This window comes from Variovorax sp. P1_G12 (assembly GCF_056405555.1).
In genome coordinates this window covers 55677-166955 of sequence record NZ_JBFUBW010000011.1, presented here as the reverse complement: position 1 = coordinate 166955, position 111279 = coordinate 55677, and the positions used below count along the sequence as shown (strand labels likewise).

Here is a 111279-nt window from a genome sequence, read left to right as displayed (position 1 = left end):
CTTGGTGCACTGCAGCATCTTGCGGAGAAGTGTAGTCCTTTTGTATGACAAAATGTTAATGCGAATGGGTGCCCAGGTGTTGTTTGCACACGCCGTTTATGATTTTGAGAACTAATACCGAAGTTTTCATCGGTTGGCGCTTTCAGCCCGGCCCCCGTCATCGGCGACTGCGTTGCGCTCAGGCTGGCGCCGGGCCGTGGAGGCCCTCAGAAACGAACGGTGTTGAAGTGAGGAGAGGCCGCGCGAGTGGCGGCCTCGAGGAACGGGCGGCGGGACCGCCGCGCGGGCGGGAGCCGCCCTGGGACCCCTGGGGGAGAGCGGGGAGGCATTGCGCCTCCCCGTGACCTCAATGCGAGGCGTTCGCGCCGCGCGCAGCCTCTTCGAAGGGCAGCGCCATCGATCCCAGGTCGCGGCGGGTTTCCACCAGCACCAGCGGGCTGTCGTCGATCACGATCGCCGGCGGGCGCTCGCGGGGCACGTGCACGGGCTTGGGCTCGGCGGCGATGGCGGCGCGGACCTCGGCGATGCGGTCGGCGTCCGAATTGACCCAGTGAAGGCCCGAGCCTTCGGCCACCTGGGCGAGCTCGTCGAGCGGCAGCTCGAAGGGCTGGACCTTCGGCAGCGCCCGTGCGGACGGGGCCTTGGCCTCGACCGCGATGGGCGCCACCGGGGCTTGGACTGGACGCTCCGCGCGAACCGGCACCGACGGAATGTCCGCCTGGACGGCGCGCTCTGGGACCTCGACAGGTGCCGGGGTGGCGTCGGGACTGGCGAGGTTCGCTTCCCCGGCGTCTTCACGCGGACCACGCTCGCGCCGATCGCGTCCGTAGCGGTCGCGTGAGCGGCCGCGGCGTTCGTCGCCGTCGCGGCGCGGCGCGCCTTCGACACCCTGCTCGTCGCCGGGGGCGCCGGTTTCGGCCGAGAGGGCGCCGACGGTGCCGGCCTCGAGCATCGAGGCGTCCGATGTGTCCGCCTCGACGGGTCGCGCCGGGCTGTCGTTACGCCGCTCGCGGCGGCCATCACCGCGTTCAGCACGCGGGGGGCGGTCTTCGCCGCGACCGCTGCGTGCGCCACGCTCGTTCGACGCGCCTTCCTGCGCGGCGTCGCCCTGGGCTTCGCGGACCGTGTCGGCGCTGCGTTCGCGCGCACCTTCGGCATTGCGCTCGCCGCGTTCACCGCGTTCCCGGCGCTCGCCGCGTCCGCGCGGCGCGCGTTCCGATGGGCTGGCTGCCTCGTCGTTCATCGCCGGGTTCGACGCCAGCGCCTGGCTGTCGAGCTGGAGGTCGGCGTTTTCGGCCGGCGCCTGGCGGGCTTCGCCATCGCGGCGCTCGCCGCGTCCGCGACGCTCGCCATCGCGCGGTGCGCGGGCTTCGCGTGGCTCACGCGGCTCACGTGGTTCGCGCGCCTCGCGCACTTGGCTGTCGGTGCGGGCCTCCCCGCGGGCCTCGCGCCCTTCGCGGCGTTCGCCGTCCCGGCGTTCGCCCGAGCGACCGCCGCGGCGCTCACCGCCACGGCCTTCGCCGTCGCGGCCGCCACGACCCTCGCCTCGGCCGCCGCGGCGCTGCTCGCCGTCACGCGCCGTGCGTGCGCCTTCACCGTCGCGTCCGGCCCGGCCATCGCGGCCTTCGCGGCGCGGCTTCGGCGCTTCCACCGGAATCACCACCGGTGCCGGCGCAGGCACCGGCGTGGCGCCGAACAGGCTCTTGATCCAGCCGAAGAGGCCGGATTCGGCCGATTTGGCAGGGGCTGCCACGGGTGCGACCGGTGCCGGGGCGGGCGCTGCCACCGGCGGGCGCACTGCTTCCGGCTTCGGCACCGCCACCGGGGCCGGCGCGTCGGGCAGCACGCCCTTGATCACCGGGGTCTGCTTGTTGGTCGGCTCCTGCGAACGGCGCGTGACCGAAGTCGGATCCTCGATCTCGTCGGCCATCTTGTAGCTGGCCTCGATGTGGTCGAGGCGCGGGTCGTCGTGCTTCAGGCGTTCGAGCCGGTAGTTGGGCGTCTCGAGCGTCTTGTTCGGCACCATCAGCACGGTCACGCGCTGCTTGAGCTCGATCTTGGCGATTTCGGGGCGCTTCTCGTTCAGCAGGAACGACGCCACTTCGACCGGCACCTGGACATGCACGGCCGCCGTGTTGTCCTTCATCGACTCTTCCTGAATGATGCGCAGGATCTGCAGCGCGCTCGATTCGGTGTCGCGGATGTGGCCCGAGCCGCCGCAGCGCGGGCAGGGGATCGACGAGCCTTCGCTGAGCGCCGGCTTCAGGCGCTGGCGGCTCATTTCCATCAGGCCGAACTTGCTGATCGAGCCGAACTGAACGCGGGCGCGGTCCTGCCGCAGCGCGTCGCGCAGGCGGCTTTCGACCTCGCGCCGGTTCTTCGACTCGTCCATGTCGATGAAGTCGATCACGATCAGTCCGCCAAGGTCGCGCAGGCGCATCTGGCGCGCCACTTCGTCGGCGGCTTCGAGGTTGGTGCGGGTCGCGGTTTCCTCGATGTCGCCGCCCTTGATGGCGCGCGCCGAGTTGACGTCGACCGAGACCAGCGCCTCGGTGTGGTCGATCACGATCGCGCCGCCGCTCGGCAACTGCACCGTGCGGGCGTAGGCGGATTCGATCTGGTGCTCGATCTGGAAGCGGCTGAACAGGGCCGCGTCGTCGCGGTAGCGCTTCACGCGGGCTGCATGCTCGGGCATCACGTGCGCCATGAACTGCTGCGCCTGGTCGTAGATGTCGTCGGTGTCGATCAGGATGTCGCCGATGTCGTGATTGAAATAGTCACGGATCGCGCGGATCACCAGCGAGGACTCCTGGTAGATCAGGAAGGCGCCCTTGGCGCCCTTGGCGGCGCCGTCGATGGCGGTCCAGAGCTTGAGCAGGTAGTTCAGGTCCCACTGGAGTTCGGGCGCCGAGCGGCCGATGCCGGCAGTGCGCGCGATGATGCTCATGCCCTTCGGGTACTCGAGCTGGTCCATCGCCTCCTTGAGCTCGGCCCGGTCGTCGCCCTCGATGCGCCGGCTGACGCCGCCGCCGCGCGGGTTGTTCGGCATCAGCACGACATAGCGGCCGGCCAGCGAGATGAAGGTCGTGAGCGCCGCGCCCTTGTTGCCGCGCTCTTCCTTCTCGACCTGCACGACCAGTTCCTGGCCTTCGCGGATCGCGTCCTGGATCCGGGCCTGGCTGGCCGAAACCCCTTCGGCAAAGTACTGCTTGGAGATTTCCTTGAACGGCAGAAAGCCGTGGCGGTCTTCGCCGTAGTCGACGAAGCAGGCTTCGAGCGAGGGCTCGACGCGCGTCACGACCGCCTTGTAGATATTGCCCTTGCGCTGTTCGCGCCCTTCGATCTCGATTTCATAGTCGAGGAGCTTTTGCCCGTCGACGATGGCCAGGCGGCGTTCTTCGGCCTGCGTGGCATTGATCAGCATCCGCTTCATGATGCGTTGTCCTTATGTCTTTACGATCGTTCTACCGGTCCATGACGGACCTAACGATGCACGGACGACGTCGCGCGAAACGAAGGAATTGCCGCTCGGCCCAGGCTGCTGGGGTCGCCGCGCGAGCGCGGATGACCGCATCGAGTGTCAGCTCGATGTCAGACGGGGTGGGGGCGCATGGATGGGGGCGAGCCCGAGGGGATGTCGATTCGCTATCTTTTTTATAGCGGTTGGCGCAGTGGTGGCACGCACTTCTGGCGATTCAATGCCTGTGCTCGCCGGCATCAGCCAGCGCAGGATCAGTTGAATCAGCAGCATCAACACAAGGTACTCGCTTCGATCCGCCGGCAGCTTGGAGCCTGCCGGCTGGGTATTCCGTATCGGTGTTTCGTGGGCATCGGCTTGACTCGGGAGCAGGGCCGCCGCCTTGCGCTCTTGCGCGTGGCCTGCGGACGCTGCCTCAAAGCGGCATCGACCTCACAGCGCTTCCTGCAGTGCTCTAAACTTCTGTTTAATCAAGCACTTACAAGACCGCGCTGGTGAAAAACATTATAGGTGCGAAGGCGCCCCCCGCGGCGGCAGAAGTTCGCTTTCTGACGGTCGACGAGGATTCCGCCGGCCAAAGGCTGGACAACTACCTGTTCCGCCATCTCAAGGGCGTGCCCAAGACCCACGTCTACCGGATCATCCGTTCGGGCGAGGTGCGCATCAACAAGGGGCGCGCCCAGGCCGAGTCGCGGCTGGCGGCGGGCGACGTGCTGCGGCTGCCGCCGGTCCGGGTCTCGGCCCGGTCGGAGGAGGGCGGGACGCCGGCCGCACCGGCGCGCGAATTCCCGCTGCTGCTCGAGGACGATGCCCTGCTGGCGATCGACAAGCCCGCCGGCGTTGCGGTGCACGGCGGCAGCGGCGTGAGCTTCGGCGTGATCGAGCAACTGCGAAGGGCGCGGCCGGCAGCGCGCTTTCTCGAGCTGGTGCACCGGCTGGACCGCGAAACCTCCGGCATCCTGCTGGTGGCCAAGAAGCGCAGCGCATTGACTGCGCTGCAGGATCAGTTCCGCGAGCGCGAGACCGGCAAGACCTACCTGGCGCTGGTCGAGGGCCACTGGCCGGCCAACAAGAAGGTGCTCGACGCGCCGCTCGCCAAGTACCTGCTGCCGGGGGCCGCAGGGGCCGCCGAGGGGGAGCGCCGGGTTCGCGTGGTCGCCAAGGACCATCCGGACGCGATGCGCGCGGTCACGCTGGTGAAGGTGCTGGCGCGCTTCGCGCTCGCTGGCGATCGGGCGGAGTTCTCCCTGCTGGCGGTCACCATCAAGACGGGCCGGACCCACCAGATCCGCGTTCACCTCGCCTCGGCCGGCCACCCGATCGCGGGCGACGACAAGTACGGCGTCTTCGAGCGCAACCGCATCTTGCAGAAGCTCGGCCTCAAGCGCATGTTCCTGCACGCCTGGCGGCTCCAGTTCACCCACCCCGCGAGCGCCGAGCGCATCTCGCTGCAGGCCGACCTGCCACCCGAACTGCACGCGCTGATGCCCGCCGCTGCGCTCGAAGCACTCGCCACCCATCCTTTTGTCCAAGCCCATGACTGACATCCGACCCCGCCGTTTCGACCTGATCGCCTTCGATTGGGATGGCACCCTCTACGACTCCACGCGCCTCATCGTGCGCTGCATCCAGGCCGCCGTGGTCGACGTCGGCGGCGCCAGGCCGAGCGAGAACGACGCCGCCTGGGTCATCGGGCTCGGCCTCGCCGAGGCGCTCGCGCGCGCCGCGCCCGATGTGCCCAAGGAGAGGTACGCCGAACTCGGCGCCCGCTACCGCCACCATTACTTGCAGCACCAGGATGACCTGGTGCTGTTCGACGGCGTGCTGCCGATGCTCGACGCGCTGCGCGTACGCGGCCACAAGCTGGCGGTCGCCACCGGCAAGTCGCGCCGCGGCCTGAACGAGGCGCTGGCCACGGTCGCGCTGCGCGATCGTTTCGACGCCTCGCGCACCGCCGACGAGACTTTCGGCAAGCCGCACCCGCGCATGCTGCTCGAACTGATGGATGAGCTCGAGGTGCCGGCCGAGCGGACGCTGATGATCGGCGACACCACGCACGATCTGCAACTCGCGATCAACGCCGGCTGCGCAAGCGTCGGGGTGAGCTATGGCGCCCACGAGCCGGGCGAATTCGATGCGCTGGCGCCGCTGCACGTCGCGCATTCGGTGGTCGGCCTGTCGCAGTGGCTGGTCGACAACGCCTGACAATCTCGTCATGAGCGAGTGCATCCCCCTGTGCAACGCCGCCGACCTGGTCGAGGGCGGCCGGGCCGTGCCTTTCGACGTGATCCACGGCGGCGAGACTTGCCGGGCCTTCGCGGTGCGATTCGAGGGCGTGCCGCATGCCTACCTGAACCGCTGCAGCCATGTCGCGATGGAACTCGACTTCCAGCCCGACCGGTTCTTCGACGACAGCGGGCAGTGGTTGTTGTGCGCGACCCACGGCGCGGTGTACAGGCCGGACACCGGCGAGTGCGCCGGTGGCCCTTGTCGCGGGGGGCTCGTGAAGATCGCGCTCAGCGAGCATGACGGCGTGGTCCACTGGCATACTGCCTGGAACCTCCAGCCCCTGGCCTTTTGACATGACCGAATCCAACCGCACGGAACCCGAGGGTTTCGAGCCTTTCGAGCGCCCCGCGCCCACCCCAACGACAAACATGGCCAAGAACGACCCCGCGCAGCAACCGGGCTGGGAGCGCGCGACGCTCGAGAAACTGGCTTTCGCGTCGCTGCGCGAGCAGCGGGCCACGCGCCGCTGGAAGACCTTCGTGCGCCTGAGCTGGCTGGCCTTCTTCATCTTCCTGGCCTGGTTCGCGATGTCGCGTGGCACCCCCGCGACCGCCAAGACCACGGCGCACACGGCCGTCATCGAGATCAAGGGCGAGATCGCCGCCGGCGCCGATGCCAGCGCCGAATTTGTGGTCGCGGCCATGAAGACCGCCTTCGAGGACGACGGCGCCAAGGGCATCGTGCTCTTGATCAACTCGCCCGGCGGCAGCCCGGTGCAGGCCGGCATCATCAATGACGAGATCAAGCGGCTGCGCGCCAAGCACAACAAGCCGGTCTACGCGGTGGTCGAGGAGACCTGCGCCTCGGCCGCCTACTACATTGCCGCCGGGACCGACAAGGTCTTCGTCGACAAGGCCAGCATCGTCGGCAGCATCGGCGTGCTGATGGACGGCTTCGGCTTCACCGGACTCATGGACAAGGTGGGCGTGGAGCGCCGGCTGTTGACGGCCGGCGACAACAAGGGCTTCATGGACCCGTTCAGCCCGATGAACGATGCCCAGAAGGCGCACGCGCAGCAGATGCTCGACCAGATCCACACCCAGTTCATCGATGTGGTCAAGAGCGGCCGCGGCGACCGGCTCAAGACCAGCACGCCCGGGCTTTTCAGCGGCCTGTTCTGGAGCGGCCAGCAAGCGGTCGAGCTGGGCCTGGCCGACGCGCTCGGCAACGTCGATTTCGTCGCCCGCGATGTGATCAAGGCCGAGGAAGTCATCGACTACACGCGCCGCGACAACGTGGCCGAGAAGCTGGCCAAGAAGTTCGGCGCCGCCCTCGGCGACGCCTCGGTGCGCGCGCTGCGCACCGCCCCCGCGCTGCACTAGTTCAAGATCTCAGGAATCGCTGTAGCGCGCCGACACCGCGAGCGCCGCGGCGAAGGCCACCACCAGGTAGAGCGCGTGGGTCAGCGAGCTGACCTGGGCCAGAAAGCCGATCACCGGCGGGCCAGCCATGAAGCCCAGATAGGCCGCGGCCGACACCGCCGCGATGCCGCGGGCCGGCTCCACGCCCGGGACCCGCGCCGAGGCCGCGAAGAGGATCGGCACCACGTTGGCGAATCCGACGCCGACGCCAGCGAATCCGATCAATGCGAGCCACGGCATGTCGGTCACGAGCACCACCGTCATGGATGCCGCGGCCAGCAGCGCGCTGCCGCGCAGCAGCACCGCCGGCGCGAAGCGGGCCCGCATGGCATCGCCGCCGAAACGGGCCAGCGCCATCGCCGCCGAAAAGCTCGCGTAGGCGAGCGCGGCCTGCTGCTGCGGGCTGCCGAGTTCCTGCTGCAGGTAGAGCACGCTCCAGTCGTAGATCGCACCTTCCGCGATCAGGCCGAGCGCCGCCAGCAGGCCGAGCATGGCGAGGGTGCTGCGCGGCAGCCTGAAGCCGTTGCCGGCGCTCGTCGCGAAGGCGGTCGCTTCCCTGGGCAGCATCCCGCGGGCGGACAGCGCGATGGTCAGCGCCATCGCCGCGGCGACGCCGATCAGGTGCCGCTGCGGATCCAGTCCGGCTGCCAGCGCCGCGCCGCCGGTCACGGCGCCGACCATGCCGCCGAGGCTGAACATGCCGTGCATTCCGCTCATCAGCGGCTTGCCGTTGCGAAGCTCGAGCTGCGCCGCCTCGGTGTTGATCGCGACGTCGAACATGCTGGTCAGGATGCCGAACGCCGCCAGCAGGCCCAGCAGCGCGGCGTAGGCCGGCATGGCCAGCAGTCCCGCGAGCAGCAGGGCGTAGATGGCGCCGCAGAAACCGGCGGTGCGGCGCGCGCCATGGCGGCCGATCCACCGGCTGGCCTGGCTGAGCCCCAGCAGTGCACCGGCGCCGGCGGCCAGCATCGCGAGGCCCAGCGCCGCCTCGTCGACACCGTAGTGCGCCTTCACGGTCGGGATGTGCACTCCCCAGGTCGCGAACACGAAGCCCGAACAAAAGAACTGGGCGCGCGAGGCCCAGCGCATGCGGTCGGAAATGTCCATGCGGTGGACGGGGCCCTTCAGCGGCCGATCGCGAACACGGCCGGCGCGCGCTGGTCGGCCGCAAGCGGCTTGGCGCGCCAGGTCTTCACCGTGTCGCTGCGCACGCTGCAGGTCGCGAGCGTCAGGCCTCGCGCCACGGCCAGCCGGGTGTTGTGCTGCAGCGTTTGCGTCAGCGCCTGCAGCAAGGCGGCATTCCGGTAGGGCGTTTCGATGAAGAGCTGGGTCTGGCCGGTACGCAGGGCCAGCGCCTCGAGTTCGCGGATGCGCTGCGCGCGGGCGTCGGCGTCCTGGGGCAGGTAGCCGACGAAGGCGAAGTTCTGTCCGTTAAGCCCGCTGGCCGCCAGGGCGAGCAACAGCGACACCGGCCCGGTCAGCGGGATCACCGTGATGCCGAGTTCGTGCGCGGCCCTGGCGACCGAGGACCCGGGATCGGCGACCGCCGGCATGCCCGCCTCGCTGAGGAGCCCGACGTCGTGTCCTTCCAGCGCAGGCGCGAGCAGCGGCCGTGCGTCGAACTGCCCCGCATGATCGCCCTTCTTGTGGACTTCACGCGGCAGCTCCTGGATTTGCTGGGCCTGCAGCGTGGCCGCGAGCGGCACGATCGCATCGATGCGCTTGAGGTAGGCGCGCGCCGACTTGGCGTTTTCGCAGATCCAGTGCGTGATGCCGGCGGCGGTCGCCAGGGTGCCACGCGGCAGTGCCTGGTCGAGGGGCGCTTGCTCCTCGCAGCCGAAATCCAGCGGCGCCGGTACCAGATAGAGTTTTCCGAAAGGAGGGGTGCTCACAGCAGGTCGACTCCGGCGGCCCGCAGCATGCGGGCGGTGCGAATCAGCGGAAGACCCACCAGCGCCGTCGGATCGTCGCTGTCGATCGCCTCGAGGAGGGCGATGCCGAGGCCCTCGCTCTTGGCGCTGCCGGCGCAGTCATAGGGTTGCTCGGCGCGCAGGTATTGCTCGATGGCCGCGTCGCCCAGCTGGCGGAACACCACCCGCACCGGCGCCAGGTCGCGCTGCGCGAACCCGGTCGCCTGGCAGACCACGGCCACCGCGGTCTGGAAGATCAGCGTCTGGCCGCGCATCCGCCGCAACTGCTCCGTGGCGCGCGCGTGGTCGCCGGGCTTTCCCAGCGCTTCGCCGGCCAGATCCGCGACCTGGTCGGAGCCGATCACGATCGCTTCGGGAAAGTGGCGGGCGACCGCGCTCGCCTTCTCGAGCGCCAGCCGTTCGGCCAGGGCGCGCGGCGATTCGAGCGCCAGCGGCGTTTCGTCCACTTCCGGCGCCTGGACTTCGAAGGGCAGGCGCAGGCGCGTGAGCAGCTCGCGGCGGTAACGGGAGGTCGAGGCAAGAATCACTTGGCGTTGCATGGGCCGATTGTGCGTGAGCGGTTTAGACTGGCGCGGATGACCAAAGAATTTGCTCCCCGCCGACTCGACGTGAACGGCTTTGCCGAGGCGGCGGCGACCCTTGCTGGAAACGACCCGCTGGCGGGTTTCGAGCGCCTGAGCGCCGAACTGGCCGACCCGTCCGCAGACGCGACGGTCCGCTGGGAGGCCGTCGGCCAGACCCGCAGCGGCGCCGACGGTGCGCCGGTCCCGTGGCTGCACCTGGCGGCGCAGGCGAGCGTTCCGCTGATCTGCCAGCGCTGCCTCGCGCCGGTCGACATCGGCCTGGATGTCGACCGCTGGTTCCGCTTTGCGGCCGACGAAGCCGCCGCTGCCGCCGAGGACGAGGCGGCGGAGGAGGATGTGCTGGTTGCCAGCCGCGATTTCGACCTGCATGCGTTGATCGAGGACGAACTGCTGATGGAGCTTCCGGTCACGCCGCGGCATGAGGTGTGCCCCAAGCCGACCCGGATGTCGGCGGTCGACCCTGATTTCGATTCCGCCGAAGCGGCTCGCCCCAACCCGTTCGCGGTGCTCGGGGCCCTGCGTTCCGGTAAGCCTGACAAGCCCGGGAAGCCCTGATCCGCGTCTCGCCGCTTGGGGTGGTTGGCCTAGTTGCCGCGCATGGGCTATAATCATGGGCTTCGCGCGCGCCGCTGGGCATGTCTTCGAAGAGGGTTCCGGTTTTTGGCCGAACTCTCCGGAGCATGAACCGCCCCGCATGCCCACCAACCCACCCAATACTTCCAGGAGCCAGCATGGCCGTCCAGCAAAACAAGAAGTCGCCGTCGAAGCGCGGCATGCACCGTTCGCACAACGCCCTCGACGTGCCCGGTATCGCGGTCGAGCCGACCACCGGCGAAACCCATTTGCGTCACCACATCAGCCCGAACGGCTTCTATCGTGGCCGCAAAGTCCTCAAGACCAAGTCCGAAGCCTGACTTCCGTTCCAAGGCCAAGGCCCGAAGCTACTTATTGCGTAGCGTCGGGCCTTTGTTTTGATGGTCACGCCTCCAGTATTTGTTCCTGCGCCGTCCGTGATCACGCTCGCCGTTGATTGCATGGGTGGTGACCATGGGCCGCGCGTCACGCTTGCGGCCTGCCGCGCATTCCTGGAGCGTCACGCCGAGGCGTCGCTGCTGCTGGTCGGCGCGCCGGCCGCGCTGGCGGGCTTCTCCCACCCGCGCGCCACGATCATCGGCGCCAGCGAGGTGGTGGGCATGGACGATCCGATCGAGGTCGCCCTGCGCAAGAAAAAAGATTCCTCGATGCGGGTGGCGATCCAGCAGGTCAAGGATGGCGCCGCCCAGGCTGCCATCTCGGCCGGCAACACCGGCGCCTTGATGGCGATTGCGCGCTACCTGCTCAAGACCCTCGACGGCATCGATCGGCCCGCCATCGCTCCCCAGTTGCCCAACAGCAAGGGTGGCGCCACCACGGTGCTCGACCTGGGTGCCAATGTCGACTGCGACRCCGAAGACCTGCTGCAGTTCGCGGTGCTGGGATCGGCGCTGGTTTCCGCACTCACCGGCAACGAATCGCCCAGCGTCGGCCTGCTGAATGTGGGCGAAGAGGCCATCAAAGGCAGCGAAACGATCAAAAAGGCGAGCCAACTGCTTCGAAAAGCCGCCAATTCGCAAGATTTGAACTTCTATGGCAACGTCGAAGGCAACGACATCTTCAAGGGCACGACCGACATCGTCGTCTGTGACGGCTTTGTCGGCAACGTGACATTGAAGGCGACCGAAGGCGTGGCCTCGATGATCGTTGACTTCCTGCGCATCGAGTATTCGAATGGCATCTTCAGTAAATTTGCGGCGATCGTTTCCTATCCGGTTCTAAAAGCGCTCAAACGTCGCCTGGACCATCGCCGTTACAACGGCGCGGCCCTGTTGGGCCTGCGCGGCCTGGTGTTCAAGAGCCATGGCTCGGCCGACGACGTGGCTTTCGGCCATGCCCTCGATCGCGCTTATGATGCCGCTCGCAACAACCTGCTCGACCGCGTGCGGGCCCGCATCGCCCACGCCGCGCCACTGCTTGCGCGGCAAGACCCGGCGGCGCCGGCCGACGCACCGGCGCTTCACGTCTGATGACCCCTTTTTCCCGCATCACAGGTACCGGCAGCTTCCTGCCGCCTCGCCGAGTGACCAATGACGACCTGGCCAAGGAACTCGCCGCCCGCGGCATCGAGACCTCCGACCAGTGGATCATCGAACGCACCGGCATCCGGGCCCGCCATTTCGCCGCGCCCGAAGTCTCGACCAGCGACCTCGCCCTGGAGGCGGCCAGGCATGCGCTGGAGGCCGCCGGCCGCAGCGCCAGCGACATCGACCTGATCATCGTCGCGACCTCGACGCCGGACATGGTGTTCCCCTCGTCGGCGGCGATCCTCCAGCACAAGCTTGGCATCGCGGGTTGCGCGGCGTTCGACGTGCAGGCGGTCTGCAGCGGCTTTGTCTATGCGCTGACCGTGGCCGACGCCATGATCCGCACCGGCAGCGCCAAATGCGCATTGATCGTCGGTGCCGAAGTGTTCTCGCGCATCCTCGACTTCGACGATCGCACCACCTGCGTGCTGTTCGGCGACGGCGCCGGTGCGGTGGTGCTGGAGGCCAGCGCCGAACCGGGCATCCTCGCCAGCGACCTGCATGCCGACGGCAAGCATGTCGGCATCCTCTGCGTGCCCGGCCACGTGTCGGGCGGCGAGGTGCTCGGCAAGCCGCTGCTGCACATGGACGGCCAGGCCGTCTTCAAGCTGGCGGTCCGAGTGCTCGAGGAAGCCGCGCGCGCCACGCTCGCGAAGGCCGGCAAGACCGAGGCCGACATCGACTGGCTGATCCCTCACCAGGCCAATATCCGGATCATGGAAGGCACGGCGAAGAAACTGAAGCTGCCGCGCGACAAGCTGATCGTGACGGTCGACGAGCACGGCAACACCTCGGCAGCCTCCATACCCCTGGCACTGGATGAAGCGGTGCGCTCGGGCAAGGTGAAGAAGGGCGATACGCTGATGCTTGAAGGCGTCGGCGGCGGCTTCACCTGGGGCGCGGTGCTGTTGAACTATTGATAGAGCGTGCTGCCCGACGCGGGCAGCGGCGCCTCGGACACATCTCATCATGAAATCATTCGCTTTCGTCTTTCCGGGTCAGGGCTCGCAGGCGGTCGGCATGCTCGACGCCTGGGGCGATCACCCGGTCGTGACCGCCACGCTGCGCGAGGCCTCCGATGCGCTCGATGAAGACATCGCGCGCCTGATCCACGACGGCCCCAAGGAAACCCTGGCCCTGACCACCAATACGCAGCCCGTGATGCTGGTCGCGGCGATCGCGGCCTGGCGCGCCTGGCTGGCCGAAGGTGGCGCCGAGCCGTCGGTGGTCGCCGGCCATTCGCTGGGCGAGTACTCGGCACTGGTGGCCTCCGGCGTCCTGACGCTGGCGCAGGCCGCGCCGCTGGTGCGCTTCCGGGCCCAGGCGATGCAGCAGGCGGTGCCGGTCGGCGTCGGCGCGATGGCGGCCATCCTGGGCATGGACGCCGCCAAGGTGAAGGCCGGCTGCGCCGAGGCCACGGCTTCTTTCGGCCCCGGCAGTGCCGAGATCGTGGAAGCGGTGAACTTCAACGACCCGATGCAGACCGTGATCGCGGGCAGCAAGGCCGCGGTCGACAAGGCCTGCGAAGTCCTCAAGGCCGCCGGTGCCAAGCGCGCGCTGCCGCTGCCGGTCTCCGCGCCTTTCCATTCGAGCCTGATGAAGCCGGCCGCCGAGGCGCTGCGCGAGCGGCTGGCGTCGGTTTCCCTCGCCGCGCCCCGGATTCCGGTGCTCAACAATATCGATGTCCTGGTCGAAACCGACGCCGAGCGCATCCGCGCCGCACTGGTGCGCCAGGCCGCGGGGCCGGTGCGCTGGGTGGAAACCGTGCAGGCCCTCGAGGCCCGCGGCATCGAAGCCATCGTCGAGTGCGGACCCGGCAAGGTGCTGGCCGGCATGGCCAAGCGCATCGCGCCGACGCTGGCCGCGGCCTCGATCTATGATCCGGCGACGCTCGCCGAAACCCGGCAACTGCTCGGCGCCTGAGCGCGCCGTCTCGAGATTCAGTCCATGAGCATTCCCAAATTCGAAGGCCAGGTCGCCCTGGTCACCGGCGCGACCCGAGGCATCGGCGCGGCCATTGCGCTCGAACTGGCGCAGCGCGGCCTCAAGGTCATCGGGACCGGCACCACCGAAGAGGGCGCCGCCAAGATCACCGCCGCACTCGCTGCCTACGATGGCCGAGGCTGTGCGCTGGATGTCAACGATGGCGCTGCCGTCGAGGCCCTGATCGACGAGATCGTCAAGGTCTATGGTGCGGTCCACGTGCTGGTCAACAACGCCGGCATCACCCGCGACACGCTCGCGATGCGGCTCAAGGACGCCGACTGGGATGCGGTGCTCGACACCAACCTGAAGGCGGTCTTCCGACTGTCGCGCGCCGTGATCCGCCCGATGATGAAGCAACGATACGGTCGCATCATCAGCATCACCAGCGTGGTCGGCGCCTCCGGCAATGCCGGCCAGGCCAACTACGCGGCCGCCAAGGCCGGCGTGGCCGGCATGACGCGGGCGCTGGCGCGCGAGCTCGGCAGCCGCAGCATCACGGTCAATTGCGTGGCGCCCGGTTTCATCGAGACCGACATGACGGCCAGCCTGCCCGAGGCCCAGCAGCAGGCGCTGCTCGGCCAGATTCCCCTCGGCCATCTCGGCAAACCCGCCGACATCGCCCACGCGGTCGCCTACCTGGCGTCGCCCCAGGCCGCCTATGTCACGGGGCAGGAACTGCACGTGAACGGCGGCATGCACATGTAGCCCCCCGAGCGCAAGACCTTTCACCCACGGCCGTGCGGCAAATGCCACAATGCGGCCGGCTAAAATCAACCGATTACCTACAACCCTCAGAGGGAACCAAATGAGCGATATCGAAGCACGTGTCAAGAAAATCATTGCCGAACAACTCGGCGTTGAAGAGTCCCAGGTCACCAACGAAAAGGCTTTCGTGGCCGATCTCGGCGCGGACTCGCTCGACACGGTCGAACTCGTGATGGCGCTCGAAGACGAATTCGGCATCGAGATCCCGGACGAAGACGCCGAGAAGATCACGACTGTGCAGAACGCCGTCGACTACGCCACCAAGAATCAAAAGGCCTGATTGGCCACGCTGAGTTCCGTCCTTCCGGGCTGCGGCTTCCACGCCTGCATGCACCGGCCAGAGGTCTCAGCTTCCCAGAAAGGTTTGCCGGCATGACCAAACGCCGCGTCGTCGTGACCGGACTCGGTTGCCTCGCTCCTGTCGGAAATACCGTTGCCGAATCCTGGGCCAACCTGTTGGCCGGGAAGTCGGGCATCGACACCATCACCAGGTTCGATGTGAGCGCCTTCTCCTGCAAGTTTGCAGGCGAAGTGAAGGGTTTCGACATCAAGGACTACATTCCCGAGAAGGAAGCGCGCCACATGGATCGCTTCATCCATCTCGGGCTTGCCGCCGCCATCCAGGCGGTGCAGGACAGCGGGCTGCCGACCGGCGATGCGCTGTCCGAAGAAGATGCGGTTCGCATCGGCTGCAACATCGGCTCCGGTATCGGCGGCCTGCCGCTGATCGAGGACACCCACGCCGAATTGGTGAACCGCGGCCCGCGCCGCGTGTCGCCGTTCTTCGTGCCGGCGTCCATCATCAACATGATTTCGGGCCATGTCTCCATCAAGTATGGATTCAAGGGCCCGAACATCGCGGTCGTCACGGCCTGCACCACCGGCCTGCATGCGATCGGAACCTCCGCCCGCATGATCGAGTATGGCGATGCCGACGTGATGATCGCGGGCGGCGCCGAATCGACGGTGTCGCCGCTGGGGCTTGGCGGTTTCGCCGCCGCGCGTGCGCTGTCGACGCGCAATGACGATCCTCAGACCGCCTCGCGTCCCTGGGACAAGGACCGCGACGGCTTCGTGCTCGGCGAGGGGGCCGGCGTCGTGGTGCTCGAGGAGTACGAGCGCGCCAAGGCTCGCGGTGCCAAGATCTACGCCGAAGTCTCCGGCTTCGGCATGAGCGGTGATGCTTTCCACATGACCGCCCCCAACGTCGACGGCCCGCGCCGCTCGATGGCGATGGCGCTAGCCAACGCCGGGGTCAATGCCGACCAGGTGCAGTACATCAATGCCCACGGCACCTCGACGCCGCTGGGTGACCTGAACGAGACCAACGCGATCAAGAACGCCTTCGGCGAGCATGCCCGCAAGCTGGTCGTGAACTCGACCAAGTCGATGACCGGCCACCTGCTGGGCGGCGCCGGCGGCATCGAGTCGGTGTTCACCGTGCTGGCCCTGTATCACCAGAAGAGCCCGCCGACGATCAACATCTTCAACCAGGATCCGGAGTGCGATCTCGACTACTGCGCCAACGAGGCGCGCGATCTGAAGATCGATGTCGCGGTCAAGAACAATTTCGGCTTCGGCGGCACCAACGGCACGCTGGTGTTCAAGCGCGTTTGATACTTCCCTACCCATGCACAGCGCCCCGTCGGTGAACTATCCGGTGGGGCGTTCGCGCAAGGCGGAGCGGCTCCTGATGCTGCTCTGGGTGCTCGGCGTCGGCTGTGTCACGCTGGCCTGCGTCCGATCGGGCGGCGAGCTCGACTGGCGGCAGGCGATGCTGGCCTTCAGCGCCGTCGTTGCCGGGGTGGCCGGCTGGACCGGCGTCCTGCGTTCTTCTGCTTCGGCGGAACTCCAGTTCGACGGTCAGGCCTGGGCGATCACGGGCGGCGCTGCGCAACGGGCGGCCTGCGCCAGCGTCGCCCTCGACCTGCAATCCCTGCTGCTGGTGCGCCTCGCCGGGCCTGCCCGGGCTCGGCGCTGGATCTGGCTCGACCGCCAGGCCATGCCGGAGCGCTGGCCCGACCTGCGGCGCGCGCTCTATTCGCGTGCCGGTGCGGCCGAGCCGGTCCCTCGTCCGGACGGCTCGGCGCATCATCCTTCGCCATGACCGCTTCGCTGCCTCCCGAACCACCGGACACCGGTCCGGGCGACGCGCCCGCCGCTGCCAGGCCGGGCGAGGTCGACTTCCAGCTGGTCCAGCGCACCGTGGCGGGCGACCAGAAGGCCTTCGAGCTGCTGGTCATCAAGTACCAGCGACGGATCGAACGCCTGATCGGACGCATGGTGCGCGACGTCAACCTGGTCGAGGACATCGCCCAGGAGACCTTCATCCGCGCCTACCGCGCGCTGCACCAGTTCCGCGGCGAGGCACAGTTCTACACCTGGCTCTACCGGATCGCGGTCAACACCGCCAAGAAGGCGCTGGTCGACATGAAGCGCGACCCGACCATCTCCGAAAGCGCCCTCCGAGCGTCTTCTGACGACGAGGATGAAACTTACCGGCCCGGAAACGAACCAATCAGCGACGAGACCCCCGAATCCGTGATGGCGGCCAACGAAATCGCCGCTGCGGTCGAAGCGGCGATGGAAGCGTTGCCGGCCGAGTTGCGGCAGGCAGTGACGCTGCGCGAAATCGAGGGCATGAGTTACGAAGAGATCGCCGAGGTCATGAACTGTCCGATCGGCACGGTGCGGTCGCGGATCTTTCGCGCCCGCGAAGCGATTTCGGTCCGGGTCAAGCCCTTGCTGGACAACCAGTCGGGCAAGCGTTGGTAAGCAGGTGAACAAGATGAACCAAAGAAACACAGTCCAAGAGCAGGTTTCCGCGCTCGCCGATGGCCACTTGCGCGACGACGAGTTCGCGCAGGTGATCGGCCGACTCTGCGTCGACGACGAATTGCGCGCGACCTGGCAGACCTATCACGTGGTGGGCGACATCTTGCGTTCGGGTGGCCACGCCGCTTGCAGCGACACTTCGATTTTCCTGTCGCGCTTCCAGAGCCGTCTCGCGGCCGAGCCGGTGGTGCCGGCCCTGCTGCCGGTGCCGCCGGAGCCCAGGTTGGTGCAGCGACGGGTCGAAGCCGCCAACGAACCGGTGTTCCGTTGGAAGCTGGTGGCCGGCGCGGCCTCGCTGGCGGCGGCTGCGGCGATCGGATGGAACTGGGTCGGCGTTGCGGATTCCCGCCCCACCGGCGCCCAACTGGCGCTGCAGCAGGCAGCACCGGCCGTGTTTGCCACGGCCGAGGCACCGACTCAGGCGGCCCCGAACTTCGCATCGACCCGGGTCACGATCGGCAGCGGCAATCCGCAGGTCATGCTGCGCGATCCACGGCTGGACCAGTTGCTCGAAGCGCACCAACAGGCAGGAGGAGCTTCGCAGATGCCCTCGGGATTCCTGCGCAACGCCACCTTCGATCGGCCGTCGCGCTGACGCGCGCGCCGTCAGTCCTTGCGATGACTCATTCGATGCCGATCTCCGCGCGCGGGTTCCTGGTTCTGGTGGCCGCGCTGTGCATGGCACAGGTGTCGCTGGCCCAGGGCCGAAGCCCTTCGCCGTCCGTGCAGAGCGTACCCAGCGCGACCGGCGGCGACGCGCCCGCGATGGGCGTGGTCGAGTGGCTGCAGCGCATGCATGCCGCCGCGCGCCAGCGCAGCTATGTCGGCACCTTCGTGGTCTCTGTGCCGGCCGGCAACCTGTCGAGCGCACGGATCTGGCATGTGTGCGAGGGCGACCTCCAGATGGAGCGCATCGAGGCCCTGTCGGGTCCGCCGCGCTCGACCTTCCGGCGCAACGACCAAGTCGTGACCTTCCTGCCGGAGTCGAAGATCGTCAAGCGCGAGAAGCGCGAGAACCTCGAGCTGTTCCCGAACCTGTCGGGCATGCCCGATTCATCGATCGCCGAGTCCTACGGCGTGCGCGTGATCGGCAAGGACCGGGTGGCCGGCTTCGATGCCGACGTGATCCAGATCGAGCCGCGCGACGCCTTGCGTTTTGGCTACCGTGTCTGGAGCGAGCGGCGCTCGGGCCTGGTGATCAAGCTGCAGACGACCGACCGCGACAGCAAGGTGATCGAGCAATCGGCCTTCTCCGAACTCCAGCTCGATGCACCGGTCAAGATTCACGCGCTGACGCAGATGATGGGCAGCACCGCGGGCTACCGGGTCGAGAAGTCGGAGCTCGAGCGCACCACGGCGCAACGCGAAGGCTGGGCGCTCGGCAAGCCGGTGGCGGGCTTCAGGCCGGTCAGTTCCTTCCGCCGCCCGATGGGGGGCGACGGACAGGGCTATACGATGCAATGGACTTTCTCGGACGGGCTGGCGACGGTCTCGCTTTTCATCGAGCCTTACGACGCGCAGCGCAAGCCCGAGGAAGTGCTGCTCGCACTGGGTGCCACTCACACGCTCACGCGTCGAATGACGGACAAGGATGGCGATTGGTGGCTGACCGCCGTCGGCGAAGTCCCGCCGCAGACGCTGGATGCGTTCGCGCGAGGCCTGGTCCGTTCGCGCTAGGCAGTTTTTGTCTCTCCAACGAAAGAAACCGATGATGCTCAAGATCAAGGGGAACACCTTCCGTTCGGCCCTGATGGCCTGCGCGTTCGCGCTCGCTTCGACCACCGCGCTGCTGCCGGCAACGCCTGTGCACGCGCAGGCACGGGCCCTGCCCGATTTCACCGACCTGGTCGACCAGGTCGGCCCGTCGGTGGTCAACATCCGCACCATCGAGAAGGTCGCCCAGGGCGGCGGCAGCGGCGAGCCCGACGAGGAGATGCAGGAGTTCTTCCGGCGCTTCTTCGGCCAGCCGATGCCGGGCATTCCGCGCCAGGGTCCGCGCCCGAACCGGCCGCAGGCGCCCGACGAAGAGCGTCCGCGCGGCGTCGGCTCCGGCTTCATCCTGTCGTCCGACGGCTTCGTGATGACCAATGCGCACGTGGTCGACGGCGCCTCCGAAGTGCTGGTGACTCTGACCGACAAGCGCGAGTTCAAGGCCAGGATCATCGGCGCCGACAAGCGCACCGACGTCGCGGTCGTGAAGATCGACGCCACCGGCCTGCCGGCGGTCAAGGTCGGCGACGTATCGAAGCTGCGCGTGGGCGAGTGGGTGATGGCCATCGGCTCGCCCTTCGGCCTCGAGAACTCCGTCACGGCCGGCATCGTCAGCGCCAAGCAGCGGGACACCGGCGACTACCTGCCATTCATCCAGACCGACGTGGCCATCAATCCCGGCAACTCCGGCGGCCCGTTGATCAACATGCGCGGCGAAGTGGTGGGCATCAACAGCCAGATCTACTCGCGCTCGGGCGGCTTCATGGGCATCTCGTTCTCGATCCCGATCGACGAGGCCAGCCGCGTCGCGGACCAGCTGCGCTCCTCGGGCCGCGTTTCGCGCGGGCGCATCGGCGTGCAGATCGACCAGGTCACCAAGGATGTGGCGGAGTCGATCGGCCTGGGCAAGGCGCAAGGCGCGCTGGTGCGCGGCGTGGAGTCCGGCTCGCCGGGCGAGAAGGCCGGCATCGAACCCGGCGACATCATCACCAAGTTCGACGGCAAGCCGATCGAGAAGCCGAGCGACTTGCCGCGCCTGGTGGGCAACACCAAGCCCGGTACCAAGAGTTCGATCACCGTCTTCCGTCGCGGCAGTTTGCGCGACATCAACGTGACCATCGCGGAGATCGAACCCGACAAGCCGGCGAAGGTCGCGGCCGATCGCAACGAACCTGCGGCGAAGCCCTCGGCTTCGGCTGCCGCCAAATCGATGGGGCTCGCGCTCAGTGATCTCACCGAAGCGCAGAAGAAGGAGCTCAAGCTCAAGGGTGGCGTGCGCATCGATGCCGCCACCGATGCGGCCGCTCGCGCGGGGCTGCGCGAAGGCGATGTGGTGCTGGCGGTGAGCAATGTAGAGGTTGCGAATCTCAAGGAATTCGACGCCGCACTCGCCAAGGCCGACAAGAGCAAGCCGGTCAGTCTGCTGTTCCGCCGGGGCGATTGGGCCCAGTACGCGCTGCTCCGGCCGGCTCGCTGATCGGGCCAGGCCGGTGCCGGGCCGCTCCCAAGCCGGCCTGCGGCCCCCTCGGGGGGGCAGCGACCCACATGAAGTGGGGGAGCGTGGGGGCCATTCAGGCGTCAAGTGGCCCCACCCCGCAGTCGGGTTTGGGGCCATTTTTTGGCCGCTGTCGCGCGTCAACCGCACCGTCCAAGAAATTTTTTTGACAGTTCGCGTGATCGATTTTGGTTGGCGATCACTAACTTAAAAGGCCTCTAACGATGAATTTCGGTAGAATAGAGCTCCTCCGGACCCCACTCGTCGCATAAGCGATCCGAGGTGCTTCACGATGCGAGATACCCGCTGCCCGTCCACCGGCGCTCCACAGTTCGCCCACAAGTTGTTAAGCGATTGCTCCACCGATCCTGTTGATAAGTTGTTCATAAGTCGCATGTTGCTGACCTGCAACGACCCCTCCCGGGCTTTGGCCCGGCTGTACGCGCCCCCCTTTTTGCCTACAATGAAGTCCCAACTACTGCAGTTGCCATTGCTTGTTGGTTCAGGGCGCGTCTCTTGGGGACGCGCCCTTTTTTCTTGCCTGTCGCCTTCTGCGCACGAGCCAATTCAAGTACTTAAGCGTTCCCGTTGATGAATCACATCAGAAATTTTTCGATCATTGCGCACATCGATCACGGCAAGTCGACGCTTGCCGATCGCTTGATTCAACGCTGTGGCGGTCTCGCCGAGCGCGAGATGGAAGCGCAGGTTCTCGACTCGATGGACATCGAGAAAGAGCGTGGGATAACCATCAAGGCACAGACCGCCGCGCTGCACTACAAGGCCAAGGATGGGCAGGTCTACAACCTCAATCTGATCGACACGCCGGGCCACGTCGACTTCTCGTATGAAGTGAGTCGATCGCTGTCGGCATGCGAAGGTGCATTGCTCGTCGTCGATGCGAGCCAGGGTGTCGAAGCGCAGACGGTGGCCAACTGCTACACCGCGCTCGACCTCGGCGTCGAGGTGGTGCCGGTGCTCAACAAGATGGATCTGCCGAACGCGGACCCCGACAACGCGCGCACCGAGATCGAAGACGTGATCGGCATCGACGCGACCGATGCGATCCCGTGCTCCGCGAAGACGGGCATGGGCATCGAGGAAATTCTCGAGGCCGTGGTCGCCAGGATGCCGGCGCCGCGCGGCAACCCCGACGGTCCGCTGCGCGCGATGATCGTCGACAGCTGGTTCGATCCCTACGTCGGCGTCGTGATGCTGGTGCGCGTCGTCGACGGCCGGCTGGTCAAGGGCGAGCGCATCAAGATGATGGCGTCGGGTGCGATGTACAACGCCGACAACATCGGCGTGTTCACCCCGGCCAACGAGCCGCGCGCCTCGCTCGAGGCCGGCGAGGTGGGCTACATCATCGCGGGCATCAAGGAGTTGCAGGCCGCGAAGGTCGGCGACACCGTGACGCTGATCAAGCCCGGCACCGGCGGCGCCGCGGCCACCGCGACCGAGGCGCTCCCCGGCTTCAAGGAGATCCAGCCGCAGGTGTTCGCCGGGCTCTATCCGACCGAAGCGAGCGAGTACGACTCGCTGCGCGACGCGCTCGAGAAGCTGAAGCTCAACGACTCCTCGCTGCGCTACGAACCCGAAGTGAGCCAGGCGCTGGGCTTCGGCTTTCGCTGCGGCTTCCTCGGCCTGCTGCACATGGAGATCGTGCAGGAGCGGCTGGAGCGAGAGTTCGACCAGGACCTCATCACGACCGCGCCCAGCGTGGTCTACCAGGTGGTCAAGAACGACGGCGAAGTGATGATGGTGGAGAACCCGTCGAAGATGCCCGACGTCGGCAAGATGGCCGAGATCCGCGAGCCGATCGTCACCGTGCATCTCTACATGCCGCAGGAATACGTCGGCGCCGTGATGACGCTGGCCAACCAGAAGCGCGGCGTCCAGCTCAACATGGCCTACCACGGCCGCCAGGTGATGCTGACCTACGAGATGCCGCTCGGCGAGATCGTGCTCGACTTCTTCGACAAGCTGAAGTCGGTCAGCCGCGGCTACGCCTCGATGGATTACGAGTTCAAGGAATACCGGGCCTCGGATGTCGTCAAGGTCGACATCCTGCTCAACGGCGAGAAGGTCGACGCGCTGTCGATCATCGTCCACCGCAGCCAGAGCCAGTACCGCGGCCGGGCCGTGGTGTCGAAGATGCGCGAGATCATCTCGCGCCAGATGTTCGACGTCGCGATCCAGGCGGCCATCGGGGCCAACATCATTGCGCGTGAGACAATCAAGGCGCTGCGCAAGAACGTGCTCGCCAAGTGCTACGGCGGCGACATCACCCGCAAGAAGAAGCTGCTCGAGAAGCAGAAGGCGGGCAAGAAAAGAATGAAGCAGATCGGCTCGGTCGAGGTCCCGCAAGAGGCCTTCCTTGCCATCCTGCAGGTAGAGGACTGATGGACCACCCCCGAAGCGGCTGCGGCGCCGCCCCCTCCAGGGGACGATACCTGCGGCCCGAAGCCGGTTCCGCGGTATCCCCGGCCCCTGACTGCGACGGATTCGTGGGCCATGGGTCGCGCAGCACACAAGAAAACTAAGATGGCATTTCTCACTTCCCTGATTCTCGCGGCCTTCGTCGGCTACATCGGCGCCTGGTATTTCGGCGTGGTCGAAGGCAACTTCGCACTGCTGCTGTTCCTGGCGACCGTGGTCACCGGCCTCTTCTGGCTGGCGGAGCGCTTCTATTTCCTGCCGAAGCGCGCCCGCGCCGCCGAGGCGCTCGACGCCTCGCTGGCCCAGCGGCGCGAGGAGCTGGCGCGCCAGGGCATCACGCAGGTCGACACGGTCGACACCAAGGCCCGCGAACGCCTGATCATGCAGCCGTGGTGGCTGGACTGGACCGCCGGGCTGTTCCCGGTGATCCTCGCGGTGTTCCTGCTGCGCTCGTTCCTGTTCGAGCCGTTCAAGATCCCGTCGGGCTCGATGATGCCGACACTGCTCACGGGCGACCTGATCCTGGTGAACAAGTTCGTCTACGGGCTCAGGCTGCCGGTGAGCAACACCAAGATCACGGATGGCCGCCCGCCGGCGCGCGGCGACGTCATGGTGTTTCGTTATCCGCCCAAACCGAGCATGGACTACATCAAGCGCGTGGTCGGCGTGCCGGGCGACGAGGTCGCCTACCTGAACAAGAAGCTCACGGTCAACGGCGAGCCGGTCCCCAAGGTGTCGATTCCCGACTACTTCGATGAGGAGACGATGCGCTACCTCAAGCAGTACACCGAGGATCTGGGCGGCAAGGAGCATCGCCTGCTCAACGACGACACGCGCCGCGCAGGGCTTTCCGAGGTCGAGATCATGCAGTTCCCGAACCAGGAAAATTGTCGTTACAGTGTCGAGGGCGTGGTGTGCAAGGTGCCCGAGGGACACTATTTCATGATGGGCGACAACCGCGACAACTCGCTCGATTCGCGCTACTGGGGCTTTGTTCCGGACCAGAACATCGTCGGCAAGGCCTTCCTGGTGTGGATGAACTTCGGCAACCTCAAGCGCATCGGCACATTCCAATAAGCATCCGGATTTTCATCGAGGGGAAGAGGGCATGAGAGCAAGGCAGACAAGACATCAACAGCGCGGAATCTCTTTCATCGGGCTGCTGTTCGTCGCCATCGTGCTGGCCTGTGCCGGCGTGGTTCTGGCGCAGGTGATCCCGACCCTGATCGAGTATCAGGCGATCACCAAGGCAGCCAACAAGGCCAAGGAAGGCACGACGGTGCCCGAAGTGCGGGCCATCTTCGACCGCGCCCAGGCCATCGACGACTTCAAGTCGGTCAGCGGCAAGGACCTGGATGTCAAGAAGGACGGCGACAAGGTGGTCGTGTCTTTCGCCTACGACCGCGAGATCCACCTGTTCGGCCCCGCCTACCTCGTGCTCAAGTACCAGGGCCAGTCCCGTTGACGTTCTCCCTGTGACCGACGGCGGCCTCGTTGCGCTGCAGGGGCGCCTCCAGCACACATTCGCGGATGCGCGGCTGCTGCAGCTCGCGCTGACGCATCGCAGTTTTTCAGCCGACCACAACGAGCGGCTGGAGTTTCTCGGCGATTCGGTGCTGAACCTGGCGGTCTCGCACCTCCTGTATGTGCGTCTGGCGACGCTGCCCGAGGGCGACCTGTCGCGGGTGCGGGCCAACCTCGTCAAGCAGGACACCCTGCATCAGCTGGCGCTCAAGCTGGCGCTGTCGCCTTTGCTGCGCCTGGGCGAGGGCGAGGCGCGTTCGGGCGGCCAGAATCGGCCCTCGATCCTGGCCGATGCGCTGGAGGCGGTGATCGGCGCGGTCTACCTCGATGCCGGCTATGGCGCGGCCCAGGCGCTGGTGCACCGGCTCTACGAATCGGTCGCGATCAGCCCGCGCATGGACGCGGCCTCCAAGGACCCGAAGACCGAATTGCAGGAATGGCTGCAGGGTCACAAAATGAAGCTGCCCGCCTACCGCGTCGTCGGAACGCTGGGAGCGGCACACAAGCAAACTTTCGATGTCGAGTGCGAGGTGCCCGACCTGGGCCTGCGCGAACGCGGCATCGGCGGCTCGCGCCGCGCCGGTGAGCAGGCCGCCGCGGCGGCCATGTTGATCCGGCTCAAGGCGCGCGGCGCGAAGGCAACCCCATGAACGAAGCGAACGAATCCATCCTCCCCCCGCCCGATGACGGGGCGGGAGGCCCCCGGCGCTGCGGCCTGGTGGCCATCGTCGGCAAGCCCAATGTGGGCAAGTCGACGCTGCTCAATGCCCTGGTCGGGCAGAAGATCAGCATCACCTCGCGCAAGGCGCAGACCACGCGGCACCGCATCACCGGCATGCGCACGCTGGGCGCGACCCAGTTCGTCTTCGTCGACACGCCGGGCTTCCAGACCCTGCACGCCAATGCGCTGAACAAGTCGCTCAACAAGACCGTGCAGGGCGCGGTGGGCGATGTCGACCTGATCCTTTTCGTGGTCGAGGCCGGCAGTTTCACGCCGGCCGACGAGCGCGTGCTCAGGCTGCTCGGCAAGGGCATCCCGACCGTGCTGCTGGCCAACAAGCTCGACAACGTGCACCGTCGCGGCGACATCGCCCCCTGGCTGCAAACCATGCAGCAGAAGCACGAGTTCGCCGAATTCGTGCCGATGTCGGCCAAGAATGCGAAGGATGTCGAGCGCCTGTTCGGCATCTGCGAGAAGTACCTGCCCGAACAGGACTGGTTCTACGCCGAGGACGAACTCACCGACCGCAGCGAGAAGTTCCTGGCCGGGGAGCTGGTGCGCGAGAAGCTCTTCCGCCTGACCGGCGATGAACTGCCCTACACCTCGACCGTCGTGATCGACAAGTTCGAGGAGGAGCCGCCCCAGAAGAAAGGCCAGAAGCGGCTGCTGCGCATCGCCGCCACGATCGTGGTCGAGCGCGACGGCCACAAGGCGATGGTCATCGGCGACAAGGGCGAGCGCATCAAGCGCATCGGCACCGAGACCCGGCAGGAGCTCGAGAAGCTCATGGACGCCAAGGTGTTCATCGAGCTGTGGGTCAAGGTGCGCTCGGGCTGGGCCGACGACGAGGCCAGGGTCCGCTCCTTTGGATATGAGTAAGCTCGCCCCCCAGCCTCGCTCACTTCGTGTAGCTCAGACACCAGGCGGCCGCCAGAGGCGGCTGCTCTTCGGGCACGTCCAAGCCTGCGCAGGCAGGCTTGGAGCCGCGGCCCTCAGCCCCTGCCCGGGGGCAATCCCAGCGGCCCGGCAAAGCCGGTTCCGCGGGATTCCTGGCCTCGGTCGCGCCGGTCGCCGGCGCTGCGAGCCTTGCAAGAGCAGGGCGGCCCGTTGAATGGCCGTTCGTCGGGTCACCCATGAGCCGGCTTATGTGCTCCACCGCTACGACTGGAGCGAGTCGAGCCTGATCCTCGAGGTGTTCACGCGCCACCATGGGCGCATCGCGCTGGTGGCGAAGGGAGCCAAGCGGCCCAGTTCCAACTTCCGCCCGGTGCTGCTGCCGTTGCAGCCGCTGCAACTGAACTTCAGCGGAGAAGCCGAGATCCGGACGCTCAAGGGGGCCGAATGGATGGGCGGGCACGTGATGCCGACCGGCGAGGCGCTGCTCTCGGGCTACTACGTCAACGAACTGCTGCTGCGCCTGCTGGCCCGCGACGATCCGCACGAGGCGGTGTTCGACGCCTACGCGGCCGTGGTGCAGGTGCTGGCGGGCCACCATGCGGGGGCGCAGGCGGCGACACAGTCGGCGGCGCTTCGGGCCTTCGAACTGCTGCTGCTGCGCGAGGTCGGGCTGCTGCCCTCGCTCGATGTCGAGACCCTGACCCAGGCGCCGCTGGAGCCGGCCGGCCGCTATGCGCTGGTGCCCGAGGCCGGGCTGCGGCAGGCCGCCGACGACGAAGCCGCGCTGGCGGGCGCCGACTGGCTCGCGCTGCAGGCCGCGCTCGACGATCGCGCGCCCTTTGCGGCGACCCTGCGCGTGTGCGCCGGCCGCGACGGCGCATTGCGCACCCAATCGCGGGTGCTCCTCAACTACCATTGCGGCGTTGCAACGCTGCGTACGCGGCAGATGATGCGGGACCTGCAAGCCTTATGAGCCGCCGGGCCGTTCCCAAGGCGAATCCCGAAGCGCTGCTGCGCGGAGGGTTTCTATGAGCACTACTAGCACTATGTCTACAGCCCTGTCGGTCAATCTCAACAAGGTCGCGCTGGTGCGCAACACGCGCCAGCTCGGCATCCCCAGCGTGCTGTTCGCTGCCGCAACGTGCCTGGACGCCGGTGCGCACGGCATCACGGTGCACCCGCGGCCCGACGAGCGCCACATCCGGCCGCAGGACGTGCGTGACCTGTCGGGGCTGCTGCACAGGGACTGGCCGGAGGCCGAGTTCAATATCGAGGGCAACCCCTTCCACAACCTGATGGAGTTCGTGCGCGAACTGCGTCCGCACCAGGCCACCTTCGTGCCCGACAGCGAGACCCAATCCACCAGCGACCACGGCTGGAGCTTTCCGGAGGACGCCGAACGCTTGAGGCCGCTGATCGCCGAGGCCCGGGCGCTGGGCGTGCGCGTGAGCCTCTTCATGGACCCGGCGCCGGAGATGATGGCGGCCGTCAAGGCGGTCGGCGCCGATCGCGTGGAGCTCTACACCGAGGGCTATGCAGCTTCGCGCGACACCTCCAAGGCGGGCCCCGTGTTGCAGCTCTACGCGGAAGCGGCGCGCGCCGCGCAGGCGGCCGGGCTCGAAGTCAATGCCGGGCACGACCTGAGCCGCGACAACCTGAGCGATTTCCTGAGGGCGGTGCCGGGCGTGCGCGAGGTGTCGATCGGCCATGCCTTCGTTTCCGATGCCCTGGAGCTCGGCTATTCCGCAGCCACGCGCGAATACCTGCGCCGCATCGAAGAAGCCCGGTGATCTACGGCATCGGCACCGACATCTGCGACATCCGTCGCGTCGCCGCCACCTTCGAGCGCCAGGGCGAGCGCTTTGCGCAAAAGGTGTTGAGCGATGCCGAGTTCGCGATCTGGCAGGCCCGCAGCGCGCGCTGGCCCAAGCGCGGCCTGCGCTACCTGGCCACCCGCTTCTCGGCCAAGGAGGCCTTCAGCAAGGCGATCGGCACGGGCATGCGGATGCCGATGAGCTGGCGGCTGTGCGAGATCGCGAACGAAAAGAGCGGCAAGCCCGTGATCGTCCTGCACGGCGGCCTGAAGGAATGGTTCGAGGCCCAGGGCCTGCGCGCCCATGTGACCGTGACCGACGAAACCGACTATGCGGCGAGCTTCGTCGTGGTCGAACGCAACGAATGACTGACAACAACTCGCACGCCCCGTTGATCATCGATGTCGCGGGGGCCGAACTGAATGCCGCCGATCGCCGCCGGCTGGCCGATCCGCTGGTGGGGGGCGTGATCCATTTCACGCGCAACTGGCAGGATCGGCGACAGATGACGGCGCTGAACGCCGAGATCAAGGCGCTCAGGCCCGACATCCTGATCTGCGTGGACCACGAAGGCGGCCGCGTGCAGCGCTTCAGGACCGACGGCTTCACGCGGCTGCCGTCCATGCGCGCGCTGGGCGAGTGGTGGATGACCGATGCCCTGCGCGCCACCCAGGCGGCGGTCGCCTGTGGCCACGTGCTGGCCAGCGAGCTGCGCGCCTGCGGCATCGACTTCAGCTTCGCCCCGGTGCTCGACCTGGACTACGGCGAAAGCAGCGTGATCGGCGACCGCAGCTTTCACCGCGACCCGCGCGTGGTCGCGCTGCTGGCGCGCAGCGTGATGCACGGCCTGCTGCAGGCCGGCATGGCCAACTGCGGCAAGCATTTCCCGGGACACGGCTTCGTCAAGGCCGATTCGCATGTGGCGATTCCCATGGACCGGCGCAGCCTCAAGGCCATCCTGGCGGACGACGCGCGGCCCTACGACTGGCTCACGGGCACGCTCGCCGCCGTGATGCCGGCGCACGTGATCTACCCGAAGGTCGATGTCCGTCCGGCCGGCTTCTCGTCGAAATGGCTGCGGCAGATCCTGCGCGGCAAGCTCGGTTTCGACGGTGCAGTGTTCAGCGACGACCTCAGCATGGAGGCCGCGCGCCGTATCGACGGCCGGTTGTTGAGCTACACCGATGCGGCCCTCGCCGCGCTGGATGCGGGCTGCGATCTCGCGCTGCTGTGCAACCAGAGCATCGGCGAAGGAGCCGCGCTCGACGAGCTGCTCGATGGTTTCGCCGAAGCGCGGCGCGGCGGGCGCTGGAAGCCGGAATCGGCCAGCGAAACGCGCCGGCGCAGCCTCCTGCCGCGCGGGGCTCCGCTCGACTGGACGGCGCTCAGGGCGTCGTCCGCCTACCGGCAAGCGCTGGGTATGCTGCCGCGCGCGTAGTCTTCAGGCCGATGGCGTCCACAGCCGGCCGCCGCCGCCGTCCAGATGCGTCAGGTACAGCCGCAGGTCGAACTCGAACTGGTGGTAGTCCGGCTCCATGTGGGCGCACAGCTTGTAGAAAGCCTTGTCGTGCTCGCGCTCCTTCATGTGCGCCAGTTCGTGCACGACGATCATGCGCAGCCACTCGATCGGCACTTCCTTGAACAGGCTCGCCACGCGGATCTCGCGCTTGGCCTTCAGTTTGCCGCCCTGCACGCGCGAAACGGTCGTGTGGGTGCCGAGCGCGTTCCGGATCACGTGCAGCTTGTTGTCGAAGGCCACCTTGGACAGCGGCTCGGCGTTGCGCAGGAACTCGCTCTTGAGGTCGATCACGTAGTCGTACAGCGCGCGGTCGGTCCGAATCGCGTGCATGGCGCCGTAGCGCTTCAGCAGCCAGTCGCCGAGCCGGCCCTCGGCGACCATCTGTTCGACCTGCGCGCGCAGTGCCGCGGGGTACGCGGCGAGGTACTTCATGCGGGCTGCGGCGTCCGCGTGCCCGCGGCGGTGGCAGCGGAGTAGGCCAGACCGGCAGCCACGCCGCCGAAAAGGTCGCCTTCGATGAGATCGATGCCCGGGAAGGCGCGGCGCAGTGCGCTCTGGAAAGGGCGCAGCGCCGACGAACCGCCCGTCAGGTAGATGGCGTCGAGGTCGCCGGCCTCGAGGCCGGCGCGCCGGACGCAATCGCCGGCGCAGGCCACCACGCTGTCGAGCAGTGCTGCCAGGTGCCGTTCCATGTCGCCGGCCGTCAGCGCGGCCGCCAGGCCCGGTTCGGCGCAGGAGAGGTCGATCGCCACCTCGTCGTGGGTCATCGAACTGCGGATCTTCGCCGCCTCGACCTCGCTGGCCACGCGGTGGCCCTCGCGATTGACGAGCACGCGGATGAGGCGATCGTGCAGCCGCGTGTCGAGGTAGCTGCTGCGCAGCTCCTGCACCTGGCGGATCGACTTCGGCGTCTGCAGCCAGTTGATCAGGTGCCAGGTCGAGAGGTCGAAGAAGGGCCGGCTCGGCACTTCGCGGCCCTGGGGGCCGTGGTGGCGGAAGCCCAGGTGCGGCATCGCGCAGGCCAGGCTCAGGCGCTGGTCGTAGTCGGTGCCGCCGATGTGGACGCCGGTCGTGGCCAGCACGTCGCCGGCGCGATCGGGGTCCTGCATGCGTTCGGGGCCGAGCCGCACGACCGTGAAGTCGGAGGTGCCGCCGCCGATGTCGACGATCAGCACCAGCGATTCACGCGTCACGCGGCGCTCGAAGTCGAAGGCGGCCGCGATCGGCTCGTACTGGAACGTGACCTCGCCGAGCCCGGCGTTCTCCGCAGCGCGGCGCAGGGTGGCTTCGGCCAGGGCATCGCGCTTGTCGTCTTCGTCGTCGAAGCGGATCGGCCGGCCGACCACGACCCGGCCGGGTTGGGCGCCGAGCTGGGCGCGTGCGCGGGTGCCGAGTTCCGACAGGAACAGCGTGATGATGTCCTCGAAGCTGACCAGCTGGTTGTCGATCTCGGTCGGCTCCTGCATCAGCGCGCTGCCCAGGATGCTCTTGAGCGAGCGCATCAGCCGGCCCTCGGTGCCCGCCAGGTAGAGCGCCATCGCCTCGCGGCCGAAATGCGTGCTGCGGTCCTCGGAATTGAAGAAGATCGCGGTCGGGATCGCGGTGGCCGAGCCCTCCAGCAGCAGCGGGCGTGCAAGGCCGTCTTCCGCCACGAAGGCGGCTGCGGAATTCGACGTTCCGAAGTCGATCCCGATCGCAGGTGCGCGCTTGCTCAAGATTCGCGACGCAAGGCCGGGAACAGGATCACGTCGCGGATGCTCGGCGAATCGGTCAGCAGCATCATCAGGCGGTCGATGCCGATGCCGCAGCCGCCGGTGGGCGGCATGCCGTATTCGAGCGCGCGCACGAAGTCGTGGTCGTAGAACATGGCTTCGTCGTCACCGCTGTCCTTGGCCGCGACCTGCGCGTTGAAGCGTGCGGCCTGGTCCTCGGCATCGTTGAGCTCGCTGAAGCCATTGCCGAACTCGCGGCCCGTGATGTAGAGCTCGAAGCGCTCGGTCACTTCGGGGCGCTCGTCGTTGGCGCGCGCCAGCGGTGAGATCTCGGTCGGGTGCTCCATGATGAAGGTCGGCTGCCAGAGCTTCTCTTCCACCGTTTCCTCGAAATACATGACCTGCAGGCTCGCCAGGCTGCGTTGCGAGAGCTTGTCCTTCTCTTCGCTGAGGCCGATCTTGCGCAGCGCGTTGACGAGCCAGGCGGCGTCGTCGACGCTGGCGCCGGCTTCCGTGTGCTTGACGATCGCCTCGCGGATCGTGAGCCGCTCGAAGGGCTGGGCGAGGTCGACGGCCTGGCCCTGGTAGCTCAGCTGCTGGCTGCCCACCGCCTTGTCGGCGATGGTGCGGATCAGCGTCTCGGTGAAGTCCATCAGGTCGCGGTAGTTCCAGTAGGCCGCGTAGAACTCCATCATCGTGAACTCCGGGTTGTGCCGGACCGAGATGCCTTCGTTGCGGTAGCTGCGGTTGATCTCGAACACGCGCTCGAAGCCGCCGACGATCAGCCGCTTGAGATAGAGCTCGGGCGCGATGCGCAGGAACATCTCCTGGTCGAGCGCGTTGTGATGCGTCTTGAACGGCTTGGCATTGGCGCCGCCCGGGATCGGATGCAGCATCGGCGTCTCGACCTCGAGGAAGTCGTTGGCCACCATGAATTCGCGCAGCGCGCTCACCGCGCGGCTGCGCGCCATGAAGCGATCGCGCGCCGCGGCGTCGGTGATCAGGTCGACGTAGCGCTGGCGGTACTTCTGCTCCTGGTCGGCCATGCCGTGGAACTTGTCGGGCAGCGGGCGCAGGCTCTTGGTCAGCAGGCGCAGCTTGCTCACCTTGACCGACAGTTCGCCGGTCTTGGTCTTGAAGGCCGTGCCTTCGGCGCCGACGATGTCGCCGAGGTCCCAGTGCTTGAACTCGGCATACGCCTCTTCGCCGACCCCGTCGCGCGTCACATAGAGCTGGATTCGGCCGGTGGCGTCCTGCAGGGTCGCGAAGCTGGCCTTGCCCATCACCCGCTTGAGCATCATGCGGCCGGCCACGCTGACCGGGACCGGCGTGGCGTCCAGCACTTCGGCCGCGGTCTCGCCATGGGCCGCGAGCAGGGTGGCCGCGCGGTCGGCGGGCTTGAAGTCGTTCGGGAATGCGACCCCCTTGCCGTCGGCCTGCGCCGCGCGCAGGGCTTTGAGCTTCTCGCGCCGTTCGGCGATCAGCTGGTTGTCGTCGGTGGCGGCGGCCGCGGCGGGCACGGGAACGGAAGGAGTCGGGTGGTCGGACATGGGCACTGGGGAGCGGGGGGAAGGAGGGCGTGCGAAAGCACGCAACCCGCCATTTTAACCGCCCTCGGCTCCTGAAGGACCATCGCCCGACACGCGCCTGGACTGCCTTCGATGCTATCGAATTGGTAGCGGTTAGGTCGCGATGCCGGCCCGTGCGAGCAGATCGCTGACCAGTTCGAGGCGCATCAGCGGGCTGTCGAGCGCCATCAGGCGCTGCCTGAGTTCGGTCTGCATGGGCAACAGTTCGCACCAGCGGTTGGCGACCCAGCCGCAGTCCTCGAAGCGATAGGGCTGCGCGATCGGCAAGCGGACGCCGGCATCGCCGGCCAGGTGCCGGCGTTCTTCGAGCGCCTGCACCAGCCGGCGCAGCGCTTCGGCCGTCTGCACCAGATCGTCGGGGATCGCCAGCGCCAGATCGTCGGCCAGGGCCTCGACCTCGGCGGTCCAGAGACCGTGGCTCTGCAGCTCGCTGGAGCGGACGCTGAAGCGCTGCGTGCCGATGCACTCGATCTGCAGCAGTCCGGCCTGGGGCGCATCGAATTCGCGGATCACCGCCAGCGTGCCGACGGCGGCGAAGCGCTCGGCTTCGGCGCCGGCGCGGCGGACCTCGCTGCCCTGCGTCAGGCTCACCACGCCGAAAGGCGATCCGTTCCGGTGGCAGCGGCCGATCATGTCGAGGTAGCGGACCTCGAAGATGCGCAGCGGCAGCAGGCCGCCCGGGAAGAGCACGGTGCCGAGCGGGAACAAGGGGAGGGAGCGCAGAAGGGGGCGTGTCGTCATCGATGAACCTTTGCGTGGCTATCATCGCATTCCGTTCACGACCACGCGCCATGTTCTATCAGATCCCCTCGTTCCTGCTCGACGTGATCGTCGGCCTCCTGGGCGGCGCTTGCCTGCTGCGTCTCTACATGCAATTCCACCGTGTGCCTTTCGGCAATCCGCTGGGGCGCTTCGTGTTCGCGGTGAGCGACTGGATCGTCCTGCCGCTGCGCCGCATCGTGCCCTCGGTCAAGCGCTGGGACCTCGCGAGCCTGGTGGCCGCCTGGCTGCTGGTGCTGGCCAAGTTCCTGCTCCTGTGGCTGTTGATGGGCGGCGTCGGGCGCTGGGCCGTGCTGCCGCTCGTGTCGCTGGTCGGACTGCTGCAACTCGCCGTGTCGGGGCTCACCGCGCTGCTGATCGTCCACGCGGTGCTGTCCTGGGTGCCGAATGCCTCCTCGATGCTGCACGACCTGATCGCGCGGCTGGCCGAACCGCTGGTGCGGCCACTGCGCCGCTTCATTCCGCCGATCGGCGGCGTCGACCTGTCGGTGCTGGCCGCGATCGTGCTGCTGCAGGTGGTGGCGATCGTGCTCGGCAACCTGATGCAAGCCGCCTTCACTCTAGGTTGACCGCGCGCGGCCGGCGCAGCCAGGCCCGTTCGTGAAACACCGCGGATCTGGCTTTGCCAGTCCGCTGGTGTTGCCCCCGGTAGGGGGTGGGCGCCCCGACACGAAGTGCGGGGCAACCTGGGGGCGAGCTACTAAACCACCGCGTCGGCGGGTTGGCGCAGCAGCATGGCCAGGGTGTTGGCCACGGTCTTGCGCAGTTCGCGCCGGTCGCAGATGAAGTCGATCGCGCCCTTGGTCTGCAGGAACTCGGCGCGCTGGAAGCCCTCGGGCAGGGTCACGCGCACGGTCGATTCGATCACGCGCGGGCCGGCGAAGCCGATCAGCGCCTTGGGCTCGGCGATCACCACGTCGCCGACGAAGGCGAAGCCGGCACTCACACCGCCCATGGTCGGATCGGTCAGCACGCTGATGTAGGGCAGGCCCTTCTTCGCGAGGCGCGTCAGCGAGGCGTTGGTCTTGGCCATCTGCATCAGCGACAGCAGGCCTTCCTGCATCCGCGCGCCGCCGGTGGCGGTGAAGCAGATGAAAGGCACCTTCTGCTCGATCGCGGTCTCGACGCCGCGCACGAAGCGCTCGCCGACCACGCTGCCCATGCTGCCGCCCATGAAGTCGAACTCGAAGCAGGCGACCACCACGTTGATGCTGTGCACCGAGCCGCCGATCACGACCAGGGCGTCGGTTTCGCCGGTGTTCTCCAGCGCTTCCTTAAGACGTTCGGGGTACTTGCGGCTGTCCTTGAACTTCAGGGCGTCGACCGGCAACACCTCCTGGCCCACCTCGTAGCGGCCTTCGGGGTCGAGGAAAGCGTCGAGCCGCGCCCGGGCGCCGATGCGGTGATGATGGCCGCAGCTCGGGCAGACGTTCTGGTTGTGCTCGAGGTCGGTCTTGTAGAGCACGGTGTCGCAGCTCGGGCACTTGATCCAGAGGCCTTCGGGCATCTGGCGCCGTTCGCTCGGGTCGGTCGGCGTGATCTTGGGGGGAAGCAGTTTTTCAAGCCAGCTCATGATTTCACCGCCGGGCCGCCCCAAGGTGAAATGCGCCCCCTTGGAGGGCAGCGAAGACACGAAGTGCGCAGCATGGGGGCCATAGTTTGTCCTTGTGTGGGCATGGATTATCCGCCAGCCGCGTTCCGGGGCGTGGCGGCGGGCAGGGCGTCGAGCGCCTGGCGGATCTCGGCCAGGAATTCGCGCACCAGCGGCACCACGGCGTCCCGGGGCTGGCCCTCGATCAACTGGATGATGCGGGTGCCGATCACGACCGCGTCGGCGGCGGCGCCGACCGCCTGCGCGGTGCGGGCGTCGCGGATGCCGAAGCCGACGCCGACCGGCACGCTCACATGCTTGCGGATGCGCGGGATCATGCGCCCGACCGCCTCGGTATCGAGGTGGCCGGCGCCGGTCACGCCCTTGAGCGAGACGTAGTAGACGTAGCCGGTGGCGATCCGTCCGACCTGGGCCATGCGCGCGTCGGTGCTGGTCGGGGCCAGCAGGAAGATCAGGTCGATGTTCTTCGCCTTCAGGGCCGCGGCGAATTCCTCGCATTCCTCGGGCGGATAGTCCACCACCAGCAGACCGTCGACGCCGGCCGCGGCCGCGTCGCGGATGAAGGCGCCCTTGCCGTGCACGCCGTCGTAGCGCTCCACCGGGTTGGCATAGCCCATCAGCACCACCGGCGTACGGTCGTCCTGGCGCCGGAAGTCGGCCACCATGGCGAGCACCTGCTTCATGCCCACGCCGAGCGCCAGCGCGGCCTCGCCGGCGCGCTGGATCACGGGGCCGTCGGCCATCGGGTCGGAGAACGGCACGCCGAGCTCGATCACGTCGGCGCCGGCCTCGACCATGCCGTGCATCAGCGCGGGCGTGATGTCGGCGAACGGGAAACCGGCGGTGACGTAGGGGACCAGGGCCCGGCGGCCGTCCTTTTGCAGGGCTTCGAAAGCGGCGGCAATTCGGCTCATCACTTGCCTCCCTTCACGCTCAGGCCGCGCATCGACGGCCGGTCGTAGAAATCGACGCCCGAGAGGTCGGCCACCGTGCCGATGTCCTTGTCGCCGCGGCCCGAGAGGTTGACCAGGATCGACTGGTCCGGGCGCATCGTCCTGGCGAGCTTCATGGCATAGGCGAAGGCATGGCTCGACTCCAGCGCCGGGATGATGCCTTCGGTCCGGCACAGGTAGTGGAAGGCTTCCAGCGCTTCGGCATCGGTGATGCCCACGTACTCGGCGCGGCCGATGTCGGCCAGGTAGGCGTGCTCGGGGCCGACGCCGGGGTAGTCCAGGCCGGCGCTGATGCTGTGGGTCTCGGTGACCTGGCCGTCTTCGTTCTGCAGCAGGTAGGTGCGGTTGCCGTGCAGGACGCCGGGGCTGCCGCGCAGGATCGAGGCCGAATGCTTGCCGCTGTCCAGGCCTTCGCCTGCGGCTTCGACGCCGATCAGGCGCGTGCGCTCGAACGGAATGTACGGATGGAAGATCCCCATCGCGTTGCTGCCGCCGCCCACGCAGGCGACCACGACGTCGGGCTGCCGGCCCCCGGCTTCGCCCGTGATGCCCTGCGCGGCCAGCATGGCCGGCATCTGCTCGATGCATTCGGTGCCGATCACGCTCTGGAAGTCGCGCACCATGGTCGGGTAGGGATGCGGGCCGGCCACCGTGCCGATGATGTAGAAGGTGTTCTCGACGTTCGTGACCCAGTCGCGCATGGCCTCGTTGAGCGCATCCTTCAGTGTCTTGCTGCCCGACTCGACCGGCACCACGGTCGCGCCCAGCAGGTTCATGCGGTACACGTTGGGGCTCTGGCGCTGCACGTCCTGGCTGCCCATGTAGACCACGCATTCGAGCCCGTAGCGGGCGCAGATGGTGGCGGTGGCCACGCCATGCTGGCCGGCGCCGGTCTCGGCGATCACCCGCGGCTTGCCCATGCGCTTGGCGAGCATGGCCTGGCCGATGGTGTTGTTGACCTTGTGGGCGCCGGTGTGGTTCAGGTCCTCGCGCTTGAGGTAGATCTGGGCCCCGCCCATCTCGCGGCTGGTGCGCGCCGCATGGTAGATCGGCGAGGGCCGGCCCACGAAATGGGCCAGTTCGTAGTGGAATTCGGCCAGGAATTCCGGGTCGTCCTTGTACCGGGCGTAGGCGTCGCGCAGTTCGCTGATCGCGTGGGTCAGCGTCTCGCTGGCGAAAGTGCCGCCGTAGATGCCGAAGTGGCCGCTGGCGTCGGGTTGCTGGTAGGTGTCCATGGTCTCGATCGTTGGGCTGGCCGGCACCCGGAGAGATCGAGGCGGCGCGGCGAGCTAGGGAACTGGGGAGAAGGCATCGGCCGCACGCACGGCGGCCACGAATGCGTGAATCTTCGCGGCGTCCTTGAGGCCCTTTGCGGCCTCGACGCCCGAACTCACGTCAACGGACAGCGACTTGGCTGCCGTCCGCAGCTGACGAATGCCATCGCCCACGTTTGCAGGTGCGAGCCCACCACTCAAGACGAGGTGAGCGTCGACGGCGGGTGGAAGAAGTGACCAATCGAATGCCTTGCCGCCACCGCCATAGGCTTCGACATGGGCGTCGAGCAGGATGGCGTGGGCGCGGGAGTAATCGGACGCGTATTTTACGAGGTCGAAGGAAGCCCCGGCGGCGCCGAGCGGAATGCGGGCCGCGCGCATGAACCGGTGGGCACCGCGACCGCTGGCCTGCCAGCATTGCTCCGGCGTTTCGTCGCCGTGGAACTGGGCCATGGCGCCGGCCACCCGCGACAGCGCGTCCAGGGTCGCCGCCTCCGATTCGTTGACGAACAACAGCACCGGCGTCACGAACGGCGGCAGCCGCGCGGCCAGCACGGCCGCCCGCTCGACGCTCACCGCCCGCGGGCTGGCGGCAAAGAGCACGAAGCCGACCGCGTCCGCACCGGCCTCGACCGCGGCGTCCACGTCGGCTTCACGCGTCAGTCCGCAGATCTTGATGCGGGTGCGGGCCAGGGAAGCTTGGGCGGTCATGGCGGACCATCATACGCAGTGCCGCCGGCCTGCAGCGTCGCCTCGGCCGGCAGGCCCCAGCCGGCGTCGTACAACGGCCCGAGAAAGTAGAGCCCGCTGGGCGAGAAGGTGGGCGCCGCAACCACGCGGCTGCGCGCGGCCAGCACCTCGGCCATCCATTCGGGCGGCGAGTCGCCGCGGCCGATCCGTACCAGGCAGCCCATGAGGTTGCGGATCATGTGGTGCAGGAAGGCGTCGGCCTCGAATTCGAAATGCCAGCGACAGCGCTCGCCTTCGCCGTGGCGCGTGATCTCGATGCGGCGCAGGTCCTTGACCGGCGAGCGGGCCTGGCAGGCCGAGGCCCGGAAGGAACTGAAATCGTGCCGGCCTACCAGTACCGCGGCCGCGGCCCGCATCGCATTCCCGTCGAGCGCGTGCATGGACCAGCCGACGCGTCCGGCGTCCAGGCTCGGGCGCACCGGCGACTGCGACAGCACGTACAGGTAGCGCCGGGTCAGGGCGCTGGCGCGGCAGTGGAAGGAGTCGGGCACCGGCTGTGCCCATTGCAGCGCGATGTCCGGGGGCAGGTAGCGATTGGTGCCGCGGACCCAGGAGAAGGGGGTGCGCTCGACCGACGTGTCGAAATGCACCACTTGCATCAGGCCGTGGACGCCGGTGTCGGTGCGGCCGGCGCAGAGCGTGGAAATCGGCTGCGCGGCGAACTGGGCCAGCGCCGCCTCCAGCTTGTCCTGCACAGTGCGGCCCGAAAGCTGGCTCTGCCAGCCTTCGTACGCCTGTCCGTTGTAGCGGATGCCGAGAGCCAGCCTCACAGGGGAATCGGCGGCGGCCGCAAGGCCGCTCAGCGCAACTGGCCGAGCAGTTGCTTGGCCTCGGCCTTGACGTCGCCGGCGCTCTCGGCGGCCACTTCCTCGACCAGCGAGCGGGCGCCTTCGACGTCGCCCAGCGCCTTGAGTTCGCGCGCCAGGGAGAGCTTGATCGCGTGGGGGTTCTCGCCGCTGTCGTCGATCGGCTCGAGGCGGCCGCGCTCGGTGTCGGATGGATTGCGGCCCGATAGGCCGGCCAGGGAGCTCATGTCGAATTCGATGAAGCCGGAGTCCGCCGGCAGGCCGGCGCGCAGGGGCGCGGGCTGGGTGCGCTCTTCGTCCGGTTGCGACGGCGCGCGGGTGAGCGACTCGAGGGCGCCGGGCGCGGTGTCGAAGTCATTCTCGAGATCGAGGCGCGCGACCGGCTTGGCCGAGTGGCTGCCGTTGAGCGGTGCGGCGACGGTGCTCGGCAGCGCGCTGTCGGCCGGCTTGAAGGCCTTCGGCGTCGGGATCGGCGGCAACGTGGCAGTGATCGTGGTCTGAGGCGTTTCTTTCGGTGGGTGGCTCAGCTCGAGGTCGAAGTCCAGCGGTGCCACCGAAGGCATGAAGGCCGGCGGCGGGGCTTCGACCACCGGAGCAGGCACCGGCGCCAGCGGCACGGGCGCGCTGGCGGCTGCGAGCGTACCGGCGAAGGCGGCCGCCTCGGCGGCGGACACACCGCCACGGCTGCCGGTCTCGTAGAGCGGATTGCCCGGATCGAGGTCCTTGCCGAGTTCCACCACGCGGTTCCACTCGCTGCCGGTACCGCCGGTCAGCTTGTGGACGTCGGCGGCGAGGGCCTCGTAGGCGCGCAGGTCGCGGCGCTTGGCGTGGATCTCGAGCAGTTTGAGGTGAATCGCGGAGCGTTCCGGGTTGACCCGCAAGGCCTCGCGCAGGATTTCCTCGGCTTGCAGGTCGCGGCCGTAGGCCAGGTAGACGTCGGCTTCGGCCACCGGATCGACGTCGCCCGCGTCCATCTGGCTGGTCGAATAGGACAGCGACGACACCACCGAATTGCCCCGATTCTTGGTGTCCACCGACTCGCCGCCGCTGGCGCCGAAGAAGGAGTCCTTGGGGATCCGGCTTTCGATGAACACGCTGTCGCCGGCGTCGCGGCGCTTGCGGCCGAGCACGCGGTAGAGCAGCAAGCCGATCAGCAGCGCGATCAGCGCCGCCGCACCGGCCATCAGCGGGTTGTCGAGCAGTTCGGCGAAGAAGCTGGGTTGCTCGGGCGGTGGCGGGGGGGGCGCCTTGGCGACCGGCTTGGGCGCAGCCGCGGGAGGGGTGGCAGCGGGCGCGGCCGCTGCGGTATCGGCCGGCTTGGGGCTGCTGGCGTCGGTGGCGGCTGCAACCGATGGAGCGGACGCAGCCGCCGCGGGCGCAACCACGGCCGGCGGCGTCGCGGCGGCGGGCGTGCCTGCTGCGGCCGAAGCTGCTGCTGCAGCAACTGGCGCTGCAACTGCCGCTGCAACTGGCGCAGCGGCAGGTGCGGGGCTGGCGGCTGCGGCCGAGGCAGCGGCCGACGCCGGACTGGCTGCCGCTGGCGTCGTGCCGCTGGCGGCCTGGATCTTGTTCAGCTCGGAGATGTTCTTCGACAGCTCGGCGACCCGGGCGTTGCTGGCCTGCGCCTGGCGCGCCTGTGCAATCTGCTCTTCGGTCGGCCGGCCCGGGGCGATGCCCTGGGAGATCTTGAGCTTGTCGCTGGCGGCATTGGCCGCGTTGCGGTCCTCGACATTGGCCTGCAGCTTGCCCGAGGCCTGGCGGTCGGCATCGGCGACCCGCGATGTCGGCGCGTTGTCGGCGAGGCGACGCCGGTACTCGCCGAAATCCTGGCTCTGCGCGGTCACCGTGCGGCGCGCCTCGCCTGGCGGGACGGCTTCGGCCTGGGGCGTACCGGGCATCTCCAGCACTGCGCCGGCCTTGATCCGGTTCACGTTGCCGCCGATGAAGGCGTTGGGGTTGGCGCGCAGCAGGGCCACGAGCATCTGGTCGAGCGAGACCTCGGCCGGCTTGTAGGCGGCCGCGATCTTGCCGGCGGTATCGCCGGCCTGGACTTTCACGTGTTCGCCGGCGCCGGTGCGCACCGTGCCGCTTTCCGCCGGGGCGGGCGGCGCTGCAGGCGCCGCAGCGACGGCGCGCTCGCGGCGGCTCGGAGGCGCCGCCTGCACGACGGTCGGGGCGACGCGTTGCGGTGGCGGCGCGCTGATCTGCGGAGCGATCGGAGCCACCGGGGCGGCAGCCTGGCGGCTGGCCGGCGGGTCGAGCAGGACCGTGTAGTCGCGCACGATGCGCCCGGTGTTCCAGTTGGCTTCGAGCAACAGGTCGACGAAAGGCTCGCTGAGCAGCCGATTGCTGGTGAGGCGAATGACGTAGCGGCCATCGGGACGCTTCTGGACGCCGGCCCGGACATCCGACAGCGCCGCGTTGTAGGGAACCCCGGCGGCGCGGAAAGCCTCGGAGGAGGCGATGTTGACCTTCAGTCCACCGGCTTCGGCCGGCGTGATCTCGGTGACTTCGATTTCTGCGCGCAGCGGTTCGCCCAGCGCCGACTGAACATTCAACCGTCCCAGCGTCAACGCGCTGGCGTCGACCGCCAATGCGCCCAATGCCAAGCCGACCGCAGCGCTGAGGAGGGTGAGCTGGCCACGACCGGCGTTCGTCGTACTCGGAGGAAGGGCCGAAAGGCGGGCCGCAGGCAACGGTTGTCGTGTCATGCTGGTAGGGGGCAGCTCGGCCCAAATGTGTAAGGGGACGTTAACATCAAGACCTTGCACTGACAAGGCGACAAGGCTTATCTACCCAGTGCGTGCAAACTTCGTCATGCATTTGTCGTTGCGGTTGAGCAACGCTCGCCCGCAGTTGGCTCACTTCGCTTTGGCCGGCGCAGCCAGGCCTGTTGGTGAAACACCGCGGAACCGGCTTCGCCGGGCCGCTGGTGTTGCCCCCGGCAGGGGGTGGGCGCCCGGACACGAAGTGCCGGGCAACCTGGGGGCGAACTCATTCCTCCAGCAGGATGCGCAGCATGCGGCGCAGCGGTTCGGCGGCGCCCCACAGCAGTTGGTCGCCGATAGTGAAGGCGCCCACGTACTCCGGACCCATCGCAAGCTTGCGCACGCGGCCGACCGGAATCGTCATCGTGCCGGTGACGGCCACCGGCGTCAGGTCGCGGACCGTGGCCTCGCGGGTGTTCGGCACCACCTTGACCCACTCGTTGTCGGCCGCCATCAGCGCCTCGATGTCGGCCACCGGAACGTCCTTTTTGAGCTTGAAGGTCAGCGCCTGGCTGTGGCAGCGCATCGCGCCGATGCGCACGCAGAAGCCGTCGACCGGCGTCGCGGCGGTGCCGAAGCCCGCGCCCTGGCCGAGGATCTTGTTGGTCTCGGCGCCACCCTTCCACTCTTCCTTGCTCATGCCGTCGCCCAGGTCCTTGTCGATCCAGGGGATCAGGCTGCCGCCGAGCGGGGCGCCGAAGTTCGCGGTTTCAGCGGCGCTCAGCGACTGCTGCTTGGCCAGCACCTTGCGGTCGATCTCGAGGATCGCCGACTTCGGGTCGTCGAGCAGCGCGCGCACCTCGGCGTTGAGGGTGCCGAACTGGGTCAGCAGCTCGCGCATGTGCTGCGCGCCGCCACCCGAGGCCGCCTGGTAGGTCATGCTGGTCATCCACTCGACCAGGCCGGCCTTGTAGAGCGCGCCCACGCCCATCAGCATGCAGCTGACGGTGCAGTTGCCGCCGATCCAGTTCTTGCCGCCCTTGGCGAGCGCGTTCTGGATCACCGGCAGGTTGACCGGATCGAGCACGATGATCGTGTCGTCGTTCATGCGCAGCGTGGACGCGGCGTCGATCCAGTGGCCCTTCCAGCCGGCCGCACGCAGCTTCGGGAACACCTCGGTCGTGTAGTCGCCGCCTTGGGCGGTGACGACGATGTCGCACTTCTTGAGTGCCTCGATGTCGTGGGCGTCCTTCAGCGTGGTCTCGTTCTTCGCCATCGCCGGGGCCTTGCCGCCGGCGTTCGAAGTCGAGAAGAAGACCGGCTCGATCAGTCCGAAGTCGCCTTCGGCCTGCATCCGGTCCATGAGGACCGAGCCGACCATGCCGCGCCAGCCCACGAGGCCGACCAGAGGTTGATTTGCGTTCGCCATTTCAAATTGCCCTTGTGAAAAAAGAAACTGTCTTCTCTTTGCGCCCGGCTCGTCAGAGCCGGGAAGGGCGTGACGAAGCGGGCTGGTTTAGCCGGTAATCGTCTTTTTGGTGATGGCAGCCACCACGGCATCGCCCATCTCGCGGGTGCCGACCTTGGTCGTGCCTGCGGACCAGATGTCTGCCGTGCGCAGCCCCTGGGCCAGCACGGACTTGACCGCCGACTCGATCCGGTCGGCAGCCTCGGGCTGGTTGAGGGAAAAGCGAAGCATCATGGCAGCGGACAGGATTGTAGCCAAAGGATTGGCAACCCCTTTGCCGGCAATGTCGGGCGCGCTGCCGTGGCTGGGCTCGTAGAGGCCCTGGTTGCTGGCGTTCAGCGAGGCCGAGGGCAGCATGCCGATCGAGCCGGTGAGCATCGCGGCCTCGTCCGACAGGATGTCGCCGAACATGTTGCCGGTGACCACCACGTCGAACTTCTTGGGTGCCTTGACCAGCTGCATGGCAGCGTTGTCGACGTACATGTGGTCGAGTTCGATGTCGGGATATTCGCGGCCGACCTCGGTCACGATGTCCTTCCAGAACTGGAAGGTCTCGAGCACGTTGGCCTTGTCGACGCTGGTCACGCGCTTGCTGCGCTTGCGCGCCGCCTGGAAGGCGACGTGGGCGATGCGCTCGACCTCGGGGCGCGAATAGCGCATGGTGTCGAAGGCTTCCTCGGCGCCCGGGAAGTGGCCGTCGACCGCGGTGCGGCGGCCGCGCGGCTGGCCGAAATAGATGTCGCCGGTCAGTTCGCGAATGATCAGGATGTCCAGCCCCGCGATCAGCTCGGGCTTCAGGCTCGAGGCGTCCACCAGCTGCTCGTAGCAGATGGCCGGGCGGAAGTTGGCGAACAGGCCGAGGTTCTTGCGCAGGCCCAGGATGGCCTGCTCGGGGCGCAGCGAGCGTTCGAGCTTGTCGTACTTCCAGTCCCCCACGGCGCCGAACAGCACCGCGTCGGCTTCCTTGGCCAGTTTCAGCGTGGACTCGGGCAGCGGGTGGCCGTGGGCCTCGTAGGCGGCGCCGCCGACCAGCGCCTGTTCGGTCTCGAAGGACAGGTCGAGCACATCGAGGACGCGGATCGCCTCGGCAACGATTTCGGTGCCGATGCCATCACCGGGGAGGACTGCGATTTTCATGAGCTTGTACGGAGAAGATTGAACAATGGATTTCAGGCGATGAGTTGGTGCGACAGCCAGGGCTTCTTGGCCAGGCGCTCGGCTTCGAAGGCCGCGATCTTGTCCTTGTGGCGCAGGGTCAGGCCGATGTCGTCGAGGCCGTTGAGCAGGCAGTACTTGCGGAAGGCCTGGACCTCGAACGGGAGCTCGCTGCCGTCCGGCTTGACGACCACCTGGCGCTCGAGGTCGACGGTCAGGCTGTAGCCCGGAAAGGCGAGGGTCTCGTCGAACAGCTGCGCCACCTGGGCTTCGCTCAGCACGATCGGCAACAGGCCGTTCTTGAAGCTGTTGTTGAAGAAGATGTCGGCGTAGCTCGGCGCGATGATGGCGCGGAAGCCGTATTGGTCGAGTGCCCACGGTGCGTGCTCGCGCGACGAGCCGCAGCCGAAGTTCTTGCGCGCCAGCAGCACCGAGGCGCCGGCGTAGCGCGGCTGGTTCAGCACGAAGTCGGGGTTCGGCTTGCGCGACTTCGGATCCTGGCCCGGCTCGCCCGGGTCCAGGTAGCGCCAGGCGTCGAACAGATTGGGCCCGAAGCCGGTCTTGCGGATCGACTTCAGGAACTGCTTCGGGATGATCGCGTCGGTGTCGACGTTCTCGCGGTCCATCGGTGCCACGAGGCCCTTGTGCACGGTGAATTTCTGCATGGTGATGTCTATCTGGTCAGTTGAGAACAGAGCAAAAATTGCTTCGCAATTCTTGGTCTGTTCCGCAAGGTTTCATGAGAACTGGCGGACGTCGACGAAGTGGCCATGGACCGCGGCTGCGGCGGCCATGGCCGGGCTCACGAGGTGGGTGCGGCCACCGGCGCCCTGGCGGCCTTCGAAGTTGCGGTTGCTGGTCGAGGCGCAGCGCTCGCCCGGCTCGAGCCGGTCGGCGTTCATCGCCAGGCACATCGAGCAGCCGGGTTCACGCCATTCGAAGCCTGCCGCCTTGAAGATCTGGTCCAGGCCTTCGCGCTCCGCCTGTTCCTTGACCAGGCCCGAGCCCGGCACCACCATGGCGAGCTTGACGTTCTTGGCCACCTTCTGGCCCAGCCGCTTGACCATCGCCGCGGCCTCGCGCATGTCCTCGATGCGGCTGTTGGTGCAGGAGCCGATGAAGACCTTGTCGATCAGGATGTCGTTCATCGGCTTGTTCGGCTCCAGGCCCATGTAGGCCAGCGCGCGCTCGATCGCGCCGCGCTTGTTGGCGTCCTTTTCCTTGTCCGGGTCGGGCACGCGGCCGTCCACCGGAACCACCATCTCGGGCGAGGTGCCCCAGGTGACTTGCGGCTTGATCTGCGCGGCGTCGAGCTCGACCACCAGGTCGAAGTGCGCGCCGGGGTCGGACTGCAGCGTCTTCCAGTAGGCGACGGCCTGGTCCCATTCGACGCCGGTCGGCGCCAGCGGGCGGCCCTGGACGTAGGCGATGGTCTTGTCGTCCACTGCCACCAGCCCGGCGCGGGCGCCGGCCTCGATCGCCATGTTGCAGACCGTCATGCGGCCTTCCATGCTCAGGTCGCGGATCGCCGAACCGGCGAACTCGATGGTGTAGCCSGTGCCGCCGGCGGTGCCGATCYTGCCGATGATSGCGAGCACGATGTCCTTGGCGGTGCAGCCCAGCGGCAGCTTGCCTTCAACCTTCACGAGCAKGTTCTTGGCCTTTTTGGCGAGCAGGGTCTGGGTCGCCATCACGTGCTCGACCTCGCTGGTGCCGATGCCGTGCGCGAGCGCGCCGAAAGCGCCGTGGGTCGAGGTGTGCGAGTCGCCGCAAACCACGGTCATGCCGGGCAAGGTGGCGCCCGACTCGGGCCCGATCACGTGCACGATGCCCTGGCGCTTGCTCAGGAACGGGAAGAAGGCGGCGGCGCCGAATTCCTTGATGTTCGTGTCCAGCGTGGTGATCTGTTCCTTGCTGACGGGATCGGTGATGCCGTCGTAGCCCAGTTCCCAGTGGGTGGTCGGCGTGTTGTGGTCGGCCGTCGCGACCACCGAGCTGATGCGCCAGAGCTTGCGGCCGGCCTCGCGCAGTCCTTCGAAAGCCTGAGGGCTGGTGACTTCATGCACCAGGTGGCGGTCGATGTAGAGGATCGAGGTGCCGTCTTCCTCGGTGTGGACGACGTGTTCGTCCCAGAGTTTGTCGTAGAGCGTGCGTGCCATGGGTCTCTTTCGTGGGAGGGTGATTGTCTTATGCGGCGAGCTGCGCGGGCGTCGCGTCAGCAGGGGTATGCAGGTGCTTGACGAGCATGCGGGCGGCAACCGGCAGGGTCGAGAAGTCGCGTGCGATCAGGCGGATCTGGCGCGCGGCCCAGGCGTCGTTGAGCGCGATGCTGGTCAGGCCGCGGCCGATGCCGCCCTGCATCAGTTCGAAGGCGCGCAGCGGCATCACGCCGACGCCGAGTCCGTTCTCGATCATCCGGCACATCGCGTCGAGGCCCGTCACGTGGATGCGCAGGCGGATGCTGCGGCTTGCGGCCAGCGCGGCCTGGTGCATCGCGACGTAGATCGAGCTGTTGGTGTGCAGGCCGACGTGGTCGTAGTCCAGCGAGTCGACGAAATCGATCGCGCGTTCGCACGCCAGTGCGTGGCCGGCGGGCACGATCAGCGTCAGCGCGTCGTCGCGGTAGGGCAGGCTCTGCAGGTCGGCCGCGCCGTCGGCGAGGTGGCAAACGCCGAGGTCGGCCGCGCCCTCGTGAACGGCGCGCACGACCTCGCTGCTCAAGTGCTCTTCGAGGTCGATCTTGATCGCGTCGTGCTCGCGCGTGAAGGCGCCGAGATCCTCGGGAAGGAACTGAACGATGGCCGAGATGTTGGCGTGCACCCGGACATGCCCGCGCACGCCATCGGCGTATTCGCTGAGTTCGCCCTGCATCTTCTCGAGGCTGTAGAGCACCGATCGCGCATGGTGCAGCAGGCTCTCGCCGGCCGGCGTCAGGTCGACGCCGCGCGCGTGGCGGTAGAGCAGGGGGGTGCCGAGGGTGGCTTCGAGGTCGGACAGCCGCTTGCTGATCGCCGAAGCCGCGATGAACTCGCGTTCCGCCGCGCGACCGATGCTGCCGAGTTCGCAGACAGCCACGAACAACTGCAGCGACGTGAGGTCGATGCGGCGGGCGAAACTGCGTTCGGAAGAGGTCATTGGGGCTTTGGCATCTCGTTCAGAGATGGAAGCCCACATTTTCTCTCAGTTTCAATGAGGAAGCCATCGCGATCGGCGATGGCTTCGATGCCGCGGCGCGATGAGCGGCGCGGGAATGGCGCTTATTGCTTCTTGGTCGCGGCGTCTTCCATCTTCTGGCCACCCTTCTGGATGTCCTGGCCGGCACCCTTCATGGTGTTGCAGCCGGCCAGCGGCACGGCGAAGGCGAAGACGACGGCGATCATGGCAGCGAGTTTCTTCATGGTGGAACTCCTTGGGGTGGATGACGCCATGAAGTTATTCGCCCGCAGTTCGGCTTCCTGTCAGCCAAAACGCAAAAAAGCTGCCCGAAGGCAGCTTTCCTGTGTGAGAGCCTGACGGCGATCAGCGTTGTGCGATGGGCTTGACGTCGCGCTTGACCGAGCCTTCGAAGAGTTGGCGCGGACGGCCGATCTTGTAGTCCGGGTCGCCGATCATCTCGTTGAGCTGGGCAATCCAGCCGACCGTGCGCGCGAGCGCGAAGACGGCGGTGAACAGCGGCACCGGGATGCCGATCGCGCGCTGCACGATGCCCGAATAGAAGTCGACGTTCGGGTAGAGCTTGCGCGAGACGAAGTATTCGTCTTCCAGGGCGATCTTCTCGAGCGCCATGGCGAGCTTGAACAGGGGATCGTTCTCGAGGCCCAGTTCGCCCAGCACTTCCTTGCAGGTTTCCTGCATCAGCTTGGCGCGCGGGTCGTAGTTCTTGTAGACGCGATGCCCGAAGCCCATCAGCTTGACGTTCGAGTTCTTGTCCTTGACCTGCTTGATGAACTCGCCGATCTTGTCGACGCCGCCCGCCTTCTGGATGTCGTAGAGCATGTTGAGCGCCGCCTCGTTGGCGCCGCCGTGGGCCGGGCCCCAGAGGCAGGCCACGCCGGCCGCGATCGCCGCGAAGGGGTTGGTGCCCGACGAGCCGCACAGGCGCACGGTCGAGGTCGAGGCGTTCTGCTCGTGGTCGGCGTGCAGGATGAAGATGCGGTCGAGCGCGCGCTCGAGTACCGGGCTCACCTTGTACTCCTCGCACGGCGTCGCGAACATCATGTGCAGGAAGTTGCCCGCATAGCTGAGGTCGTTCTTCGGGTACATGTAGGGCTGGCCCACGGTGTACTTGTAGGCCATGGCGACCAGCGTCGGCATCTTCGCGATCAGGCGGATCGCGGCGATCTCGCGGTGCTTCGGATTGTTGATGTCCGTGCTGTCGTGATAGAAGGCCGACAGCGCGCCGACCAGGCCGGTCATGATGGCCATCGGGTGCGCGTCGCGGCGGAAACCGCGCAGGAAGAACTGCATCTGCTCGTTGACCATCGTGTGATTGGTCACGAGCTTCGTGAAGCTGGTCTTCTTGGCCTGGTCGGGCAGCTCGCCGTACAGCAGCAGGTGGCAGGTCTCGAGGAAGTCGCAGTTGGTTGCGAGCTGCTCGATCGGGTAGCCGCGGTACAGCAGTTCGCCCTTGTCGCCGTCGATGTAGGTGATGGCCGATTCGCACGAGGCCGTCGACATGAAGCCCGGGTCGTAGGTGAACATGCCCGTCTGGGCGTAGAGCTTGCGGATGTCGATCACGTCAGGGCCGAGGGTCCCCTTGTAGATCGGCAGCTCGACGTTCTGTCCGCCGTTGCTGAACGACAGCGTGGCCTTGTTCTCGGATGCTTTCATTTCGAGTGTCTTTCAAAGAATGGATCAGGAAGATAGGAATTGCGCACCGTCGCTGCGCATCAGTCGCAGCAGTTCGACCACCTCGGCCCCGGCCCATCCGGGCTCGGGCTCCTTTCGCGCGAGCAGGAGGTCGAGCAGGTCGTTGTCCGACAGGTCCATCAATGTCTCCAGTGCCTGTGCCTGCCCGCGGGTCAGGCTTGCCTCGTGCCGTTCGAAGAAGCGGGCAATGAACAGGTCGTTTTCAAGCAGGCCGCGCCGGCAGCGCCACTTGAGCTTGCTCAGCGCACGCACGCTGATCGGCTCGGAGAGGTCGTCGGTGGCTTGCATGGGGTCCGTCACTCGGGCTAGATGGCGCGACGCACCATGAGTTCCTTGATCTTGCCGATCGCCCGGGTCGGGTTCAGGTTCTTGGGGCACACGTCGACGCAGTTCATGATCGAGTGGCAGCGGAACAGGCGATACGGGTCTTCAAGGTTGTCCAGGCGCTCGCCGGTGGCTTCGTCGCGGCTGTCGGCGATGAAGCGGTAGGCTTGCAGCAGCCCGGCCGGGCCGACGAACTTGTCGGGGTTCCACCAGAAGCTCGGGCAGCTGGTCGAGCAGCTCGCGCACAGGATGCACTCGTACAGGCCGTTGAGCTCGTCGCGCTCCTCGGGCGACTGCAGGCGCTCCTTCTCGGGCGGCACGGTGTCGTTCTGCAGGTAGGGCTTGATCGAGTTGTACTGCTTGAAGAACTGCGTCATGTCCACGATCAGGTCGCGGATCACCGGCAGGCCGGGCAGCGGCTTGAGCACGATCGTGCCCTTGAGCGTGAGCATGTTGGTCAGGCAGGCCAGGCCGTTCTTGCCGTTGATGTTCATCGCGTCCGAGCCGCAGACGCCTTCGCGGCAAGAGCGGCGGAACGACAGCGTCGGGTCCTGCGCCTTGAGCTTCATGAGGGCGTCGAGCAGCATGCGCTCGTGGCCGTCGAGTTCGATCTCGATGGTCTGCATGTAGGGCTTGGCGTCCTTGTCCGGGTCGTAGCGGTAGATTTGGAATGTGCGCTTCATCGTGATGTCCTTGTGATGCTTTCCCGGGCCTTAGAACGTGCGGACCTTCGGCGGCACCGAGGCCACCGTCAGCGGCTGCAGCTTGACCGGCTTGTACGAGAGGCGGTTGTCCTGGCTGTACCAGAGCGTGTGCTTCATCCAGTTGGCGTCGTCGCGGCCCAGCGGCGCGACCGGATCGTCGGCCGGGCGCTCGTAGTCCTCGACCGTGTGGGCGCCGCGGCATTCGCGGCGGGCGGCGGCCGAGACCATCGTGGCCTGCGCCACTTCGATCAGGTTGTCGACTTCGAGGGCTTCGATGCGCGCGGTGTTGAACACGCGCGACTTGTCCTTGAGGGTGACGGCGGCGACGCGCTTGCGGACCTCGGCGATCTTCTGCACGCCTTCGTCCATCGTGGCCTGCTTGCGGAACACGGCCGCGTGCTGCTGCATCACCGAGCGGATCTCGTTGGCCACGTCCTGCGCGTACTCGCCCGAGGTCGAGGCCTCGAGCTGGTTCAGGCGCTCCAGGGTGCGGTCGGCGGCGTCTGCGGGCAGATCCTTGTGCTCCTTCAGCTTGTCGTTGAACTCGACGATGTGATTGCCGGCCGCGCGGCCGAACACCAGCAGGTCGAGCAGCGAGTTGGTGCCCAGGCGGTTGGCGCCGTGCACGCTCACGCAGGAGCATTCGCCCACCGCATAGAGGCCGTTGACCACGGCGCTGTTGTCTTCGCCCTTCTGGATCACGACCTGGCCGTTGATGTTGGTCGGAATGCCGCCCATCTGGTAGTGGATGGTCGGCACCACCGGGATCGGTTCCTTGGTGATGTCGACGTTGGCGAAGTTGACGCCGATCTCGTACACCGAGGGCAGCCGCTTGTGGATGGTCTCGGCACCGAGGTGGTCGAGCTTCAGCAGCACGTAGTCCTTGTTCGGGCCGCAGCCGCGGCCTTCCTTGATTTCCTGGTCCATCGAGCGCGAGACGAAGTCGCGCGGCGCGAGGTCCTTCAGGGTCGGCGCGTAGCGCTCCATGAAGCGCTCGCCGTTGCTGTTGAGCAGGATCGCGCCTTCGCCGCGGCAGCCTTCGGTCAGCAGCACGCCGGCGCCGGCCACGCCGGTCGGGTGGAACTGCCAGAACTCCATGTCCTGCAGCGGGATGCCCGAGCGCGCGGCCATGCCGAGGCCGTCGCCGGTGTTGATGAAGGCGTTGGTCGAGGCCGCGAAGATGCGGCCTGCGCCGCCGGTCGCCAGCAGCACGGTCTTGGCCTGCAGGATGTGCAGGTCGCCGGTTTCCATCTCGAGCGCGGTCACGCCGACCACGTCGCCTTCGGCGTCGCGGATCAGGTCGAGCGCCATCCATTCGACGAAGAACTGGGTGCGGGCCTCGACGTTCTTCTGGTAGAGCGTGTGCAGCATCGCGTGGCCGGTGCGGTCGGCCGCGGCGCAGGCGCGCTGCACCGGCTTCTCGCCGTAGTTGGCGGTGTGGCCGCCGAACGGACGCTGGTAGATCGTGCCGTCCGGGTTGCGGTCGAAGGGCATGCCGAAGTGCTCGAGCTCATACACCACCTTGGGTGCCTCGCGGCACATGAACTCGATCGCATCCTGGTCGCCGAGCCAGTCGGAGCCCTTGATCGTGTCGTAGAAGTGGTAGTGCCAGTTGTCCTCGCTCATGTTGCCGAGCGAGGCGCCGACGCCGCCTTGGGCCGCGACGGTGTGCGAGCGGGTCGGGAACACCTTCGAAAGCACGGCGACGTTGAGGCCGGCGCGTGCCAGTTGCAGGGATGCGCGCATGCCGGAGCCGCCGGCGCCGATGATGACGACGTCGAACTTGCGCTTGGTGATTTGATCTTTGGTGTAAGTCATTGGGTTAGAGCCTCCAGAGCACTTGAATGGCCCAACCCGCGCAACCGACAAGCCAGACGATCGTGAAAACTTGCAACAGCAGCCGGATGCCGACCGGCTGGACGTAGTCCATCCAGACGTCGCGCATGCCGACCCAGACGTGATAGAGCAGCGAGGCGATCACCACGAAGGTGAGCACCTTCATCCATTGGGCGGCGAAGATGCCGGCCCAGAGGTCGTAGCCGATCGGGCCGCGCTTGAAGATCACCTGCGCCAGCAGGATCACGGTGAAGAGCGCCATCAGGGCGCCGGTGATGCGCTGGCTCAGCCAGTCGCGCAAGCCGTAGTGCGCACCGACGACGATGCGCTTGGAGCCGTAGTTCACGGACATTGTCAGTTTCCTATTCAGTTGGGGTCAGAGCTGAAGATCCGACCCGCAAGAAATCAATAAAGGCCGAACAGCTTGGCGCCGAGGACGACGGTCAGCAGGACGCTCAGGAACAGCGTGGCGAGTGCCGTGCTGTTGCCGCTCTTCTTTTCGACCGCGGCGTGGCTCACGTCCATCCACAGATGGCGCAGGCCGGCGATGAAGTGGTGCAAGTAGGCCCAGATGAGCGCCAGCGCGACCAGCTTGAGGAACCAGCCCGGAAGGAATCCGACCCCGATGTTGAAGGCGGCCGAGAAGCGCGCGAAGGAAATCTCGGAAGACACCGAGGTGTCGAACATCCAGATGATGAAGGGCAGCAGCAGGAACATCAGCACGCCGCTGACGCGGTGCAGGATCGAGACGATGCCCGCCGGCGGCAGCCGATAGGTCGTCAGATCGGAGAGCGGATTGATGTTGCGGAACTCGCGCCGCGGCGGTCGGGGAGGGTTGGCCAGCTCTGTCATGGGGGGCTTTCGGTATTTTTTAGAGGGCGGCTTGTTCTGAAGCAAGAAAATGCAAACAACTCAAAATTCTATTGCAATGCACCATCGTGCCGTTCGGGGAGGATAGGTCATCGCACCGGGGCACTCGGATGCTTGAGCTCCCGCAATGGTTTGGGTGGGCCTGTTCACCCCAGCTGGTTGCGATAGTGGTGCGTGTCCGTGCGGTAGAGGCCGCGGCGCAATTCCATGGGCGTGTCATGGTAGGTGAGAGCCAGGCGTTCGACGCTCAGCAGCGGCGTCGCCGTGCTGACGGCCAGCAGCTCGGCCTGCGCCGCGTCGGGCAGGACGGCGCGGATTTTTTCCTCGGCGCGCACCATGCGCACGCCGAATTCGGTCTCGAACAGCGCGTACATGGGGCCGCGCCACGCGGTGAGCCGTTCGGCCGTGAGTCCCTTGAACGGCGTTCCCGGCAGCCAGAGCTCCTCCAGGATGGTCGGCGTGCCGCGATAGGCCAGCACGCGGCGCACCTGCAGCACGGCGTCGCCGGTGCGCAGCGCCAATGCCCGGGCGACGTCGGCGCTGGCGCGCTGGCGCCGGCAATCGACGATCGTGCGCTGGGCGGGCCCGTCGCTGTCGACATCGCCGCTGTCCGGCACCAGCTTCAGGAATCGGTACTGCACGTGCTGCTCGGCGTGGGTGGCGACGAAAGTGCCCTTGCCCTGGCGACGCACCACGAGGTTTTCAGCCGCAAGTTCGTCGATGGCCTTGCGCACCGTGCCCTGGCTGACCCGAAAGCGTGCCGCGAGGTCGATTTCGCTCGGAATGGGTTCGCCCGGCTTCCATTCGCCGGCGTGCAGGCTCTGCAGGATCAGCGATTTGATCTGCTGGTAGAGCGGACTGAACGACGGCGTGGCGAGCTCGGCGACGGCGGTGGGAGAGGTGGTCATGGGTGCGTCGGCGCACCGCGGCGGGTGCTTTCCGGGCGACATCTTATATAAGACATAAGACAGGCGCCACCGAAACCGCAAATCGGCATAAAATCGAAGACGTCCGAAGCCTGGGCGCCATCGTCCGGCCCGACCTTGTGGCCGCACCTTGCGGTCACGCACCGTTTTCACTCATTTCCTGGAGTTATCCCATGAGCAAAAAGCCTGTTCGCGTTGCCGTCACCGGTGCCGCTGGCCAAATCGGTTACGCCCTGCTGTTCCGCATCGCCTCCGGCGAAATGCTTGGCAAGGACCAGCCGGTCATCCTGCAATTGCTCGAAGTCCCCGTCGAAGGCCCGCAAAAGGCGCTCAAGGGCGTGATGATGGAGCTCGACGACTGCGCCTTCCCGCTGCTGGTCGGCATGGAAGCCCACAGCGATCCGATGACCGCCTTCAAGGACGCCGACTACGCGCTGCTGGTCGGTTCGCGTCCGCGCGGCCCGGGCATGGAACGCGCCGAGCTGCTGGCCGTCAACGGCGCCATCTTCACCGCGCAGGGCAAGGCGCTCAACGCCGTGGCGAGCCGCAACGTGAAGGTGCTGGTGGTCGGCAACCCGGCCAACACCAACGCCTACATCGCGATGAAGAGCGCACCGGACCTGCCGCGCAAGAACTTCACCGCCATGCTGCGCCTCGACCACAACCGCGCCGCCAGCCAGCTCGCCGCCAAGACCGGCAAGGCCGTGGCCGACATCGAGAAGCTCACCGTCTGGGGCAACCATTCGCCCACGATGTACGCCGACTACCGCTTCGCCACCATCAACGGCGAAAGCGTCGCCAAGATGATCAACGACCAGGAATGGAACGCCAACGTGTTCCTGCCGACGGTCGGCAAGCGCGGCGCCGCCATCATCGAGGCGCGCGGCCTGTCGTCGGCCGCCTCGGCCGCCAACGCAGCGATCGACCACATGCGCGACTGGGCCCTCGGCACCAACGGCAAGTGGGTCACGATGGGCATCCCGTCGGACGGCCAGTACGGCATTCCGAAGGACACCATGTTCGGCTTCCCGGTCACCTGCGAGAACGGCGAGTACAAGCTGGTCGAGGGCCTCGAGATCGACGCCTTCAGCCAGGAGCGCATCAACAAGACGCTCAAGGAACTGCAGGACGAGCAGGCCGGCGTCGCCCACCTGCTGTAAGCCGCCCGCTGCATGCTCGACTGGAATCCCGCGCTCTACGGCCGCTACGAGGACGAGCGCACGCGTCCGGCCCGGGAACTGCTGGCGCGCGTGCCGCTGGCCGAGGCGGCACGCGTGTTCGACCTCGGCTGCGGGCCGGGCAATTCCACCGAGCTGCTGGTGCAGCGCTTTCCGGGCGCTGCCGTTGTCGGCACCGACAACTCCGAGGCGATGCTCGCGAGCGCGCGCGAGCGGCTGCCGCAGGCCCGCTTCGAGCTCAGCGACATCGCGACCTGGGCGCCCGAAGCGGCGCCCGACCTCATTTATGCCAATGCCGCCCTGCAGTGGGTGCCCGACCACGAGGCCCTGATTCCCAGGCTCTTCGCGGCACTGGCGCCCGGGGGCGTGCTGGCGATCCAGATGCCCGACAACCGCGAGGAGCCCACGCATCGGCTGATGCGCGAGGTGGCGGCCGAGGCGCCCTGGGCGCAGGCCATCGGCAATCCCGACCGCCTCCGTACCCGACTGCTGGCGATCGACGGCTACTACGACCTGCTCGCGGGCGAGGCTGCGGCGGTCGATGTCTGGCGCACCGCCTACCAGCATCCGATGGCCTCCGCGGCGGCGATCGTCGAGTGGGTCAGCGGCACGGGCCTCAAGCCCTTCGTCGACCCCTTGCCCGGCGAACTCAGGACCAGCTACCTGGCCGAATACGAACGCCGCATCGCGCGGGCCTATCCGGCGCGCACCGATGGCCGGCTGCTGCTGGCTTTTCCGCGCATGTTCATCGTGGCGCAGAAGAAAGCATGAGCACAGGCATCTCGACTCCTCATCCGCGCGAGGTCCTGCTCGGCGCCCAGGCCGGCTCGGTGGCGCTGCCGGTCTGCGACCATTACAGCGGCGTCGAAGCGCGCATGCGCAAGAGCCTGGCGCTGCAGGCCGAGATGGCCCAGGAATTCGGCGCCTGCGTGTTCGACGTCACCCTCGACTGCGAGGACGGAGCCCCGATCGGCGGCGAGGCCGAGCATGCGGCGCTGGTCACCGAACTCGCGCTGTCCGCCGCACCGGGCATGCGGGTCGGCGCGCGGGTCCATCCGGTCGACCATCCTTCGTTCCCCGGCGACGTCATGACGATCGCCGGCCGGGCCGGCCAGCGCCTGAGCCACCTGATGGTGCCCAAGGTGGAAACCATCGCCGACGTTCTCGAGGCCGTGCAGGCGCTCGATGCCGCCGATGCCGACGCACTGCCGCTGCATGTGCTGATCGAATCGCCACTGGCGGTGCACCATGCCTTCGAAATCGCGGCCCACCCCCGGGTGCAGTCGCTGAGCTTCGGGCTGATGGATTTCGTCTCGGCGCACGGCGGCGCCATTCCGGCCGACGGCATGGCCGCCGCCGGGCAATTCACGCACCCGCTGGTGGTGCGCGCCAAGCTCGAGATCGCATCCGCCGCCCATGCGCATGGCAAGGTGCCTTCGCACTGCGTCGTGACCGAGTTCAACGACATCGATGCGATGCGCGCCGCGGCCCGCAAGGCGGCCGGCGAATTCGGCTATATGCGGATGTGGAGCATCCATCCGAACCAGATCCGTCCGATCCTCGAGGCCTTCGCGCCCGACGAGCGGCAGATTCAAATCGCTACAAAAATCATGGCTGCTGCGGCGGCCGTGGCGTGGGCGCCGGTCAGTATCGATGGCACATTGCATGACCGCGCCAGTTACCGCCATTTCTGGCAGGTTCTCGAGCGGGCGCATGCCACCGGCCGCAGCTTGCCTTCCGAGGCGCAGGCCTGGTTCGCTCCCGCTATCTCCTGAAAACCCATCCCCCGAAAGAAACCTACCCATGAAGACGATTGCCCTGATCGCCGCCACCGCCCTCGCATTGCCGCTTGCGGCGATGGCCCAGACCAATGCTGCAAGCACCACGGCGAAGCAGCCGGCAGCCAACACGACCGGCAAGAAGGTCGTGCAGAAGGTGGTGCCCAAGCGCATCATCAAGCGGGTCGAGGAAGCCAAGCCCATCAGCGAAGAAACCGACATCACGCTCTCGGAGCAGGACCTGAAGGTCGCCGAGACCATCCTGACCGGCACCATCAAGTGCGAGCTCGGCGCCAGCGTGAACATCGAGGCCGATCCCAAGAAGCCCGGCTTCTTCATCCTGACGCATGCCAACGTGAAGTACCGCCTGCACCCGGTCTCCAGCCGCACCGGCGCGGTCCGGCTCGAAGACCCGGTCCGCGAGGCCATGTGGCTGCAGTTGGGCAACAAGTCGATGCTGATGAGCCAGAAGCAGGGCCTGCGGCTGGCCGACGAATGCCAGGCGGCCAAGCAGGTCGAGGTGGCCGAGGACATGAAGAAGAACCCGCCCAAGAGCCTGTTCGACGGCGCCGACACGCCGCCGGCCACCAAGAAGCAGTAGTCATCCGTCAAGGCGCGGCTCCCGCTTCGACGCGGGAGCCGCCCGCCCTTTTGTGTATCCGGAGAAAAGAAGATGTTGCAAGCCTACGTTGAACATGTTGCCGAACGCGCCGCGCTCGGCATCCCGCCGCTGCCGCTGACCGCCAAGCAGACTGCCGAACTGATCGAGCTCATGAAGGCGCCGGTCGTGGCCGAGGCCGACTTCCTGCTCGACCTGCTGACGAACCGCGTACCGGCGGGCGTGGACGACGCCGCCAAGGTCAAGGCCAGCTACCTCGCAGCCGTGGCCCACGGCACCGAGAAGAGCCTGCTGCTCACGCGTGCCCGTGCGACCGAGCTGCTCGGCACCATGCTCGGCGGCTACAACATCGGACCGCTGGTCGATCTGCTGGACGACGCCGAAGTCGGCACCGTCGCGGCCGAAGGCCTGAAGAAGACCCTGCTGATGTTCGACCAGTTCCACGACGTCAAGGAGAAGGCCGACAAGGGCAATGCGAATGCCAAGTCGGTGCTGCAGAGCTGGGCCGATGCCGAATGGTTCACCAGCCGCCCCGAAGTGCCGCAAAGCATCACCGTCAGCATCTTCAAGGTCGCAGGCGAAATCAACACCGACGATCTGTCGCCCGCACCCGACGCGACCACGCGGCCCGACATTCCGATGCACGCACTCGCGATGCACAAGAACGCGCGCCCCGGCATCGTGCCGGAGGAAGACGGCAAGCGCGGCCCGGTCAAGTTCATCGAGGACCTGCGCGCCCGCGGCCATCTGGTGGCCTACGCCGGCGACGTCGTCGGCACGGGCTCGTCGCGCAAGAGCGCGACCAACTCGGTGCTCTGGTTCACCGGCGAAGACATCCCCTACGTGCCGAACAAGCGCTTCGGCGGCGTCTGCCTCGGCGGCAAGATTGCTCCGATCTTCTACAACACGATGGAAGACTCCGGCGCGCTGCCGATCGAACTCGACGTCAGCCAGATGAACATGGGCGACGTGGTCGAACTGCGTCCCTATGAGGGCAAGGCGCTCAAGGACGGCAAGGTGATTGCCGAGTTCTCCGTCAAGAGCGACGTGCTGTTCGACGAAGTGCGTGCCGGCGGCCGCATTCCGCTGATCATCGGCCGCGGCTTGACCTCCAAGGCGCGCGAAGCGCTGGGTCTGCCGGCCTCGACGCTGTTCCGCCTGCCGGTCAGCCCGGTCGACACCAAGAAGGGCTTCTCGCTGGCGCAGAAAATGGTGGGCCGCGCCTGCGGCCTGCCAGAGGGCCTGGGAGTGCGCCCCGGCACCTACTGCGAGCCGAAGATGACCTCGGTCGGCAGCCAGGACACCACCGGCCCGATGACCCGCGACGAACTCAAGGACCTGGCCTGCCTCGGCTTCAGCGCCGACCTGGTGATGCAGTCCTTCTGCCACACGGCGGCCTATCCGAAGAAGGTCGACGTCAAGATGCACCACGAGCTGCCGGATTTCATGGCCACGCGCGGCGGCGTTTCGCTGCGTCCGGGCGACGGCGTGATCCACAGCTGGCTCAATCGCCTGCTGACGCCCGACACGGTCGGCACCGGCGGCGACAGCCACACGCGCTTTCCGATCGGCATCAGCTTCCCGGCCGGCTCCGGCCTGGTGGCCTTCGCGGCCGCCACGGGCGTGATGCCGCTGGACATGCCCGAATCCGTGCTGGTGCGCTTCAAGGGCAAGATGCAGCCCGGCGTGACCCTGCGCGACCTGGTCAACGCGATTCCGCTCTATGCGATCAAGGCGGGCCAGCTGACGGTCGAGAAGAAGGGCAAGAAGAACATCTTCTCGGGCCGCATCCTCGAGATCGAGGGCCTGCCCGATCTGAAGGTCGAACAGGCTTTCGAGCTCAGCGATGCCTCGGCCGAACGCTCGGCCGCCGGCTGCACGGTGCACCTGAACAAGGAACCGATCATCGAGTACATCAACAGCAACATCACGCTGATGCGCTGGATGATCGCCGAGGGCTATGCCGACGCCCGCACGCTGGCCCGCCGCATCGCCGCCCAGGAAGCCTGGCTCAAGGACCCGCAGCTGCTCAAGGGCGATGCCGACGCCGACTACGCGGCCGTGATCGAGATCGACCTGGCCGACATCCACGAGCCGATCGTCGCCTGCCCGAACGACCCCGACGACGTGAAGACGCTGTCGGACGTGGCCGGCGCCACCATCGACGAAGTGTTCATCGGTTCGTGCATGACCAACATCGGTCACTTCCGCGCAGCCTCCAAGCTGCTCGAAGGCAAGCGCGACATCCCGGTCAAGCTGTGGATCGCGCCGCCGACCAAGATGGACGCCCAGCAGCTCACCGAGGAAGGCCATTACGGCGTCTTCGGCAATGCCGGTGCCCGCACCGAAATGCCGGGCTGCTCGCTGTGCATGGGCAACCAGGCACAGGTGCGCGAAGGCGCGACCGTGATGTCGACCAGCACGCGCAACTTCCCGAACCGCCTGGGCAAGAACTCCAACGTGTACCTCGGCAGCGCCGAACTGGCCGCGATCTGCTCGCGCCTGGGTCGCATTCCGACCAAGGCCGAGTACATGGCGAGCGTCGGCGTGCTCGACGCCGCCAGCGACCAGATCTACCAGTACCTGAACTTCGACAAGATCGACGACTACAAGGACGTCGCGGCCACGGTCGCCGCCTGATCCTCGGCCGTCCCAGCAAAAAGCCCCGCCTCGCGGGGCTTTTTTCATGGGGGACCCTCCGGGCGGCCGGCCGCTTCAGCGCTGCGCGAGAGCGGTCAGCGCCTTCGCCGTCTGCGCGTCCGCCGGGAAGAACGATTCGACCGCGAGTTCCTGCAAGGTGACGTCCACCGGGGTGCCGAAGATCGTGGTGGTGCTGATGAAGCTCAGCACGCCGTCCGGCGTCACGAGCTGGAAGGGCACGATCACATTGGAGAGTTCGACGCCGGCGACCGGCGTGTCATGGCTCACCTGCGGCGCCGGGTAGGCCGCCAGTTCGTCGTGCAGCGCCGCAAGCGCGGTATCGCCGGTGGCGGCGATCTGCTGCTGCAGCCGCTCCAGCAGGTGGCCGCGCCATTGCGCCAGGTTGGCGATCCGCGGTGCCAGGCCGTCCGGGTGCAGGCTGAGCCGGAGGACGTTGATCGGCCTCTCGAGCAGGTGCGGGGCCGCACCGGTCATCAGCATCGGCACCAGCGCGTTGTGCGCCACCAGGTTCCAGTGGCGATCGACCGCCAGCGCAGGGAAGGGCTCATGGCCCTTGAGCACCAGGTCGACCGCCCGCCGCGCCGCCGCCAGGGCCGGGTCGTCGAGCGAGCGTTGCCGGTACATCGGCGCGTAGCCCGCGGCCACCAGCAGCGCATTGCGCTCGCGCAGCGGCACTTCCAGCCGCTCGGCCAGCCGCAGCACCATCTCGCGACTGGGCTCGGCGCGGCCGGTCTCGACGTAGCTCAGGTGGCGGGTCGACACCTGGGCCTCGTGGGCCAGGTCGAGCTGGCTCAGGCGCCGGTGCTGGCGCCAGTGGCGCAGATGGGCGCCGAACGGGTCGGCCGCGGTCGGGGGGGTGCTCGATGTGTGCATGGACCACATCCTAGTGAACCGGCGCGCCACGGCCCATGACCTCCCAGGTCATCGACCCGGCGCCGCGCCGTGGGAATGATGGGCTCCAACGCGACAGGAAGGGCCTGCCGCGCCGAACCCAAGGAGTCCGTCATGTCCGTCTTCGCTTCCCGCCGTTTCCTGCCCCGCCTGATGTGGGCCGATGCCGCCTCGTGCGCCGCCACCGGGGCGCTGCAACTGGTCTTTGCCGGCGCCCTGGCCCGCCTGACCGGACTGCCGGTGCCGCTGCTGCTGGCCACCGGCGTCTTCCTCCTGGCCTATGCCTGCGCCGCAGCCTGGATGGCGAGCCGCGCGCTGCCGCCACGCCGGCTGATCGGGTGGGTGGTGGCCGGCAACTTCGGCTGGGCGGCCGCCTGCATCGCCCTGCTGGCCGCCGGCGGCACCTCGATCAGCGCGTGGGGCTGGGCCTGGGTCCTGGCCCAGGCGGTCACCGTGGTGGTGCTCGCCGAACTGCAGTGGATGGGCCTGCGGCACAGCCGCGCCAGCGGCGCGCGCGCCGTCGCCGCCTGAACCGAAGCGCGCCGGCGGGCTTCCCGCCTGCTGCCGGAGTCACCGAACCCTGCTATCTTTGAGGAGCTTCCACGAACAAGGAGTTTCTTCATGGCCAAAGTACCGGCGCACGCCTTCGCCTCCACGCTCAAGACCTTCAAGACCGCGTCGGGAAAGGCCGGCAAGTACTGGTCCCTCAAGGAGCTCGCGAAGCAATACCCCAACGTCGACAAGCTGCCGGTCTCGATCCGCATCGTGCTCGAATCCGTGCTTCGCAACTGCGACGGCCAGAAGGTCACGGCCGAGCACGTCGAGCAGCTCGCCAACTGGTCGCCCAACGCGGAGCGCACCGACGAAGTGCCCTTCGTCGTGACGCGGGTGGTGCTGCAGGACTTCACCGGCGTGCCGCTGCTGGCCGACCTGGCCGCGATGCGCAGCGTGGCGCAGTCGCTGGGCAAGTCGCCCAAGACCATCGAGCCGCTGGTGCCGGTCGACCTGGTGGTCGACCACTCGGTGATGGTCGACTACTACGGCACGCCGAAGGCGCTCGACCTCAACATGAAGCTCGAGTTCCAGCGCAACAACGAGCGCTACCAGTTCATGAAATGGGGCATGCAGGCCTTCGACACTTTCGGCGTCGTGCCGCCCGGCTTCGGCATCGTGCACCAGGTCAATCTCGAGTACTTTGCGCGCGGCGTCTACAAGAGCCCGCACGACAAGGCCGATCCGCCGACCTACTACCCCGACTCGCTGGTCGGAACCGACAGCCACACGACCATGATCAACGGCATTGGCGTGGTCGGCTGGGGCGTGGGCGGGATCGAGGCCGAGGCCGCGATGCTGGGCCAGCCGGTTTACATGCTGACCCCCGACGTGGTCGGCTTCGAGCTCAGCGGCCAGCTGCGCGAGGGCGTCACCGCCACCGACCTGGTGCTGTACGTCACGGCGATCCTGCGCGGCGAGAAGGTGGTCGGCAAGTTCGTCGAGTTCTTCGGCCCCGGCGCCGCCTCGATCGCGGTGCCCGACCGCGCCACCATCGGCAACATGGCGCCCGAGTACGGCGCCACCATGGGCTTCTTCCCGGTCGACGAGATGACCGTGGCCTACTTCAAGGGCACCGGCCGCACCGACGCCGAGGTCGAGCGCTTCGAGGCCTACTACAAGGCCCAGGGGCTGTTCGGCATGCCGGCGCCCGGCGAACTCGAATACACCAAGATCGTCAAGCTCGACCTCGGCACCGTGTCGCCGAGCCTGGCCGGCCCGAAGCGGCCGCAGGACCGCATCGACCTGGGGCACCTGGCGACCAAGTTTTCCGAGCTCTACAGCAAGCCGAACGAGGCCAACGGCTTCAACCAGCCGGCCGATACGCTGAAGCTGCGCTATCCGCTGACGCACGAGGGCAGCAAGGGCGAAAAGGAAGCAGCAGCGCCGCCGCCGGGTGCGCCGCGCGACGTGGTCGAGATGATCGCCAACCGCTCGACCAAGGCCGCGGCCCATGTGGGTGCGACCGCGCCGCCCGCGCCCAAGGGCCAGGTGTCGATCGGCAACGGCGACGTGCTGATCGCCGCCATCACCTCGTGCACCAACACCTCGAACCCGAGCGTGATGCTGGCCGCGGGCCTGCTGGCCAAAAAGGCGGTGGAGGCGGGGCTCACCGTCAAGCCGCACGTCAAGACCTCGCTGGCCCCCGGGTCCCGCATCGTGACCGAGTACCTCGAGAAGGCCGGCCTGCTGCCCTACCTCGAGAAGCTCGGCTTCTACCTGGCCGGCTACGGCTGCACCACCTGCATCGGCAACGCCGGCGACCTCACGCCCGAGATCAACGAAGTCATCACGAAGAACAATCTGATCGGTGCCGCGGTGCTGTCGGGCAACCGCAATTTCGAAGCCCGCATCCATCCGAACCTGAAGGCCAACTTCCTGGCCTCGCCGCCGCTGGTGGTGGCCTTCGCGATCGCCGGCAACGTGATGGTTGACCTCATGACCCAGCCGGTGGGCAAGGGCAAGAAGGGGCGGGACGTCTACCTCGGCGACATCTGGCCCAGCCCGAAGGAGATCGACGACAACCTGCGCTTCGCGATGAACGCCAAGACCTTCCGGAAGAACTACGAGCAGATCAAGGACAACCCGGGCAAGCTCTGGAGCAGCATCAAGGGCACCAAGGGGCAGGTCTACGACTGGCCCAAGTCGACCTACATCGCCGAGCCGCCGTTCTTCGAGGGCTTCAAGATGGAGCCGCATGCGAGCGACGCCGGCTTCACCGGCGCGCGCATCATGGCGCTGTTCGGGGACTCGATCACCACCGACCACATTTCTCCGGCCGGCTCGATCAAGGAAAGCTCGCCGGCGGGTATCTGGCTCAAGGCGCACGGCGTGTCGAAGGCCGACTTCAACAGCTACGGCTCGCGCCGCGGCAACCATGACGTGATGATGCGCGGCACCTTCGCCAACGTGCGCATCAAGAACCTCATGATCCCGGCCGATGCGGACGGTTCGCGCGAGGAGGGCGGGCTCACGCTGTTCCAGCCGGGCAACGAGAAGATGTTCATCTACGACGCTGCGATGAAGTACATCGAGCAGGGCGTGCCGACCGTGATCTTCGGCGGCGAGGAGTACGGCACCGGCTCCTCGCGCGACTGGGCCGCCAAGGGCACGCAACTGCTCGGCATCAAGGCGGTGGTGGCGCGCAGCTTCGAGCGCATCCACCGCGCCAACCTGGTCGGCATGGGCGTGCTGCCGCTGCAGTTCCGCGGTGCCGATTCCTGGGAAAGTCTCGGCCTCACCGGCAACGAGAAGATCGATGTCGTCGTCGGCGGCGAGTTGAAGCCGCAGATGGACGTCAAGATCGTGGTCCACCGCCCGGACGGCACGCACCAGGAGGTCACCGTGCGCCTGCGCATCGACACGCCGATCGAGGTCGACTACTACAAGCACGGCGGCATCCTGCCCTTCGTGCTGCGCCAGCTGCTGGCGGCCTGACCGGAAGCTGACTCGGCGCGGACGCTCGTCCGGGCCGCGCCACCCTGAAGGGATTCTTGCGCCAGATCGCCCCAAACCCCGGAGTTTTCGAGAATAATTCTCTTTTGCATTCTCTGGACTCCGCGGGTGACCACAATGAACGGCGCGGCCTCGGCCGCCATCAGCCTCGATCAGCTTCCCCAGCACCAATGGGCCACCGTACTCGACGTCCTGCGGCCCGAGGAGGCCGAGGGCAGGGAACTGGTGCTGCGTCTGACCGAAATCGGCTTCGTGCCGGGTGAGGCCGTGCGCATCGTCGCCACCGGCGTGCCCGGGCGGGAGCCGCTCGCCGTGCGGCTGGGCAACACCACTTTCGCGTTGCGCCGCCACGAGGCGTCGCTGATCCGCGTGACGCCGGGAGCGGCCGGCCATGGTTGAAGCGACCCTGAACTTCCAGCCCGGCGCCGCCCGCTCGAGCAGCCCGCCCGAGCGCATCGCGCTGCTGGGCAATCCCAACTGCGGCAAGACCGCGCTGTTCAACCTGCTCACGGGCAGCCGCCAGAAGGTGGCCAACTACGCGGGCGTGACCGTCGAGCGCAAGGAAGGCACCTTGCGCACCGCCGCCGGCCGGCGCGTCTTCGTGCTCGACCTGCCGGGCGCCTACAGCCTCAATGCGCTGTCGGCCGACGAAGCCGTCACGCGCGACGTGGTCACCGGCCAGAGCCAAGAGGCGCTGCCCGACCTGCTGGTGTGCGTCACCGACGCCACCAACCTGCGCCTCAACCTGCGGCTGGTGCTCGAGGCCAAGCGCCTGGGGCTGCCGATCGTGGTGGCGCTCAACATGACCGACATGGCGAAAAAGCAGGGCATCGCGGTCGATGCGGCCGTGCTGTCGCGTGAGCTCGGCCTGCCGGTGATCGAGACCGTCGGCGTGCACAGCGGCGGCGCCCAGGGCCTGCTGGAGGCGCTCGACGCGCCGGTGGCCGCCGCGGGCCCGCTGCAGCAATGGCAGGCGCCCGGGCTCGACGAAGTGCTCGACACCCAGCGCGAGGTGCGCCGCGTCCTCGGCCTGGCGGTGCGCGAGCCGGCCGGCAGCCTGGCCACCAGCGATCGCATCGACCGCATCGTGATGCATCCGGTGTGGGGCATGGTGGTGCTCGCGGTCGCGATGTTCCTGATGTTCCAGGCCGTGTTCAGCTGGGCCGAGGTGCCGATGAACGCGATCAAGGACGCCACCGCGGCGTTCGGCGAACTCGTCAAGCACTACCTCCCCGCGGGGATGCTGCAGAGCCTGCTGGTCGACGGCATCATCGCGGGCGTCGGCGGCGTGGTCGTCTTCCTGCCGCAGATCCTGATCCTGTTCCTGTTCATCCTCGCGCTCGAGGATTCAGGCTACCTGCCGCGCGCGGCCTTCCTGCTCGACCGCGTGATGGGCACGGTGGGGCTCTCGGGCCGCTCCTTCATCCCGCTGCTGTCGAGCTTCGCCTGCGCGATTCCGGGCGTGATGGCCACCCGGACCATCAGCAACTGGCGCGATCGCATCACGACCATCATGATCGCGCCGCTCATGACCTGTTCGGCGCGGCTGCCGGTCTATGCGCTCCTGATCGCGGCCTTCATTCCGGCACGCACCGTGGGCGGAGTGTTCAACCTGCAGGGCGTGGTGCTGTTCGCGCTGTACGTCTTCGGCATCGTCTCGGCAATGGCCGTGGCCTGGGTCATGAAGCGCTTTCGCGACTCGAAGCGGCAGTCGCCGTTGCTGATGGAGCTGCCGGCCTACCGCTGGCCCAACCTGCGCAACCTGCTGCTCGGCCTTTACGAGCGGGCCTGGATCTTCATCCAGCGCGTCGGCACGATCATCCTCACGCTGACGATCCTGCTGTGGTTCCTCTCGACCTTCCCGTCGCCGCCCGAAGGCGCGACCGGCCCGGCGATCCAGTACAGCCTGGCCGGCATGATCGGCCGTGGGCTGGAACACATCTTCGCGCCCATCGGCTTCAACTGGCAGATCTCGATCGCGCTGGTTCCCGGGATGGCGGCGCGCGAGGTGGCCGTGGGTGCGCTCGGGACGGTGTATGCGCTGTCGGCGACCGGCGATGACGTGGCGGGTCAACTCGAGCCGCTGATTGCCGGCAGCTGGTCGCTCGCCACGGCGCTGTCGCTCCTGGTCTGGTACGTCTTCGCACCCCAATGCATATCGACCTTGGCCGCCGTCAAACGCGAGACCGGCTCGTGGCGTTATGTTTGGATCATGGCTGGCTATTTGTTCGCGCTCGCCTACATTGCGTGCTGGATCACCTACCGGGTGGCCCTGGCGCTCACAGGAGGATGAATGATGCTCTCCCCCAGGTTGGCCCACTTCGTGTGGCCGCCCACCCCCTCTCCGGGGGCCACACCGGCGGCCCGGCAAAGCCGGTTCCGCGGTGTTCCCGGGCTTGGAACCTCTGGTTTCATCGGCCATGGTCGCGCGTGCAGCGCGGTGGAGGTGTGACATGAAGCAAGAATTCCTCGTCGGACTGATCGTCGCGCTGGCCGCGCTCTATGCAGTCTGGCGCTGGATGCCCGGGAGCTGGCGCCGTGCGGCGGCCGGCCGGGTGGCCGCCGGTTCGCATCGCGCCGGCCTGGTCGACGCCAAGCGTGCCGAGCGCCTGGCCGCCTCGTTGGGCAAGGCCTCCGGCTGCGGTTCCTGCGACAGCTGCGGCAGCTGCAGCACCGCGGCGAAGCCGGATGCGGCCGGCAAGACCGCTCCCGCGCGCTCGCACTGAGTGCGCGCAATGTCGGCTCACATCCTGATTGCAGGCGGCGGCATCGCGGGCCTGGCGAGCGCGCTGGCGCTGGCCCGGCGTTGCCATCGGGTCGACCTGCTCGAGCAGGCGGTCGCCTTCGGCGAGGTGGGCGCCGGCATTCAACTGGGCCCCAATGTCACGCGCCGGCTGCAAGCGCTCGGTGTCTGGGAGGCGCTGGTGCGGGTCGCCGCGCGGCCTGAGGCGCTGGTGGTGCGCAGCGCCACCGACGACCGGGAAATCGCCCGCCTGCCGCTCGGCAATGCGATGCTGCACAACTATGCCGCTCCCTACTTCTGCGTCCACCGCGCCGACCTGCACGCACTGCTGCTGGCGGCGGCTCGCGGCACCGGCGCCGTGACCCTGACGACCGCCGCGCGCGTGACCGAGGTGGTGGTGCGCGACCAGGCGGTCTGTGTGTCCAGCACGGACGATCGCGTCTGGGAGGGCGACGCGCTGATCGGGGCCGACGGCCTCTGGAGCACGGTGCGCCCGCGCTTGCTGGCGGACTGCCCGCCGCCGCGCGCGACCGGCCACACGGCCTGGCGCGCACTGGTCGACCAGTCCGCCCTGCCGGCGTCGCTGCGCAGCACGCAGGTCACGGTCTGGCTCGGGCCGCGGCTGCACGCGGTGGCCTATCCGGTGCGCCGCGGCGAGGCGCTCAACGTGGTGGTGCTGGCCGAGGCGGCGCCGGCCGGCGATGCGCGCGACTGGGACCAATCCTCCAGCCTGGCCGCCTTGCAGGCGGCGACCGGTCGCACCAGCGCGGGCCTGCAAGCACTGCTGGAGGCCGTGCCCACCTGGCGTGCCTGGACGCTCAACGACCGGCCGCCGCTGACCGACCCGCTGCAGATGGCGAGCGAGCGCATGGCGTTGGTTGGCGACGCGGCGCACCCGATGCTGCCGTACCTCGCGCAGGGGGCGGGCATGGCGATCGAGGATGCAGTGGCGCTGGCCGAGGCACTCGATGGCGGCGATGCGGCGTCGGTGCCGGCGGCATTCGCGCGTTATGCCGCGCAGCGCTGGCAGCGCAATGCCCAGGTGCAGGCGCGAGCCCGGCGCAACGGGGAGATCTTCCATGCCACCGGGCTGGTGCGGGCGGGCCGCGATGCGGCCTTGCGGCTGCTCGGTCCCCGGCTGCTCGACGTCCCCTGGCTGTATGAACACTAGGCTCGCCCCCAGGTTGGGCTCACTTCGTGTAGCCCGCCCACCCCCTACCGGGGGCAACACCAGCGGCCCGGCGAAGCCGGTTCCGCGGTGTTTCACCGACGGGCCTGGCTGCGCCGGCCGGGCACAGGCGCTGTGCTCGTTCTTCGGCTGCGCGTAGCGCGCCTGCTGGTGGGCAGCCGCGGAACCGGCTTCGCCGGGCCGCTGGCTGCGCCCCCGGTAGGGGGTGGGCGCCCGGACACGAAGTGCCGGGCAACCTGGGGGCGAGCAACTACAGTTTGAAGGTCTGGAGGTGGTCGACGCGCTTGGCGAGGCCGACCGGCCCCAGGTAGTGCGTCAGTCGGCCGGCATGCACCTCGACCAGCGAGGCTTCGAGCTCGGCGAGCATGCCATCCCTGACCGCGGCATAGGCGGTGGGCAGATCGTCGTGGGACTGCGCGTAGGCGTCGGCAACCAGATGGGCGGCGGCCGGCGCACCGCAGGCCACGCACTCCGCGATCGCGGTGGCGCTGGGTTCGGCGCCGCGTGCCAGCAGCAGCTCGACCAGTTCGGGCGAGACCGCGCTGTCGATGTAGTCGAGCGCATCGCGTGCCACCGGCGCGCCGGCACGCACCAGTGCTTGCGCGGCCGCGTGGGCGCCGTGGCTCAGCGCGAGGTCGGTGGCGATCGCGCTGCCGTGCAGCGGACCGTCGAGCGCCACCTCGGCCGCCGCCAGCCGGTCGACCAGCTCGGCGTCGTCGGTGGCGATCGCGTGACGCAGGGCGATGCGTGCCAGCGGCGCGTCCTGGCCCAGCGTGCCGGCGGCGAGCGGCGAGCGCCAATCGACCATCGCGCGGCGATAGAAGGCGATCAGCCGGTCCATCAGCTCGATCGACAGCTCGTGCTCCTGATGCCGCTGGTCGAGGTATTCGAGCAGCGACTGCCCCGTGAAGTAGTCGCCCGCCGGCGCCAGCGGATCTTCGTCGAGATGAAGCGCCTCGAAGGCGGCGCACAGGTCGGGCGCGACGGTCGTCATGCCGTCCTCGTGCATCTCGTGCGACCAGACGGCCGGCAAGCCTTGCTTCCACGCCAGCACGTGGCCGTAGTCGGGGCCGGGCTCGACCACGGCGTAGATCCGGTCGAAGTCCTCGAACCCGCCGAAGGGCAGCAGGGTCAGCTTGCCGTCCCACGGCTCGCCGCCGTGGTCGACCGCCTGTCGTGCGCCTTCGAGCTCGTGATCGATCCAGCCCTGCAGGTCGCGCGGGCCATCGCCGCCGTTCCAGAACAGCTCGCTCCAGGCCACCGATTCCTCGTTGCCGTTCATGTGCAGATGGAGGTCGTAGTCGATCCGGCCTCCCGCGGTCAAGCGCCACAGCGCAAGCAGCTCGGGCGGCAGCGGCCCCGCGCACAGGGCCTGCAGCGAGGCGATCTGCGCCTCAGCCATCGGCGGCTGCGCGTCGAAGATCACGCGCCGCGCGAACAGCGCGATGCCATGGGCGCGCAGCAGCGCGAGTTCCTCATCCCCGAAGAAATCGTTGTCCATCCTCGTCTCCTCTTTGTCGTGATTCGAAGCGGGCCAACGCGGCGCAGCCTAGAGATCGGTTCTGAGCTTCCAGATTTCCGGGAACAGCACCACGTCCAGCATCTTGCGCAGATAGCTTACGCCGCCGGTGCCGCCGGTGCCACGCTTGAAGCCGATCACGCGCTCGACCGTGGTCACGTGGCGGAAGCGCCAGAGGCGGAAAGCGTCCTCGAGATCGGTGAGCTCCTCGCCGAGCTGGTAGAGATCCCAGTGCTTCTTGGGCTCGCGGTAGGCCACCAGCCAGGCCTGCTCGACGATGTCGCTGGACGCGTAGGGCTTCGTCCAGTCGCGTTCCAGGTGATCGGCCGGCACCTCGAGGCCGCGGCGCGCCAGCAGGCGCAGCGCCTCGTCGTAGAGCGATGGCGCGCGCCAAGCCGCCTCGACTTCGGCCAGCAGATCGGGCCGGTGCGAGTGCGGCTTGAGCATGGCGGCGTTCTTGTTGCCCAGCGCAAATTCGATGCAGCGGTACTGCCAGCTCTGGAAGCCGCTCGAGTTGCCGAGGTAGGGGCGCATCGCGCTGTATTCGGGCGGCGTCATGGTGGCCAGCACGTCCCAGGCGTGCACCAGCTGCTCCATGATGCGCGAGACCCGCGCCAGCATCTTGAAGGCGCTCGACAGGTCATCCTGCGAGATGCTGCGGATCGCGGCCCGCAGTTCGTGCAGCATCAGCTTCATCCAGAGTTCGCTGGTCTGGTGCTGCACGATGAAGAGCATTTCATCGTGCGCCGGCGAGCGCGGATGCTGCGCGTTCAGGACCTGGTCGAGACTCAGGTAGTCGCTGTAGCTCATCGAAGCGCTGAAGTCGAGCTTTGCCTTTTCTTCGTGGACGATCTGTTCCGTACTCATCAATGTTCCTCAGGTGACCGCGAGCTTCTGGTTGAACTCGGGTCGTTTCCACTCTTCTCGGTCGAGCACTTGAACCAGATGCTCGACCGCGTTCCATACATCCTCGAAACCGAGGTACAGCGGCGTGAAGCCGAAGCGCAGGATGTCGGGGGTCTGCGCGTCGCCGGCGCGGAAGTCGCCGATCACGCCGCGGGCGATCAGGGCCTGCACGATCGCGTAGGCGCCCGGGCCGCCGTCGCTCAGGGCCAGGCACACCTGGGAGCCGCGCCGCGCATGGTCGCGCGGCGTCACCAGCGTGAAGCGCCCGGCGCAGCGTTGCTCGACCAGCGCGATGAAGGCGTCGGTCAGCGCCAGCGACTTGCTGCGCAGTGCCGCCATCGGGCCTTGCCCGCCGTCGAAGGCCTCGGCGGCGAGCACGCTGTCGATCCCGCATTCGAGGCCGGCCAGCGCGATGATCGGCTGGGTGCCGCACAGGTAGCGCGCGACGCCCGGCGCCGGTCGGTAGTGCGGCGTGAATTCGAAAGGCGCCGCGTGCCCCCACCAGCCGGAGAGCGGCTGCGCGAACTGGCCGGCGTGGCGCGTGTGCACCCAGACGAAGGCCGGCGCGCCGGGGCCGCCGTTGAGGTACTTGTAGCCGCAGCCGATCGCGAAGTCGGCCTCGCTGTCGTTGAGCGCCACCGGCACCGCGCCGGCGCTGTGCGCGAGGTCCCAGACCGTGAGCGCGCCGGCCGCGTGGGCCGCGGCGGTGAGCGCCTTCATGTCGTGCATCGCGCCGGTGCGGTAGTTGACGTGCGTCAGCATCAGCACCGCGACCTCCTGGTCGAGCGCCGCAGGCAGTTCGTCGGCGTCGATCAGCTTGAGCGTGAAGCCGCGCTCGCGGCAGATCGACTCGGCGATGTAGAGGTCGGTCGGGAAATTGCTGCGTTCGCTCAGCACGACCCGGCGCTTGCGGTCGGCAGGCGAGGCCAGCAGCACCTGGGTCAGCGCCGCGAACAGCACCTTGTAGAGGTTGATCGAGGTGCTGTCGGTGCAGACGACCTCGCCGGGGGCTGCACCGATCAGGCGCGCGACCTTGTCGCCAAGGCGCTGCGGCAGGTCGAACCAGCCGGCGTTGTTCCAGGAGCGGATCAGGCCCTCGCCCCATTCCTTCGCGACCACCTCGGCGATGCGCGCGGGTGCGCTCTTGGGCAGCACGCCCAGCGAGTTGCCGTCGAGGTAGATCACGCCTTCGGGCAGCAGGAATCGCTCGCGCAGCGGCGCCAGGGGGTCTTGCGCATCGAGGCGCCGGCAATCGTCGTGTGTCATGGGGTTCCAGGTTGAAGTTCGCGCAGCACCGCGCGCACCGGGGAGGCATCGGCGCTCACCAGCTTGAGCGGCAGGGCGATCAGTTCGTAGTCGCCCTCGGGCACCTCGTCGAGCACGAGGTTCTCGAGCACGCGCAGGCCGAGCCGGCGAATGACCTGGTGGCTGTCGAGCGTCTTGCTGTCGGCCGGGTCGATGCTGGCGGTGTCGATGCCCACGAGCTTCACGCCGAGTGCCGCGAGGCGTTCGATGGTGGCGGGCGCGTAGGCGGCGAGATCGCCGTCCCAGCGCTCGACCGGCGCGCGCTGGTAGGTGCGCACCAGCACCCGCGGCGGCAGGGCATCGACGGCGTGCGCGATGTGCTCCCATTCGATCAGCGGCCCGCGCGCGATCGCATGGATCACGCGGCAGGGGCCCAGAAAGGGGGCGAGATCGACGTCGCCGATGGTGGCGCCGGTCGGGTCGTAGTGCAGCGGCGCGTCGGCATGCGCGCCCACGTGCGGCGACAGCGTGATCTCGCTGACGTTGACCGGACAGCCGGGGCCGAGGGTCGCGGCCCAGCGCTGCCGGTACGGTGTGTCGCCGGGAAACACCGGCGCGCCGTCATGCACCGGCGGCGAGATATCCCAGATTCGTGAAGTCATGGCGCAAAGTTAGCGCCACGCGGGAGTCCGTGGTGTCGGTTATTTCCAACAGAATGGAAACAGCACTTCGACCTGTCAGGCTTTCCCCAGGAGCAGGAATTCCATCAGGGCCTTCTGCACATGCATCCGGTTCTCGGCCTCGTCCCAGACCACCGATTGCGGGCCGTCGATCACGTCGGCCTCGACTTCCTCGCCGCGGTGCGCGGGCAGGCAGTGCATGAAGAGGGCGTCAGGCTGGGCCGCGCGCATCATCTCGGAGTCGACGCACCAGTCGGCGAAGGCGGCGCGGCGGGCGTCGTTCTCGGCCTCGTAGCCCATGCTGGTCCAGACGTCGGTGGTCACGAGGTCGGCGCCGCGGCAGGCTTCCATCGGGTCCTTGAAGACCTGGTAGCTGGCGTTCGAGCGCAGCCCCGCGATCGACTGGTCGACCTCGTAGCCGCTGGGCGTGCTGACATGCACCTTGAAGCCGAGGATCTCGCTGGCCTGCAGCCAGGTGTTGGCCATGTTGTTGCCGTCGCCGACCCAGGCGACCGTCTTGCCGGCGATCGAGCCGCGGTGCTCGATGAAGGTGAAGATGTCGGCCAGGATCTGGCAGGGGTGGAATTCGTTGGTCAGGCCGTTGATGACCGGCACCCGCGAGTGGGCCGCGAAGGCCTCGATCTTGGTTTGCTCGTAGGTGCGGATCATCACCAGGTCGACCATCCGGCTGATGACCTTGGCGCTGTCCTCGATCGGCTCGGCGCGGCCGAGTTGGCTGTCGCCGGTGGTCAGGTGCACCACGCTGCCGCCGAGCTGGTACATGCCGGCCTCGAAGCTCACGCGGGTGCGGGTCGAGGCCTTCTCGAAGATCATCGCCAGCGTGCGGTCGACCAGCGGCTGGTGCTTCTCGTAGGCCTTGAATTTCTTCTTGATCAGCGCCGCCCGCGCGAACAGGTGCGCGTAGTCATCGGCCGTGAAGTCGGAGAACTGCAGGTAGTGCCGGAGGGCAAGTCGATCGGTCATGGTTGAGGCTCCGCGAGAAAGGCCTTCACGATCGGCGCCAGGATGGCGACGATCTCGTCGGCTTCGGCGATGCTGAGAATCAACGGCGGCACCAGGCGGATCACGCTGTCGGCGGTCACGCTCAGCAACAGGCCGGCGTCGCAGGCGCGGCCCAGGATCACGCCGCAGGGACGGTCGAGCTCGATGCCGAGCATCAGGCCCTGGCCGCGGATCTCCTTGACGCCCGCGAGGCCGCCGAGTTCGCGCTCGAGCGCCGCCTTCAGGTGGGCGCCGACGTTCGCCGCGTTGTCGAGCAGCTTCTGCTCTTCCATGATGCGGATCGTCTCGATGCCGGCGCGCATCGCCAGCGGATTGCCGCCGAAGGTCGTGCCGTGGTTGCCCGGGCCGAAGATGTGGGCGGCGCGCGGGCCGGCGACCACGGCGCCGACCGGCACGCCCGAGCCCAGCCCCTTGGCCAGCGGCATAACGTCCGGCAGGATTCCGGCCCATTGGTGGGCGAACCACTTGCCGGTGCGGCCCATGCCGCACTGGACTTCATCGATCATCATGAGCCAGTCGCGCTCGTCGCAAAGCTGGCGGACCTGCCGCAGGTATTCCCAGCGCATCGGGTTGATGCCGCCTTCGCCCTGGATGGTCTCGAAGAACACGGCGACCACGTTGGGGTTGCCTTCGGTGGCTTTCCTGAGCGCGTCGATGTCGTTCAGCGGCACCCGGATGAAGCCCTCGACCAGCGGGCCGAAGCCCTGCTGGACCTTGGGGTTGCCGGTGGCCGACAGGGTGGCAATGCTGCGGCCGTGGAAAGCGGCCTCGTAGACCACGATCTCGGGCCGTTCGATGCCCTTGTCATGGCCGAACTTGCGCGCCAGCTTGAGCGCCGCCTCGTTGGCCTCCAGGCCGGTGGAGCAGAAGAAGGCGTTGGTCAGTCCCGACAGCTCGGTCAGCTTGGCCGCCAGCTGCTCCTGGCCGGGCACGTGGTAGTAGTTCGAGCTGTGGATCAGCTTGGCGATCTGGTCCTGCAGTGCCGGCACCAGTTCCGGGTGGTTGTGGCCCAGCGTGTTGACCGCGATGCCGCCGAGGCCGTCGAGGTAGGCGCGGCCGTTGGTGTCCCAGACTCGGCAACCCTGGCCGTGCGACAGTGCGATCGGCAGGCGACCGTAGGTGTTCATGACGTGGGGCGACGAGGGGGCAGCAGTGGCGCTCATGCGGATCTCCGGAAAAGGGAACGCGGATTCTAGGCGTCCGCCCCGACGGCTTCATTGAGGATTGCGCATCAGAGCAATGCCCCCGCGCATGTCGCCCGCGGGACCCCCGGATAGAATCGTTGTGCGGCGCAGCAACGGCGCCCGCATTCCTCACGCAACCGATGGTTTCTCCCTCCGCCAAAGAAGTTTTCATCCAGGGCATCACCCAGGATGGTCGGACATTTCGCCCCAGCGACTGGGCAGAACGGCTGGCGGGCGTGATGTGCTCGTTCCGGCCCGGCGGGCCCCAGCCGGGCAGCCACCTGAACTATTCGCCCTGGTGCGTGCCGACGGTCATCAACGGCATCAAGTGCGTGGTCGTGAACAGCGAACTGCGCAATGCCGAGCCGATGGCCTGGGATTTCTGCCTCAATTTCGCCAAGGACAACGGTCTGCAGGTCGCGGAGGCCTGCCTGGTTCCGGATGCGGCGCCGGTGGCCGGCAAGAAGTAGCGCCTCGTCGATCGATCGCCCGTGGAAAAGGGCCGCGAAGGCGGCGCCCATGAAAAAACCGCCCGAAGGCGGTTTTTCACTTTGCTGCAGCGCACCCCGATCAAACGGCGGACTGGAAAACCAATCCGGGCTGTTTGCCTGAAAGCGTCAGGCGGCGGCCTTTTCAGGGGCGAGGGCCAGGTTCTTGACCTTGGCCGACAGGCGGCTCTTGTCGCGAGCGGCCTTGTTCTTGTGGAAGATGCCCTTGTCGGCGACGGTGTCGACGATGCTTTGGGCCTTCGCGAAGGCTTCTGCCGCCTTGGTCTTGTCGCCGGCCAGCACGGCCTTCTCGACATTCTTCACGGCGGTGCGGTATTTGGAGCGCAGCGAGGTGTTCGCGGCGTTGAGCTTGACGTCCTGGCGGACGCGTTTACGGCCCGACGCGAGGCGCGGGTTCTTCTTCTTGGGCTTGGCGGATGCCATATTCAGTGTTCCTTGAGGGTTTGGGGATGATGCAGCAAAGCCTTCCATTATAGGCGAGTTGAGCCAGGACGGCGGCGAGGCCCCGGAGAGCACGCGCGGGCACATACACTTCTCCCCCGTGTCCCTGTTCAAATCCGCCTCCACCGTCTCGCTGCTGACGCTCGCCTCCCGCGTGACCGGCCTGGTCCGCGACGTGCTCATGACCTCGGTGTTCGGTGTCAGCGCGATGACCGACGCCTTCTACGTCGCCTTTCGCATCCCGAACCTGTTCCGTCGCGTCTTCGGCGAAGGGGCCTTCAGCCAGGCCTTCGTCCCCGTCCTGGCGGCTTCCAGGACCGAGCACGGCGACGCCGGCGCCAAGGCGCTGGTCGACCACGTGGCGACGCTGCTGACGTGGACCCTGGTCATCGTCTGCGCGCTCGGGGTCATCGGAGCGCCGCTGATGGTCTGGGCCATGGCCAGCGGCCTGAAGCAGAACCCGCAGGGCTTCGACGCCGCGGTGGTCATGACGCGCTGGATGTTCCCCTACATCGGCTTCATGTCGCTGGTGGCGCTGGCCGGCGGCGTCCTCAACACCTGGCGCAAGTTCGCGGTGCCGGCGGCCTCGCCGGTGCTGCTGAACCTGGCGCTGATCGCGGCCATTGTGCTCGGCGCGCCTGTCTTCAGGCGCTTCGGGATCGAGCCGATCTACGCCCAGTGCGTGGGCGTGATGGTGGGCGGCCTGCTGCAGCTGGCGATCCAGATCCCGGCCCTGCGCGGCCTGGGCATGCTGCCGCGCATCGGCGCCAGCTTCGGTGCCCTGCGCGCCGCCTGGACCGACCCGACGACCCGCCGCGTGATGCAGCTGATGCTGCCGGCGCTGATCGGCGTCAGCGTGGCGCAGATCTCGCTGCTGATCAACACCCAGATCGCTTCCCACCTGGCGACCGGCAGCGTCAGCTGGATCACCAACGCCGACCGCCTGATGGAGTTCCCGACCGCCATGCTCGGCGTGGCGCTCGGGGTGGTGCTGATGCCGCAGCTGGCCGGCGCGCGCGCCGCGAAGGACGATGCGCGCTATTCGGCGATGCTGGACTGGGGCCTGCGGCTGGTGGTGCTGCTGTCGGTGCCCTGCGCGCTGGCGCTGCTGGTCTTTGCGCGCCCGCTGGTCGCGGTGCTGTTCCACAACGGAGAATTCACCGCGCTCCACGTGCAGCGCACCAGCGTGGCGCTGATGGGCTACGGCGTCGGCCTGGTCGGCCTGGTGGCGATCAAGGTGCTGGCGCCCGGCTACTACGCGAAGCAGGACACGCGCACGCCGATGCTGATCGCGGTCGGGGTGCTGGTGCTGACCCAGCTGCTCAACGTCGTCCTGGTGCCGCTGATGCAGCATGCGGCGCTGACGCTCACGATCAGCATCGGCGCGCTGGTCAATGCGACCTGGCTGCTGGTCGGACTGATCCGGCGCGGCAGCTACCAGCCCGAGCCGGGCTGGGGCAAATTCGTGCTCCAGGTGCTGCTCGCCACCGTGGTGCTCGGCGCGCTGCTGGTCTGGGGCGATCGGCATTTCGACTGGATCGGCCTGCAGTCCCAGCGCCTGTACCGCATCGGCCTGCTGGCGGCGCTCATTTCCGGCGCGGCGCTGCTCTATTTCGCGGTGCTGGCGATGACCGGGCTCAAGCTGCGCAGTTTCGTGCGCCGCTGATCCACGCCATCTCCGCCGCCGCCTTGACGGTCTCCGCCTGCTCCTCTACAAAGCCACATGACGTTCAGCTTCTCGACGCCCACCGCTCTCGAATATTTCGAATCGCTCGTCAAGAGCGACGAGCAGTTCCCGCTGCTCGAGGCGGCCGCCAGCCTGGCGCAGGACGAATACCCCGAGCTGGACGTCCAGCAGGTGCTGGGCGATGTCGACCAGTTGCTGGCGCGCCTCAAGCGGCGCCTGCCGGCCGACGCCGCACCGCTGCACCGCCTGCGCTCGCTGAACCAGTTCTTCTTCCACGACCTGAGCTTCGGCGGCAACGTCAACGACTACTACGACCCCGACAACAGCTACCTCAACGCGGTGCTGCGCACGCGGCGCGGGATTCCGATCTCGCTCGCGGTGCTGTGGATGGAGCTGGCGCAGGGGCTGGGCCTGCAGGCGCGCGGCGTCGGCTTCCCGGGCCATTTCATGCTCAAGGTCACGCTGCCCAAGGGACAGGTGGTGATCGATCCCTTCACCGGCAAATCGCTGTCGCGCGAAGAGCTCAGCGAGCGGCTCGAACCCTACAAGCGCAGCAACGGCCTGGTCGGCGATTTCGACGTGCCGCTCGGCCTGTACCTGCAGCCGGCGACGCCGCGCGAGATCATCGGGCGGATGCTGCGCAACCTGAAGGAGATCCATCGCGCCCAGGAAGACTGGCAGCGCGCGATCGCGGTGCAGGACCGGCTGATCGCGCTCTTGCCCGAGGCCTGGGGCGAGCACCGCGACCGCGGCCTGGCGCATGCCGAGCAGGGCAACGCCGTGCTCGCGGTGCGCGATCTCGAGACCTACCTCGCGCACGCCGAGGACGCGCTCGATCTCGATGCGATCGCCGAAAAGGTCGCCGCGCTGCGCCGCTCGGAGTATTGATGGAGCCGGTCAATGCGCCTGTCGTGGATCTGGGCACATTGCACGAGTTCCACGGTGTGCAGCCCGTGCTGCCGGTGGCCGATGCGGCGCGGTCCGCGCGCTATTTCTGCGAAGTGCTGGGCTTCGAGCTCGACTTCATCGCCGGCGAGCCGCCGAGCTATGCGCGCGTCAAGAAGGGCGATCGAAGCTATGGCGATCCGGTCTACCTGCGCCTCTGGCAATGCGGCCGGCGCGAGGCCAGTCCGTGGCGCGGCGAGATCGTGATCCACGTCGGGCGCGACGTCGACGGCCTGCACGCGGCGTATGTGAAGCGCGGCGTCCAGGTGGTCGAACCGCCGACCTCGCAGCCCTGGGGCCTGCGCGAGTTCGCGATCAAAGAGCCCGACGGTCACATTCTTCGTTTCTGCGGATACCTCTAGCTCGCCCCCAGGTTGCCCCGCACTTCGTGTCGGGGCGCCCACCCCCTGCCGGGGGCAACACCAGCGGCCCGGCAAAGCCGGTTCCGCGGTGTTCCACGAACGGGCCTGGCTGCGCCGGCCGGGTTCAGGTGGGTGCTGAGGGGGAGCCGGGCAGGCCGAACTGGCGCCATGCGCGGCGCAACTGGGTGTCGGAGCCGAAACCCGAGATTTCTGCGGCGCGTGTGACGTTGGCGCCCGACTGCAGCGCCAGCTGCGCGGTGGCGAGCCGCAGCCGGCGCAGGTAGGCCAGCGGGGCCACGCCCGCATGTTCGTCGAAGAGGCGCGTCAGGTGCCGAGGGGAGGTGTGGGCCACTTCGGCCATGCGCGGCACGGTCCAGTCGGCCTGGGGCCGTTCGCTGACCGCGTCCTGCACCCGGTGCAGCGCCGCGTGCAGGTGGTTGCGGTAGGCCAGGAAGGGCGACAGCTCGGGGTCCTGCGGGCCGCGCCGCATCGCGACCACCATGGTCTGGGCCACGCGCGCCGCGAGCGGTTCACCGCAGGCCTGGCCGATGCGGTGCAGCATCAGGTCGATGCCGGTGGTCACGCCGGCGCTGCTGTAGAGCGGGGCGTCGAGCACGAAGACCCGGTTGGCGACCACGTCGCAACGGGGTTCGACCTCTTTCAGTTCGTCCAGGTGATGGTGGTGCGTGGTGGCGCGCCGGCCCGCGAGCAGGCCGGCGTGCGCCGCGAGCAGCGTGCCGGCGCAGACCGTGACCAGCTCGAGCCGGCCGGCTTCGAGCCGCAGCCCGCGCAGCCAGTGCAGCAGCGCCTGGGCCGGCGCGTTGTCGACCGCGATGGTGTCGCCCGGCAGGCCGGTCAGCACCACCCAGGTCGGCGGGCGCCAGTCCGACGGCAGCGGCAGCAGCCCGGCGAGGCGGACGCCGACCGAGCTGGCTGCGTCCGGCTCCGGGCTGGCGAACACCAGCTCAAAGCGCGGCGGCAGACCGGCCGCGATCCGAAGCTGATTGGCGATGCGCAGCGCCTCCGCCGGCCCGGCCCAGTCGAGCACCAGGCTGTGCGGCAGCAGCGCGAAGACGACCCGGATCGGACCTGGGTGCTCGTCCATGCGGAAACGATCCGGCGGCGGCTCAAGCCGATGCCGAGAGCCGCTCGAGCGCCTCGTTCACGCCGCACACCTTCGCGAAGCGGCCGTCGAGCACCGTCGCCGTGCGCGCCTGGATGTCGGCCGCCGCGAGCGGCCGGCCGTCGGGCTGCACCATGTCGAAGGTCAGCGTGGCGTCGGTCACGTAGTCGACCTGCCAGCCCAGGTCGGAAGCATGGCGCGCGGTGGTCTCGCAGCACTGCTCGGTGCGGATGCCGCTGACCACCAGCCGGTCGACGTGGTTCTGGGTCAGCCAGACGTCAAGGCCGGTGCCCACCAGTGCACTGTGGCGTCGCTTGGTGAAGGTGGCGGCGGCTTCGAATGGCGCCAGTCCTTCGAGCGGCCGGACGTGGCCCGATTCGACCGCGAAGGCGTTGCTCGCGACGGCGGGCCCGTCGCTGTGGAAGATCCGGACGATCGGCGCACCGGCTGCGGCGAAGCCCTCGATCAGCGCGTTCTGGGCCGCCAGATAGGCCGGCAGGCCACGCGCGTCGAAGTAGGGGCGGTGGCGGAACGACTCCTGGACGTCGATCACTATCAGACAGCTGGACATGGGCGCAATCTCCGGGAAAGAAGTGGATGATGCGCCCAATTCTCGAATCTCATTGGCGCATCGTCCGGGCCGTCTTGGACCGATATCGATCAATTTCGGACATCGGCCTTTGTTAGGGCCTGTTCAGGCCCTAAACCAGCGCCGCCGCCTTGAGCTCTTTCTTGAGATAGGCGTAGAACAGCGGCGCCGCCACCAGCCCGGCCGGGCCGAACACCGCTTCGGCCACGAACATCACGGCCAGCAGCTCCCACACCGCCATCTGGGTGCGGCTGCCCACCACCTTGGCGTTGATCAGGTACTCGGCCTTGTGGATCAGGATCAGGAAGGCCAGGCAGGCCAGCGCCGTGAGCGGCGAGACCGACAGGCCCACTAGCGCGATGACCGTGTTGCAGATCAGGTTGCCCACGATCGGCACCAGTCCGGCGACGAAGGTCAGGGTGATCAGGGCCGGCGTGTAGGGCAGCTCCATCTGCCACATCGGCAGCAGGAACAGCAGGAAGATGGCGGTCAGGAAGGTGTTGAAGGCCGCGATCCAGAACTGCGCGGCCACGATCTGGCCGAAGGCTTCGCCGAACAGCGCGATGCGCGCCTTCAGCTCGCGGGCCAGCGGTCGGCGAGCGACGGGCCGGATGGCGACCGCCGCCAGCGCCCCGACGATCAGGCCGACATAGGCGAACAACAGCCCACCGAGCCAGGCGCGGCCGGTCAGTGCCAGCGAGCCGGCCTGACCGCGCAGGTAGCCGGCGACGATGCTCTGCACTTCCACCGAACCTTCGGGCAGGTAGGCGCCGATGTCCGGCGGCAGCTTGAGCCGCAGCTCCAGCACCGTGCGCGCGATGTAGTCGAGCAGTTCCTTGTACTGTTCGGGCGCGTTGAGCACGAACTCGCGCGCCTCGGAGAATCCGAGGATCAGCAGGCCGATCGGCGCCAGCATCACCAGCGTCGCTGCGACCACGCGGGGCAGCGGCGGCGCCGCGCTCCAGGTCGGGTCGTTGGCGCTGATCTTCTCGCGCCGGCGCAGTCCGACGTCGAGCGCGCGCACCAGCCAGCGTGTGCCGAGGAAGCCGATGCACACGCACAGAAGGCCAGGCAGCAGACCCTGCCACATGATGAGCAGCAAGGCCGCGGCGATGAGCAGGTAGCTCGCCGTGACCACGGAACGCGAAGAGGCGGCAGTGGGGTCGCTCACGCGGCGGGGCGCTTCAGCCGACGACCACGGCAGCGCCGGTGCCGCGTTCGGCAATGACGCCGATCTCGTGCACCGTCTCGCCGGCGGCCCGCAGCGTGGCCGCGCAGGCGGCGGCTTCGGCCGGGTCGATCACGACCACCATGCCGATGCCGTTGTTGAAGGTCCGGTTCATCTCGATGTCGTCGATGCCGGCCACCTTCTGCAGCCAGGCGAACAGTTCGGTCTGCGGCCAGCTGCCCTTGCGCAGATGGGCGGCCGTGCCTTCGGGCAGTACGCGCGGGATGTTCTCGAGCAGGCCGCCGCCGGTGATGTGGGCCAGCGCCTTGATCGGGTGCTTGGCCAGTGCCGCCAGCACCGGCTTCACGTAGAGCCGGGTCGGCGCCATCACGGCTGCGCGGAAGGGTTGGCCGTCCAGGGTCGCGGGCAGGGCGCCGGCGGCGCGATCGATCACCTTGCGCACCAGGCTGAAGCCGTTGGAGTGGACGCCCGACGAGGCCAGGCCCAGCACCACGTCGCCAGGCCTGACGTCCTTGCCGGTCAGGATCAGGGATTTTTCGACCGCGCCGACGGCGAAGCCGGCCAGGTCGTATTCGCCGGCCGGGTACATGCCGGGCATTTCGGCCGTCTCGCCGCCGATCAGCGCGCAGCCGCTCAGCTCGCAGCCCCGCGCAATGCCGCCGACCACCGCCGCGGCGGTGTCGACATCGAGCTTGCCGCAGGCGAAGTAGTCGAGGAAGAACAGCGGCTCGGCGCCCTGAACCAGCACGTCGTTGACGCTCATCGCCACCAGGTCGATGCCGACGGTGTCGTGCATGTTCCATTCGAAGGCCAGCTTGAGCTTGGTGCCCACGCCGTCGGTGCCGCTCACCAGCACCGGCTCCTTGTAGCGCTTGGGCACCTCGAACAGGGCGCCGAAGCCGCCGATGCCGGCCAGGACGCCTTCGCGCATCGTCTTCTTGGCCAGCGGCTTGATGCGGTCGACCAGCGCGTCGCCGGCATCGATGTCGACGCCGGCGTCCTTGTAGCTGAGCGGGGGGGTGGTGTTGGAGTTCATGGCGGGCCGGGCTGGAAGGGGAGGGCGGAAGGAGAGGACAATGAGGCCGGCAACCGATCTGGGCGGGCCGATAGAATTCGCCACGATTTTAAGGGTCCTGGTCGACCCTCCCCCCGCTTGCCACTACGTGTCCTGCGCCAATTCTCCATGAACCCTTCCATTGCGTCGTCCGCGCCATCCCTGCCGCCCTCGGCGGCCACGGCATGAAGCAGCTCGCGCTCGATATCGGCATCGCGACCGGCCCGACCCTCGCGGGCTTCTTCGCCGGCCCGAACGAGCCGGCGCTGCGCCACCTGCAGTTGTGGGTCGGCGATGCGCGCGCGCCCACGCTCCACTCGCCGGTGCCGACCTACCTCTGGGGCGAGGGCGGCAGCGGCAAGACCCACCTGCTGGAGGCCGTGCGCGGCGCGCTGCGCGAGCAGGGCGCCAGCGTCGGCTGGCTCGATCCGGGGGCGATGCACCCGCCCGAGTTCGACGAGCGCTGGGGCGCGGTGCTGCTCGACGACGTCCATCTCTACACCGCCGTCCAGCAGCACGCGGCCTTCAACTGGTTCGTCAACGCGCAGAGCCTGCAGCGCGGCGTGGTGGCGGCGGGCGCGCTGCCGCCGGCCGACCTGCCGCTGCGCGAGGACCTGCGCACGCGCCTGGGCTGGGGCCATGTGTTCCACTTGCAGGTGTTGAGCGAGGCCGAACGGCGTGCCGTATTGCGCCAGGCGGCCGACGATCGCGGCGTGATGCTGTCGGACGAAGTGCTCGACTACATGCTGCATCGTTTCAGCCGCGACCTCGGCAGCCTGATGGAGCTGCTCGCGCAGCTCGACGGCTACGCACTGCAGACCCAGCGCGCGATCACGATCCCGCTGATCCGGTCGATGCTCGAAAACGAATAGGGCGAAGCCCTCTCTCCAATGATCAAGAAATTCATCGACAAAATCCTCGGCAAATCCGGCGCCGCCGCATCCGGCGGCAAGGCCCGCTTCGGCAAGCGCCAGGAGGTGGCCGCCGCCGTGCACGGCATCGACCCGGCGCTGGTCGACGAGCGCGCCAAGAACGTGGTGACCACGCTGCAGCAGGCCGGCTACGAGGCCTACGTGGTGGGCGGCGCGGTGCGCGACCTGCTGCTGGGCCTGCGCCCCAAGGACTTCGACGTCGCCACCAACGCCACGCCGGAGCAGGTCAAGAGCCTGTTTCGCCGCGCCTTCATCATCGGCCGGCGTTTTCGCATCGTGCACGTGGTGTACGGGCGCGGCCGCGAGCACGAGGTGATCGAGGTCTCGACCTTCCGTGCCTACATGGACAACGCCGGCGCCGAGCAGGTGGCCGGCAACGAGCGCACCAGCAAGGGCGAGCTCGCGGGCATGAAGCACGCCGTGGACGCCAGCGGCCGGGTGCTGCGCGACAACGTCTGGGGCCCGCAGGAAGAGGACGCCGCGCGGCGCGACTTCACGGTCAACGCGATGTACTACGACCCGGCCAGCCAGATCGTGGTCGACTATCACAACGGCATCAAGGACGCCAAGAAGCTCACGCTGCGCATGATCGGCGACCCGATCACGCGCTACCGCGAAGATCCGGTGCGCATCATTCGCGCGATCCGCTTCTCGGCCAAGCTGGCGGCGCTGGGCTTCCAGCTGGAGCCCAAGACCGCGGCGCCGCTGGTCGAGTCGAGCCGGCTCCTGGCCGACGTGCCGCAGAGCCGCCTGTTCGACGAGATGCTCAAGCTGCTGCAGACCGGCCACGCGGTCGCGACGGTGGCGCAGCTGCGCAAGCTCGGCCTGGCGACCGGCATCTACCCGCTGCTGGACGTCGTGGTCGAGCGTGCCGACCAGCCCTTCGTCCATGCCGCGCTGCAGGACACCGACCGCCGGGTCGGCGAGGGCAAGCCGGTGGCGCCGAGCTTCCTGCTGGCCTGCGTGCTGTGGGCCGACGTGCGCGACGGTTGGGCCCAGCGGCTCGAGGGCCGGCACGGCCAGCGGCCGCAGCCCTCGTTCCCGGCGCTGCAGGATGCGATCGACGACGTCTTCAACGCCCGCATCGGCGATGTCTCGGGCCGCGGCAAGCTGGCGGCCGACATGCGCGAGATCTGGATGATGCAGCCGCGCTTCGACAAGCGCAGCGGCGCGACGCCCCACAGCCTGGTCGAGCAGGCGCGCTTTCGCGCCGCCTTCGATTTCATGCGGCTGCGCGCCGACGTCGGCGAGGTCAACGAAGCGATCGCCGAGTGGTGGCAGGAGTTCAGCACCGCCGATGACCTGCGCCGCCAGGACCTGATGGACCAGGTGCGCGACGAGCAGCACAAGAAGACGAAGACGCGCCAGCGCGTGCCGGCGCGTTCGCAGGCCGAAGGCCCTGTCGAGCGTCGGGAGGCGTCGCCGACCGAGGAGGCCGACACCGACCTGCCGCCGGACGGCGAGGCCGCCGATGCGCCGCGCAAGCGCCGCCGCCGGCGCAAGCCGCGCAGCGGTGGCGCCGGCGAGGCGGGCGGCGTTGCAGCCGAATGAGCTTCAGGGCTTTTGTCGGGATCGGCGCCAATCTCGGCGACGCGCGCGCCACCGTGGGGCAGGCCATGGACGACCTGGATGCGTTGCCGCAGACCCGCGTCAGCGCCCGTTCCTCGCTCTATCGAAGCGCACCGGTGGATGCGGGCGGCCCCGACTTCATCAATGCGGTCGTCGAGCTCCGGACGGCGCTCGACCCGCACGCGCTGCTGGCCGAGCTGCAGCGCCTCGAAGCGGGCGCGGGCCGTGAGCGGCCCTACCGCCATGCGCCCCGTACCCTCGATCTCGACCTGCTGCGCCACGGCGACGCGGTGCTCGAGACCGCGCAGCTCAGCCTGCCGCATCCGCGGATGGGCGAGCGTGCCTTCGTCCTGCTGCCATTGGCGGAAATCGCCCCGGAGCAGGTCACGTCCCTTCAACTCGCGCAGGTGGCGGACCAGCGGATCGAACGGCTCTGAGAGCCGCTCCCGAGCCCGGCCATTACACTTGCGCGGTTTTTTCACGATGGCGTCACGGGCATGTGCTTGCGACGGCCCTTTGAACCCAGGAGAGCGCCATGTTCGGCAAGCTGCTGCCCCGCGAGGGGAATTTTTTCGAGATGTTCAATCAGCACGCCGACCGCATTGTCGAAGCCGCGCGCGCGTTCGAGCACCTCGTGGCCAACTACAACGACCTGCATCTGCGCGAGCAGTACAACCGCGACGTCGACAACGCCGAGCGGGCGGCCGACCGCGTCACGCATGACGTCAACCGGCTGATCCACAAGACCTTCATCACGCCGATCGACCGCGAGCAGATCCACAAGCTGATCAACACCATGGACGACGTGGCCGACCTGATCCAGGACTCGGCCGAGACCATGGCGCTGTACGACGTGCGGCACATGACCGAGGAGATCACGCGCCTCACTACGCTCAGCGTGAAGTGCTGCGAACGCGTCAAGGACGCGGTCAAGTTCCTCTCGAAGATCGCCGACCCGGCCACGGCCGAAGCCACGCTGAAGACCTGCGAGGAGATCGATCGGCTCGAATCCGATGCCGACCGCGTGATGCGCAGCGCCATGAGCAAGCTGTTCCGCGAGGAGCCCGATGTGCGCGAGGTCATCAAGCTCAAGGCCATCTACGAACTGCTCGAGACCATCACCGACAAGTGCGAGGACGTCGCCAACGTGATCGAGGGCATCGTCCTCGAGAATTCCTGAACTGACGGAATCTCGAATGGCAACGGTTCAGGTCGCCCTCTGGGTGGTGGTGGTTCTGGTCGCGCTGGCCATTGCCTTCGATTTCATGAACGGCTTCCACGACGCGGCGAACTCGATCGCCACCGTTGTGTCGACCGGGGTGCTCAAGCCCGGCCAGGCTGTGGTGTTCGCAGCCTTCTTCAACCTGGTCGCGATCTTCGTGTTCCACCTGAGCGTGGCGGCGACCATCGGCAAGGGCATCGCGCAACCGGGCATCGTCGACGTGCACGTGGTTTTCGGCGCGCTGGTCGGCGCGATCAGCTGGAACTTCGTCACCTGGTACTACGGCATCCCGAGCAGCTCGTCGCACGCGCTGATCGGCGGCATCGTCGGCGCGGTGATCGCCAAGGCCGGCTCGGGCGCCCTGGTCGCCTCCGGCATCTGGAAGACCGTGGCCTTCATCTTCGTCTCGCCGCTGCTGGGCTTCCTGCTGGGGTCCTTCATGATGGTCGTCGTCGCCTGGGGTTTCCGGCGCGCCACGCCGTCGCGCGTCGACCGCTGGTTCCGGCGGCTGCAGCTGGTCTCGGCCGGCGCCTACAGCCTGGGCCATGGCGGCAACGACGCGCAGAAGACCATCGGCATCATCTGGATGCTGCTGATCGCCACCGGCTACGCGGCCGCCGATGCGGCCGCGCCGCCGACCTGGACCATCGTGAGCTGCTACACCGCGATCGCGCTGGGCACCATGTTCGGCGGCTGGCGCATCGTCAAGACCATGGGCCAGAAGATCACCAAGCTGAAGCCGGTCGGCGGCTTCTGCGCCGAGACCGGCGGGGCGCTGACCCTGTTCCTGGCGACCGCGCTGGGCATCCCGGTGTCGACCACCCACACCATCACCGGCGCGATCGTCGGTGTCGGCTCGGTGCAGCGCGCCAGCGCGGTGCGCTGGGGCGTGGCCGGCAACATCGTCTGGGCCTGGGTGCTGACGATTCCGGCCTCCGCCTTCGTGGCCGCGATCGCCTACTGGATCGGCCTGCAGGTCTTCTGACGCAATCGGCCGGCGCAGCCCGGCCTTGTTGGTGAAACACCGCGGAACCGGCTTCGCCGGGCCGCTGGTGTTGCCCCCGGAAGGGGGTGGGCGCCCGACACGAAGTGCGGGCAACCTGGGGGCGAGCAACAGTCCCACCGCGGAACCGGCTTCGCCGGGCCGCTGGTGTTGCCCCCGGTAGGGGGTGGGCGGGCTACACGAAGTGAGCCCAACCTGGGGGCGAGCCCCTACTGCGACATCTTTCGCCCTTCCTCGATCTGGTGCTCGAAGAAGCGCTGGAAGCTGAAGGCGATGCTGGCCATCAGGATCGTGCTGCCGAAGAACAGTGCCAGCACCACCGCGCCGATGGTGAGCCAGCTGGTGTTGCCGGCCGCGGCATCGCCGGAGCGCCCGGCGTTGTAGCGCGCATTCCATTTCTCCGGCGTCATGAGCCCGTAGACGATGGCGGTGAGCGCGCAGCCCGCGATGGTGAAGCCCAGCATCGGAATCAGCGCCCAGCTCAGGCCGTCGTCGCTGCCGTACATGCGGACCCGCTCGATGCCGTAGAGGCCGAGCGCGGTCGGGATCGGCAGCAGCCAGCCCAGCAGGCTCGAAAAGCCGCGCAGGTAGAAGCAATGCAGCCCCAGCGGGCCGCCCAGGAAGGCCAGCCACGCGGCCACGGTCTTGTTTTTCATTCGGGGCGGGTGGAGGCGCCTTCGCCCAGCACCTTCTCCATCAGGACCACGTCGCGCCACTCGCCGAACTTCCAGCCGCAATCCTTCAGCACGCCGACGTGGGTGAAGCCCTGGGTCCGGTGCACGCCGATCGAGCCGGCGTTGGCCGAGTCGCCGATCACCGCGATCAGCTTGCGCACGCCGACCGCTTCGGCGGCCTGTGACAGTGCGGCCAGCAGCCGGGCGCCGAGGCCTTGGCCGCGGGCACTGTCGGCCAGGTAGATCGAGTCCTCGGCCGAGAATCGATAGGCGGGGCGCGGCTTGAACCAGTTGCAGTAGGCGAAGCCGAGCAGCTCGCCGTCGCGCTCGGCCACCAGGTAGGGCAGGTTCTTGGCCAGCACGTCGGCCCGGCGGGTGGCCATGTCGGCGGCGGCCGGCGCTTCGGTCTCGAAGGTGCCTGTGCCGTGCAGCACGTGGTGCGCGTAGATGGCGGTGATGGCCGCGACGTCGTCGTCGCGGCTGGGTCGGATCTGGGTCATTCGGGGGAACTTGGCGAGGCCTGGGATTGGAAAAACGGGAGAGCGGGCTATAATCGTGGGCTTTTCAGCGTGTCGCTGGCCGGGTGGCCATGTCGCGTGTCTCGACGCTGAAAGAACACTGTGGGCGAACCTTGCGGGTTTGCTGCACCACCCCAAGGATAAATCATGGTCGTCATTCGACTCTCCCGCGGCGGTTCCAAAGGCCGTCCGTTCTTCAACATCGTCGTGTCGGACAAGCGCGTTCGCCGCGATGGCCGTTTCATCGAGCGCCTGGGTTTCTACAACCCGACCGCGAAGGAAAACGAGGAAAGCATCCGCATCGCCCAGGACCGCCTGACCTACTGGAAGAGCGTCGGCGCGCAAGCCTCGCCCACGGTCATTCGCCTGATCAAGCAAGCCGCTGCGGCGGCTCCCAAGGCTGCAGCCTAAGACTGCCGGCCAGGCGATGCTGCCCACCCTCGAAGCCGCCGAATTGCCGGCGGATGCGATCGAAGTCGGGCGCATCGCCGATGCCTGGGGCATCAAGGGCTGGTTCAAGGTCCTGCCTCACAGCGCCCAGCCCGAGGCGCTTTTCTCTTCCAAGCGATGGTTGCTCCAGCCCCCGGGCGCAGCGGGCGGCCAGGCGTTCAAGCTCGCGATCCGCGAAGCCAAGGAACATTCCGACGTCATCGTCGCCTCGTCCGAGGACGTGCCCGACCGCAATGCGGCCGAGGCGCTGCGCGGCGCGCGCGTGTTCGTGCCGCGCTCGAGTTTCCCGACCGCCGGCGATGACGAGTACTACTGGGTCGACCTGATCGGTCTGGCGGTGGTCAACCGCGAGGGCGTGGCGCTCGGCACCGTGCGCGAACTGCTCGCCTCCGGCCCGCAGACCACGCTGGTGCTCGATGCGCAGGAAGACGGCAAGCCGGTCGAGCGCATGGTGCCTTTCGTTGCCGTCTTCGTCGACAAGGTCGATCTGGCGGGTCGGCTGATCACGGTCGACTGGCAGCCCGACTACTGACCCGGCCAGATCAGGCCCCGGTCCGGCGCTCATGCGCTTCGATGTCATCACCCTCTTTCCCGAACTGTTCGCGCCCTTCCTCGCGAGCGGCGTGACCCGCCGTGCCTACGAGTCGAAGCAGGTCGAGGTCGTGCTGTGGAATCCGCGCGACTTCGCCGAGGGCAACTACCGGCGCGTCGACGACCGGCCTTTCGGCGGCGGCCCCGGCATGGTCATGATGGCCGAGCCTCTCGCGACCTGCCTCGACGCGGCGCTGGCCGCGCGCGGCGCGCCGGCGCCGGTGGTGCTGTTCTCGCCGATCGGCGAGGCGCTGCGCCACGAGGCGGTCGAGCGCTGGTCGGCCGGCGAGGGCGCGGTGCTGGTCTGCGGGCGCTACGAGGGGATCGACCAGCGCTTCATCGATGCGCGGGTCACGCACCAGCTGAGCCTGGGCGATTTCGTGCTGTCGGGCGGCGAGATCCCGGCCATGGCGCTGCTGGATGCGGTCGCGCGGCTGCAGCCCGGCGTGCTCGGCGACGAAGCCAGCCATGTGCAGGACAGCTTCAATCCGGCGCTCGACGGCCTGCTCGACTGCCCCCACTACACGCGGCCCGAGCAATGGCGGGGCGAAGGCGTGCCGGCGCCGCTGCTGTCGGGCCATCACGTGCAGATCGAGCGCTGGCGCCGCGACCAGCGCCTTGCGATCACCCGCGACAAGCGCCCCGATCTGATCGACGCCGCCCGGCGTGCCGGACGGCTCAGCGCAGTGGACGAGAAGTCGCTGAAAAAAAAGCTATAATCTTCGGTTCCCCGATCCTCTATCCGGCCGCGCCGAGCCATCTGAGTTGGCTCAACGGACTTCATGGCGCCTTTTGTGTAGTGCGGACAAGATCGAACGCAGGAAAAACATGAACCTTATCCAGACTCTCGAGCAGGAAGAAATCGCCCGGCTCAACAAGCAGATTCCCGATTTCATGCCCGGTGACACGGTCATCGTCAGCGTGAACGTCGTCGAAGGCACGCGCAAGCGTCTGCAGGCCTACGAAGGCGTCGTGATCGCCAAGCGCAATCGCGGCCTCAACAGCGGCTTCATCGTGCGCAAGATCTCCAGCGGTGAAGGCGTGGAACGCACGTTCCAGACCTACAGCCCGCTGATCGCCAAGATCGAAGTCAAGCGCCGCGGCGATGTCCGCCGTGCCAAGCTGTACTACCTGCGCGAGCGCAGCGGCCGTTCGGCTCGCATCAAGGAAAAGCTGCCGGGCAAGGCTCCGTCCGCTTCGGCCGCTCAGTAAGAAGAGCGCCCCTTGCCGTGCAAAAAGCCGCCACTCGAGGCGGCTTTTTGCATTGGTGCCGCAAGGCCGCTGCCGATTCATGATCTAGTTGTGCGCCCCGTGCCCCCCGGCCGGGGATTTCTCATTTCACTCCTCGAGTTCCCTCTTTGACCACTCCACCGCCGGCCATGCGCGCCTCTCCCGTCGAGGTCATCAATGCCATCGTCCCGCCGGCATTGCAGTCCTTCGACCCGCGCGCGGTGCCCGTGATCGGTGTCGACCGCGGCCTGCCGCCGGTGGATCCGGCACGCCTCGGCGTCAAGGCCTTGCGCGATCGTTTCGCCATGCCGCCGGCCTGGACGCCCGAGATGCGGCGTGAGCCGCGCATGATCGACCGCGCGCCGGCGCAGGCCGCGGTGCTGGTCCCGATCGTGATGCGCGACGAGCCCACGGTGCTGTTGACCGAACGCAGCTCGCACCTGAAGAACCATTCGGGTCAGGTGGCTTTCCCCGGCGGCCGGGTCGACCCCGAAGACGCCAACATCGCCGCCGCCGCGCTGCGCGAGGCCTGGGAGGAGGTCGGCCTGTCGGCGGACTACATCGAGATCCTCGGCAGCCTGCCGACCTACACCACGGTCACTTCCTTTATCGTGACGCCGGTGGTCGCGCTGGTGCGTCCGGGCTTCGAGCTGAACCTCAATCCCTACGAGGTCGAGGAGGCCTTCGAGGTGCCCTTCGCCTTTCTGATGGACCCGGCGAACCACCGCCGCCATGCCCTGGTCGGCGACGGCCAGAACGCGCGCCAATGGCTCTCGATGCCCTACCAGGATGGGCTGCACGAGCGCTACGTGTGGGGCGCGACCGCGGGCATGCTCAGAAATCTCTATCGCTTCCTCAGTGCGTAATGGCTTTTTCCAGGGATACCGCGGAACCGGCTTTGCCGGGCCGCTGGTATCGCCCCCTGGAAGGGGGTGGGCGGCTACACGAAGTGAGCCAACCTGGGGGTCATAGAATCTGCGAATGAGCTTCTTTGCGATCCTCTGCGCGTTGCTGATCGAGCAGGTGCGCCCGCTGGCGTACCACAACCCCGTGTACGGCGGCGTGCTGGCGTGGACGCGCTGGACCAGCCGCAACTTCGACGCCGGCAAGCCGAACCACGGCTGGGTGGCCTGGAGCCTCGCGGTGGGGGTGCCGACGCTGCTTGCGCTGGCCGTGCACTGGGCGCTGGTCCTCACGTTGGGGCTGCCCTTTGCGGTGCTCTGGAGCATCGCACTGCTCTATGTCACGCTGGGCTTTCGCCAGTTCAGCCACCATTTCACCGGCATCCGCGATGCGCTCGACGAAGGCGACGAACCGCTCGCGCGTTCGCTGCTCGCCCAGTGGCAACAGGTCGATGCGGCCGACCTGCCGCGCAGCGAGATCGTGCGCCACGTGATCGAGCACTCGGTGATCGCGGCGCATCGGCACGTGTTCGGCGTGCTCGCCTGGTTCTCGATCCTCGCGGCCATCGGCCTCGGGCCGGCCGGTGCGGTCTTCTATCGCATGAGCGAGTTCGTCTCGCGCTACTGGGCCCACAAGAACGGCGCCTCGATGCAGCCGTCGAGCATCTGGGTCCAGCAGGCCGCGGCGCGAGCCTGGGAAGTGATCGACTGGCTGCCGGCGCGCATCACCGCGCTGGGCTTCGCGGTGGTCGGCAGCTTCGAGGAAGCGATCGATTGCTGGCGCAACGACGCCCGGCGCTTCCCGAACGGCAACGACGGCGTGATCCTCGCGGCCACCTCGGGGGCGGTCAACGTCAGCCTCGGTGGCGGCACGCTGAGCGTGCTGCCGATCAACGATCCGCTGTCGCGCGCCCAGGCCGGCGACTCCTTCGCCGGCGGCCCGGCGCCCGATGGCGGCAGCACCCCCGGCCGCGAGCCCGAGCCCGGCCACCTTCGCAGCGTGGTCGGCCTGGTGTGGCGTTCGGTCGTGATGTGGATGGTGCTGCTGGCGCTGCTGACGCTCGCCCGACTGCTCGGATGACCCCGGGTTTCTGGAGCCCCCGCATCGCGGCGCTCGAGCCCTATGTGCCGGGCGAACAGCCGCGCATCGCGAACCTCGTCAAGCTCAACACCAACGAGAACCCGTATCCGCCGTCGCCGCGGGCCATCGATGCGATCCAGCGTGCAGCGGAGGCCGGGCTCGAGCGCTATCCGGACCCCGAGTCGACCGTGCTGCGCGAAGCGATCGCCGCGCGCCATGGCCTCGAGAGCAGCCAGGTGTTCGCCGGCAACGGCTCCGACGAGGTGCTGGCGCACGCCTTTTTCGCCTTTTTCCAGCAGGACGCGCCGCTGCTCGTCCCCGACATCACCTACAGCTTCTATCGGGTCTACGCGCAGCTCTACGGCATCGCCTGCGAGCTGCAGCCGGTCGACGACGCGCTGCGCATCGACGCCGAGGCACTGGCCGCGCGCGCCAGGGCGGGCCGCCGTGCCGGCATCGTGGTCGCCAATCCGAACGCGCCGACGGGGATCGGCCTGCCGCTGGCGCAGATCGAGGACTTGCTCGCGGCCTGCCCGGACCGGGTCGTGCTGGTCGATGAGGCGTACGTCGATTTCGGCGGCCAGAGCGCATTGCCGCTGATCGCCCGCCATCCGAACCTGCTGGTGGTCCAGACGTTGTCGAAGTCGCGCTCGCTGGCCGGTTTGCGCGTCGGCTTCGCCTGCGGCCAGCCGCCGCTGATCGATGCGCTGCGGCGCGTCAAGAACAGCTTCAACTCCTACCCGATTGATCGACTCGCCAGCGCTGGCGCCATCGCCGCGCTCGAGGACGACGCCTGGTTCGCGAAGACCCGCGACGCGGTGGTCGACACCCGTGAGGGCCTGGCGCTGCAGCTCGAGGACCTGGGCTTCGAGGTGCTGCCGTCGCAGGCCAACTTCCTGTTCGTGCGCCATCCCGGGCACGACGCGGCGGCGCTGGCCGCGGCGCTGCGTTCGCGTGCCGTGCTGGTACGCCACTTCGCGCAGGCGCGCATCGCGCAGTACCTGCGCATCAGCGTCGGCACGCGCGACCAGTGCGGCGCGCTGGTCGATGCGCTGGGCGAGATCCTGGCCTCGCCTCGTTAGCGCGTCAGTATTTGCTCTGGCTCAGCTCGGCGAACAACTCGCCGTAGATCCGGTAGCGCGAGACGCTGATCGCGCCTTCGTGCGAAGGCGACGCCACCTGCGCGATGACGCCGCAGCCCGGCTCGTGCAGGTGCGTGCAGTTGTAGAACCTGCAGGCCGTGGCGTGTTCGGCGATGTCGGGCATCAGGTGCGCGAGCTGCATCGGCTCGATGTGGTGCAGCCCGAACTCCTGGAAGCCCGGCGAGTCGATCAGCGCCGTGGTCCGCGCCGCGTCCACCCAGTACCAGGTGGTGCTGGTGGTGGTGTGCTTGCCCGAGTTGAGGGCCTGCGAGATCTCTCCGGTCAGCGCGCGGGCGCCGGGCACTAGCAGATTGATCAAGGTGCTCTTGCCGGCGCCGGAGGGCCCGAGCACGAGGGTGACCTTGCCCGCCAGCAGTTCGGTCAGCTCGGCATGGCCAGCGCCGCCTTCCGCCGTCAGCGACATCGGCAGCACGCGATAGCCCATGCGGCGATAAGGCGCGAGCCGTCCCGAGGCCCGTTCGAAGGGCACGGCCAGATCGCTCTTGTTGAGCGCGATGACCGGCGTGATGCGCTCGGCGCCGGCCGCGATCAGGGCGCGGGTCAGCTGGGTTTCGGAGAACTCGGGCTCGGCCGCGATCAGGATCAGCACCTGGTCCAGGTTGGCCGCGAAGGACTTGGTGCGGATCTCGTCCTGGCGGTAGAACAGGTTCTTGCGCGGCAGCACCTTCTCGATCGTGCCCTCGTCCTCGCTGGCCTGCCATTGCACACGATCGCCGACCAGGGCCTGGCTCTTCTTGCCGCGCGGATGGCAGATCAGGCGCTCGCCCTCGGGCGTCTCGACCAGGCAGTGGCGTCCGTGGCCGGCGACCACCAGTCCGTCGCGCAAGGCAGCGCCGCTGCTGCCGCCGCGCTGCTGCTTAGCCAAGGGTGCGATCCATGCGGTCAGGGCCCAAGCAGTGCGTCGGCCTGGGCCGCGCACTCGAAGTCGGTCGCGGTGAGGCCGCCGACGTCGTGCGTGTTGAAGCGCACGACGCAGCGGTTGTAGTGCACCGAGAGGTCGGGATGGTGGTCCTGCCGGTGCGCCACCAGCGCCAGTGCGTTCACGAAGGCGATGGTCTCGAAGTAGTTGGCGAAGCCGAAGCTCTTCTCGATCGCGACATTCGGGCCATCGCCCGTCAGCTTCCAGCCCTCGAGCCGGGCCAGCCCGGCCACGATCTCGGTGGCGCTCAGCGCCCGGCGGGCCTCGGTCTTCCAGTCCTTGATTTTCAGCATGCTGCTCATGGTCTGATCCTGGTTACTCTTGCGCGTCACGTGACCCGCAACGCTTCAACCCGGCGCAGCTTAATGCCAGGGATACCGCGGAACCGGCTTTGCCGGGCCGCTGGTATCGCCCCCTTGAGGGGCTGAGGTCCGCGGCTCCAAGCCTGCCTGCGCAGGCTTGGACGGACCCGAAGAGCCGCTGCCTCTGGCAGCGACTCGGGGCGCCGCAGGCGCTTCGGGGGTGTTTCATACAGACATCCGCGCCAAGCGCTCGGAGGCCGGCGGATGCGAATAGTAGAACTTCACGAAGACCGGGTCGGGCGTCAGCGTCGAGGCGTTGTCCTGGTAGAGCTTGAGCAGGGCGGCCGACAGGTCGGCGCCGCTGGTCTGCGCGATCGCATAGGCATCAGCCTCGAACTCGTGCTTGCGCGACACCAGCACCGGCAGTGGCGCCACGAAGAAGCCGAACACCGGCATCGCCAGCATGAAGAGCAGGACCGCGAGCGCGTCATTGGGCGCCGCCAGGTTGGGCTGCACGCCCAGGCCGGTGTAGAACCAGGTGTGGGCCGACAGCCAGCCCAGCAGCGCGAAGCCGGCCAGGCTCAGCGCGAACATGGCCGCCATGCGCTTCATCACGTGCTTGTGGCGGAAGTGGCCCAGCTCGTGCGCGAGCACGGCCTCGACCTCGCCGGCACTGAGCTGGCGCAGCAGCGTGTCATAGAAGACCACACGCTTGCTGGCGCCGAAGCCCGTGAAGTAGGCATTGGCATGCGCGCTGCGCTTGCTGCCGTCCATCACGAACAGGCCCTTGGCCGCGAAGCCGCAGCGCTGCATCAGCGCGTTGACGCGCGCCTTGAGGGTTGCGTCGTCGAGCGGCTTGAACTTGTTGAAGATCGGCGCGATGAAGGTCGGATAGACCAGCATCAGCAGCAGGTTGAAGCCCATCCATACGGCCCACGCCCACAGCCACCACAGCTTGCCGGCGGCGCCCATGAGCCAGAGGATCAGCGCCGCGATCGGCAGCCCGATCAGCGCGCCCAGCAGCAGGCCCTTGGCGGCGTCCGCGAGCCACAGCCGCCAGGTCATCTTGTTGAATCCGAAGCGCTCCTCGAGCCTGAAGGTCTGCCACAGCGTGAAGGGCAGCTCGGCGAGGCCGCCGATCAGCGCGAAGGCGGCCAGCAGCGCGAGCTGCTGCCACATGCCGCTGCCCATTGCGTCCAGCAGCACCCGGTTCAGCAGGTCGAGGCCGCCGAACAGGGTCCAGGCGAGCAGCAGGGCCGCGCTCCAGGCCGTCTCGAGCAGGCCGAAGCGGGTTTTCGCGACGGTGTAGTCGGCGGCTTTCTGGTGTGCCGCGAGCGTGATGGCCTGCTGAAAAGGCGCCGGCACGGCGTGGCGGTGGCGCGCGACATGGCGCACCTGGCGGCTGGCGAGCCAGAACTTCATGGCCAGGCCCGCGACCAGCGCGAGCGCGAAGGCCATCGTGAGAATGAGGGAGGCGGGCAGGGCGGAGGACATGGCGGCTGAGTTTAGCCCCCGCCTACCGGCCGCCAATCCGGGTCGCCCTGTCGGCCTGCTGCCAGCAGGGGCGTCCGGCGCCGGTCCGGGCGCGGGGCCATCGACGACAATCGCCCGATGCCTGAAACCATCGAATCGACCGCCCCCGCCACGCTCAAGAAGAGCGACCAGAACCTCGTCTGGCTCGACTGCGAGATGAGCGGCCTCGACCCCGAGAAAGAGCGCCTGCTCGAGATCGCGGTGGTCGTCACCGGCCCCGACCTGACGCCCTGCATCGATGGCCCGGTGCTGGTGATCCACCAGAGCGACGAAGTGCTCGATGCGATGGATGCCTGGAACAAGGGCACGCATGGGCGCAGCGGGCTGATCGACAAGGTCAAGGCCTCGACGCTGGACGAGGCCACGGCCGAGCAGCAGTTGATCCAGTTCATCTCGCGCTACATCCCGAAGAGCGGCTCGCCGATGTGCGGCAACACCATCGGCCAGGACCGGCGCTTCCTGGTCAAGTACATGCCCAAGCTGGAAGCGTACTTCCACTACCGGAACCTGGACGTCAGCACCCTGAAGGAACTCGCCAAGCGCTGGAAGCCGGCGGCCTACAACGCCTTCAAGAAGCAGCAGGCCCACACGGCGCTGGCCGATGTGCACGAGTCGATCGAAGAGCTCGCGCACTACCGGGAGACCTTCCTGCGGCTTCAGGATTGAGGTTCAGGATTAAGGATTAGGTAAAAACCCGAGTCCATGCGATAATCGATGACTTCGCTGAGAGAGCCTTTTCAGCGTTTTCTTGCATCTCCCTATCTTGCACATCGCGCCCGAGTCACAGTGAGTGACTGAATCACGGGCCGCAGCCCCGACGAGAGTCGAAGGCTGAACGTCGTTGGATGGTTGATGTTTTTCACCACCCGACGGGGCGCCGCCTACGGCAGCGCTCGCGTTTGAGATTGAATAAATGACCGACGCTTTTGAAGCGCAGGGCGAGTTCGCGCCTGTGCAATCCGATGATTTCGCTGTTTCCGCCGTGATCAGCGAGTCGCTTTCCGTTTCCAACGATGCACCCGAGCTCGAGGCTCTGGACGCGGTCGAGACCACCGCCGAGCCGAAGCTGCCGAACGGCTTCATCAAGCTGGGCCTGGCGCCCGAGCTGATCGCCGCGGTCGAAGACCTGGGCTTCACCCAGCCGACCACCGTGCAAGAGCAGGTAATCCCGCGCGCCATGACCGCCAGCGGCGGTGCCGACGGCGCCACCCGCTTCGTCGACCTGATGGTGTCGAGCCAGACCGGCAGCGGCAAGACCGCGGCCTTCCTGCTGCCCGTGCTGCACACCCTGCTGCAGCGCCAGGCCGAAGCCGAAGCTGCCAGCAAGGCCGAGTTCCAGCGCCTGGCCGCCGAAGCCGCAGCCCGCGGCGAAGCGCCGCCGAAGAAGGCCAAGCGCAAGGATCCGACCAATTCGCGCCACTTCAAGGCCGCCACGCCCGGCGCCCTGATCCTGTGCCCGACGCGCGAACTCGCGCAACAGGTCGCGCACGACGCCATCGACCTGGTCAAGCATTGCCGCGGCCTGCGCATCGCCAACGTGGTGGGCGGCATGCCCTACCAGCTGCAGATCGCCAAGCTGCAGAACGCCGACCTCGTGGTCGCCACGCCGGGCCGCCTGCTCGACCTGCAGCGCTCGATGCAGATCAAGCTCGACCAGGTCAAGTTCCTGGTGGTCGACGAAGCCGACCGCATGCTCGACCTCGGCTTCTCGGACGACCTGGCCGAAGTCAACCAGCTGACGATCGAACGCCAGCAGACCATGATGTTCAGCGCCACCTTCGCGCCGCGCATCCAGCAGCTGGCCCAGCGCGTGATGCGCGAGCCGCAGCGCGTGACCATCGACAGCCCGCAGGAAAAGCACGCCAACATCAAGCAGAGCCTGTTCTGGGCCGACAACATGCAGCACAAGCGCAAGCTGCTGGACCATTGGCTGCGCGACACGACCATCAACCAGGCGATCGTGTTCGCCAGCACGCAAGTCGAGTGCGACGGCCTCGCCAACGACCTGCAGCAGGACGGCTTCAGCGCCGTGGCGCTGCACGGCGCGCTGAGCCAGGGCCTGCGCAACCGCCGCCTGATGGCGCTGCGCCAGGGCCAGGTGCAGATCCTGGTGGCGACCGACGTGGCCGCGCGCGGCATCGACGTGCCGACCATCACGCACGTGTTCAATTTCGGCCTGCCGATGAAGGCCGAGGACTACACCCACCGCATCGGCCGTACCGGCCGTGCCGGCCGCGACGGCCTGGCGATCACCTTCGCCGAGCAGCGTGACCGCCGCCGGATCTTCGACATCGAGGGCTACACCCGCCAGCAGTTCAAGCCCGAGGTGATCCCCGGCCTCGAGCCGCAGCAGCGCGCGCCGCAATCGCGTGCGCCGCAGGGCGACTTCCGTGGCCGTGACAGCCGCGACAACCATTCGCGCGACCGCAAGTTCGGTGGCGGCGGTGGCGGCCATCGCGGCGGCAACACCGGTGGTTTCGGTGGTGGCGGCAGCAACTACGCAGGTGCCAGCGGCTTCAACGACCGCAATGCACGCGGCCCGGGCGCCGGTGCGCCGCGCGGCTTCCAGAATGCGGGCAACGCCGGTTTCGGCGGCGGCCGCGATGAAGGCGGCGGCGGCTACGGCCGCAAGCCGGGCTGGGGCGACAGCGCTCCGCGCGGCGGTTTCGACAATGCCCCGCGCGGCGGCTTCGGCGGCGGCGCCGGTCGCGGCGACGGCTTCGCGCCGCGCGGCCATGCCGGCGGTGGTGGCGGCAAGGTGTTCGTGCCGCGCGACGCGCAAAGGCCGCGTGGGTTCAAGCCGACGCGCTGAGCTTGAGCGGTCGCGAGGCCGCATGTTGCTCTGAACGAAGCCCGCACTTGTGCGGGCTTTGTCGTTGTTGGCGGGCCCCGTCCGTCAAAGCGGCAGCTGCGTGGTCGACAGGACCTGTTTCAGCACCATGAACGTCCGGATCTGCCGCACGCCCGGCAGGTACAGCAGCTGCTCCGCGTGGAGGCGGTTGTAGCTGTCGTTGTCGCGCGTGCGCACGAGCATGAAGTAGTCGAATTCGCCGGTCACCACGTGGCACTCGAGGCAGCCCGACACCTTCTGCACGGCCTTCTCGAAGTCGGCGAACGACTCGGGCGTGGAGCGGTCGAGCACCACGCCGATCATCACCAGCGTGCCGCAGTCCAGCGCGGCCGGGTCGAGCAGCGCGACCACGCCCTTGATCAGCCCCATCGACTTGAGCCGCTCGACGCGCCGCAGGCAGGCCGGCGCGCTGAGGTTGACCTTGGCGGCCAGCGCCACATTCGACACCGAGGCGTCGCGCTGCAGCGCGCGCAGGATCGCGCGGTCGGTGCGATCGAGCTCATTCTTGGTTGGTAATTTTGTTGCGTACATTGAGAAAAAAGCAAAATAAAAACAATGATTCGCAGGCAATGACGAAGGTTTGGCGCAAGAAATCACTCTACTTCGCAACCATCGAAATGTCGATTGTCTCTACGATTCCGTTCATGTCTTGAACCAGGAGCCGTTGCAATGAACCTCGCCCAATTCCCTCGCTACCCGCTCACCTTCGGCCCCACGCCGATCCAGCCGCTCAAGCGGCTGAGTGCCCATCTGGGCGGCAAGGTCGAGCTGTTTGCCAAGCGGGAGGACTGCAACAGCGGCCTCGCGTTCGGCGGCAACAAGACCCGCAAGCTCGAGTACCTGATCCCCGAGGCGCTCGAAGGTGGCTACGACACGCTGGTGTCGATCGGCGGCATCCAGTCGAACCAGACGCGCCAGGTGGCGGCGGTGGCGGCACACCTCGGCCTCAAGTGCGTGCTGGTGCAGGAGAACTGGGTCAATTATTCCGATGCGGTGTACGACCGGGTCGGCAACATCGAGATGTCGCGCATCCTGGGCGCCGACGTGCGGCTCGACGCGGCAGGATTCGACATCGGCATCCGCAAGAGCTGGGAAGACGCGCTGGAGAGCGTGCGCCGGGCCGGCGGCAAGCCGTTCCCGATTCCGGCCGGCTGCTCCGAACACCCGAAGGGCGGGCTCGGCTTCGTGGCCTTCGCCGAAGAGGTGCGCCAACAGGAGGCGGAACTCGGCTTCAAGTTCGACTACATCGTGACCTGCGCGGTCACCGGCAGCACGCAGGCCGGCATGGTGGTCGGCTTCGCGGCCGACGGGCGCGCCGACCGCGTGATCGGGATCGATGCGTCGGCCAAGCCGCAGCAGACCTTCGACCAGATCCTGCGCATCGCGAAGCACACGGCGGCGCTGGTCGATCTGGGGCGTGACATCACCGACAGGGACGTGGTGCTCGACACCCGCTTCGGCGGCCCCGAATACGGGCTGCCGAACGAAGGCACGCTCGAGGCCATCCGCCTCAGTGCGCGGCTCGAGGCCATGCTGACCGACCCGGTGTACGAGGGCAAGTCGATGCACGGGATGATCGAGAAGGTGCGGCTCGGCGAGTTCCCGGCCGGCTCCAAGGTGCTCTACGCGCACCTGGGCGGCGTGCCGGCGCTCAACGCCTACAGCTTCATCTTTCGCAACGGCTGAGCGAGGCGGAGACAGCACTGCCGGTCGGTGCGATGGATCGGGGAACCGGGGTGCAACTGGTCACCGCCGTCCCATCAGTGGAAACGCGAACATGCCTTGCTTTTAGTTGACACATGAACCGATGAAAAGTAATGTATTAAAGCCCCATCCACTTCCAACCTCGACTGCAACCCATGAAAATCGCAATCCTCGGTGGCGGCCACGGCGCCTATGCCGCCGCCGCCGACCTGTCCGAAGCCGGCCATGAAGTGCGTCTCTGGCGCCGCGACGCCGCTGCGCTGGCACCGGTGGTGCAGGCCGCATCGATCACGCTGAAGGATGCGCAGGGCAGCCGCGACGTGAAGATCGCCCTGGCCACGGCCGATATCGGCGCGGCGCTGCGCGATGCCGAGCTGATCGTCATTCCGACGCCGGCGATCGCCCAGGAGGACATCGCCCGCGCCATGGCGCCGCACCTGGTCGACGGCCAGGTGGTGTTCCTGCCCCCGGGCACCTTCGGCAGCTACGTGATGGCGCGCCGGGTGGCCGAGGCCGGCAGCCGCGCCGACGTCGCCTGGGCCGAGACCGGCACGCTGCCCTATCTGGCGCGCAAGCACGGCGAGCGCGAGGTGAACGTGACGATCCGCGCCATCCGCCTGCCGACCGGCGTCTATCCGGCGCGCAAGGAAGCCCAGGCGATCGAGGTGATCCGCAAGGCCTATCCCGCGGTGCACGGCTGCGGAGATGCCCTCTCCGGTGCTCTGATGAACGCCGGCCCGGTGATCCATCCGCCGCTGATGGTGATGAATGCCGCGCCGCTGCAGCATTTCGAGCGCTGGGACATCCACAACGAGGGCACGCAGCGCGCGGTGCGCGACGTGACCGACCGGCTCGACCAGGAGCGCATCGCGGTGCGCGAGGCGCTGGGGCAGGGGGCGCCGCACTATCCGCTGGCCGACCACTACAACAACGACCAGTGGATGTACGGCGATGCCCACAAGCAACTGGTGAAGTCGGGCGACTGGCGCGAGAACATCGACCTCTACACGCACCGCTACATCACCGAGGACACCGAGCTCGGGCTGGCCTTCCTGGCCTCGGCCGCGCGCTTTGCCGGCGTCGATGCGCCGATCGCGCACGGGCTGCTGGCCATCGTCGGCGGCTTCCTCGGCCGCGACCTGCGCCGGGGACCGCGCACGCTGGAGACGCTGGGTCTTTCGGACCTGACGCCGGCTCAGCTCAAGGCGAGGCTGCACGATGGGCGCTGAACGGCCTCGTTTCGCGGCCGTCGGCGCGGGCCGGATGGGCCGCGGCATCGCGATCGCCTTCGCCTATGCGGGCCATCGGATCTCGCTGGTCGACCTGCGCCCACGCAGCGACGAGGCCTGGCAGAAGCTGCGCGGCGAGGCCGAGGCCGAGATCGAAGCCAGCCTTGCGGGGCTGGCCCAGCTCGGCATGATCGACGCGGCGCAGGTCGCTGCGATCGCGGCGCGGGTCGAGTTCGTGCCTGCGGCAGGCGCACCGGCCGCGCTGGCCGCGGCGGAACTGCTGTTCGAGGGCGTGCCCGAGACGCTGGAGGCCAAGCGTGAGGCCTTCGAGGCGCTCAACCGGCATTGCCGCGACGACGCGATCCTCACGTCGACCACCAGCAGCATCCTCGTGACGCAGCTGGCGGCGCTGGTGCGCCGGCCCGAGCGCTTTCTCAACATGCACTGGCTCAACCCGGCCTATGTGATCCCGGTGGTCGAACTGAGTTGCCATCCCGCCACCGACCCGGGCGTGCTCGCGCGCACCAAGGCCTTGATGGAGGCGATCGGCAAGCTGCCGGTGGTCTGCGGCGCCACGCCCGGCTACATCGTGCCGCGGCTGCAGGCGCTGGTGATGAACGAGGCGGCCCGCATGATCGAGGAGGGCGCCGCCACCGCGGAAGAGATCGACAAGGCCACGCGCTACGGCCTGGGCCTGCGCTTCGCGGCGCTCGGCGTGGTCGAGTTCATCGACTTCGGGGGCTGCGACATCCTGCATCACGCGAGCCGCGAGATGTCGGCCTCGATCGACAAGGCGCGCTACACCGCGCCGGCCATCGTGGACCGGATGGTGCAGGAGGGGCGGCTGGGGCTGAAGAGCGGCAGCGGCTTCTACGCCTACGAAGGGCGCGACGTCGGCGCCTATCGCCGCGACGTGCTGTCGCGCACGCTCGGCATGCTCAAGCACGCGGGTCTCTGGCAACCGCCCGCCGCAGAGACGCTGGAATGACCACCCGGCGCGCCTTCGCCGACCTGTCGGTGGGGCAGGTGCACTACGCCGAATGCGGCGCCACCCAGGCGCCGCCGGTGCTGCTGCTGCACCAGTCGCCGCGCAGCTGGACCGAGTACCGCGAGGTGCTGCCGCTGCTCGGCCAGCGGTACCGCGCGATCGCCATGGACACCGCCGGCTTCGGCGACTCGGCCGCGGGCGACGGGCCGGCCCGCATCGAAGGCTGGGCCCGCGTCGCCATCGAGCTGCTCGATGCGCTGCAGATCGAACGCGCGGACGTCGTGGGCCACCACACGGGGGGCGTGATCGCGGTCGAGATCGCGGCCAGTTTTCCGCAGCGGGTGCGCGGCCTGGTGCTGTCGTCCACGCCTTTCACCGACTCGAACTTCCGGCGCGCGCGCGCCGGGCGGCCGCCGATCGACGAAGTCGCGCCCAGCGGCGACGGCTCCCATCTCGCCGCCCTGTGGCAACGGCGCCAGGGCTTCTACCCGGCCGGTCGGCCGGAGCTGCTGGAAGCCTTCGTGCGCGATGCGCTGCGCGCCAGCGGCAGCCCCGAGGACGGCCATCGCGCGGTCGCCGCCTACCGGATGGAGGACTCCATCCATCGCGTGCTGCAGCCGACGCTGATCCTGCGCGCCACCGAGGACCCCTTCGCCTCGCCGCATGCGGCCGAACTGCAGCGCGAGCTGGCGAATGCGCGCACCGTCGACATCGCGGGCGGCATGGTGCCGCTGCCCGACCAGCTGCCGGAGGCCTTCGCGGCCGCGGTGCTCGAATTCCTGGAGACGCTGGCATGAAGGCGGTGCGCGTGCATGCCTTCGACGCGCCGCCCACTGTGCAGGAGCTGCCCGAGCCGCAGCTGCGCCCGGGCCGCACGATCGTGCGCATGGAGGCCGCCACGGTCGGCCACATCGACCGCACGGTCTGGCGAGGCAGCTTCCTGAAACACCCGCCCTTTCCCTATACGCCGGGCGTCGAGGCCGCGGGCGTCGTGGTCGCGAGCGCCAGCCTGGCCGCGGGGCAGCGCGTATGGCTGCGCGGCAGCGGCCTGGGCACGCTGGCCGACGGCACCTGGTGCGAGCAGATCGATGCGCCCGACGAGGCGCTCGGCCTGCTGCCGGACGCGGTGCCCGCGACCCTCGGCTCGGCCTTCTTCTCGCCCTGCACCTCGGCCTGGGTCGCGCTGCACGAAGTCGCCCGCGTTCGCGCCGGCGAGCGCGTGCTGGTGACGGGCGCTACCGGTGCGGTCGGCTCGCTGGTGGTGCAGCTCGCGCTCGATGCCGGTGCCGAAGTCACGGCGGTGGTGAGCCGCGCGGCGCAGGCGCCGTCGATCCCGGCCGCGGCAAAGGTGCTGGTGCTGGGGGACGACCCGTCCGCGACGTTGGCATCCGCGTCCGCTGACCTGCTGGTCGACACCGTCGGCGGACCGGTGCTTGCGGCCGCCCTGATGCAGGTGCAGGCCGGCGGCCGCGCGGTGCTGGTCGGCTACACCGCGGGCAACACGCTGGCCCTGGACCTTGCGCATTTCCTGCAGCGCGACGTGTCACTGCTGCCGCTCAACATGTTCCGCCGCGAAGCCGCCGGCCGCGCGGCGGCACCGGAGCTGCTGGCGCGGCTGGCCGACGGCAGGCTGCGGCTGGAAGTGCAGCCCTTCGCACTGGAAGAGGCCGCGGCCGCCATGGACTGGATCGGCCAGCGCGGCCATCGCGGCCGCGCGGTGCTGGTGCCTCGTCGCTGAGGCGCGCTCGCCTCACTCGTCGTCTTCGGCCGCCTCGCCCGGCGCACGCGCGTGCAGCTCGATGATGTGGCGCAGCGTGCTCTTGAGTTCCTCGGCGCGCTGCAGCCCGAAGGGCTCGAGCACGCGCAGCTCATGTTCGCGCGCCAGATCCATCAGGTGCTCGACCGCCTGCGTGCCCTGGGGCGTGATGCGCACCAGGGTGACACGCCGATCACTTTCATGAGGCAGGCGCTCGATCTGGCCCCGGGCTTCCATCCGGTCCAGCAGCCGCGTCACGGTCGGCTGCTTGGTCACCGTGACCTGGGCCAGCTGGCCGATGCTGATTGCCGCGCCGCCGGCCAGCGAGGCCATGACGCGCCATTCGGACACCGAAAAACCATGCTGGCGCGCGACCCGATGGAACTCGGACGAGATCAGCTGGCTCGCCTGCGCCAGCAGCGCGGGCAGGTAGTCGTCGACGAAGCGGCGGCCGGGCGCTGCCGCCTTTTCACTGAACGGCCCTGGACCCGTGGCGGGCACGATGCTTGCTTGTCTAGGGTTATTCATGATTGTGAATACATTCAGTTGTCAACATTATAGAGACCGCGATGTCGAGGTCGACGCGCAAGTCCCACGCATGAAAGGACACCATGGCAGAGCGATCGTTCGTCGAAGAAGTGAAGAAGCTGCGGCTCGCCGACGGCGAGGTGTTCCGCGGTGAAGGCATTCTTGCAGTCACCAAGGCGTTGCTGGAGTCAGGAGTTTCCTATGTCGCCGGCTACCAGGGCGCGCCGATCTCGCACCTGATGGACGTGCTGGCCGACGCGCAGGACATCCTGGCCGAGCACGGCATCCGTTTCGAGAACAGCGCCAGCGAGGCCACCGCCGCCGCGACGCTGGCGGCCTCGGTCAACTACCCGCTGCGCGGCGCCGTGACCTTCAAGGCCACGGTCGGCACCAACGTGGCCTCCGACGCGCTGGCCAACCTGGCCTCGGGCGGGGTGACCGGCGGCGCGCTGATCATCGTCGGCGAGGACTACGGCGAGGGCTCGTCGATCATGCAGGAGCGCAGCCACGCCTTCGCGATGAAGTCGCAGATCTGGCTGCTCGACCCGCGGCCCAACCTGCCCTCGATCGTCGAGGCCGTGAAGCAGGGCTTCGAGTTGTCCGAGGCCAGCCACACGCCGGTGATGCTGCAGCTGCGCATCCGCGCTTGCCACGTGCACGGGCACTTCGTCGCCGGCGACAACCGGCGCGCCAGCTTCACGCTCCAGGACGCGCTCGAGAACCCGCAGCGCGACGTCGGCCGCATCGTGCTGCCGCCGGCCAGCTTCGTGCACGAGCAGGAGAAGGTGCGCGACCGCTGGCCCGCCGCCGTGAAGTTCATCGAGGACCGCCGGCTCAACGAATTCTTCGCCGAGGGCGCCGACGACATCGGCATCATCGTGCAGGGCGGCAGCTACAACACGATGGTGCGCGCGCTCGAGCGCCTCGACCTGGCCGACGTCTACGGCAACTCCAAGGTGCCGCTCTACGTCATGAACGTGGCCTATCCGGTGATCGAGAGCGAGGTGCTGCGCTTCTGCGAGGGCAAGCGCGCGGTGCTGATCGTGGAAGAAGGCCAGCCCAACTTCGTCGAGCAGAACCTGGCGACCATCCTGCGCCAGGCCGGCTCGGCCACCGCGCTGCACGGCAAGGACATGCTGCCGGTGGCCGGCGAGTACACGGCGGCCGAGCTGCTCAAGGGCGCGCGCACCTTCGGCGAACGCTACGGCCGGCTGCAGCCGCTGCCGGCGCCGGTGCGCAAGGTGATCCCGCTCACCGAAGTGGCCGCTGTCGGCGTCGATGGCGCGCTCGAGCCCTCGCTGCCGCTCGGCGACAGCGTCCACGCGCGGCCGCCGGGCTTCTGCACCGGCTGCCCCGAGCGCCCGATCTTCAGCGCCATGAAGCTGGTCGAGCGCGAACTCGGCGCGCATCACGTGAGCGCCGACATCGGCTGCCACCTGTTCTCGATCCTGCCGCCGTTCAACATCGGCAACACCACGATGGGCTACGGGCTCGGCGGCGCGGGCGCCTCGGCGCTCAACGCGCCGGCAGGCAAGCGGGCGATCTCGGTGATGGGCGACGGCGGCTTCTGGCACAACGGCCTCACCAGCGGCGTCGCCAACGCGGTCTTCAACCGCAGCGACAACCTGACGATCGTGGTCGACAACAACTACACCTCGGCCACCGGCGGCCAGGACATCCTGTCGTCGAACGCCGTGAACGCGACGCGTAGCACCGGCCACGAGATCGAGCGCGCGGTGCGCGGCGTCGGCGTGAAGTGGGTGAAGACGCTGCGCCGCACCTACGACGTCGCCGGCATGCGCGATGCGCTCAAGGACGCGCTGACGACGAAGGAAAAAGGCCCGAAGGTGCTGATCGCGCAATCGGAGTGCATGCTGAACCGCCAGCGGCGCGAGAAGCCGCTGGTGCGCCGCGCGATCGCCGAGGGCAAGCGTTCGGTGCGCGAGAAGTTCGGCGTCGATTCCGACACCTGCACCGGCGACCATTCGTGCATCCGGCTCTCGGGCTGCCCGTCGCTGTCGATCAAGCCCAACCCCGATCCGCTGCGCACCGACCCGGTCGCGACCGTGCTCGACAGCTGCGTCGGCTGCGGCGTCTGCGGCGAGGTCTCGCATGCCGCGGTGCTGTGCCCCTCCTTCTACAAGGCGCAGATCGTCAGCAATCCGAGCCGCTGGGACCGGCTGCGCGAGAGCCTGCGCACGCGGGTGATCGGCTGGCTGCAAAAGGGCGAGGCCAAGCGCCGCGCGGCCTATGCCTTCTGAACCGAATTCCATGATGCGATCCATCGACCCGTTGTTCCATGCCCGCACGGCGCGGCCCTGCCAGGGATACCGCGGAACCGGCTTTGCCGGGCCGCTGGTATCGCCCCCGGTCGGGGGTGGGCGGCTACACGAAGTGAGCCAACCTGGGGGCGAGCCATGATTCAACCGATCAAGATTGCAATTCTCGCGATGGGCGGCGAGGGCGGCGGCGTGCTGGCCGACTGGATCGTCGACATGGGCGAAGCCAACGGCTACCTGGCGCAGACCACCTCGGTGCCGGGCGTGGCCCAGCGCACCGGCGCCACCATCTACTACGTCGAGCTGTACCCCGAGGCGCAGGCCGAGGCCGACGGCGGCCAGCCGGTGCTGGCGCTGATGCCGCTGCCGGGCGACGTCGACGTGGTGCTGGCCTCGGAGCTGATGGAAGCCGGCCGCGCGGTGCAGCGCGGCCTCGTCACGCGCGAGCGCACCACGCTGGTCGCATCGACGCACCGGGTCTATTCGATCGCCGAGAAAAGCGCTTTGGGCGACGGCCGGGTCGACAGCGCCGAATTGCTCAAGCATGCCGAGCGCGCCGCCAAGCGCTTCATCCGTTTCGACATGGCCGAGGCCGCCGAGGCCTCGGGCAGCGTGATCAGCGCGGTGCTGTTCGGCGCGCTCGCGGGCGCCGGCGTGCTGCCGTTCAGCCGGGCCCAGTTCGAGGCCACGATCGAGCGCGGCGGGGTCGGCGTCAAGCCCAGCCTCAAGGCTTTCGGCGAGGCCTTCTCGCGTGCCCAGGGCGCGCCGGAGACGGGCGCCGCGGTGGCCGCCGACGTGCCTGCCGTGCCTCAGCCGCGCCATCCGGGGGTGCGGGCGCTGGTGGAGCGCGTGCAGCAGGACTTCGCTGCGCCCGCGCAGAACTTCCTGCTCGAAGGCGTGCGCCGCCTGATCGACTACCAGGACCTGGACTATGCGGGGCTCTATCTCGACCGCATGGCCGCGGTCGCCCGCCTGCCCGTCGATGACGACGGCCGGCTGCTGAAGGAAATCGCGCGCTGCCTGGCGCTGTGGATGTCCTACGAGGACACGGCGCGCGTCGCGGCGCTCAAGACGCGCGCGACGCGCTTCGAACGGGTGCGCGGCGAGGCCCGGGTGCAGGACGGCCAGGTGCTGGCGATCAACGAATACATGCACCCGCGCCTGCAGGAGATCTGCGAGACGCTGCCGGCCGGCATCGGCCGCTGGCTGATGGACTCGCGGCTGCCGCGCCGGATGGTCGAGCATTTCACGCAGAAGGGCCGCGTGGTCCAGACCAGCTCGCTGCGCGGCTACCTGATGCTGCGCACGGTGGCGGCCTGCAAGCGCTGGCGCCGCTCGACCCTGCGCTACGCCGAGGAGAACCGGCGCATCGAGGACTGGCTCGCGCGCATCGCGGAGATCGCGCCGCGCCATCCCCAGCTGGCGATCGAGATCGCCCAGTGCCAGCGGCTGGTCAAGGGCTACAGCGACACCCACGAACGCGGGCTGCGCAACTACGACACCGTGATGGCGGCCGTGCAGCGCGCGGGCGCGCGACTCGCACCGGCCACCCTGCGCGAGCTGCGCGATGCCGCGCTGGCCGACGAACACGGCCACAAGCTGCAAGCGGTGCTGGTGCAGCACGCGCTCGCCTGACCACGGAAACCTGCCATGTCCGCCCAGCCCCTGACCCTCCAACTGCGCGTCGCCGAGGCGCGCGAACTGAACCCGCTGATCAAGACCTTCAGGTTGCGATCGGACGATGGCGACGCGCTGCCCGGCTTCGCCGCCGGCGCCCACGTCCGCGTGCGGGTCGAACTGTCCGACGGCGCGCACGACTGGCGCCACTACTCGCTGATCAACTTCGCCGTCGACGCCAAGGCCACGGACGCACCCACCGACTACGTGATCGCGGTGCGCAAGGAGGCCGAGGGGCGGGGCGGCTCGCGCTTCATGCACGAGCGCGTGCGCGAAGGCGACCTGCTCACGATCGAGGCGCCCAAGAACGATTTCCCGCTCCACACCGGCCCGGGCGGCACCGTGCTGCTGGCCGGCGGCATCGGCGTGACGCCGCTCGCGAGCATGGCGACGCGGCGCCGCGCCGAGGGCCTGCCGGTGCGCATGCACTACGCCGGCCGCAGCCAGGAGCTGATGGCCTTCGTGCCCGAGCTGCAGGCGCTGCTCGGCGACGATCTGCGCCTGCATGCCGATGTCGAGCAGGGCGGCCCGTTCGACATCGGCGCGATGCTGGACGGCATCCCTGCCGGCGACCGGCTCTACGTGTGCGGCCCCAAGCTGATGCTCGACGCCGTGCTGGCGCAGACGCAGGCCCGCGGCTGGACCCACGACCGCGTGCACTTCGAGCTCTTCACCACGCCGGTGGTGGAGGAGGGCGACCACGCCTTCGAGGTCGAGCTGGCCCAGTCCGGCCAGCGCTTCACGGTGCCGGCCGACCAGAGCATCCTCGACTGCCTGATCGAGCACGGCTGCGACCCGATGTTCGACTGCAAGCGCGGCGAGTGCGGCGTCTGCGCGACGCCCGTGATGGAGGGCGAGATCGACCATCGTGACTACGTGTTGACCGCGCGCGAAAAGGCGCAAGGCAACGTCATGCAGATCTGCATCTCGCGCGCCAAGGGGCCGCGGCTGGTGCTGGACATATGAACACCCCCGAAGCGCCTGCGGCGCCCCGAGTCGCTGCCAGAGGCAGCGGCTCTTCGGGTCCGTCCAAGCCTGCGCAGGCAGGCCTGGAGCCGCGGACCTCAGCCCCTCGAGGGGGCGATACCAGCGGCCCGGCGAAGCCGGTTCCGCGGTATCCCTGGCTTTTGCGGCGCCGGATTCATGCGTCGCGAGAAATCGATAGCGTGGTGAAAAACTGAACTGGAGAGGACCATGAGCAAGTACCGAGGCAACCCCGAAGCGGTGCGCGCGCTGGTGCAGCCCGACCGCGTGCACCGCGACCTCTACACCAGCGCCGAGCTGTTCGAGCTCGAGCAGGAGCACTTCTTCGCCAACACCTGGAACTACGCGGGCCACGAGAGCCAGATCCC

At 68.0% G+C, this 111279-nt stretch carries 112 protein-coding genes (1 of these 112 cut by a window edge); 66 read left to right on the top strand and 46 right to left on the bottom strand.

The annotated features are described in order from the left end of the window. Positions 1-346: 346 nt before the first annotated feature. Positions 347-3433 carry an Rne/Rng family ribonuclease gene (locus AC1D2O_RS15110; RefSeq protein ID WP_478157323.1) on the bottom strand — a complete coding sequence of 1029 codons (3087 nt, stop codon included), beginning with the start codon at positions 3431-3433 and terminating at the stop codon, positions 347-349. A gap of 201 nt (positions 3434-3634) precedes the next feature. On the opposite strand from AC1D2O_RS15110, the gene AC1D2O_RS15105 reads away from it, so the two are divergent. Genes AC1D2O_RS15105 through AC1D2O_RS15085 form a run of 5 tightly spaced genes read left to right on the top strand, consistent with a single transcriptional unit; the run spans position 3635 to position 7089 of the window. Then, positions 3635-3976 carry a hypothetical protein gene (locus AC1D2O_RS15105; protein WP_478157322.1) on the top strand — a complete coding sequence of 114 codons (342 nt, stop codon included), beginning with the start codon at positions 3635-3637 and terminating at the stop codon, positions 3974-3976. Further along, positions 3973-5022 carry an RluA family pseudouridine synthase gene (locus tag AC1D2O_RS15100; RefSeq protein ID WP_478091015.1) on the top strand — a complete coding sequence of 350 codons (1050 nt, stop codon included), beginning with the start codon at positions 3973-3975 and terminating at the stop codon, positions 5020-5022. Before AC1D2O_RS15105 ends, AC1D2O_RS15100 begins: the two co-directional genes overlap by 4 nt. Further along, on the top strand, positions 5015-5683 hold the full coding sequence (locus AC1D2O_RS15095) for an HAD-IA family hydrolase (RefSeq protein ID WP_478091017.1): 669 nt from the start codon (positions 5015-5017) through the stop codon (positions 5681-5683). The genes AC1D2O_RS15100 and AC1D2O_RS15095 overlap by 8 nt, the downstream gene beginning before the upstream one ends. Before the next feature lie 10 nt (positions 5684-5693). Next, positions 5694-6059: a Rieske (2Fe-2S) protein gene (locus AC1D2O_RS15090; RefSeq protein WP_478091018.1), complete on the top strand. Its 366-nt coding sequence runs from the start codon at positions 5694-5696 to the stop codon at positions 6057-6059. 1 nt (position 6060) lies between these two features. Continuing rightward, positions 6061-7089, top strand: a complete 1029-nt coding sequence (locus tag AC1D2O_RS15085) for a S49 family peptidase (protein WP_478091019.1) — start codon at positions 6061-6063, stop codon at positions 7087-7089. 9 nt (positions 7090-7098) lie between these two features. Here AC1D2O_RS15085 and AC1D2O_RS15080 read toward each other — a convergent pair whose 3' ends face one another. The 3 genes from AC1D2O_RS15080 to AC1D2O_RS15070 are packed head-to-tail and all read right to left on the bottom strand — an operon-like array spanning position 7099 to position 9598. Beyond that, positions 7099-8235 (bottom strand): MFS transporter, encoded by a 1137-nt coding sequence (locus tag AC1D2O_RS15080; RefSeq protein ID WP_478157320.1) that lies wholly within the window; start codon positions 8233-8235, stop codon positions 7099-7101. Between the two features lie 17 nt (positions 8236-8252). Further along, the gene (locus AC1D2O_RS15075) at positions 8253-9020 is read right to left on the bottom strand and encodes an SAM-dependent methyltransferase (RefSeq protein ID WP_478093375.1); all 768 of its coding nucleotides are present in this window, start codon (positions 9018-9020) and stop codon (positions 8253-8255) included. Beyond that, positions 9017-9598, bottom strand: coding sequence for a Maf family protein (locus AC1D2O_RS15070; RefSeq protein WP_478093376.1), 582 nt, complete (start codon positions 9596-9598; stop codon positions 9017-9019). Before AC1D2O_RS15070 ends, AC1D2O_RS15075 begins: the two co-directional genes overlap by 4 nt. A gap of 36 nt (positions 9599-9634) precedes the next feature. Here AC1D2O_RS15070 and AC1D2O_RS15065 point away from each other — a divergent pair, with 36 nt between their 5' ends. The 22 genes from AC1D2O_RS15065 to nagZ all read left to right on the top strand — a co-directional run bounded on the left by AC1D2O_RS15065 (position 9635) and on the right by nagZ (position 29387). Further along, positions 9635-10198: a YceD family protein gene (locus AC1D2O_RS15065; RefSeq protein ID WP_478093378.1), complete on the top strand. Its 564-nt coding sequence runs from the start codon at positions 9635-9637 to the stop codon at positions 10196-10198. Between the two features lie 176 nt (positions 10199-10374). Then, complete coding sequence (gene rpmF, locus AC1D2O_RS15060) at positions 10375-10557, top strand: 50S ribosomal protein L32 (RefSeq protein ID WP_213959550.1); 183 nt, start codon at positions 10375-10377, stop codon at positions 10555-10557. A gap of 96 nt (positions 10558-10653) precedes the next feature. Next, a complete protein-coding gene (plsX, locus tag AC1D2O_RS15055; protein WP_478157318.1) occupies positions 10654-11706 on the top strand; it encodes a phosphate acyltransferase PlsX in 1053 nt (350 codons plus the stop codon). Beyond that, a complete protein-coding gene (locus tag AC1D2O_RS15050; protein WP_478093381.1) occupies positions 11706-12683 on the top strand; it encodes a beta-ketoacyl-ACP synthase III in 978 nt (325 codons plus the stop codon). The genes plsX and AC1D2O_RS15050 overlap by 1 nt, the downstream gene beginning before the upstream one ends. Positions 12684-12732: 49 nt before the next feature. Continuing rightward, positions 12733-13686: an ACP S-malonyltransferase gene (gene fabD, locus AC1D2O_RS15045; RefSeq protein WP_478157317.1), complete on the top strand. Its 954-nt coding sequence runs from the start codon at positions 12733-12735 to the stop codon at positions 13684-13686. A gap of 24 nt (positions 13687-13710) precedes the next feature. Continuing rightward, positions 13711-14454 carry a 3-oxoacyl-ACP reductase FabG gene (gene fabG / locus AC1D2O_RS15040; RefSeq protein ID WP_478157316.1) on the top strand — a complete coding sequence of 248 codons (744 nt, stop codon included), beginning with the start codon at positions 13711-13713 and terminating at the stop codon, positions 14452-14454. Positions 14455-14554: 100 nt separating this feature from the next. Then, positions 14555-14794 (top strand): acyl carrier protein, encoded by a 240-nt coding sequence (gene acpP / locus AC1D2O_RS15035; RefSeq protein ID WP_007830471.1) that lies wholly within the window; start codon positions 14555-14557, stop codon positions 14792-14794. A gap of 92 nt (positions 14795-14886) precedes the next feature. Next, on the top strand, positions 14887-16131 hold the full coding sequence (gene fabF / locus AC1D2O_RS15030; protein WP_478157314.1) for a beta-ketoacyl-ACP synthase II: 1245 nt from the start codon (positions 14887-14889) through the stop codon (positions 16129-16131). A 13-nt stretch (positions 16132-16144) separates the two neighbouring features. Next, on the top strand, positions 16145-16621 hold the full coding sequence (locus tag AC1D2O_RS15025; RefSeq protein WP_478090717.1) for a hypothetical protein: 477 nt from the start codon (positions 16145-16147) through the stop codon (positions 16619-16621). Next, positions 16618-17289 (top strand): RNA polymerase sigma factor RpoE, encoded by a 672-nt coding sequence (gene rpoE / locus AC1D2O_RS15020; protein WP_478090716.1) that lies wholly within the window; start codon positions 16618-16620, stop codon positions 17287-17289. Before AC1D2O_RS15025 ends, rpoE begins: the two co-directional genes overlap by 4 nt. A 13-nt stretch (positions 17290-17302) precedes the next feature. Next, positions 17303-17944 (top strand): sigma-E factor negative regulatory protein, encoded by a 642-nt coding sequence (locus tag AC1D2O_RS15015; protein ID WP_478090715.1) that lies wholly within the window; start codon positions 17303-17305, stop codon positions 17942-17944. A gap of 23 nt (positions 17945-17967) precedes the next feature. Further along, positions 17968-19026: a MucB/RseB C-terminal domain-containing protein gene (locus AC1D2O_RS15010; RefSeq protein ID WP_478090714.1), complete on the top strand. Its 1059-nt coding sequence runs from the start codon at positions 17968-17970 to the stop codon at positions 19024-19026. Between the two features lie 34 nt (positions 19027-19060). Continuing rightward, complete coding sequence (locus AC1D2O_RS15005; RefSeq protein ID WP_478090719.1) at positions 19061-20536, top strand: DegQ family serine endoprotease; 1476 nt, start codon at positions 19061-19063, stop codon at positions 20534-20536. A 609-nt stretch (positions 20537-21145) separates the two neighbouring features. Next, positions 21146-22957: a translation elongation factor 4 gene (lepA, locus tag AC1D2O_RS15000; RefSeq protein ID WP_478157312.1), complete on the top strand. Its 1812-nt coding sequence runs from the start codon at positions 21146-21148 to the stop codon at positions 22955-22957. Between the two features lie 141 nt (positions 22958-23098). Next, complete coding sequence (gene lepB / locus AC1D2O_RS14995; protein WP_478157310.1) at positions 23099-24070, top strand: signal peptidase I; 972 nt, start codon at positions 23099-23101, stop codon at positions 24068-24070. Between the two features lie 31 nt (positions 24071-24101). After that, on the top strand, positions 24102-24458 hold the full coding sequence (locus AC1D2O_RS14990; protein WP_478157308.1) for a DUF4845 domain-containing protein: 357 nt from the start codon (positions 24102-24104) through the stop codon (positions 24456-24458). 10 nt (positions 24459-24468) lie between these two features. Beyond that, on the top strand, positions 24469-25167 hold the full coding sequence (rnc, locus tag AC1D2O_RS14985; protein WP_478090710.1) for a ribonuclease III: 699 nt from the start codon (positions 24469-24471) through the stop codon (positions 25165-25167). Continuing rightward, positions 25164-26117: a GTPase Era gene (gene era / locus AC1D2O_RS14980; protein ID WP_478157307.1), complete on the top strand. Its 954-nt coding sequence runs from the start codon at positions 25164-25166 to the stop codon at positions 26115-26117. The genes rnc and era overlap by 4 nt, the downstream gene beginning before the upstream one ends. Before the next feature lie 232 nt (positions 26118-26349). Beyond that, positions 26350-27108 (top strand): DNA repair protein RecO, encoded by a 759-nt coding sequence (gene recO, locus AC1D2O_RS14975; protein ID WP_478092106.1) that lies wholly within the window; start codon positions 26350-26352, stop codon positions 27106-27108. Positions 27109-27163: 55 nt separating this feature from the next. Next, positions 27164-27925, top strand: a complete 762-nt coding sequence (locus tag AC1D2O_RS14970; protein WP_478092107.1) for a pyridoxine 5'-phosphate synthase — start codon at positions 27164-27166, stop codon at positions 27923-27925. Next, positions 27922-28317, top strand: a complete 396-nt coding sequence (acpS, locus tag AC1D2O_RS14965; RefSeq protein ID WP_478092108.1) for a holo-ACP synthase — start codon at positions 27922-27924, stop codon at positions 28315-28317. Before AC1D2O_RS14970 ends, acpS begins: the two co-directional genes overlap by 4 nt. Continuing rightward, a complete protein-coding gene (gene nagZ / locus AC1D2O_RS14960) occupies positions 28314-29387 on the top strand; it encodes a beta-N-acetylhexosaminidase (RefSeq protein WP_478092110.1) in 1074 nt (357 codons plus the stop codon). Before acpS ends, nagZ begins: the two co-directional genes overlap by 4 nt. A 3-nt stretch (positions 29388-29390) precedes the next feature. On the opposite strand, the gene AC1D2O_RS14955 is transcribed toward nagZ, so the two are convergent. From AC1D2O_RS14955 to AC1D2O_RS14940, 4 genes are all read right to left on the bottom strand, one after another. Then, on the bottom strand, positions 29391-29900 hold the full coding sequence (locus AC1D2O_RS14955) for a YgjP-like metallopeptidase domain-containing protein (protein ID WP_478092112.1): 510 nt from the start codon (positions 29898-29900) through the stop codon (positions 29391-29393). Beyond that, positions 29897-31186, bottom strand: coding sequence for an Hsp70 family protein (locus AC1D2O_RS14950; RefSeq protein ID WP_478092116.1), 1290 nt, complete (start codon positions 31184-31186; stop codon positions 29897-29899). The genes AC1D2O_RS14955 and AC1D2O_RS14950 overlap by 4 nt, the downstream gene beginning before the upstream one ends. Beyond that, positions 31180-32730: a lysine--tRNA ligase gene (lysS, locus tag AC1D2O_RS14945; protein WP_478092114.1), complete on the bottom strand. Its 1551-nt coding sequence runs from the start codon at positions 32728-32730 to the stop codon at positions 31180-31182. The genes AC1D2O_RS14950 and lysS overlap by 7 nt, the downstream gene beginning before the upstream one ends. Before the next feature lie 132 nt (positions 32731-32862). After that, positions 32863-33510: an LON peptidase substrate-binding domain-containing protein gene (locus tag AC1D2O_RS14940; protein WP_478157306.1), complete on the bottom strand. Its 648-nt coding sequence runs from the start codon at positions 33508-33510 to the stop codon at positions 32863-32865. A 50-nt stretch (positions 33511-33560) separates the two neighbouring features. Here AC1D2O_RS14940 and AC1D2O_RS14935 point away from each other — a divergent pair, with 50 nt between their 5' ends. Beyond that, positions 33561-34118 carry a YggT family protein gene (locus AC1D2O_RS14935; protein WP_478089106.1) on the top strand — a complete coding sequence of 186 codons (558 nt, stop codon included), beginning with the start codon at positions 33561-33563 and terminating at the stop codon, positions 34116-34118. Between the two features lie 131 nt (positions 34119-34249). Here AC1D2O_RS14935 and accD read toward each other — a convergent pair whose 3' ends face one another. The 19 genes from accD to AC1D2O_RS14840 all read right to left on the bottom strand — a co-directional run bounded on the left by accD (position 34250) and on the right by AC1D2O_RS14840 (position 53786). Then, a complete protein-coding gene (gene accD, locus AC1D2O_RS14930; RefSeq protein WP_478157304.1) occupies positions 34250-35122 on the bottom strand; it encodes an acetyl-CoA carboxylase, carboxyltransferase subunit beta in 873 nt (290 codons plus the stop codon). A gap of 107 nt (positions 35123-35229) precedes the next feature. Next, positions 35230-36075: a tryptophan synthase subunit alpha gene (gene trpA / locus AC1D2O_RS14925; RefSeq protein WP_478157302.1), complete on the bottom strand. Its 846-nt coding sequence runs from the start codon at positions 36073-36075 to the stop codon at positions 35230-35232. Beyond that, positions 36075-37349 (bottom strand): tryptophan synthase subunit beta, encoded by a 1275-nt coding sequence (trpB, locus tag AC1D2O_RS14920; protein WP_478157300.1) that lies wholly within the window; start codon positions 37347-37349, stop codon positions 36075-36077. Before trpB ends, trpA begins: the two co-directional genes overlap by 1 nt. Positions 37350-37403: 54 nt before the next feature. Beyond that, positions 37404-38099 carry a phosphoribosylanthranilate isomerase gene (locus AC1D2O_RS14915; RefSeq protein ID WP_478089103.1) on the bottom strand — a complete coding sequence of 232 codons (696 nt, stop codon included), beginning with the start codon at positions 38097-38099 and terminating at the stop codon, positions 37404-37406. After that, positions 38096-38908: a tRNA pseudouridine(38-40) synthase TruA gene (gene truA / locus AC1D2O_RS14910; protein WP_478089102.1), complete on the bottom strand. Its 813-nt coding sequence runs from the start codon at positions 38906-38908 to the stop codon at positions 38096-38098. The genes AC1D2O_RS14915 and truA overlap by 4 nt, the downstream gene beginning before the upstream one ends. 29 nt (positions 38909-38937) lie before the next feature. Continuing rightward, positions 38938-41553, bottom strand: a complete 2616-nt coding sequence (locus AC1D2O_RS14905; RefSeq protein ID WP_478157298.1) for a FimV/HubP family polar landmark protein — start codon at positions 41551-41553, stop codon at positions 38938-38940. 385 nt (positions 41554-41938) lie between these two features. Beyond that, positions 41939-43081: an aspartate-semialdehyde dehydrogenase gene (gene asd / locus AC1D2O_RS14900; protein ID WP_478089100.1), complete on the bottom strand. Its 1143-nt coding sequence runs from the start codon at positions 43079-43081 to the stop codon at positions 41939-41941. 87 nt (positions 43082-43168) lie between these two features. Then, entirely contained in the window at positions 43169-44257 is a 1089-nt protein-coding gene (gene leuB / locus AC1D2O_RS14895) for a 3-isopropylmalate dehydrogenase (RefSeq protein ID WP_478089099.1), read from the bottom strand. A gap of 32 nt (positions 44258-44289) precedes the next feature. Beyond that, on the bottom strand, positions 44290-44940 hold the full coding sequence (leuD, locus tag AC1D2O_RS14890) for a 3-isopropylmalate dehydratase small subunit (RefSeq protein ID WP_478089098.1): 651 nt from the start codon (positions 44938-44940) through the stop codon (positions 44290-44292). Between the two features lie 72 nt (positions 44941-45012). Further along, a complete protein-coding gene (gene leuC, locus AC1D2O_RS14885) occupies positions 45013-46434 on the bottom strand; it encodes a 3-isopropylmalate dehydratase large subunit (RefSeq protein WP_478157296.1) in 1422 nt (473 codons plus the stop codon). A 28-nt stretch (positions 46435-46462) separates the two neighbouring features. Beyond that, positions 46463-47410, bottom strand: coding sequence for a LysR substrate-binding domain-containing protein (locus AC1D2O_RS14880; protein WP_478089096.1), 948 nt, complete (start codon positions 47408-47410; stop codon positions 46463-46465). 122 nt (positions 47411-47532) lie between these two features. Then, the gene (locus tag AC1D2O_RS14875) at positions 47533-47673 is read right to left on the bottom strand and encodes an entericidin A/B family lipoprotein (RefSeq protein WP_478089095.1); all 141 of its coding nucleotides are present in this window, start codon (positions 47671-47673) and stop codon (positions 47533-47535) included. Positions 47674-47794: 121 nt separating this feature from the next. Further along, positions 47795-49105 (bottom strand): citrate synthase, encoded by a 1311-nt coding sequence (gltA, locus tag AC1D2O_RS14870; protein ID WP_478089094.1) that lies wholly within the window; start codon positions 49103-49105, stop codon positions 47795-47797. Positions 49106-49129: 24 nt separating this feature from the next. Then, positions 49130-49432 carry an FAD assembly factor SdhE gene (locus AC1D2O_RS14865; protein WP_478089093.1) on the bottom strand — a complete coding sequence of 101 codons (303 nt, stop codon included), beginning with the start codon at positions 49430-49432 and terminating at the stop codon, positions 49130-49132. Between the two features lie 17 nt (positions 49433-49449). Further along, positions 49450-50151 (bottom strand): succinate dehydrogenase iron-sulfur subunit, encoded by a 702-nt coding sequence (locus tag AC1D2O_RS14860; protein WP_442281862.1) that lies wholly within the window; start codon positions 50149-50151, stop codon positions 49450-49452. A gap of 30 nt (positions 50152-50181) precedes the next feature. Next, a complete protein-coding gene (sdhA, locus tag AC1D2O_RS14855) occupies positions 50182-51990 on the bottom strand; it encodes a succinate dehydrogenase flavoprotein subunit (protein ID WP_478157294.1) in 1809 nt (602 codons plus the stop codon). Positions 51991-51994: 4 nt separating this feature from the next. Then, positions 51995-52360, bottom strand: a complete 366-nt coding sequence (gene sdhD / locus AC1D2O_RS14850) for a succinate dehydrogenase, hydrophobic membrane anchor protein (protein WP_286510114.1) — start codon at positions 52358-52360, stop codon at positions 51995-51997. Between the two features lie 53 nt (positions 52361-52413). Beyond that, positions 52414-52860, bottom strand: coding sequence for a succinate dehydrogenase, cytochrome b556 subunit (gene sdhC, locus AC1D2O_RS14845; protein WP_478094214.1), 447 nt, complete (start codon positions 52858-52860; stop codon positions 52414-52416). Between the two features lie 164 nt (positions 52861-53024). Further along, positions 53025-53786, bottom strand: coding sequence for a GntR family transcriptional regulator (locus AC1D2O_RS14840; RefSeq protein ID WP_478157292.1), 762 nt, complete (start codon positions 53784-53786; stop codon positions 53025-53027). Positions 53787-53977: 191 nt separating this feature from the next. Here AC1D2O_RS14840 and AC1D2O_RS14835 point away from each other — a divergent pair, with 191 nt between their 5' ends. The 5 genes from AC1D2O_RS14835 to AC1D2O_RS14815 all read left to right on the top strand — a co-directional run bounded on the left by AC1D2O_RS14835 (position 53978) and on the right by AC1D2O_RS14815 (position 60019). Further along, entirely contained in the window at positions 53978-54964 is a 987-nt protein-coding gene (locus AC1D2O_RS14835; protein WP_478157290.1) for a malate dehydrogenase, read from the top strand. A gap of 12 nt (positions 54965-54976) precedes the next feature. Beyond that, the gene (gene tam / locus AC1D2O_RS14830) at positions 54977-55753 is read left to right on the top strand and encodes a trans-aconitate 2-methyltransferase (RefSeq protein WP_478094407.1); all 777 of its coding nucleotides are present in this window, start codon (positions 54977-54979) and stop codon (positions 55751-55753) included. Continuing rightward, a complete protein-coding gene (locus AC1D2O_RS14825; protein ID WP_478094408.1) occupies positions 55750-56757 on the top strand; it encodes an HpcH/HpaI aldolase/citrate lyase family protein in 1008 nt (335 codons plus the stop codon). The genes tam and AC1D2O_RS14825 overlap by 4 nt, the downstream gene beginning before the upstream one ends. Before the next feature lie 28 nt (positions 56758-56785). Then, a complete protein-coding gene (locus tag AC1D2O_RS14820) occupies positions 56786-57361 on the top strand; it encodes a hypothetical protein (RefSeq protein WP_478157288.1) in 576 nt (191 codons plus the stop codon). A 72-nt stretch (positions 57362-57433) separates the two neighbouring features. Then, the gene (locus tag AC1D2O_RS14815) at positions 57434-60019 is read left to right on the top strand and encodes a bifunctional aconitate hydratase 2/2-methylisocitrate dehydratase (RefSeq protein ID WP_478157287.1); all 2586 of its coding nucleotides are present in this window, start codon (positions 57434-57436) and stop codon (positions 60017-60019) included. Between the two features lie 75 nt (positions 60020-60094). Here AC1D2O_RS14815 and AC1D2O_RS14810 read toward each other — a convergent pair whose 3' ends face one another. Further along, the gene (locus tag AC1D2O_RS14810; RefSeq protein ID WP_478086887.1) at positions 60095-60913 is read right to left on the bottom strand and encodes a helix-turn-helix domain-containing protein; all 819 of its coding nucleotides are present in this window, start codon (positions 60911-60913) and stop codon (positions 60095-60097) included. Positions 60914-61045: 132 nt separating this feature from the next. On the opposite strand from AC1D2O_RS14810, the gene AC1D2O_RS14805 reads away from it, so the two are divergent. The 6 genes from AC1D2O_RS14805 (at position 61046) to AC1D2O_RS14780 (ending at position 68352) form a co-directional block, all read left to right on the top strand. Further along, positions 61046-61462: a hypothetical protein gene (locus tag AC1D2O_RS14805; RefSeq protein WP_478086885.1), complete on the top strand. Its 417-nt coding sequence runs from the start codon at positions 61046-61048 to the stop codon at positions 61460-61462. A gap of 90 nt (positions 61463-61552) precedes the next feature. Further along, on the top strand, positions 61553-64420 hold the full coding sequence (locus AC1D2O_RS14800; RefSeq protein WP_478086883.1) for an aconitate hydratase: 2868 nt from the start codon (positions 61553-61555) through the stop codon (positions 64418-64420). Positions 64421-64555: 135 nt separating this feature from the next. Further along, positions 64556-64837 carry a FeoA family protein gene (locus tag AC1D2O_RS14795; RefSeq protein ID WP_478086891.1) on the top strand — a complete coding sequence of 94 codons (282 nt, stop codon included), beginning with the start codon at positions 64556-64558 and terminating at the stop codon, positions 64835-64837. After that, the gene (gene feoB / locus AC1D2O_RS14790) at positions 64830-66731 is read left to right on the top strand and encodes a ferrous iron transporter B (protein WP_478157285.1); all 1902 of its coding nucleotides are present in this window, start codon (positions 64830-64832) and stop codon (positions 66729-66731) included. Before AC1D2O_RS14795 ends, feoB begins: the two co-directional genes overlap by 8 nt. A gap of 160 nt (positions 66732-66891) precedes the next feature. Then, positions 66892-67164, top strand: coding sequence for a DUF6587 family protein (locus tag AC1D2O_RS14785; protein ID WP_478086880.1), 273 nt, complete (start codon positions 66892-66894; stop codon positions 67162-67164). A gap of 9 nt (positions 67165-67173) precedes the next feature. After that, complete coding sequence (locus AC1D2O_RS14780) at positions 67174-68352, top strand: FAD-dependent monooxygenase (RefSeq protein WP_478086878.1); 1179 nt, start codon at positions 67174-67176, stop codon at positions 68350-68352. Positions 68353-68620: 268 nt separating this feature from the next. On the opposite strand, the gene AC1D2O_RS14775 is transcribed toward AC1D2O_RS14780, so the two are convergent. The 6 genes from AC1D2O_RS14775 to AC1D2O_RS14750 all read right to left on the bottom strand — a co-directional run bounded on the left by AC1D2O_RS14775 (position 68621) and on the right by AC1D2O_RS14750 (position 74906). Continuing rightward, positions 68621-69871 carry an SMI1/KNR4 family protein gene (locus AC1D2O_RS14775; protein WP_478086876.1) on the bottom strand — a complete coding sequence of 417 codons (1251 nt, stop codon included), beginning with the start codon at positions 69869-69871 and terminating at the stop codon, positions 68621-68623. 48 nt (positions 69872-69919) lie between these two features. Next, positions 69920-70756, bottom strand: a complete 837-nt coding sequence (kynA, locus tag AC1D2O_RS14770; protein ID WP_478157283.1) for a tryptophan 2,3-dioxygenase — start codon at positions 70754-70756, stop codon at positions 69920-69922. A gap of 9 nt (positions 70757-70765) precedes the next feature. After that, positions 70766-72061 (bottom strand): kynureninase, encoded by a 1296-nt coding sequence (kynU, locus tag AC1D2O_RS14765; RefSeq protein ID WP_478086873.1) that lies wholly within the window; start codon positions 72059-72061, stop codon positions 70766-70768. Beyond that, positions 72058-72702 carry an arylformamidase gene (kynB, locus tag AC1D2O_RS14760; RefSeq protein WP_478086872.1) on the bottom strand — a complete coding sequence of 215 codons (645 nt, stop codon included), beginning with the start codon at positions 72700-72702 and terminating at the stop codon, positions 72058-72060. Before kynB ends, kynU begins: the two co-directional genes overlap by 4 nt. Before the next feature lie 75 nt (positions 72703-72777). Further along, a complete protein-coding gene (argF, locus tag AC1D2O_RS14755; protein ID WP_478086870.1) occupies positions 72778-73704 on the bottom strand; it encodes an ornithine carbamoyltransferase in 927 nt (308 codons plus the stop codon). Further along, positions 73701-74906 carry an acetylornithine/succinylornithine family transaminase gene (locus AC1D2O_RS14750; RefSeq protein WP_478086869.1) on the bottom strand — a complete coding sequence of 402 codons (1206 nt, stop codon included), beginning with the start codon at positions 74904-74906 and terminating at the stop codon, positions 73701-73703. Before AC1D2O_RS14750 ends, argF begins: the two co-directional genes overlap by 4 nt. A 161-nt stretch (positions 74907-75067) precedes the next feature. On the opposite strand from AC1D2O_RS14750, the gene AC1D2O_RS14745 reads away from it, so the two are divergent. Further along, positions 75068-75397, top strand: a complete 330-nt coding sequence (locus AC1D2O_RS14745; RefSeq protein ID WP_478086867.1) for a DUF3579 domain-containing protein — start codon at positions 75068-75070, stop codon at positions 75395-75397. A 147-nt stretch (positions 75398-75544) separates the two neighbouring features. On the opposite strand, the gene rpsT is transcribed toward AC1D2O_RS14745, so the two are convergent. Further along, a complete protein-coding gene (rpsT, locus tag AC1D2O_RS14740) occupies positions 75545-75859 on the bottom strand; it encodes a 30S ribosomal protein S20 (protein WP_442281841.1) in 315 nt (104 codons plus the stop codon). 118 nt (positions 75860-75977) lie between these two features. Between rpsT and murJ the strand changes: the two genes are divergently transcribed. Genes murJ through AC1D2O_RS14725 form a run of 3 tightly spaced genes read left to right on the top strand, consistent with a single transcriptional unit; the run spans position 75978 to position 78871 of the window. Next, positions 75978-77543 (top strand): murein biosynthesis integral membrane protein MurJ, encoded by a 1566-nt coding sequence (gene murJ / locus AC1D2O_RS14735; RefSeq protein ID WP_478086865.1) that lies wholly within the window; start codon positions 75978-75980, stop codon positions 77541-77543. Between the two features lie 57 nt (positions 77544-77600). Further along, complete coding sequence (locus AC1D2O_RS14730; protein WP_478086863.1) at positions 77601-78452, top strand: SirB1 family protein; 852 nt, start codon at positions 77601-77603, stop codon at positions 78450-78452. Continuing rightward, positions 78452-78871 carry a bleomycin resistance protein gene (locus AC1D2O_RS14725; protein WP_478086861.1) on the top strand — a complete coding sequence of 140 codons (420 nt, stop codon included), beginning with the start codon at positions 78452-78454 and terminating at the stop codon, positions 78869-78871. The genes AC1D2O_RS14730 and AC1D2O_RS14725 overlap by 1 nt, the downstream gene beginning before the upstream one ends. Positions 78872-78995: 124 nt before the next feature. On the opposite strand, the gene AC1D2O_RS14720 is transcribed toward AC1D2O_RS14725, so the two are convergent. The 4 genes from AC1D2O_RS14720 to purM form a co-directional block, all read right to left on the bottom strand. Then, positions 78996-79976, bottom strand: a complete 981-nt coding sequence (locus AC1D2O_RS14720; protein WP_478157281.1) for a GlxA family transcriptional regulator — start codon at positions 79974-79976, stop codon at positions 78996-78998. A gap of 22 nt (positions 79977-79998) precedes the next feature. Further along, entirely contained in the window at positions 79999-80565 is a 567-nt protein-coding gene (locus AC1D2O_RS14715) for an isochorismatase family protein (RefSeq protein WP_478086859.1), read from the bottom strand. A 130-nt stretch (positions 80566-80695) separates the two neighbouring features. Next, positions 80696-81754: an AI-2E family transporter gene (locus AC1D2O_RS14710; RefSeq protein WP_478086858.1), complete on the bottom strand. Its 1059-nt coding sequence runs from the start codon at positions 81752-81754 to the stop codon at positions 80696-80698. A gap of 13 nt (positions 81755-81767) precedes the next feature. After that, complete coding sequence (gene purM / locus AC1D2O_RS14705; RefSeq protein ID WP_478086856.1) at positions 81768-82808, bottom strand: phosphoribosylformylglycinamidine cyclo-ligase; 1041 nt, start codon at positions 82806-82808, stop codon at positions 81768-81770. Positions 82809-83011: 203 nt separating this feature from the next. On the opposite strand from purM, the gene hda reads away from it, so the two are divergent. The 5 genes from hda (at position 83012) to AC1D2O_RS14680 (ending at position 87534) form a co-directional block, all read left to right on the top strand. After that, a complete protein-coding gene (hda, locus tag AC1D2O_RS14700) occupies positions 83012-83698 on the top strand; it encodes a DnaA regulatory inactivator Hda (RefSeq protein WP_478086855.1) in 687 nt (228 codons plus the stop codon). Between the two features lie 18 nt (positions 83699-83716). Next, positions 83717-85309 (top strand): polynucleotide adenylyltransferase PcnB, encoded by a 1593-nt coding sequence (gene pcnB / locus AC1D2O_RS14695; protein WP_478157280.1) that lies wholly within the window; start codon positions 83717-83719, stop codon positions 85307-85309. Further along, positions 85306-85764, top strand: coding sequence for a 2-amino-4-hydroxy-6-hydroxymethyldihydropteridine diphosphokinase (gene folK, locus AC1D2O_RS14690; RefSeq protein ID WP_478090237.1), 459 nt, complete (start codon positions 85306-85308; stop codon positions 85762-85764). Before pcnB ends, folK begins: the two co-directional genes overlap by 4 nt. A gap of 98 nt (positions 85765-85862) precedes the next feature. Next, entirely contained in the window at positions 85863-86507 is a 645-nt protein-coding gene (locus tag AC1D2O_RS14685) for a DUF47 domain-containing protein (protein WP_478090236.1), read from the top strand. A gap of 16 nt (positions 86508-86523) precedes the next feature. Then, on the top strand, positions 86524-87534 hold the full coding sequence (locus AC1D2O_RS14680; protein WP_478090235.1) for an inorganic phosphate transporter: 1011 nt from the start codon (positions 86524-86526) through the stop codon (positions 87532-87534). 227 nt (positions 87535-87761) lie between these two features. On the opposite strand, the gene AC1D2O_RS14675 is transcribed toward AC1D2O_RS14680, so the two are convergent. Together AC1D2O_RS14675 and AC1D2O_RS14670 are read right to left on the bottom strand one after the other, a co-directional pair. Beyond that, entirely contained in the window at positions 87762-88208 is a 447-nt protein-coding gene (locus tag AC1D2O_RS14675; RefSeq protein WP_478090234.1) for a TM2 domain-containing protein, read from the bottom strand. Then, the gene (locus AC1D2O_RS14670) at positions 88205-88726 is read right to left on the bottom strand and encodes an N-acetyltransferase family protein (protein ID WP_478090233.1); all 522 of its coding nucleotides are present in this window, start codon (positions 88724-88726) and stop codon (positions 88205-88207) included. The genes AC1D2O_RS14675 and AC1D2O_RS14670 overlap by 4 nt, the downstream gene beginning before the upstream one ends. A 165-nt stretch (positions 88727-88891) precedes the next feature. Here AC1D2O_RS14670 and rpsP point away from each other — a divergent pair, with 165 nt between their 5' ends. The 7 genes from rpsP to hisC all read left to right on the top strand — a co-directional run bounded on the left by rpsP (position 88892) and on the right by hisC (position 94080). After that, positions 88892-89155: a 30S ribosomal protein S16 gene (rpsP, locus tag AC1D2O_RS14665; protein WP_262072830.1), complete on the top strand. Its 264-nt coding sequence runs from the start codon at positions 88892-88894 to the stop codon at positions 89153-89155. 16 nt (positions 89156-89171) lie between these two features. Next, positions 89172-89726: a ribosome maturation factor RimM gene (gene rimM, locus AC1D2O_RS14660; protein ID WP_478090232.1), complete on the top strand. Its 555-nt coding sequence runs from the start codon at positions 89172-89174 to the stop codon at positions 89724-89726. Between the two features lie 31 nt (positions 89727-89757). Beyond that, the gene (gene trmD, locus AC1D2O_RS14655; protein WP_478090231.1) at positions 89758-90504 is read left to right on the top strand and encodes a tRNA (guanosine(37)-N1)-methyltransferase TrmD; all 747 of its coding nucleotides are present in this window, start codon (positions 89758-89760) and stop codon (positions 90502-90504) included. A 109-nt stretch (positions 90505-90613) separates the two neighbouring features. Next, the gene (gene rplS / locus AC1D2O_RS14650) at positions 90614-90997 is read left to right on the top strand and encodes a 50S ribosomal protein L19 (RefSeq protein ID WP_478090230.1); all 384 of its coding nucleotides are present in this window, start codon (positions 90614-90616) and stop codon (positions 90995-90997) included. Between the two features lie 167 nt (positions 90998-91164). Continuing rightward, positions 91165-91881, top strand: coding sequence for a CoA pyrophosphatase (locus AC1D2O_RS14645; protein ID WP_478157278.1), 717 nt, complete (start codon positions 91165-91167; stop codon positions 91879-91881). A 115-nt stretch (positions 91882-91996) separates the two neighbouring features. Then, entirely contained in the window at positions 91997-92998 is a 1002-nt protein-coding gene (locus AC1D2O_RS14640) for a CobD/CbiB family protein (protein ID WP_478157276.1), read from the top strand. Continuing rightward, complete coding sequence (gene hisC / locus AC1D2O_RS14635; RefSeq protein WP_478090227.1) at positions 92995-94080, top strand: histidinol-phosphate transaminase; 1086 nt, start codon at positions 92995-92997, stop codon at positions 94078-94080. Before AC1D2O_RS14640 ends, hisC begins: the two co-directional genes overlap by 4 nt. 4 nt (positions 94081-94084) lie before the next feature. Here hisC and rsgA read toward each other — a convergent pair whose 3' ends face one another. From rsgA to AC1D2O_RS14620, 3 genes are all read right to left on the bottom strand, one after another. Continuing rightward, on the bottom strand, positions 94085-95026 hold the full coding sequence (gene rsgA / locus AC1D2O_RS14630; protein WP_478090226.1) for a ribosome small subunit-dependent GTPase A: 942 nt from the start codon (positions 95024-95026) through the stop codon (positions 94085-94087). A gap of 17 nt (positions 95027-95043) precedes the next feature. Continuing rightward, positions 95044-95382 (bottom strand): 4a-hydroxytetrahydrobiopterin dehydratase, encoded by a 339-nt coding sequence (locus tag AC1D2O_RS14625; RefSeq protein WP_478090225.1) that lies wholly within the window; start codon positions 95380-95382, stop codon positions 95044-95046. A gap of 225 nt (positions 95383-95607) precedes the next feature. Continuing rightward, a complete protein-coding gene (locus AC1D2O_RS14620; protein ID WP_478157275.1) occupies positions 95608-96876 on the bottom strand; it encodes a M48 family metallopeptidase in 1269 nt (422 codons plus the stop codon). Positions 96877-96993: 117 nt separating this feature from the next. Between AC1D2O_RS14620 and orn the strand changes: the two genes are divergently transcribed. Then, positions 96994-97581: an oligoribonuclease gene (gene orn / locus AC1D2O_RS14615; RefSeq protein WP_478157274.1), complete on the top strand. Its 588-nt coding sequence runs from the start codon at positions 96994-96996 to the stop codon at positions 97579-97581. A gap of 247 nt (positions 97582-97828) precedes the next feature. Further along, positions 97829-99727, top strand: a complete 1899-nt coding sequence (locus tag AC1D2O_RS14610; RefSeq protein WP_478157272.1) for a DEAD/DEAH box helicase — start codon at positions 97829-97831, stop codon at positions 99725-99727. A gap of 84 nt (positions 99728-99811) precedes the next feature. On the opposite strand, the gene AC1D2O_RS14605 is transcribed toward AC1D2O_RS14610, so the two are convergent. Continuing rightward, on the bottom strand, positions 99812-100297 hold the full coding sequence (locus AC1D2O_RS14605; protein WP_478089422.1) for an Lrp/AsnC family transcriptional regulator: 486 nt from the start codon (positions 100295-100297) through the stop codon (positions 99812-99814). Positions 100298-100435: 138 nt separating this feature from the next. On the opposite strand from AC1D2O_RS14605, the gene AC1D2O_RS14600 reads away from it, so the two are divergent. The 5 genes from AC1D2O_RS14600 to AC1D2O_RS14580 all read left to right on the top strand — a co-directional run bounded on the left by AC1D2O_RS14600 (position 100436) and on the right by AC1D2O_RS14580 (position 105425). Further along, positions 100436-101452, top strand: coding sequence for a 1-aminocyclopropane-1-carboxylate deaminase (locus AC1D2O_RS14600; protein ID WP_478089421.1), 1017 nt, complete (start codon positions 100436-100438; stop codon positions 101450-101452). Between the two features lie 173 nt (positions 101453-101625). Continuing rightward, positions 101626-102699, top strand: a complete 1074-nt coding sequence (locus AC1D2O_RS14595; protein ID WP_478089420.1) for an NAD/NADP octopine/nopaline dehydrogenase family protein — start codon at positions 101626-101628, stop codon at positions 102697-102699. Further along, on the top strand, positions 102689-103687 hold the full coding sequence (locus AC1D2O_RS14590) for a 3-hydroxybutyryl-CoA dehydrogenase (RefSeq protein WP_478157270.1): 999 nt from the start codon (positions 102689-102691) through the stop codon (positions 103685-103687). Before AC1D2O_RS14595 ends, AC1D2O_RS14590 begins: the two co-directional genes overlap by 11 nt. Then, entirely contained in the window at positions 103684-104484 is an 801-nt protein-coding gene (locus tag AC1D2O_RS14585; protein WP_478089418.1) for an alpha/beta fold hydrolase, read from the top strand. Before AC1D2O_RS14590 ends, AC1D2O_RS14585 begins: the two co-directional genes overlap by 4 nt. Next, positions 104481-105425, top strand: coding sequence for a quinone oxidoreductase family protein (locus AC1D2O_RS14580; RefSeq protein WP_478089417.1), 945 nt, complete (start codon positions 104481-104483; stop codon positions 105423-105425). The genes AC1D2O_RS14585 and AC1D2O_RS14580 overlap by 4 nt, the downstream gene beginning before the upstream one ends. Before the next feature lie 12 nt (positions 105426-105437). Here the strand turns inward: AC1D2O_RS14580 and AC1D2O_RS14575 are convergent, their stop codons facing one another. Then, positions 105438-105971 (bottom strand): MarR family winged helix-turn-helix transcriptional regulator, encoded by a 534-nt coding sequence (locus tag AC1D2O_RS14575; RefSeq protein ID WP_478157268.1) that lies wholly within the window; start codon positions 105969-105971, stop codon positions 105438-105440. An 83-nt stretch (positions 105972-106054) separates the two neighbouring features. Here AC1D2O_RS14575 and AC1D2O_RS14570 point away from each other — a divergent pair, with 83 nt between their 5' ends. The 4 genes from AC1D2O_RS14570 to AC1D2O_RS14555 all read left to right on the top strand — a co-directional run. Continuing rightward, entirely contained in the window at positions 106055-108232 is a 2178-nt protein-coding gene (locus tag AC1D2O_RS14570) for a thiamine pyrophosphate-dependent enzyme (RefSeq protein ID WP_478157266.1), read from the top strand. Positions 108233-108388: 156 nt separating this feature from the next. After that, positions 108389-109885 carry an indolepyruvate oxidoreductase subunit beta family protein gene (locus tag AC1D2O_RS14565; protein ID WP_478089414.1) on the top strand — a complete coding sequence of 499 codons (1497 nt, stop codon included), beginning with the start codon at positions 108389-108391 and terminating at the stop codon, positions 109883-109885. A gap of 15 nt (positions 109886-109900) precedes the next feature. Further along, entirely contained in the window at positions 109901-110893 is a 993-nt protein-coding gene (locus AC1D2O_RS14560; protein ID WP_478089413.1) for a PDR/VanB family oxidoreductase, read from the top strand. A gap of 228 nt (positions 110894-111121) precedes the next feature. Further along, positions 111122-111279: the 5' end (the start) of an aromatic ring-hydroxylating dioxygenase subunit alpha gene (locus tag AC1D2O_RS14555; RefSeq protein ID WP_478089412.1), read on the top strand. 1156 nt of this gene lie beyond the right edge of the window; only the first 158 of its 1314 coding nucleotides appear in the window; its start codon is at positions 111122-111124; its stop codon lies off the right edge, out of view.

Excerpts from the sequence above, each read along its gene's own strand:
- AC1D2O_RS14955 (WP_478092112.1), bottom strand. The coding sequence starts at position 29,900 with ATGAAGTACCTCGCCGCGTACCCCGCGGCACTGCGCGCGCAGGTCGAA.
- AC1D2O_RS14785 (WP_478086880.1), top strand. The coding sequence starts at position 66,892 with ATGAAGCAAGAATTCCTCGTCGGACTGATCGTCGCGCTGGCCGCGCTC.
- AC1D2O_RS14570 (WP_478157266.1), top strand. The coding sequence starts at position 106,055 with ATGGCAGAGCGATCGTTCGTCGAAGAAGTGAAGAAGCTGCGGCTCGCC.
- AC1D2O_RS14750 (WP_478086869.1), bottom strand. The coding sequence starts at position 74,906 with ATGAGCGCCACTGCTGCCCCCTCGTCGCCCCACGTCATGAACACCTAC.
- fabG (WP_478157316.1), top strand. The coding sequence starts at position 13,711 with ATGAGCATTCCCAAATTCGAAGGCCAGGTCGCCCTGGTCACCGGCGCG.
- AC1D2O_RS14670 (WP_478090233.1), bottom strand. The coding sequence starts at position 88,726 with ATGACCCAGATCCGACCCAGCCGCGACGACGACGTCGCGGCCATCACC.
- AC1D2O_RS14880 (WP_478089096.1), bottom strand. The coding sequence starts at position 47,410 with ATGACCTCTTCCGAACGCAGTTTCGCCCGCCGCATCGACCTCACGTCG.
- AC1D2O_RS14815 (WP_478157287.1), top strand. The coding sequence starts at position 57,434 with ATGTTGCAAGCCTACGTTGAACATGTTGCCGAACGCGCCGCGCTCGGC.
- trpB (WP_478157300.1), bottom strand. The coding sequence starts at position 37,349 with ATGGACACCTACCAGCAACCCGACGCCAGCGGCCACTTCGGCATCTAC.
- AC1D2O_RS15080 (WP_478157320.1), bottom strand. The coding sequence starts at position 8,235 with ATGGACATTTCCGACCGCATGCGCTGGGCCTCGCGCGCCCAGTTCTTT.
- sdhD (WP_286510114.1), bottom strand. The coding sequence starts at position 52,360 with ATGTCCGTGAACTACGGCTCCAAGCGCATCGTCGTCGGTGCGCACTAC.
- AC1D2O_RS14875 (WP_478089095.1), bottom strand. The coding sequence starts at position 47,673 with ATGAAGAAACTCGCTGCCATGATCGCCGTCGTCTTCGCCTTCGCCGTG.
- rpsP (WP_262072830.1), top strand. The coding sequence starts at position 88,892 with ATGGTCGTCATTCGACTCTCCCGCGGCGGTTCCAAAGGCCGTCCGTTC.
- AC1D2O_RS14840 (WP_478157292.1), bottom strand. The coding sequence starts at position 53,786 with ATGACCACCTCTCCCACCGCCGTCGCCGAGCTCGCCACGCCGTCGTTC.
- acpP (WP_007830471.1), top strand. The coding sequence starts at position 14,555 with ATGAGCGATATCGAAGCACGTGTCAAGAAAATCATTGCCGAACAACTC.
- AC1D2O_RS14835 (WP_478157290.1), top strand. The coding sequence starts at position 53,978 with ATGAGCAAAAAGCCTGTTCGCGTTGCCGTCACCGGTGCCGCTGGCCAA.
- leuB (WP_478089099.1), bottom strand. The coding sequence starts at position 44,257 with ATGAAAATCGCAGTCCTCCCCGGTGATGGCATCGGCACCGAAATCGTT.
- AC1D2O_RS15050 (WP_478093381.1), top strand. The coding sequence starts at position 11,706 with ATGACCCCTTTTTCCCGCATCACAGGTACCGGCAGCTTCCTGCCGCCT.
- AC1D2O_RS14600 (WP_478089421.1), top strand. The coding sequence starts at position 100,436 with ATGAACCTCGCCCAATTCCCTCGCTACCCGCTCACCTTCGGCCCCACG.
- AC1D2O_RS15095 (WP_478091017.1), top strand. The coding sequence starts at position 5,015 with ATGACTGACATCCGACCCCGCCGTTTCGACCTGATCGCCTTCGATTGG.
- AC1D2O_RS14595 (WP_478089420.1), top strand. The coding sequence starts at position 101,626 with ATGAAAATCGCAATCCTCGGTGGCGGCCACGGCGCCTATGCCGCCGCC.
- AC1D2O_RS14625 (WP_478090225.1), bottom strand. The coding sequence starts at position 95,382 with ATGAGCAGCATGCTGAAAATCAAGGACTGGAAGACCGAGGCCCGCCGG.
- trmD (WP_478090231.1), top strand. The coding sequence starts at position 89,758 with ATGCGCTTCGATGTCATCACCCTCTTTCCCGAACTGTTCGCGCCCTTC.
- AC1D2O_RS15065 (WP_478093378.1), top strand. The coding sequence starts at position 9,635 with ATGACCAAAGAATTTGCTCCCCGCCGACTCGACGTGAACGGCTTTGCC.
- AC1D2O_RS14810 (WP_478086887.1), bottom strand. The coding sequence starts at position 60,913 with ATGCACACATCGAGCACCCCCCCGACCGCGGCCGACCCGTTCGGCGCC.
- AC1D2O_RS14675 (WP_478090234.1), bottom strand. The coding sequence starts at position 88,208 with ATGAAAAACAAGACCGTGGCCGCGTGGCTGGCCTTCCTGGGCGGCCCG.
- AC1D2O_RS14560 (WP_478089413.1), top strand. The coding sequence starts at position 109,901 with ATGTCCGCCCAGCCCCTGACCCTCCAACTGCGCGTCGCCGAGGCGCGC.
- AC1D2O_RS14680 (WP_478090235.1), top strand. The coding sequence starts at position 86,524 with ATGGCAACGGTTCAGGTCGCCCTCTGGGTGGTGGTGGTTCTGGTCGCG.
- recO (WP_478092106.1), top strand. The coding sequence starts at position 26,350 with ATGGCCGTTCGTCGGGTCACCCATGAGCCGGCTTATGTGCTCCACCGC.
- AC1D2O_RS14935 (WP_478089106.1), top strand. The coding sequence starts at position 33,561 with ATGTTCTATCAGATCCCCTCGTTCCTGCTCGACGTGATCGTCGGCCTC.
- AC1D2O_RS14585 (WP_478089418.1), top strand. The coding sequence starts at position 103,684 with ATGACCACCCGGCGCGCCTTCGCCGACCTGTCGGTGGGGCAGGTGCAC.
- accD (WP_478157304.1), bottom strand. The coding sequence starts at position 35,122 with ATGAGCTGGCTTGAAAAACTGCTTCCCCCCAAGATCACGCCGACCGAC.
- AC1D2O_RS14775 (WP_478086876.1), bottom strand. The coding sequence starts at position 69,871 with ATGGACAACGATTTCTTCGGGGATGAGGAACTCGCGCTGCTGCGCGCC.
- AC1D2O_RS14805 (WP_478086885.1), top strand. The coding sequence starts at position 61,046 with ATGTCCGTCTTCGCTTCCCGCCGTTTCCTGCCCCGCCTGATGTGGGCC.
- nagZ (WP_478092110.1), top strand. The coding sequence starts at position 28,314 with ATGACTGACAACAACTCGCACGCCCCGTTGATCATCGATGTCGCGGGG.
- AC1D2O_RS15015 (WP_478090715.1), top strand. The coding sequence starts at position 17,303 with ATGAACCAAAGAAACACAGTCCAAGAGCAGGTTTCCGCGCTCGCCGAT.
- AC1D2O_RS15070 (WP_478093376.1), bottom strand. The coding sequence starts at position 9,598 with ATGCAACGCCAAGTGATTCTTGCCTCGACCTCCCGTTACCGCCGCGAG.
- AC1D2O_RS14620 (WP_478157275.1), bottom strand. The coding sequence starts at position 96,876 with ATGTCCTCCGCCCTGCCCGCCTCCCTCATTCTCACGATGGCCTTCGCG.
- sdhA (WP_478157294.1), bottom strand. The coding sequence starts at position 51,990 with ATGACTTACACCAAAGATCAAATCACCAAGCGCAAGTTCGACGTCGTC.
- AC1D2O_RS14795 (WP_478086891.1), top strand. The coding sequence starts at position 64,556 with ATGAACGGCGCGGCCTCGGCCGCCATCAGCCTCGATCAGCTTCCCCAG.
- AC1D2O_RS15085 (WP_478091019.1), top strand. The coding sequence starts at position 6,061 with ATGACCGAATCCAACCGCACGGAACCCGAGGGTTTCGAGCCTTTCGAG.
- kynA (WP_478157283.1), bottom strand. The coding sequence starts at position 70,756 with ATGAGTACGGAACAGATCGTCCACGAAGAAAAGGCAAAGCTCGACTTC.
- sdhC (WP_478094214.1), bottom strand. The coding sequence starts at position 52,860 with ATGACAGAGCTGGCCAACCCTCCCCGACCGCCGCGGCGCGAGTTCCGC.
- AC1D2O_RS15110 (WP_478157323.1), bottom strand. The coding sequence starts at position 3,433 with ATGAAGCGGATGCTGATCAATGCCACGCAGGCCGAAGAACGCCGCCTG.
- rplS (WP_478090230.1), top strand. The coding sequence starts at position 90,614 with ATGAACCTTATCCAGACTCTCGAGCAGGAAGAAATCGCCCGGCTCAAC.
- leuD (WP_478089098.1), bottom strand. The coding sequence starts at position 44,940 with ATGCAGAAATTCACCGTGCACAAGGGCCTCGTGGCACCGATGGACCGC.
- argF (WP_478086870.1), bottom strand. The coding sequence starts at position 73,704 with ATGACCGATCGACTTGCCCTCCGGCACTACCTGCAGTTCTCCGACTTC.
- AC1D2O_RS14575 (WP_478157268.1), bottom strand. The coding sequence starts at position 105,971 with ATGAATAACCCTAGACAAGCAAGCATCGTGCCCGCCACGGGTCCAGGG.
- AC1D2O_RS14970 (WP_478092107.1), top strand. The coding sequence starts at position 27,164 with ATGAGCACTACTAGCACTATGTCTACAGCCCTGTCGGTCAATCTCAAC.
- pcnB (WP_478157280.1), top strand. The coding sequence starts at position 83,717 with ATGATCAAGAAATTCATCGACAAAATCCTCGGCAAATCCGGCGCCGCC.
- orn (WP_478157274.1), top strand. The coding sequence starts at position 96,994 with ATGCCTGAAACCATCGAATCGACCGCCCCCGCCACGCTCAAGAAGAGC.
- AC1D2O_RS14685 (WP_478090236.1), top strand. The coding sequence starts at position 85,863 with ATGTTCGGCAAGCTGCTGCCCCGCGAGGGGAATTTTTTCGAGATGTTC.
- purM (WP_478086856.1), bottom strand. The coding sequence starts at position 82,808 with ATGAACTCCAACACCACCCCCCCGCTCAGCTACAAGGACGCCGGCGTC.
- lysS (WP_478092114.1), bottom strand. The coding sequence starts at position 32,730 with ATGTCCGACCACCCGACTCCTTCCGTTCCCGTGCCCGCCGCGGCCGCC.
- AC1D2O_RS14825 (WP_478094408.1), top strand. The coding sequence starts at position 55,750 with ATGAGCACAGGCATCTCGACTCCTCATCCGCGCGAGGTCCTGCTCGGC.
- AC1D2O_RS14590 (WP_478157270.1), top strand. The coding sequence starts at position 102,689 with ATGGGCGCTGAACGGCCTCGTTTCGCGGCCGTCGGCGCGGGCCGGATG.
- AC1D2O_RS14745 (WP_478086867.1), top strand. The coding sequence starts at position 75,068 with ATGGTTTCTCCCTCCGCCAAAGAAGTTTTCATCCAGGGCATCACCCAG.
- lepA (WP_478157312.1), top strand. The coding sequence starts at position 21,146 with ATGAATCACATCAGAAATTTTTCGATCATTGCGCACATCGATCACGGC.
- AC1D2O_RS14860 (WP_442281862.1), bottom strand. The coding sequence starts at position 50,151 with ATGAAGCGCACATTCCAAATCTACCGCTACGACCCGGACAAGGACGCC.
- AC1D2O_RS14720 (WP_478157281.1), bottom strand. The coding sequence starts at position 79,976 with ATGGACGAGCACCCAGGTCCGATCCGGGTCGTCTTCGCGCTGCTGCCG.
- AC1D2O_RS15090 (WP_478091018.1), top strand. The coding sequence starts at position 5,694 with ATGAGCGAGTGCATCCCCCTGTGCAACGCCGCCGACCTGGTCGAGGGC.
- AC1D2O_RS14640 (WP_478157276.1), top strand. The coding sequence starts at position 91,997 with ATGAGCTTCTTTGCGATCCTCTGCGCGTTGCTGATCGAGCAGGTGCGC.
- asd (WP_478089100.1), bottom strand. The coding sequence starts at position 43,081 with ATGGCGAACGCAAATCAACCTCTGGTCGGCCTCGTGGGCTGGCGCGGC.
- tam (WP_478094407.1), top strand. The coding sequence starts at position 54,977 with ATGCTCGACTGGAATCCCGCGCTCTACGGCCGCTACGAGGACGAGCGC.
- lepB (WP_478157310.1), top strand. The coding sequence starts at position 23,099 with ATGGCATTTCTCACTTCCCTGATTCTCGCGGCCTTCGTCGGCTACATC.
- kynU (WP_478086873.1), bottom strand. The coding sequence starts at position 72,061 with ATGACACACGACGATTGCCGGCGCCTCGATGCGCAAGACCCCCTGGCG.
- hisC (WP_478090227.1), top strand. The coding sequence starts at position 92,995 with ATGACCCCGGGTTTCTGGAGCCCCCGCATCGCGGCGCTCGAGCCCTAT.
- AC1D2O_RS15010 (WP_478090714.1), top strand. The coding sequence starts at position 17,968 with ATGACTCATTCGATGCCGATCTCCGCGCGCGGGTTCCTGGTTCTGGTG.
- AC1D2O_RS15105 (WP_478157322.1), top strand. The coding sequence starts at position 3,635 with ATGTCGATTCGCTATCTTTTTTATAGCGGTTGGCGCAGTGGTGGCACG.
- rimM (WP_478090232.1), top strand. The coding sequence starts at position 89,172 with ATGCTGCCCACCCTCGAAGCCGCCGAATTGCCGGCGGATGCGATCGAA.
- fabF (WP_478157314.1), top strand. The coding sequence starts at position 14,887 with ATGACCAAACGCCGCGTCGTCGTGACCGGACTCGGTTGCCTCGCTCCT.
- AC1D2O_RS14800 (WP_478086883.1), top strand. The coding sequence starts at position 61,553 with ATGGCCAAAGTACCGGCGCACGCCTTCGCCTCCACGCTCAAGACCTTC.
- era (WP_478157307.1), top strand. The coding sequence starts at position 25,164 with ATGAACGAAGCGAACGAATCCATCCTCCCCCCGCCCGATGACGGGGCG.
- AC1D2O_RS14645 (WP_478157278.1), top strand. The coding sequence starts at position 91,165 with ATGCGCGCCTCTCCCGTCGAGGTCATCAATGCCATCGTCCCGCCGGCA.
- feoB (WP_478157285.1), top strand. The coding sequence starts at position 64,830 with ATGGTTGAAGCGACCCTGAACTTCCAGCCCGGCGCCGCCCGCTCGAGC.
- trpA (WP_478157302.1), bottom strand. The coding sequence starts at position 36,075 with ATGAGCCGAATTGCCGCCGCTTTCGAAGCCCTGCAAAAGGACGGCCGC.
- AC1D2O_RS14990 (WP_478157308.1), top strand. The coding sequence starts at position 24,102 with ATGAGAGCAAGGCAGACAAGACATCAACAGCGCGGAATCTCTTTCATC.
- AC1D2O_RS14940 (WP_478157306.1), bottom strand. The coding sequence starts at position 33,510 with ATGACGACACGCCCCCTTCTGCGCTCCCTCCCCTTGTTCCCGCTCGGC.
- AC1D2O_RS14565 (WP_478089414.1), top strand. The coding sequence starts at position 108,389 with ATGATTCAACCGATCAAGATTGCAATTCTCGCGATGGGCGGCGAGGGC.
- AC1D2O_RS15005 (WP_478090719.1), top strand. The coding sequence starts at position 19,061 with ATGCTCAAGATCAAGGGGAACACCTTCCGTTCGGCCCTGATGGCCTGC.
- AC1D2O_RS14915 (WP_478089103.1), bottom strand. The coding sequence starts at position 38,099 with ATGACCGCCCAAGCTTCCCTGGCCCGCACCCGCATCAAGATCTGCGGA.
- gltA (WP_478089094.1), bottom strand. The coding sequence starts at position 49,105 with ATGAAAGCATCCGAGAACAAGGCCACGCTGTCGTTCAGCAACGGCGGA.
- AC1D2O_RS14580 (WP_478089417.1), top strand. The coding sequence starts at position 104,481 with ATGAAGGCGGTGCGCGTGCATGCCTTCGACGCGCCGCCCACTGTGCAG.
- hda (WP_478086855.1), top strand. The coding sequence starts at position 83,012 with ATGAAGCAGCTCGCGCTCGATATCGGCATCGCGACCGGCCCGACCCTC.
- rpsT (WP_442281841.1), bottom strand. The coding sequence starts at position 75,859 with ATGGCATCCGCCAAGCCCAAGAAGAAGAACCCGCGCCTCGCGTCGGGC.
- AC1D2O_RS14820 (WP_478157288.1), top strand. The coding sequence starts at position 56,786 with ATGAAGACGATTGCCCTGATCGCCGCCACCGCCCTCGCATTGCCGCTT.
- AC1D2O_RS14715 (WP_478086859.1), bottom strand. The coding sequence starts at position 80,565 with ATGTCCAGCTGTCTGATAGTGATCGACGTCCAGGAGTCGTTCCGCCAC.
- AC1D2O_RS14730 (WP_478086863.1), top strand. The coding sequence starts at position 77,601 with ATGACGTTCAGCTTCTCGACGCCCACCGCTCTCGAATATTTCGAATCG.
- rpmF (WP_213959550.1), top strand. The coding sequence starts at position 10,375 with ATGGCCGTCCAGCAAAACAAGAAGTCGCCGTCGAAGCGCGGCATGCAC.
- AC1D2O_RS14865 (WP_478089093.1), bottom strand. The coding sequence starts at position 49,432 with ATGCAAGCCACCGACGACCTCTCCGAGCCGATCAGCGTGCGTGCGCTG.
- AC1D2O_RS14725 (WP_478086861.1), top strand. The coding sequence starts at position 78,452 with ATGGAGCCGGTCAATGCGCCTGTCGTGGATCTGGGCACATTGCACGAG.
- fabD (WP_478157317.1), top strand. The coding sequence starts at position 12,733 with ATGAAATCATTCGCTTTCGTCTTTCCGGGTCAGGGCTCGCAGGCGGTC.
- kynB (WP_478086872.1), bottom strand. The coding sequence starts at position 72,702 with ATGACTTCACGAATCTGGGATATCTCGCCGCCGGTGCATGACGGCGCG.
- rpoE (WP_478090716.1), top strand. The coding sequence starts at position 16,618 with ATGACCGCTTCGCTGCCTCCCGAACCACCGGACACCGGTCCGGGCGAC.
- AC1D2O_RS15025 (WP_478090717.1), top strand. The coding sequence starts at position 16,145 with ATGCACAGCGCCCCGTCGGTGAACTATCCGGTGGGGCGTTCGCGCAAG.
- AC1D2O_RS14605 (WP_478089422.1), bottom strand. The coding sequence starts at position 100,297 with ATGTACGCAACAAAATTACCAACCAAGAATGAGCTCGATCGCACCGAC.
- AC1D2O_RS14610 (WP_478157272.1), top strand. The coding sequence starts at position 97,829 with ATGACCGACGCTTTTGAAGCGCAGGGCGAGTTCGCGCCTGTGCAATCC.
- folK (WP_478090237.1), top strand. The coding sequence starts at position 85,306 with ATGAGCTTCAGGGCTTTTGTCGGGATCGGCGCCAATCTCGGCGACGCG.
- AC1D2O_RS14780 (WP_478086878.1), top strand. The coding sequence starts at position 67,174 with ATGTCGGCTCACATCCTGATTGCAGGCGGCGGCATCGCGGGCCTGGCG.